Here is a 112,872-nt window from a genome sequence, read left to right on the forward strand (position 1 = left end):
TCGGAGGAGTTCGACGAGGATCTGGCCGCGCAGGCCGGCACCCTCGTCGCGCGGCTGCACGGCCTCGACGCGGCCGGCTTCGACACCACCGAGCACCCGCTGCCGCCGCTCGGTCTGCTGTCCGCGCTGCCGCTGCGGCGCTACGCCGACGCTTCGTTCGCGGAGCTGGAGATGTGGCGTCTGCTGCACGCCGACACGCCTCTGATCGAGGCGCTGCACGCCCTGCGCGCGGCCGACCGGGAGGGGACGGACGCTGCCCGCTGTCCGGTCCACGGCGACCTGCGCACCGATCAGTTCCTGCGGTCGGGGAGCCGTCTTTTCCTCACCGACTTCGAGGAGACCCGCCTGGGGGACCCGGCCCGTGACCTGGGCGCCTTCGCCGGTGAGTGGCTGTACCAGGCGGCCAACCGGATCCCGGGGAGCCTCGCGGAGGCCTCTCCGGTGGGGCACACGGTCACCCACGAGGAGATCGTGGCCACCGGAGCGGTGGAGGTCGAGCGCTGTGCGCCGCTGGTGCGTGCGTTCTACCGCTCGTACACGGCCGCGGCGCCGGAGCACGTGCGTGCCGACGAGGGCCTGGCGAGCCGGGCGGCCGCGTACGCCGGCTGGCACATGCTCGACCGGATGCTGGCCGCGGCGGAGTCCTCCGCCCGGCTCTCGCCCATCAACAAGGCCGCGGCCGGCATCGGCCGTACGGTCCTGCTGTCCCCGGGTGAGTTCACCACCGCTCTCGGCCTGGAGGCATGATGCCCGCGACCCTGAATCTGTCCTCCCGCGTCGCCGGTCTCCTGGACCGGGTGCGGGTGAGCGACGGAGGGCACCGCGCCGAGACCGGCGGGGAGAGCTACGAGACCGGCAGCCCGCAGGCCCTCGTCCAGAAGCTCGCTTCCGTGATGTACCAGACGCTGCACACCGGGCGCGCTTCCGCGATGGAGTCCACGCCTCGCACATGGCGTGACGCGGCGTTCGACGAGCGCCTGCGCCTGACCCTGGAGGACCGCACGGTCACCCGGGGGGCGACGGTCCTCCGGGCCGGTGAGGACCATTCCGTGGTGGTGCTGGACGGGGTACGGGTGGCCGTTCCCCCGGGGTCCCTGCGGGAGACCCCTGCCGGGAGCGCGGAGGTCGTCCTGCCCGCGGCGCGGCCGGGTCTGTCGCCCGGCTTCTTCTTCGCCGGTTCGCAGGCCACCTCGGGATCCGGCGCGACGCTGAGGCTGTACGCGCACCTGGCGGATGCCGACGCAGCCCCCGAGGTCTGGCGTGCGGCGGTCGGCTTCCTCGACGGCGCCCGGACCCCGTGGCGGGCGAAGATCTCCTCGTCGCCGCTGCTGTACCCGCGCACCGACGCGCTGGTCGTCTATCTCCCGCGTCCCGGCTGGAAGCAGGCGCGGGCCTGTGCGGAGCACCTCCAGGCCACGGGGCTTCTCGCGCCGGGGACCTCGCCCTTCGTCCGCCCGCTGACCGAGTCGGTGGGCTGTGCGTTCGAGCCGGACGACCAGCGTCCCTCACGCCGGGGCATGAGCTTCGGCCAGCACCGGACGCACGTGATGGCCGAGGCGCTCGTGCGCCACGCCACCCTCCCGACCGGGGCGACGGAGTCACGCGAGGAGTGCCTGACCGCGGCGTTCATCGACGCGGGCATCGACCCGGCGGAGCCGGCCCGCAACCTCTCGTCGCCACTCGTCGACATCCTGCACACCTTCTGAACCGTCATCGACGAAAGGAAATCGCTCATGTCCGAGGCAACCCGCTACGACGTCGTCGTCATCGGCGGCGGCCCCGCCGGCTCCACCCTGGCAGGCCTGCTGGCCAAGCGCGGCCGCAGCGTGCTGGTACTCGAGCGGGAGTCCTTCCCGCGCTACCACATCGGGGAATCCCTGGTCACCGGAATGATCCCGGTGATGGAGGAACTCGGTGTCGTGGACGAGCTGGAGGCACGCTTCCAGCGCAAGACCGGCATCAACCTGGTGTGGGGCAAGGACCCGCAGCCCTGGCGCACCGACTTCAGTGCCACCGGTGGTGTGTACGACCACTCCTGGCACGTCAGGCGCGACGAGTTCGACCAGATCCTGCTGGAGAACGCCCGCAAGCTCGGTGCGACGGTGCTGGAGCAGGCCAGGGTCGACGACGTCGTCCAGGACGCGGACGGCACGGTCACCGGCGTCGTGTACACCCACGGCGGGAAGAAGCAACAGGTCTCCGCCGCGTACACGGTCGACGCGTCCGGGCAGAACCGGGTCGTGACGCGCAAGCTCACCGACGTGACGTTCCAGGAGGACCTGCGCAACGTGGCGGTGTGGACCTACTTCGAGAGGTTCACGCCGCTGGAGGCCCCGGAGGACATCCTCGTGGAGGCCATCGACGGCGGCGGGTGGATGTGGGGCATCCCGCTGTCGGACACCGAGCTGAGCCTGGGCTATGTGCTGCCGGCCACGCAGCTCGCCGAGGCCACCGCGCAGGGCCGCTCCCGCACCGACGTCTTCCTCGAGGGCCTGGCGGGCAGCCGCATAGCCAGGACGATGGTCGATCCGGCCGACGCCGGCGAGATGCGTACCGCCCGGGACTGGTCGCACATCAGCGAGCGGTTCCACGGGCCCGGCTGGGTCGCGGTCGGTGACGCGGCGTGCTTCATCGACCCGCTGTTCTCCTCGGGTGTGTGGCTCGGGACCTCGGGTGCCTGGATGGCGTCCCGTGCCCTGGACGCGGTTCTCGACGAGCCGGGGTCCGAGGAGCAGGCCCTGGGGCGTTTCGAGGCCACCTACCAGCAGCTCTACAACGACATCCTGGCCTATGTGCGGTTCTTCATGGATCCCAACCGGCTGCGTGAGGAGTACATGGAGCGGGCCCAGGGGGTCGGGCGCATGTACATCGAGAACTCGCGGGTGGGCTTCATCAGCCTCATCTCGGGCATCAAGGCGCTGCCCGAGCTGGTGAGTTTCGACCCGATGGGGGTCGAGGGGATCCAGGAGGTCATGCAGGACCGGGCGGCCAGGGCCGAGGCCGCGAAGGCCGCGAAGGACGGGGACGGGGAGCCGGCGGAGTCCGGCACCGAGGCCGACGCGGCCGCGGTGGCCGCTCCGGTCGGCTGATCCGGCATCAATTAACGGGCGAAAGTTTCTCCTGGACGGCGAACTCCGAAGGTGGAGCGGGTTTCCGGTCAAGCGCCGTGAAAACTCCCGTCGACTGCCGATCCCCATGGTGATGGAATCTCATTTGTCAGCAACCGCAGCCCGAAAGGAAAGCGGCCGCTGATACCAAGGAGATAAAACAAACTGGGAGTTCGACATGAACGAGAAGCTCATCGCCGGCTACGCCGCCTACACCACCGCTGACGAGTACGGCACCGCCGCCACCGGCGAGGCCCCCGCGTCCGCGGAGACGGTCGGCATCTCCATCGCCTCGGTGGCCCTCTCCATCATGTCGGTCGTCGACAAGTGCTGATCGCCTGACCCGGCCCGAAATCGACTACCGACATACAACGGAGAAGGAAACCGAAAATGAACGAGAAGCTGATCGCCGGCTACGCCGCCTACACCACCGCTGACGAGTACGGCACCGCCGCCACCGGCGAGGCCCCCGCGTCCGTGGAGACCGTGGGTATCTCCATCGCCTCGGTGGCCCTCTCCATCATGTCGGTCGTCGACAAGTGCTGATCATGTGACTCAGCCGGTTCGGCCTCCCAACCGACACCGGGAGATACCGAAATGAACGAGCAGCTGATCGCTGGTTACGCCGCCTACACCACCGCGGACGAGTACGGGACCGCCGCCACCGGCGAGGCCCCTGCCTCGATCGAGTCCGTCAGCTGGGCCGTGTCCGGCGCGGCCGTAGGGGCGAGCATCTCGCTGACCGTGCAGAACGGCTGCTGATTTCCTTTCAGCGGCCTCGCTTCAAGGATGTGTCGAATCGTGACAGAGAAGTCCTTCTCCGGGTGTGCGCACTGCCTCCGGGCCGACGGGTTCACCGAACTCGACGTTCCGGGTGAGGGAGCGGCACACGCCCGCGTGACGACGCGACCCGCAGGCCGTGACAGCGGCCTCGCGGCGAGCATCCTGCCTCTATCGGTCATCTCCTGATGGCCACACGTGGTGCGGCCTCCCGGTGTTCTCACCGGGCGGCCGCACCGCAGCCGTGTTTCTCCACCCGTCCGGGCGATGCCTCAGGCGCGGTGGCTATTGCCATGCCGTGCCGCGGTGTCGGCGATGAGCTGCAGCTCGGCCAGGTGTCCGGCGAGGGCGGTCCGGCCCCGCTCCGTGAGGGCGAGCCAGGTGCGGGGGGTCTTGCCGACATGCCCCTTGCGGACCTCCACGTAACCGGCTCCCTCGAGCGCCGCCGCGTGTTTGGAGAGGGTCGGGGCGGTGAGCGCGCAGTACTCCTGTACGGCCCGGAACTCCGCCTCGTCGCACCCGGAGAGGAACGCCGCGATCCTCAGCCGGGTGGACGAGCGGAAGGCCTCGTCGAGGCCGTCGGTCACCGGCGCACCTTCTTCGCGAGTGACACCCAGACGATCGCGCCGACCAGGACCCCCATGCCGAGGAAGACCCAGCGTGTCTGCGGTGTGGCGTTCATGGCGCCGATCACGTACGCCGCTCCCGCGACGACCAGCGTGGACTGGGTGCGCGCGGCCGGGCCCCGCACTCCGGTCACGCCCCGGCGCGCACGGATGCGGTTGAGGAGCGCCCGGGCACCGAGGGCCAGCCCGACGCCGACGACGACGCCGGCGACGCGCACCCACGCGCTCTCGGCGCCGATGCCGGCCAGGGCGACTCCCCCGCCCACCATCAGCCCGCACAGCGGCGGTGCCCAGGCGGGCAGAGCGGGGGTGACCGAGGCCTCGTAGGAGGTTCGGGCGGCTGCCAGGTTCTTCTGTGCTTCCTCAGCGTCCATGTTTCCATCTTGGCAGGCAGTTTCCATTTAGGCAAGTAGTTCCGCCAGGGAAAGACGAGTGTTCCCCGGCGCCCCACACCACCACCAGCAGGAGTGAACTCCCGTGACAGCACTCGAAGTCGACAACCTCACCAAGCGCTACGGCCCCCACCTCGCGCTCGACTCCCTTTCCCTCCGCGTCGAGAGCGGCGACCTCTTCGGCTTCGTGGGCAGCAACGGCGCGGGCAAGACCACCACCATGCGCATCGTCGTCGGCCTGCTGGCGGCCGACAGCGGGCACGTGCGCTGGGGTGAGGAGACGCTTCCGGCCGCGGGAGTGCGCTTCGGCTACATGCCGGAGGAGCGCGGTCTCTACCCGAAGATGACGGTCGCCGCCCAGCTGACCTACCTCGCCCGTCTGCACGGTCTCACCTCGGTCGAGGCCCGCCGGGCGATGCTGAGCTGGACCGACCGGCTGCGCATCACCCAGCACCGCGACAGCCCCGTCGACTCCCTGAGCCTCGGCAACCAGCAACGGGTGCAGCTCGCCGCCGCCCTGGTCCACGATCCCGGCGTCCTGGTCCTGGACGAGCCCTTCTCCGGACTGGACCCGCTGGCCGTCGACGCCATGAGCGAGGTCCTCCAGGAGAAGGCCGCCGAAGGGATCCCGGTGCTCTTCTCCAGCCACCAGCTCGAGCTCGTCGAGCGGCTCTGCGACCGGGTGGCGATCGTGCGCTCGGGGCGCCTCGCCGCCTGCGGCACCCTCGACGACCTCCGCGGCCGCCCTCAGGACGCGCCGCTGGTCCTCCAGGTCGAGGGGGCCGAACCCGACTGGGCCCTGCACCACCCCGACACGATCAGCGCCTTCAAGACGCACGAGGACGGGACCTCACTCGTCGTCGAGGCGGCCCCCGGCCATGACGAGAACAGCGTGCTGCGCGCCGCGATCCAGCACGGCACCGTGCGCCGGCTCACCCGCGAACGCCCCACCCTCACCCAGCTTTTCCGCGACCTCGTGGAGCCGCACGGCTCCACCACCCCCCGGAACGAGAGCGAGAACTCCCAGTGAGCACCCCCCGCAACAGCACCCTGAGCGACGTGTGGCTGGTCTACCGCCGTGAGATCGACGCGCGCCTGAGGTCCAAGGGCTACTTCGTCGGCATGCTCTTCATGGTCATCGCCGTGTTCGGCCTGGTCGCCGGCCTCTACTACGCGAACGCCCCCAAGACGCACACCGTCGCCGTCTGCGGCGCCCCCGCGGAGTCCTTCGGGCCCGCGCCGCCGGGCATCAGCCTCAGTGCGTGCACGGACGAGGCGGCGGGACGCGACCGCGTGGCCGACAAGGACGCGGACGCCGCGGTCACCGTCTCCGGCTCACGCGTCAGCGTGCTGAGCCGCTCCGACTCACCGCCCCAGGCGCAGGCCTCGGCGGTCGCTCTGGCCAAGGCATGGGCCACGCAGCGCGCCTACGACCGGCAGCGCATCGACACCGCGGCACTGCAGCGTGACGTCGCCGCGGCGGGCCCGGCACTCGTCACCGTCGGCGGTGGCGGCCCCAACGGCACCGAGATCGGTGCGGCCATCAGCATGGTCGTCGTCCTGTTCATGCAGATCATCGGCCAGGGCTCCCTGGTCGCACAGGGTGTCGTGGAGGAGAAGTCCACCCGCGTCGTCGAGGTGCTCCTGGCCACCCTCACCCCGCTGCGGCTCATGATGGGGAAGGTCGCGGGCATCGGCACGGCCGCCGTCCTGCAGATAGTCGTGCTGGTCGCGGCCGTGGTCGGCGCACGGTCGATGTTCGGGGACAGGACCGAGGGGCTGCCCTCGACGGCGGCCCTGATCAGCGCCGCCCTGTGGTTCCTGCTCACCTTCACCCTGTTCGCCTATCTGTTCGCCGCCGCCGGCTCCCTGGTCTCACGCCCCGAGGACCTCCAGTCGGTCCTCATGCCCGTCATGGTCCTGGCCCTGGCGCCCGTGGGCGTCGCCGCGGCGGCGGCCGGTGACCTGAACGCCGGCTGGGTCGGCATCGTGCAGTACGTCCCGCCCTTCTCCGGGCTCCTGATGCCGCTGCAGGCCAGCGTGGGCAACGTCTCGCTGCTCCAACAGCTCGCAGCGGCGGCGGTCATGGCGGGGGCGACCGGTGGATGCGTCTGGCTGGCCGCACGCATCTACTCCAACAGCATCCTGAAGATCGGCTCCGCGGTGCGCTGGCGTCACGCCCTCGCGGCCTGACCACACGGAAAGGACCGGACATGATGCCGCATCCGCTCACCCTGCTGCACGGCGCCGCAGCTCTGCTGGTCGCCCTCGCCCTGGCCGCCGCCGGCCGCCGCGCGGCGGTGCGCCTGCGCCAGCCCGACGTCATCGGCGAGATAGCCGCCGGGCTCCTGGCGGGACCACTCCTGCTCGCGGTGCTGGGCCGCTCAGCCTTCGACGCGGTCCTGCCCGCCGACGTCGTCCGGGGGCTGACGGTGATCGGCCAGGGCGCGCTTGCCCTCTACCTGGTCGGTCTCGCCCACCACCTGCGCGGACGGACCGAGCGCCCCGGCAAGGCCACCGTCGGCTGGGTGGCGGCCGGTTCGCTGATCCCGGCCATGCTGGCGGGAGCCCTGCTCGCCTGGGGTGTCATCGCCTTCGGTGACCAGGCCGTACGAGGCGCCGCCCCGGCGCCCGCGTTCGTCCTGATGACCGCCGTCTCCATGTCGATCAGCGCTGTGCCCGTCATGGCCCGTATCCTCACCTTCCGCCGGATGCAGGACAGCCCCAGCGGCACCCTGACCATGGCGGCCGCCGTCGTGATCGACAGCGTGGGATGGCTGCTGCTCACCCTCGCCATCTGCCTGAACGCACGCACGGTGAGCAATCTCGTCGGCTGCCTCACCGCACTGGCCGTCGGCGGGGTCCTGATGCTCGTCCTCCGGGCAGCCCTGCGCTCCCGGACGGCCCGGCTGCTGGTCGTCGGCCGGAAGCGGTCGATGACCGTGTTCCTCGCCGTCGCCGCCTGCTCCATGGGCTACGCGATGGAGCACCTGGGCATGACAGCCGTCCTCGGCGCCGCGATGGTGGGCTTCGCCGTGCCGGGCGGAGACGGCACACCGTGGAACGCGGCCGTCGCCGGCGTCTCACGCGCCGGCCGCTTCGTGGTCCCCGTGTTCTTCGTGGTCACCGGTGTGGACGTCCTCAGCAGTGCCTACGGATCGGTGTCCTGGTATCTGCTCCTGGCGACGGTCGTCCTGGGGGTCGCGGGCAAGACCCTGGGGGGTTACGCGGGGGCCCGGCTGGCGGGCCGGCCGCCCACGGTGGCCCGGGAGGTGGGTGTGCTGATGAACACCCGCGGGCTCACCGAGCTCATCGTGCTCCAGGCCGGGGTCAGCGCGGGCATCCTCACCGGCCCCATGACCCTGGCCCTGGTCGTCATGGCCCTGGCCACGACGGCGATGACCGGCCCCATGCTGTCGCTGCTGGAGCGCAAGGCCCCGCCGCCCGTCCCGGAGCCGGCCCGGACACCGGTGGCGGCCGTGTGAGGACGAACCGGCCTTCCGGAGCCGCCCTGTCTAGAGCCAGCCCCGTTCGCGGGCGAGCAGGGCGGCCTGGAAGCGGTTGGTCGCGTCCAGGCGGCGCATCAGGGCGGCCACGTGCTTGCGGTAGGTCCGCAGCGCGATGCCCACCTCACGCGCCCCGACCTCGTCCTTGTCCGCCGTACACAAGGAGTGCAGGATCTTGCGCTCCAGCTCCGTCAGTGGGCCTCCGGCCTCGTCGGCGCGCTCGTCCTCCGGTACGCACAGTGGATCCGCACTGCTCCACATGCGTTCGAACAGGGAGACCAGCGCGGCGACGAGCCCGGGCTCGCGCGTCAGGATGGCGCCCTTCGCGGTGTGCGCCGGGTCCAGAGGCGTCAGAGCGGCGGCCCGGTCGCAGATGATCAGACGCTCGATCGGGTCGCGCGCGATGCGGATGGCGGCTCCTTTGCCCGCCAGTTCACGCAGATAGGCCATGGTCGGCGGGTCCTCGCGGGCTGCGTGACCGACCACCGTGCGCATACGCACACCACGGCGCAGCACCCGCTCGTCGATGGGACGGGCGTGCGAGATGCTCTCCTTGCTGAGCACCCCGGTGGGATTCGTGGTCAGACTCTCGTCCCAGGTGAAGAACGTCAGCTCGTCGATGGCCGCCCTCACCGCCGCCATGCCGGTCAGCTGCACGGACTGTCCGTCTCCCAGGTGCCCGACCGGGGAAGGCGCACGGCGCTCCGCGATCAGGGCGTCGACGATGCCGCCGGCGTGGACTTCGCTCTGCAGGCGCAGTTCGAGACGCCTGACCGCCGCGGCCACCAGCCCCTCGACCGCCTTCGCCGGCGACAGCGGGGTGAGGATCCCGGAGGCCGATGTGTTCGCCAGGTCGAGTTCGACCAGCTGACGGCAGATCTCTTCGGCCTGCTCCGTGCTGTAGCCGCACTGTCCGGCCAGTTCGTCGGGCGACGCCTGCCCGGTCCTCAGCAGCGCCCGGTAAGCCTGTTCGACGTCGGTGTCAACACCGAGAAATCCCAAATCCTGCCGCACGGCCACCCCCGGCTTCGCTCGCGTGCACGTGCACACACCGGTGCGGAACGCAGGTGTCCGCATCGGGTGTGCACCGACAGGTTACGTACTCACGTGCTCACTACAACCTTCACGACGTGCCCAGCTGATGAAGTGCCGGGCCGGGACCTGAGCGAGCACTTCCCGGAGACGGGCCGGCATGCAGCATGCGGCACCCGGAGATGCATCAAGGTGCACGTTCCGCAGCGTCACAAGCACCGTGCGAAACGGCAGAGTTCTGGCTACCGGCCCACAGCACGGGTGCCGGATGAGAGTCTTACCCAGGGGGAAACATGAAGCAGTCACACCGCACCGTCATGGTCCGTACGAACGTCCGCACGCGCAGAGCCGTCACCTCGGTCACCGCTGCGCTCGCCCTGTGCCTCCTGGGCGCGGGGACGGCCGCCGCCGACGGGGGAGCCGCACCGGGGCCGGCTGACACCGCTCTCTGTTGCGACGTCCCGTTCGGGTCCGCCATCGGCCTGATCGAGGACCTCCTGGGCGAGATCGTGATCGACACCGGGGACGTGCACGACTGGGGGTGAGCCGCCCCCGGAGCCGCCGGAGCCGCCGGGTCCGCGACGACGCGGGCCGGCTGCCCGACACGGCCTACCCCGAGAGGCCATACCGAGAGGGCAAGAGCAACGTGACCGTTGCCCACCACTTCCGCATCACGGTCTCGGCAGCGGCGCCCGCCGGCGCCGCCCCCGAGACCGCCGCTGTCCGGTTGATCACCCTGCTGCCCGCGTCATGGACGGGGGCCATCGTGGAGTGCGCCGACGGCGCGGCCGTCATCGCGGTCACGCCGCCGGGCACGGTGTCCGCGCCCGAGGTCGAGCGCACGGTCGAGGAGATCGTGCGCGGCCGGGCACTGACCGGATGGACGAGTTCCCCCGTAGAACACGACACCTAGAAAAGGGAGACGTGGCATGCCGAGGCCGCCCGCGTTGCCTCCGGAGGAGAAAGTCTCGATCCTGCTCGCCATACTGGCCGGTGAGATCACAGCAGCCGACGCGGCCCGCCGGGCCGGCGTGTCCGCCCAGGCCATCAGCGTCTGGAAGAAGCGCTTCATCGAAGCGGGCAGGACCGGCCTGGAGGCGGCCCCCGCCCCCACCGCCGTACGGGAGCAGGAGCTGGCGGCAGAGGTCGACCAGCTCCGCAAGGCCCTGAGCGACTCCTACCTGCAGTACCAGGCGATGCGCCGGGCACTCGCACGGCCGGCCGCCCGGCAGGGCCCGGCCGTCCACCTCCAGCAGCGGCAGGCCCCGGGCTCCGGACGCCCGCTCCTCGCGGGCTGAGGGCCGCCCCCGCCGGCCCGGTGGGACGACTACCGGCCATCGTGACCGGACCCCGTTCCGCCTGTACGACGGCGGGCGGGGCCGCGCCGTACTCTTACCGAGGAGTAGCGCAGTGGGGGCGGGAGGGACGTCTGACGTGAGTGCAGTGAAGAGCAAACGAATGCCGCGCGCGGTGCGTGAGCAGCAGATGATGGACGCGGCTGTGCGGACCTTCGCCCAGCGCGGTTACCGGGCCGCGTCGATGGACGAGATCGCGGAACTGGCCGGTGTGTCCAAGCCCTTGGTCTATCTGTACCTGAATTCCAAGGAGGAGCTCTTCACCGCGTGCATCCGACGCGAGTCGAAAGCGCTGGTGGAGGCCGTGCAGGCGGCGGTGGAGCCGGGGATTGCGGCTGACCGGCAACTGTGGTCGGGGCTGCGGGGTTTCTTCACGCACACCGCGGAGAACCCGGACGGATGGGCGGTGCTCCACCAGCAGGCGAGCTCGCACGGGGAGCCGTTCGTCAGCGAGGTGGGGGCGCTGCGCGAGGAGATCGTTGCGTTCGTGACGGGTCTGATCGGTGCGGCGGCCCGTGAGGCGCACAGCGACCCGGCGCTGCCCGACCGGGATGTGGCGGGGCTCGCGCAGGCGCTGGTGGGGGCGGCGGAGGCGCTCGCCGGATGGGCGAACGCCACGCCCGGCGTCTCGGCCAAGGAGGCCGCTTCCACCTTGATGAACTTCTCGTGGGCGGGCCTGGAGAACCTCATGCACGGGCGCGGCTGGCAGTCCCGGGGGGACTGAGCGCGCCAGGTGCTACGCGGCGGCCGTCCCGGTGAGGTGGACCCGGCTGCCTCCGCGTACCTGGAAGGCGGTGCCGTCGGTGGCGTACGTGACGGTGGAGGGCAGCAGGACCGGTGCCCTGAAGTCCGCCCGCACGGACCTGATCCGGCCCCCTCCGCCCGCGTCGCTCCCGCGCTCGGCCTCCGCCAGGCAGCGGGCGACGGTCCACATGCCGTGCGCGATGTGCCGGGGGAAGCCGAAGAGCCGTGCTGTCAGGGGGTGGAGGTGGATGGGGTTCCGATCACCCGACGCGGCCCCGTACCGCCGCCCGAGGTCGGACGGCAGCCGCCATTCGGCCACGGAGGGCAGCTCCGGTGGAGTCTGCGGTGCCGCCTCGGAAGGGGACGCCGGCGCTCCGGTCGCGTGCCGGGAGAGGTAGCCGCTGCGTGATTCCCAGACGAGTTCGCCCGCGAGCCGCGCCTCGGTGACCATCGTGACCTCCGTGCCGCGCCGGTGGGGCGTCAGCCCGTCGGCGTACACCGTGAGTCCGAGCTCGTCCGTCGGGTGCAGCACCCGGTGTCCGGTGATCTCGATCCAGGTGTGGACCAGTCCGAGCACCGGCAGGGGGAAGCCGCGGCCCGTCATCAGCCGCATGGCCAGGGGGAAGCCCAGGACGTGCGGGTAGGTGAGCGGCAGCGGGCCTGATTCGGCGAAGCCGCAGATCCTGTTGTACGCGGCGAGGGGCCCGGGGGCCATGCGTCCGGGCGGGATCACCTCGCGGGCGGGGGGCAGGGTGGCGCCGGGGCGCCCGGCTCGCTTGAAGGGGGAGGTGACGGCTCCGCGGACGAGCGAGAGGCTCAGGCCGGTCATGGCGTCAGGCCCCCAGCAGGCTCTGGCCGCAGACCCGTACGACCTGGCCGTTGACCGCTCCGGAGGCGGGCTGGGCGAACCAGGCGGTGGTCTCCGCGACGTCGACCGGGAGCCCGCCCTGGGACAGGGAGTTCATCCGGCGCCCGGCCTCCCGGATGAAGAGGGGCACGGCGGCCGTCATCTTCGTCTCGATGAAGCCCGGCGCGACGGCGTTGACGGTGATGCCGTGCTCGGCGGCGGCGCGCGGGGCCAGGGAGCGGACCAGGCCGATGATTCCGGCCTTGCTGGCCGCGTAGTTGGTCTGGCCGTTGTTGCCCGCGATCCCGGCGATGGACGCGGTGGCGACGATACGGCCGCCGCTGCGCAGGGTGCCCGACCCGATGAGGGCGTCCGTGGTGCGCAGGACGCTGTCGAGGTTGACGTCGATGACGGAGGCCCAGCGGTCGGCCGGCATGTTGGCGAGCCTGCGGTCGCGGGTGATGCCGGCGTTGTGGACGAGGATGTCGAGGCCGCCGGGGACGGCGGCGGCGATCAGGCCGGCGGCATCCGGTGCGGTGATGTCCAGCGGCAGGGCGGTGGCGCCGAGACGGTCCGCGGTGCGGACGAGCTCCTCCCGGGCCTGCGGGACGTCCAGGCAGATCACCTGGGCGCCGTCCCGGGCCAGGACGGAGGCGACGGACGCGCCGATGCCGCGCGCCGAGCCGGTGACCAGGGCGGTGCGCCCGGACAGCGGCGCCGCCCAGTCGGTGACCTCGCCGGGCGCGTCGGCGGTGAGTTCGACGACCTGGCCGCTGACGTAGGCGGAGCGGGGGGAGAGCAGGAAGCGGAGGGTGGATTCGGCGGAGGCGGCGTCGGCCCCGGGCGCGAGCCGCACCAGCTGCGCCGTGGCGCCCCGGCCGATCTCCTTGCCGAGCGAGCGTACGAACCCTTCGAGGGCCTGCTGCGCCGCCGCCTGGTGGTGGTCGTCGGGAGACGGCGTGGTCCCGAGGACGACGACGCGGCCGCCGCCGGCGAGTGACCGTACGACGGGGTGGAGGGCGGCGTGTACGTCGGCGAGTCCCGCCGCAGTGGTGACGCCGGTGGCGTCCAGGACGACGGCGGCCGGGCGTCCGGCCTGGTCGGCGACCTCCAGGCCGGTCGCGGCGAGTACCGTGCCGAGCGTGTCGGAGTGGGCGGAGCTGCCTGCGGTGAGGTGGAGCAACGGCCCGTCGAGGGACGGGGTTTCCAGTGTCCAGCGGCGCAGCGGGGCGGGCTGCGGCAGGCCGAGCCTGCGGGTCAGGAAGCGGCCGGGTGCCGTGCCGGTGAAGTGCAGATAGCGGTCGGCCATTGTCTGGACTCCTGCTCGGTCGTAGATTTACTCCAGAGTAAGGTTACTCAAGGGTCAGGAGTTGTCGAGATGAGCTGGTCGAGTTGATTCCCCTCGCACTTCCGCAGCCGCGCCGGGTCGCGGTCATCGGTGGCAGTCGTATCCCGTTCGCGCGCTCCGACGGCCCGTACGCGCAGGCGTCGAACCAGGACATGCTGACCGCCGCGCTGGACGGGCTCGTCGAGCGCTTCGGCCTGCGGGGACAGCGGGTCGGCGAGTTCGTCGCCGGCGCGGTCCTCAAGCACAGCCGGGACTTCAACCTGGCCCGCGAGACCGTCCTGGGCTCCGCCCTGGACCCGCGCACGCCCGCGTACGACATCCAGCAGGCGTGCGGCACCGGGCTCCAGGCCGTCGTCGCCGCGGCCGACAAGATCGCGCTCGGCGCGGTCGACTCGGCGATCGCGGGCGGCGCGGACACCACGAGCGACGCGCCCCTCGGGGTCAACGACCGGCTGCGCAGGATCCTGCTGGAGGCGCGCCGCGCCAGGTCGGCGGGGGCCCGGCTCAAGGCGCTCGCCGCCGTCCGTCCCGGACACCTCGTCCCGGACATCCCGCGCAACGCCGAGCCCCGCACCGGCCTTTCGATGGGCGAGCACGCGGCCCTCACGGCCCGGAAGTGGGGCGTGGCCCGTCAGGACCAGGACCTGCTGGCCGCCACCAGCCACCAGCGGCTCGCCGCCGCGTACGAACGCGGCTTCCTGGACGACCTCGTCGTCCCGTATCTCGGCCTGGAACGCGACCAGAACCTGCGTCCCGGGTCCACGGTGGAGAAACTCGCCACGCTGAAGCCGGTGTTCGGCGCGGACCACCCCGACGCGACGATGACCGCGGGCAATTCGACCCCGCTCACCGACGGCGCGGCCACCGTGCTGCTGGCGAGCGAGGAGTGGGCCGAGGCGCACGGCCTGGAACCGCTGGCGTATCTGTCGCTGTACGAGACGGCCGCCGTGGACTACGTGAACGGTGAGGACGGGCTGCTGATGGCGCCCGCGTACGCCGTCCCGCGCATGCTGGAGCGCGCCGGGCTCACCATGGAGGACTTCGACCTCTTCGAAATCCACGAGGCCTTCGCCTCCCAGGTGCTCGCCACCCTGGCGTCCTGGGAGGAGCAGGGGCTCGCGCCCGTCGACAGGGACAAGCTGAACGTGGTCGGATCGTCCCTCGCCACCGGCCACCCCTTCGCCGCGACCGGCGCCCGGATCGTGGCGACCCTGGCCAAGCTCCTCGGGGAGCGGGAGGCACCCGGCCGGGGCCTGATCTCGATCTGCGCGGCGGGCGGCCAGGGAGTCACCGCGATCCTGGAACGCCCCTGAACCCCGCCTGCCGTCATCCGTACGTGAACGACCCCGCGCACCCAGCAGCCGCCTCGGCGCCGGGCCCCAGGAACGGGGCCGGCGCCGGACCCCATGTCGAGGAGCCGCTCATGACCACGCCCACTCCCGCCGCCGTACCCGCCGCGCCCACCGTTCCGGTCCTGGTCGAGCCGACCAAGGTCAGGGCGGCCGACGGCTCCGTACGGGAAGTCTCCGTGCCGCCGCTCGCGCCGGCCGTGCGACGTGGCTCGCTCGCCGAGATCCCCTTCGACAACGCCCGGGAGGCCCCGTCCGAGGCGGTCCTCAGCCGTAAGCAGACCGACGAGAGCTGGCAGGACGTGAGCGCCGCCGAGTTCGCCGCCGAGGTCCTGGCCGTCGCCAAGGGCCTGGTGGCGGAGGGCCTCCAGAGCGGTGACCGGGTCGCGATCATGGCCCGTACGACCTACGAGTGGACGCTGCTCGACTTCGCGTCCTGGGCGGCCGGGCTGGTCACCGTCCCCGTCTACCCCACCTCGTCGGCCTTCCAGACGCGCTGGATCCTCCAGGACTCCGGCGCCGTCGCCTGCGCGGTGGAGACGAAGGAGCAGGGCCGGCTGGTCAGCCAGGAGCGGCAGCAGCTCGGGGACCTCGCCCATCTCTGGCAGTTCGACACGGGCGCGATCGGCCGGCTGAAGACGCTCGGCAAGGACATACCCGACGCGGCCGTCACCGCCCGGCGGAGTGCCCTGGGACCGGACAGCCCCGCCACCCTCATCTACACCTCCGGCACCACGGGCCGGCCCAAGGGCTGCGTCCTGACCCACGGGAACTTCTTCGCCGAGGTCGACAACGCCATCGAGCTGCTCCACCCGGTCTTCAAGTCGGTCTCCAAGTACCCCGCCTCCACCCTCCTGTTCCTCCCCCTCTCCCATGTCTTCGGCCGGATGGTCGCGATCGGCTGCCTGCGCGCGCGGGTGCGGCTCGGGCACGCGCCGTCCATCCGGACGGAGGACCTGCTCGCGGACCTGGCCGGCTTCAAGCCGTCGTTCCTGCTGGCCATCCCGTACGTCCTGGAGAAGGTCTTCAACACCGGCCGGGCCACCGCCGAGAAGATGGGCCGCGCCTCGTCCTTCGACCGTGCGGCCCGGATCGCGCGGCGTTACGGCGAGGCGGTCGAGGCCGCCGAACACGGCACGGGCCCCGGCCCGGGCCTGGGACTCCGCGCCGCCCGCGCCCTCTACGACCCGCTGGTCTACCGGCGCATCCGGGCCGCGCTGGGCGGACACGTCCGGTACGCGATCTGCGGCGGCTCCCCGCTGGGCCACAGGCTCGCCGCGTTCTACGCGGGCGCGGGCATGCAGATCTTCGAGGGCTACGGCCTGACCGAGACCACCGCCGCCGCCACGGTCACCCCGCCGCTCAAGCCCCGCCTGGGCACGGTGGGCTGGCCGCTGCCGGGCACCGCCGTGCGGATCGCGGACGACGGGGAGGTGCTGCTCGGCGGGGGCCAGGTCTTCCAGGGTTACTGGGACGCCGAGCGCGGCGAGGCCACGCCGCATCTGGAGGACGGCTGGTTCGCGACGGGCGACCTGGGGGCCCTGGACGAGGACGGCTACCTTACGATCACCGGCCGCAAGAAGGACATCATCATCACGTCCGGCGGCAAGAACGTCACCCCCGCCCCGCTGGAGGACTGGCTGCGCGCCCACCCGCTGGTCAGCCAGTGCATGGTCGTGGGGGACAACCGGTCGTTCATCAGCGCCCTGATCACCCTGGAGCCCGACGGCCTCGCGCACTGGCGTCGGATGCGGAAGAAGGAGGGCATCCCCCTGCGCGAGCTCGTCGAGGACGAGGAGCTGCGCGCGGCGCTCCAGCGGGCGGTGGACGAGGCCAACCGGCTGGTCTCGCGCGCGGAGTCCATCCGCAAGTTCACGGTCCTGCCCGAGGACTTCACCGAGGAGAGCGGTCACCTCACGCCGTCACTGAAGCTGAAGCGCGACGCGATCATCCGGGACTTCGACGCGGAGATCGAGGAGCTGTACCGCAGGCAGTAGCGAGGGCACGGGGGGCGTCCCCCGGCCGGACAGGGCGCAGCCACGCTACGGACAAATTTTGAATCACCGCAAAAGGGGCGGTGGTGCGATTCCCGTACGCCCACTCGTCCTCTTGTAGGTCATTGAATGAAAGGTCATGTTCATCTGAAGCTTTCAATTCAACAGCTCAACTTCCGCCCCGGCATGGCTAATCAAGGGTGAGACGTCGGAGTCTCATCCTCCGGATGTGGAAATCGCAGCGCATAGCGTCCTCTCCATGACTGAGCTGGACGCGCGGCCACAGGCCGGAGACACGGTACGGGGAAGCGCCCCGGCCGACGGCGGTGTACGCGAGAAGGGGCTCGGCGGGAACTCCGTCGGCCTGATGGGCAGCGCCGTCCTCGGCATCTCCACCGTCGCCCCGGTGTACTGCCTGACCTCCACCCTCGGCTCCACCGCCGGTGAGGTCGGCGTGCAGATGCCCGCCGTGTTCCTGGCCGGGTTCCTCCCGATGCTGCTGGTCGCCTTCGCGTACCGGGAGCTCAACAAGGCCGTGCCGGACTGCGGCACCTCGTTCACCTGGACGGTGAAGGCCTTCGGGCCGCGCCTGGGCTGGATGTGCGGCTGGGGGCTGGTGATCGCCACGATCATCGTCCTGTCGAACCTCGCGGGCGTCGCCACCTCCTACTTCTGGCTGCTGGCCGGAGAGATCACCGGCAGCGACTCGGTGGCCGCCCTGGACGACAGCAAGCCGGTCCACATCCTCACGTGCCTCCTCCTGATCGCCGTGGCGACGGCCATCAGCTACCGGGGGATGACGGCCACCAAGGGCATCCAGTACACCCTCGTGGCCCTCCAGCTCGTGGTCCTCGCGGTGTTCGTCGCGATGGCCGTGCAGAAGGCGGGCAGCGGCGACTTCGCCGCGACCTCGACGGACTTCTCCTGGTCCTGGCTGAACCCGTTCGCCGTCCAGTCGTTCGCCGCCTTCACGGCGGGGCTGTCCCTCTCCATCTTCATGTTCTGGGGCTGGGACACCTGTCTCACCGCCAACGAGGAGACCACGGGCAGCGACAGGACCCCCGGCCGCGCCGCACTCATCGCGATGGTCGTCCTGGTCGGCTCCTACCTCGCCACCGGCATCGCCGCCCAGATGGCCGTCGGCACCGGCGGATCGGGTCTCGGCCTCGCCAACCCGGACACCTCCGACAACGTCTTCGCCGCCCTGGCCGGCCCGGTCATGGGCCCCGGCCTCGGCATCCTGCTCTTCGTCGCGGTGCTCGCCTCGGCCGCCGCGAGCCTGCAGACCACCTTCATCCCGGTGGCCCGCACGGTCCTGGCGATGGCGGCGTACGAGGCCCTGCCCGCCTCGTACGCCGAGGTCCACCCCCGCTTCCGTACGCCCGGCAGGGCCACGGTCGTCGCGGGTGTCGCGACCGGGGTGTTCTACACGGTGATGACCCTGGTCAGCGAGCACGTCCTGGTCGACACGATCTACGCGCTCGGCCTGATGATCTGCTTCTACTACGCGCTCACGGCCTTCGCCTGCGCCTGGTACTTCCGCGCCGACCTCACCCGCTCCGCCCGCGACCTCGTCTTCAAGGGCCTGTTCCCGGTCGTCGGCGGCATCCTGCTCACGGCGGTCTTCGGCAAGACCCTGTACGACATGTGGGACCCGGCGTACGGCTCCGGTTCGTCCGTGTTCGGCGTCGGCTCCGTCTTCGTCATCGGCGTCGGGCTGCTGCTGCTCGGCGTGGTGCTGATGGAGGCCATGAGGCGCCGAGGCCCGGCGTTCTTCCGGGGCGAGGTGCTGACGAAGGAGACCCCCGCGCTGGTCGTGCGGGACTGAATCGCCGGCGAAGGCCCCGGCCCACCCGCCGCACGGCATACGTTGGGACAGCCACGGACGACGACGGAGGTGCCTCGCATGCGGATCGCCACAACCATCTTCCTCACCGACGAGACGATCACACCGGTCCGGCTCGCTCGCGAGCTGGAACAGCGGGGGTTCGCCGGGCTGTATCTGCCCGAGCACACCCACATCCCGGTGAGCCGGGAGACCCCCTATCCGGCGGGCGGCGAGCTGCCGCCCGAATACGGCCGCACCCTCGAACCCTTCGTCGCCCTGGGGCAGGCCGCCGCCGTCACCGAACGGCTGGCCCTCGGCACCGGCATCACGCTGATCGCCCAGCACGACCCCATCGACCTGGCGAAGCAGGCCGCCACGCTCGACCACCTCTCCGGCGGCCGGTTCACACTCGGCATCGGCTTCGGCTGGAATGTGGAGGAGGCCGCCGACCACGGCGTGGAGTGGTCGACCCGGCGCGCCCTCGGCAGTGACCGGCTTGCCCTGATGCGGGCTCTCTGGGCGGCGGAACCGACGGCGTACGAGGGCGAGTTCGGATCCGTACGGGCGAGCCACGCCCACCCGAAGCCGGTGCAGGCGCCGCGCGGCCGGGTGAACGGCCCGCGCACCCTCATCGGCGGCGGTGCGGGACCGAAGCTGTTCGCCCAGATCGCCCGGGACGCGGACGGCTGGCTGCCGATCGGCGGGCGCGGCCTCTCGGAGTCCGTGCCGAAGCTGCGCGCCGCCTGGGAGGAGGCCGGCCGCGACCCGGAGCAGCTCCAGGTGGTGCCCTACGCCGTCCGGCCCTCGCCCGGGAAGCTGGCGTACTACGCGGACCTCGGTGTCGACGAGGTCGTCCTCCAGCTGCCCCCGGCCGGGGAGGCGGAGGTGCTGCGCGCCCTGGACGCGTACGCCGCCCACTTGTGAGGTGACCGTGGCCCGGTGGCCATGGGCCGTGACCTTCCCGTGCAACCATCGACGCTAAAATCGCATCTATCACCTCCGGACATCGATGGTGCGGCCCGTGTGCGTGTGTGCTCGGCTGCCTGGGAGCGGGAGCACGATGAACAGGCCGTTGCGGCACATAGCCATTTTCTGCGGGCTGCTGATGCTTGCCCTGCTGGTACGGACCAACTGGCTTCAGTACGCGCAGAGCGAGGAGCTGGCCACCCACGAGCACAACCGGCGGGTCAAGATCACGCAGTTCGCCACCCCGCGTGGGGACATCATCGTGGGCGGCAAGGCGATCACGGGGTCGAAGGCGGTCGAGGGGACCGACTTCAAGTACCAGCGGACGTTCAAGCAGGGGCCGGTGTACGCCCCCGTCACCGGCTACGCCTCCCAGGCACAGGGCATGTCCCTCCTGGAGAACACGTACGACAGCGTCCTCAGCGGCCAGGACGAGCGCTTCGCCTTCCAGCAGGCGAAGGACATCCTCACGGGTGAGGAGCGGCGCGGCGGCAACGTGGTCACCACCATCGACCCGAAGGCCCAGGAGGCGGGCTACAAGGGCCTGACCGACCTCGACGCCCGGGGTGCGGTCGTCGCCATCGAGCCGTCGACCGGCAAGGTCCTCGCCCTGGTCTCGACTCCCTCGTACGACCCCTCGGTCTTCGCCGGCAACTCCTTCAAGGAGGGCGACAAGTTCCAGGCCCTGGTCGACGACAAGGCCAAGCCGCTGGCCAACCGGCCGCTGCGCGAGACCTTCCCGCCCGGCTCCACCTTCAAGATCCTCACGGCCGCCGCCGCCTTGGAGCACGGCGTCGTCACGGACGTCGACGCCCCGACCGACGCGGTCTCCCCGTACCCGCTGCCGCTTTCCAGCCGCAAGATCAGCAGCGAGGCCGGCGACGCGGTCTGCAACAAGGCGTCGATGAAGACGGCCATGCAGTACTCCTGCAACAACGTCTTCCTGGACGCCGCCCTCAAGGTGGGCGACCAGAAGATGCGCGAGACCGCCGAGAAGTTCGGCTTCAACGCGGACGTCTACTCCGAGGCCTTCGGCGACATGCTCGCCACCAAGAGCCTCTACCCCGAGAAGCTCGACAAGCCCGGCACCGCCCTCACCGGCATGGGCCAGGGCAGCCTCACGAGCACCCCGATGCAGATGGCCATGGTCACGGCGGCCCTCGCCAACGACGGCAAGCTGATGCAGCCCTACATCGTGGACAAGCTGGACGGCCCGGACCTGTCCACGCTGGAGGAGCACGAGCCGCAGCTCAAGAGCGAGGCGGTCTCCGAGGAGACCGCCAAGAAGGTCCAGGAGATGATGGAGTTCACCGCCAAGGAGGGCAGCGCGAAGCGCGCCCTGATCGACGGTGTGACGGTGGGCGGCAAGACGGGTACGGCCCAGCGCGGCGACGACGTCAGCAAGGAAGTCCCGTACGGCTGGTTCGTCTCGTACGGCAAGAACTCCGACGGCCGGTCGGTGGCGGTCGCGGTGTTCATCGACCCGACGGCGATGGACATCTCCCGCTCGGACATCTCCGGCGGCGGCCTGGGCGGCCCGATCGCCAAGGACGTGATGAAGGCGGTGCTGGGGAAGTAACCGGGCACCCCTGTGGACCGCAGCCCCCGTCCGGTGACACACCGGACGGGGGCTGCGGTCATCCGGCGGGCCGTTCCGGCAGCTCCGCGGGCGCCGGCGCGACCGGTGGGACGGAGAGCATCGACTCGGCGTTCTCCGCGCCGCCTCCTGCCGGTCGCAGGATCACGGCAGCGGTGAGACCAGCCAGAAGACCCCAGGTCAGTGCGGCCGGGACATGGCCGCCGAGGGCGCCGGTCAGGTACTGCCCGCCCCACCGCAGGCCCGAGTCCGCTCCGATCACCGCGAACTGGAACAGCTGGCTCGCCAGCAGCCCGACGACCGTCGCGCAGACCCCGCCGACCGCCGTCGCCGGCACGGTGGCACGGGTCAGCAGGACGGGCAGCAGCCGCAGCGCCCACCACACCACGGCGAGCAGCAGCACGTCGGCGAGGCGGTACAGGAACCAGAGACCGGGGGAGCCGGCCGTCGGGGCGTTCCAGCCGCCGAGCAGCAGCCACGTGCGCAGCAGGTCGCCCGGCTCGGAGAGCAGCCGGCCGGAGAGGGAGGCCGTCTGGATGGACGCCGCCACGGACTCGTACGAGAGGACCACCAGGGACACCGAGACCACGGCGGTCCCGGCGGTCGCAGCCAGGCGGGCTGACCGTACGGGAACGGACCCCAGCGGGAGTGGGCCCGCACCCTTGGCGGTGATCCGGGCGGCGAGCACGGTGCCCACCGCCGCGACGAGCGCGGTCACCGCGACGATCTGCTGCCCGGAGGACGCCATGCCCGCCAGCTGGGGAAGGAACCGGTAACTGCCCTGCCCGGTCGAGGCGATGATCCACGGCGCGGAGACGGTCGACGCCAGCATTCCGGCCACCATGCCCCAGGCCCACACCGCCAGGAGCGTGGCCGGCATCCGCCGGTTCACCGGAGGCAGCCTGCGCAGCAGGAGCAGCGCGCCCGGTACGAAGAAGGTGAAGACCGCGGCGAACCGGATCTGCATGCCCGTCTCATGCAGCGAGAGATAGCGGGCGGGTTCGGCCGAGGCCGGGTCCCCGATGTCTCCCAGCACCCCGGTGCCGAAGCGGACGGAGTCCGGGGGGTCGTACGACCATGGCGAGAGCCAGTTCTGGAGATCGGCGACCACCCGTCCCCCGAGCGTGTCGGTCGCGCCCTGGAGGTGCAGCGCGTCCACGCTCGCCCCCGCCCACCACAGCAGCGCCGTGAGCAGCAGTCCCCCGGCCAGCGCCGGTATCGCCGCGCGTCTGTAAGTCATGTGCCGCCCGCCCCCACGTGATCGCATCCCGCGATTCCCTTGCCCGGTGGGAGATTACGGGCTGTCGATCACATGGGGATCACGGGCACTGGGAAGTTACGGACCATAACCCGGGCGTTATGTCTGGTTTTCGCGTCCTCAACTTCCCACCGGCCGTGGGACGCCGATCAGCTGTCCGTCCGGCGGTGAGCGGCGGACACGGCCGCGTGTGCGTCCGCCCGCAGGGCTTCGGTGTCCGGCTGGTCACTCGCCCAGGCGACGTGGCCGTCCGGGCGGATCAGGGCCGCGCGGACCCCGGACCAGACGGGGTGTGAGGGCGGCGCGGGGGCGGTGTGGGCGACCGCGCCAGGGGGCGGGGTCGTTGTGGGGATGCCGGTGAAGTCGAGAAGGACGTGGCGGGCCGGCCGGAGGAGGGTGAACAGGTCGGTGCCGTGCGCGAGTGGGAGGTTGGGGGCGCGGCGGCCGGTCAGGGGGTGGCCGGGGCGGCCCGGCGGCGGGGGGTAGGCGACACCCACCGCTGACAGGCGTTCTGCCAGGCTCCGGGAGAACTCGGGGACGGTGGTGATGAGTTCACTGAGCAGGGTGCGCAGGGCCTGGCCCTCGGCCGAGTGGGCGTTCATCAGGGCCGTCTGCGCCCGGGTGCTGGTCAGCAGGTCGGCGCCTACCGGGTGGCGTTCGGTGTGGTAGCTGTCCAGAAGGCCGTCGGGAGCCGTGCCCGCCAGGGTCGCGGCCAGCTTCCAGCCCAGGTTCGTGGCGTCCTGGAGGCCGACGTTGAGGCCGACGCCTCCGGCCGGGTAGTGCATGTGCGCGGCGTCGCCGGCGAGCAGGACGCGGCCCTTGCGGTACGCGGCGGCCTGGCGGGTGGCGTTGCCGAACCGGGAGAGCCAGTGCGGGTCACGCATCCCGAAGTCGGTGCCCGCGATCCGGGTCACCTTGGCGCGGAGGGTGTCCAGGGTCGGTTCGCCGGGGTGGTCCGGGCCGTTGCTGTCCGGGTCGCCGCCCACGATCCGGTGGGTGCCGTCCGGCATCGGGACGACCATGAGGCCGCCCTCCGAGCCCGAGGCGGCGTACACCGCATCCTCGGGTGGGGCGTCGAGAACGACGTCGCCGAGCCAGCCCCACGTGGTGGCGTCGGTGCCGGGGAAGTCGATCCCGGCGGCCTCGCGCACGGTGCTCCGGGTGCCGTCGCAGCCGGCGACGTACGCGGCACGCAGGGTGTACGGGCCCTCGGGGCCGGCCGCCTCCACGCTCACCCCGTCCTCGTCCTGGGTGAGGCCGGTCACCCGGTGCCCGCGCCGGATGTCGGCGCCCGCCGCCAGGGCGCGTTCCTCCAGCAGCTCCTCGGTGCGGGCCTGCGGCAGGGCGAGCGTGAAGGGGTACGGGGTGTCCAGGGCGCTGAAGTCCATCCGGGCGTCCAGCCGCCGAAGTGCCCGCTGGGGATGCGCCGCCCCTCGGCGAGGAAAGGCTCCACGGCGCCCCGGAAGGCCAGGATCTAGAGCGTGCGGGGGTGGAGGGTGAGGGCCTTCGAGTGGGGGTCGCGTTCGGGGCGGACCTCCAGGAGGGTGACGGAGGTCCCGGCCAGGCGCAGTTCGGCGGCCAGCCACAGGCCGGTGGGCCCGCCTCCCGCGATGACGACGTGCTCCATGCGATGACTCCTCGCGTCTTGGTCAGTGACCAACGAATGAGGCGTCCAGTAGACTAGGTCGGTGACCAAGAAGCAAGTGGAGAGTCCCGCGTCCACCCGGCTCGGGCCTGACGCGGTGGTGCGGGCGGGGTTGGAGCTGCTGGACGAGAAGGGCGCGGACGGGCTCTCGATCCGGGGCATCGCGGACCGGCTCGGTGTACGCATGAACACCGTGCTCTGGCATGCCAAGACCAAGGCGCGGCTGCTGGAGCTGATGGCGGACGCGATCCTGGCCGAGGTGCCGGTGGAGGGGCTGCCCGAGCCCTGGGAACCGCGCGTCCGCGAGCTGTTCCACCGCTACCGCCGTGCACTGCTCGCCCACCGGGACGGCGCCAGGATCGTGGCCGGCACGTACGCCGCCGAGCCCGCGACGCTCCGCTTCGCCGAGCTGATGGTCGAGGCGCTGCTGAACGGCGGGCTGCGGGAGCGGGAGGCGGTCTGGACGGCCTGGACCCTGGTCTACTTCACCCTCGGGCTGGCGCAGGAGGAACAGGCGCTGCCGGACGCGAGGGGCCCGGCGTTCGCCCGTCGGCTCGGTGCGGGTGAGTACCCGTCACTCTCCCGGGCCGCCGAGCACTTCGAGGACACCTCCTTCGACGAACGCTTCGACTACGGGATCTCCCGCATCCTGGGCGCGTGAAGCGGAACGGCATGCGAATGGGCCGGACCCCCCACCCCTGATGGAGAGCCCGGCCCGGTTTCGCGGCAGACCTGAGCGGTGGTGCCGGTGTCAGGCCCTGGTCAGCGCTTGATCTCCTTGATCTTGAGCATCCGCGTGATGACCTTGTCGAGCTCGTCGTCCTTGAAGACGTTCTTCCAGTCGTCGCGGACGATCGACTCGCGGCCGTAGTCCATCGCGATCAGGCACGCGTCGGAGAACGGGTTCGAGCCCTTGAGCGTGTTGGCGAGCGCGACCTGGGTGTGGCCGAGCAGCATCGCGCGGGCCGCCTTCTCCGGGACGCCCACCGTGTGGACCGTCTCGTGCAGGGCCTCGGTCAGCAGGGCGCCGACCATGCAGGCGATCGTCTCGACGAGCGTCGGCTCCAGGACCGCGAGCTGCTTGACCGTCACCCAGTGAACCTCGACGACCGGGGCGTACATGGTGGAGATGACGGCCTCGGCCAGCTCCCGCGCCGCCGGGTCGGCGGACTCGGCGGCGGGCTCGAAGGAGGCCACGACCTCCTGCGGGGCGGCGATGCCACCGAAGGTGTCCGCCCACTCCTCCTTGGTCGTCCGCTCCAGGAACACCGACGGGTGGCAGGGGTGCGCCACGGCGTTGTGCACGTCCGCGCGGCGGGTCAGCAGGCCGGCGTACGCGGCGGCCGGGTCCAGGGTCAGCAGGATCGCGCCCGGCTTCATGACCGGGACGAGCTGCTCGGAGACCGTGCCGAGGACGACGTCCGGGACGGCGAGGATCACGACGTCGGCCTGCGCGGCGGCGTCGGCGCTGTCGGTCAGCTCTCGGCCGAGCTCGCGGATCAGCTCCTGGCCCTTGGGGGAGTTCTCGGCGAAGAGGGTGGTGAAGTCGCTCTTGACCAGGTTGTTCGAGACGCGCTGGCCCATCTTGCCTGCGGCCCCGATGACGGCGACGGTCCTGGATCCGGTGGCCATTACTTGCTCCTCAGAAGGGTGTTGATGCTGTGCCGGGTCCACTGGTCCTCCAGGCGGGCGGTCTCCTCGAAATCGCCCTGCCAGGGGAGCCAGTGCTCCACGATCTGGTTGATGCCTCGCTCGTCGGGACCGACCTCGCGGATCATGTGGTCGTAGTCGAGGAGGCCCTCGCCGAGAAGGCAGCCGGCGTAGGTGAAGCCGACCCAGCCGTCGCGGCGGGAGAACGAGAAGTCCTTGACGTGGATGTTCACCACGTACGGGGCGGTGGCGTCGACGACGTCCACCGGGCGCTCCAGGCGGGCGACGCTGTTGCCCGGGTCGAGGACGACGCCGAGGTTCGGGCTGTCCACGCCGCGCACGACGGACAACAGGTCGTCGGTGGAGACCTGTTCGTAGGTTTCCAGGCCGAGCGTGACGCCTGCCGCCGCGTAGGCGGGGACGGCTTCGCGCAGGAGCGCCGTGGCCTCCGCGACGGTCGGGCGGTGCTCCGCCGTGTTCAGCATGGAGCGGACCAGGGTGACGCCCAGGCGCCGCGCGATGCGGAGGTAGCCGGTGAGGTGCTCCGTGCGTACGCCCCTGGTGCCCAGCTCCAGCGTGATGCCGTGGCCGGCGGCGGTGGCGCGCAGGGCGTCGAGCTGGTCGTCGTCGTACGACTCGATCAGCGGGTAGTCGCAGATCTGGAAGACCTCGCCGCCCAGTTGGTGGGTCTCGGCGAGCATCTCGTCGAGGGTCAGGGGGCGGGGAGCCCTGTCCGAGATGCGCCAGAAGAAGGCGTAGGTGCTCAGGCCGTACACGCGGCGGCCCCTTCCCGCGCCTCGTCGAGGATGCGTTCCACCGCTGCCGGGTCGTGGGCGAAGCGGCCGAGGAACAGGCCGTCGACGCACGGGCCCAGCTCGGTCAGCAGGCCCGGGCCCGCGCTGCCGCCGTAGATCACGCGGCTGTCGGCCAGGGAGGGCTGGGTGGCGAGCCAGGCCGTGAGGGCCTCGCAGACCGTGCGGATGTGCTCGGGTGAGGCGGGCCGGGGGGCACCGATGGCCCACTGCGGTTCGTAGGCGAGGACGACCGGGGCGAGGGGGCCGTCGTGGGCCGCCGTGGCCAGGACGCGCTCGGCCTCGGCGACCGTGCGGGCGGCCGCCTCGCCGGGGGAGACCTGGTCGAGTTCGCCGACGCAGAGCACCGGGGTCAGCCCGTTGCGCAGGGCGGCGGCCGTCTTGGCGGCGACGACGGTGTCGCCCTCGCCGAAGAGCCGGCGGCGCTCGGCGTGCCCGACCTCGGCGTAGCGGGCGCCGATCTCGTGCAGGTGCGCGCCGCTGACCTCGCCGGTGTACGGACCGGAGTCCTCGGTCGCCAGGTCCTGCGCCCCGGTACGCACCCGGGTGCCGGCCAGGATGCCGGTGACCGGGACGAGGGCGGGGAAGGCGGGCAGCACGAACAGCTCGGCCGAACCGCCGGTGACGGCGGGGTGCCGGGCGGCCAGATCCGCGATGCTGCGGGCCCAGTTGAGGGTCTCGTGGTGGCCGAAGTACATCTTCAGGCTCACCCCGATCGTGACCCGGGGGCCCTGGGGGGTCTGCGCGGGGGACATCAGGCTGCGGCTTCCTGCTTGTTCTCGTAGTCGTCCATCAGCGCGACCTTGGCGGCGGACGCCGACGCCTCGTCGAAGCGGTACGTCAGCCACTCGGAGGCCAGCCGGCGGGCCAGCTCCAGGCCGACGACGCGCTGGCCGAAGGTGAGGACCTGGGCGTTGTTGGAGAGGACCGCGCGCTCGACGGAGAAGGAGTCGTGGGCGGTGACGGCCCGGACGCCCTTGACCTTGTTCGCGGCGATGGCCACGCCGAGGCCCGTGCCGCAGACCAGCAGGGCCCGGTCGGCCTCGCCGCGCGCGACCATCTCGGCCGCGGCGATGGCGACCTTCGGGTAGGCGGTGTGCCCGTCCGCGTCGACGCCGACATCGGTGACGGCTTCGACGAGACCGCTGGCCTCCAGGTCCTTCTTGAGGGCTTCCTTGTACGCGTAACCGGCGTCGTCGCAGCCGACGACGACACGGAGCTTCTCGGACGGCTTCTCGGACCGCTTCTCGGACATCAGTGGTTCTCCAGTGTGGGTACGAACACGCCGTGCACGGCACGGACGATCAGGGCGAGCGAGTGGGCGCCGGCGTCCGGGGTGCCGAGGCTCTTCTCGGCGTGGGGGCGGGCGCGGCCCATCCGGGGGAGCAGCTGCGCCGTGGCCTCGGCGGCGGCGGACGCGGAGTGCGCGGCGGTGTCCCAGGCGGCGGCAAGGGGCTGCCCCGCGTCGGTGGCGGCCGTGAGCGCGTAGGAGAAGGGGACGAGGACGTCGACCATGGTCTTGTCACCGACCTCCGCCTTCCCCAGCTCCATCACACCCGCCGCGGCCCGGGCGACCCCGGTGGCGACGACGGGGGCCGTGGGCCGCTCGGTGTCGCCGAGCGCGGTGCCGAGCGCCCGGAGCATGACGCCCCACAGCGCGCCGGAGGTGCCGCCGGCCCGGTCCGCCCAGGCGTCGGCGGCCCGGTGAAGAAGCGTTTCTGCGCCGGCGCCGAGCGCTTCGGCGCGGGCAGCGGCCTCGTACGCCCCGGTGGAGCCGCGCTGCATGCCGATGCCGTGGTCGCCGTCGCCCGCGACCGCGTCGATCCGGCCGAGCTCCTCGGCGTGGACGTCGACGGTCTCCTTGAGGACGCGCAGGGCGGCGAGCGCCGTGCGGGCGGCCTCGCGGGAGGCGTCGGTGGCGGGCGCGACGGGCTCCTCGGCGGTCTCCGCCGCCGGGTCGGGGACGAACAGGTCCGCAGCCTCGACGGTGCCCTTGCGATAGGCGGGGGCGTCGGCCGGGGCCGTCCACAGGGGCTCCAGCTCGTCGGTGAGCCAGCACAGGGTGAGCGAGACTCCGGCCATGTCGAAGCTGGTGACGAGCTCGCCGACCTCGGGGTCGACGGCCTCCACACCGGCCTCGGCGAGGAGCTGGGCGACCCGGCGGTAGACGACGAACAGTTCCTCGTACTTCACCGAGCCGAGGCCGTTGAGGACCACCGCCGCGCGCTGCCCGTGGGGCGAGTCGACCCCCTCGGGGAGCTCGCCGAGGACGGTGGAGACCAGGAGCTCGGCCGCCTCGTCGGCGGTCGGTACGGGCTGCTCGCCCATGCCGGGCTCGCCGTGGATGCCCAGGCCGACGGCCATCCGGCCCTCGGGGACGCTGAACAGCGGGTGGTCGGCGCCCGGCAGGGTGCAGCCGGAGAACGCGACACCGAAGGACCGGGTGCGGGCGTTCGCCAGCTCGGCGATCCTGGTCACCTCGTCCAGCGGGAGCCCGGCCTCGGCCGCGGCCGAGGCCGCCTTGAAGACGACCAGGTCACCGGCGACACCGCGGCGCTTGTGGGCCTCGGCGGGGGAGGCGCTGGACATGTCGTCCGTGACGCCGAGCGTGCGGGTGGGGACGCCCTCCGCGGTGAGCCGGGAGGCGGCCTGGCCGAAGTGCAGGACGTCGCCGGCGTAGTTCCCGTACGCGAGGAGGACACCGCCGCCGGTCTCGGCGGCCCGCGCGACCTGGCGCACCTGGTGGGCGGAGGGGGAGGCGAAGACGTTGCCGACGGCCGCGCCGTGGGCGAGGCCCTGGCCGACGAGACCGGAGAACGCCGGGTAGTGGCCGGAGCCGCCGCCGACCACCACGGCGACCTGGCCGGGAGCGGTGCGGGTGGCCCGGACCACACCGCCGGGGACCTGGCGGACCCTGCGGGGATGGGCGGCGACGAAGCCTTCGAGTGCCTCGTCGGCGAAGGCGGCGGGGTCGTTGGACAGGCGGGTCATCAGCGGACCTCTGCGAGGGGCCGGCCCTGGTTCGCTCCCCGGCCCTTCGACCGGTTGGCGAGCCACAGCATCAGCGCGGCGGACATGAGCATGAAAGCCCCGACGAGGAACAGCGGCAGGTAGTAGGCACCGCTGAAGTCCTTCAGCCAGCCGGTGACGTAACCGGCGGCGAAGCCGGCCACGTTGCCCGCGGTGTTGATCAGGGCGATACCGGCCGCGGCTGTCGCGCCGGTCAGGAACTGCGAGGGGACGGACCAGAAGACCGGCAGCGCGGCGAAGATCGCACAGGCGGTGACGGTGATCACGGCGACCGTGGCGGCCGGTGAGCCCATGTAGAGGGCGACCGGGATGGAGATCCCGCCGACGACGGCCGGGCCCGCGATGTGCCAGGTGTGGACGCCGTGCCTGGTGGCGTGGCGGGACCAGAAGTAGAGGACGATCGCGGCCGGGAGGTACGGGATGGCCGTGATCAGGGCCTTGTCCATCACGCTGAACGTCGTGCCGAACTGCTCCTGGAAGCCGTTGATGATCGTCGGCAGGAAGAAGGCGAGGGCGTACAGGCCGTAGATGAAGCCGAAGTAGATGAGCGCGAGGATCCAGACGCGGCTGTTGGTGAAGGCGGCCTTCAGGGCGTCCTTGCCGTGGGCGGCCTTCTCACCGGCGCCGGTCTTGCCGGCGTTCTCGGCGGCGAGCTCCGCGGTCAGCCAGTCCCGCTCCTCGGAGGTCAGCCACTTCGCGTCGGCCGGCTTGTCGATCAGGTAGAACCAGGCGATGACACCCAGCAGGATCGCCGGGATGGACACGCCGAGGAACATCACGCGCCAGCCCTCGAGGCCGAAGAGCCCGTGCTGGTTGATGAACCATCCGGCCAGCGGGGCGCCGATGACGGTGGTCAGGGGCTGCGCCAGATAGAAGAGGCCGAGCACCTTCGTACGGTGCCGGGAGGGCACCCACTGGCTGAGGAAGAGGATCGCGCCGGGGAAGAAGCCCGCCTCCGCGACACCGAGCAGGAAGCGGAGCGTGTACAGCTGCTCGTTGTTCTGCACCCAGGTGAAGAGGAGGGCCACGATGCCCCAGCTCACCATGATCCTGGCCAGCCAGCGCCGGGCACCGAACTTGTGCAGCGCCATGTTGCTGGGCACTTCGAGAATGATGTAGCCGATGAAGAAGACCCCGGAGGCGAAGCCGAACTGCGCGGCGGTGAGGGCGAGGTCCTGCCCCATGCCGTTGGGCTCGGCGAAGGAGACGGCCGTCCGGTCCAGGTAGTTCACGAAGAACATCAGGGCCACGAAGGGGACGAGCCGGACCGAGACCTTCTTGATCGCTGATCTCTCGATCGCTGAATGCGCAGTGGCGCCCATGGAGACTCCTCGCTTGCGGACCGCTTTGTCCGATTCCGTGTCTGCTCCGGCAGGCGAAGGCGAACCGTGGAAGGTTGTGTTTCCGGCCGGTGAACAACTCCAAGCTAGCCCTGGATCCTAAATTGGTCACCAATTTACCAAAGTGACGTAGGTCGCTCCCCTGAGCTCTTCTCCTGGGCCGATGAGCGCGTTATCGTCCGCCCGCTCCGGGGTTCCGCCGCCCCGTCTGATGTACTGGTCAGCGTGTCCACGCAGCCCGAAGCGCCCGATTTCACGTCACTTCTGCGCCCCGTCGTACGGGAGTCCTCGGTCAGTGAGGTGGCCAAGCGGCTTCTTGATCACCTGTCCGAGGGGAACCTGAAGCCCGGCACGCGCCTGCCCGCCGAGCGCCAGCTCGCCGACGCCCTCGGCGTCGCGCGGTCCAGCGTGCGCGGGGCGCTGTCCGCGCTGGACGTCCTGGGCATCATCGAGATCAGGCCCGGCTCGGGCTCGTACGTCCGCGAGGGGACCTCGGAGTTCCTGCCGCGGGCCATCAACTGGGGCCTGATGCTCGGTCAGCGCCGCACCCAGGACCTGGTCGAGGTCCGCACCTTCATGGAGGGCATGTCGGCGCGGCTGGCCGCGGACCGGGCGTCCGAGGCCGACGTCGAGCGGCTGGAGGAGCACCTGGAGCGGATGCGGGAGGCGGGGACGGACGTCAAGGCGTTCATCGACGCCGATATCGCCTTCCACCTGGAGACCGCGAACATCGCCCGCAACACGGTGCTCAGCGACATCCTGCACTCCATCCGGGCGTTGCTCCAGGTGTGGATGGAGCGGGCGGGAGACATCGAGGGCACGGTCAGCGGGACGCTGCACGAGCACGGGGCCGTGCTCGACGCGATCCGGGCGGGGGACCCGGAGGGCGCGGACGCGGCGATGGCCGAGCACATGAGGCTGGCCAGCGACCGGCTGCGGCTCTCGCTGCGGGGAGACGAGGAGTAGGGGAGTGGGGGCGCAGGGCTCAGACCCGTAGCCGCTGGGGCGGGCTGGTCCCGTCGGGTGGGGCGGCGGCCCCGGGCGGGACGGAATCCTCGGGTGAGGCTGTTTCCCCCTGCGGTGCGGTTTCCGCGCCCGGCGCGGTCTCCCCCTGCGGTGCGGTCTCCGCGCCCGGCGCGGTTTTCCCCGGCGGCGCGGGTTCCTCGCCCGGCGCGGTCTCCCCCTGCGGTGCGGTCTCCTCGCGCCGGCCCCGGGACGCCCGGCGTCGCGCGGTTCTGCCCAGCAGTCCCGGGAGTTCGGTCAGGGCGCCGATGTGCCAGTCCGCCGTCTCCAGCACGTCCGGGTGGTCCGCCCACCAATGTCCGTACGGGCCGCGGCGGATGTGGGCCGCCCGCAGTCCGCACGACTTGGCCGGAAAGAGGTCGTCGGCGGGGTGGTCCCCCACGTACAGGGTGGCCTCCGGCGCGGCGCCCGACACCTCCAGGACGCGGGCGAAGAACTCCCGGTCCGGTTTGGTGACGCCCCACTCCTCCGAGGTGACGACCAGGTCGGCCGGCAGGTCCAGGGCTCGCAGCAGCGCTCCCGCCCGCGCCGTCCGGTCGCCCGCCACGACGACCCGCAGGCCGAGCGCGCGCAGTTCGGCCAGCGCCGGGCGGACGTCGGGGTAGAGGTCCCTCTCGTCCAGGTGCTCGCCACGCCCGGCCGCCGCCCGGGCGTGGGACGCCTCCCCGACGTCCATGCCGGGGCGCAGGATGCGCAACGCGTCGGTGCCGTCGCGGCCCTGTGCGACGGCGGCGCCGACCAGGGCGCTGACGGTGTGCGGCGGGACCCCGAGCCAGTCGGCCCACGAGGCCCAGTGGCGGTCGTCGCGGACGAGGGTCTCTCCGATGTCGAAGACGATCGTTTCCATCACCTCCCCGAGCCTACGGGGCAAGCGGGACATAACGGCCAAGGCGCCAGTGGTCGAACGGCGGTTACGCGGGGAAGAGGCCCTGGTCCGGAAGGAGTGACGCGCTCGTATGCTCGGATCATGACCGTTCCTCAGCGCCCCACGACCAACGCCATGCGGCGTGCCCTCCGGCGGGCCCGCGACGGCGTCGCCCTCGACGTGGCCGAGGCCGCCGCCCTGCTCCAGGCGCGGGGGGACGACCTGACCGATCTCGCCACGTCCGCCGCCCGGGTCCGGGACGCGGGTCTCGAAGCCGCGGGCCGGCCGGGAGTGATCACGTACTCCCGCAAGGTCTTCATCCCGCTGACCCGGCTCTGCCGGGACACCTGCCACTACTGCACCTTCGTCACCGTGCCCGGGAAGCTCAAGCGCGCGGGCCACGGGATGTTCCTGTCGCCGGACGAAGTCCTCGACATCGCCCGCAAGGGCGCCGAAATGGGCTGCAAGGAAGCTCTGTTCACGCTCGGCGACCGGCCCGAGGACCGTTGGCCCGAGGCGCGGGAGTGGCTGGAGGCCGAGGGGTACGACGACACCCTGGCGTATGTGCGGGCCATGGCGGTACGGGTGCTGGAGGAGACGGGGCTGCTGCCGCACCTGAACCCCGGTGTGATGACGTGGACGGACCTTCAGCGGCTGAAGCCCGTCGCGCCGTCCATGGGCATGATGCTGGAGACGACTGCGACCCGGCTGTGGTCGGAGAAGGGGGGACCGCACTACGGGTCCCCGGACAAGGAGCCGGCCGTCCGGCTCCGGGTGCTGGAGGACGCCGGCCGGTCCAACGTGCCGTTCACCACGGGAATCCTGATCGGGATCGGTGAGTCGTACGAGGAGCGGGCCGACTCCCTCTTCGAGCTGCGCAAGACGGCCCGCGCCTACCACGGCATCCAGGAAGTCATCGTCCAGAACTTCCGCGCCAAGCCCGACACCGCGATGCGCGGGATGCCGGACGCCGAACTGGAGGAGCTGGCCGCCGCGATCGCTGTCGCCCGCCACATCCTCGGCCCCTCGGCCCGCATCCAGGCCCCGCCGAATCTCGTCGACGCCGAGTACGCCCTGCTGATCGGCGCGGGCATCGACGACTGGGGCGGCGTGTCACCCCTCACCCCGGACCATGTGAACCCCGAGCGCCCCTGGCCGCACATCGACGAGCTGGCCGCCCGCACCGCCGAGTCCGGCTTCCAGTTGCGCGAACGCCTCACCATCTACCCGGAGTTCATCCAACGCGGCGAGCCCTGGCTCGACCCCCGCCTCCTGCCGCACGTGCGCGCGCTCGCCGACCCGGAGACGGGTCTCGCCCGGGAGGGCGTGATCCCGGCCGGGCTGCCCTGGCAGGAGCCCGACGAGGGGTTCGGCTCGTCCGGCCGCACGGACCTGCACCGCACCATCGACACCGAGGGCCGCACCGGCGACCGGCGCGACGACTTCGACGAGGTGTACGGCGACTGGGAGGCACTGCGGGAGGCCGCCGCCCCCGGCATGGTGCCGTCCCGCATCGACACCGACGTACGCCAGGCCCTGAGCCAGGCCGCCGACGACCCCACCAAGCTCACCGACGACCAGGCCCTCGCCCTGCTCCACGCGGAAGGGCCGGCGCTGGACGAGCTGTGCCGGATCGCGGACACCCTGCGCCGTGACGTGGTCGGTGACGACGTCACCTACATCGTCACCAGGAACATCAACTTCACCAACGTCTGCTACACCGGCTGCCGGTTCTGCGCCTTCGCCCAGCGGCGTACGGACGCCGACGCCTACACCCTCTCCCTGGACCAGGTCGCCGACCGCGCGGCGCAGGCCTGGGACGTCGGCGCGGTCGAGGTCTGCATGCAGGGCGGCATCCACCCGGACCTGCCCGGCACCGCGTACTTCGACATCGCGCGGGCGGTGAAGGAACGCGTACCGGGCATGCACGTCCACGCCTTCTCACCGATGGAGGTCGTCAACGGCGCGACCCGCACCGGCATGTCCATCCGCGACTGGCTGACGGCCGCGAAGGAAGCCGGCCTCGGCTCGATCCCCGGCACCGCCGCGGAGATCCTCGACGACGAGGTCCGCTGGATCCTCACCAAGGGCAAGCTGCCGACGGCCGACTGGCTGGAGGTCATCAGGACGGCCCACGAGACGGGCCTGCGCTCCTCGTCCACGATGATGTACGGCCATGTCGACCAGCCCCGCCACTGGCTCGGCCACTTCCGGACGCTGGCCCGGCTCCAGCAGGAGACCGGCGGCTTCACGGAGTTCGTGACGCTGCCGTTCATCCACACCAACGCCCCGGTCTACCTGGCGGGCATCGCCCGCCCGGGTCCCACCGACCGCGACAACCGGGCCGTCACCGCGATGGCCCGCCTCCTGCTCCACCCGCACATCACCAACATCCAGACCAGCTGGGTGAAGCTCGGCGCGGAAGGGGCAGCCGAAATGCTGCGCTCGGGCGCGAACGACCTCGGCGGGACGCTGATGGAGGAGACCATCTCCCGCATGGCGGGCTCCAGTTACGGCTCGTACCGGTCGATCCAGGACCTCGTCGCCATCGCCGACCTGGCGGGCCGGCCGGCGAAGCCGCGCACGACGCTGTACGGCGAGGTCCCGGAGGAGCGCGTCAAGGCCGCGGCGGCGTCGGACGGGCACCTGCCGGAGCTGCTCCCGGTGCTGCCGCAGTAGCGGAGCGCGGGCCGCTTCCGGAGCCGCGCGGTCGGGCTCCGGAAGCGGCTGCTCGTAACTGCCGTTCTGAGTACGTCACTCACATGGGTGATCCGCCTCTTTGGGGCGGGTTTGGATGACACTGCGAACATATGCTCCTGGCAAGGACGAACCCGGTGCTCGGGGGAGCTTCGAGCATCAAGCCACCCGCAGGAGTTCCGCATGGTCAGTTCGCCCCATGAGGCGATGCACCGCATCTTCCAGGAGCACCCGGGCCTGTTTTCCCGTGTCTCGGAAGTACTGGGGATCACGATCGCCCCGCCCGTCTCGGTCACTGTGATGCCTACCGACCTGACCGAGAACCGGCCTCTCGAACGGCGGGTGGACACCCTGCTGCGGCTGGAGACGGAGCAGGATGAGCCGTTTCTCCTGGCCATCGAGGCCCAGGGGAAGAAGGACGCGGACAAGCCGGCGAGCTGGGCCTACTACCTGTCCTACCTCCACACGAAATACCGGCTTCCGCCGCTGCTGCTGGTCGTCTGTCAGGACCGTGCGACGGCGGAATGGGCCTCCGCCCCTGTCTCCATCGGCCCCCGCCAGTGGCCCGCGCTCACCCTGCGTCCTCTCGTCGCGGGCCCGCACAACATGCCGGTGATCACCGATGTCGCCGAGGCCCGGAAGGATCTGGCGCTGACCACGCTGGCGGCAATCACACATGCTGCCGATCCGGACATCGGTGCCATACTGAAAACGCTGTCCACCGCTCTGCGGGACGTACCTGAAATCATCGCCGATCCCCTTGTCGAACTCACCGCGCAAGGCCTGGGCAACCGCCCGGCCGCACAACAGTGGAGGAACCTGGTGGCCGTGGACCTCTCTTTCTACAAGTCCTTCATGGCAGAGGAAATCCGGGACGAGGGCCGGACGGAAGGCCGGACGGAAGGCCGGACGGAAGGCATTGCGCAGGGCATCCTGCTCTTCCTCGCGCACGCGGGCGTCGACGTATCGGACGAGGCGCGTGAACGGATCACCACCTGCGGTGATCTCGACACCCTGAACCGCTGGCTTCTGCGGGCCCCCACCGCCCGGTCGGCCGAGGACGTCTTCGCCGAGGAGTAGGCGGCTCGGCTCCTCAGCCGAAGCGACCCCCCCGGCCCGACCGTCAGCGATACCCCGACGCGTCGGCCGGCTTCCCGGCGTCGGCGACCTCGACGAGATAGCGCCAGGAGTCGGGGCGGGAACCGTCGAGGTCGGTGAAGCCGTACTCCTGGGCGAGTTGCCCGCTGGACAGTGACTGCCCGTTCCGGCGGGCCAGGTCCGTGTCCCCGGCCAGAGCGGCGACCCCGCGGCCCACGTACGCCGGGCTTTCCGAGATGCAGAAGTGCGGCACCTCGGTCAGCGCGTCGCGCCAGTTCTCCTCCGCCACGCCGAAGGTGTCGAGCATCATCTCCGAGCGGAGCCATCCCGGGGTGAGGGCCACGGCGGTCCCGCCGTGCGGCTCCAGCTCGTGGGCGAGGACGAACGCCATCCGGAGCACGCTGTTCTTGACCAGGTCGTAGAAGTAGGAGTTGCGGTAGTTCGCCGCGTTGTACGCGGCTGTTCCGTCGGTCATCTCGACCACGAGCCCGCCCGGCCGCCGCACCAGCAGGGGCAGCAGGAAGTGGCTGGTGATCGCATGCGTCTCCACGCCCAGCCGGAGCAGCCGCAGCCCGTCGTCCAGGTCGTGTTCCCACACCGGCTTGTCGAAGGCGAACAGCCGCTCGCCGCCCCAGACGTCGTTGACCAGCACGTCGAGACGACCCTGCTCGGCATCGATGCGCTCGGCCAGCGCACGGACCTGCTCGGGCACCAGGTGGTCGGTCGGCACCGCGATGCCCGTACCGCCCGCGGCGGTGACGAGCTCCGCGGTCTCCTCGATCGTCTCGGGCCTGTCGTACTCCGAGCGCCGGCCCCGGGTCGTGCGGCCGGTGACGTAGACGGTCGCCCCCGCCGCGCCGAGCTGAACGGCGATACCGCGCCCGGCGCCCCGGGTGGCGCCTGCGACCAGGGCGATCCTTCCGTGGAGCGGCGGTTCCGAAGTGGTCGATGTGTCGGGCATGAATCTCCTCGAGTCCTGGCAGGCTGCACGGCCCGGTCCATGAATGTCATCGCCGACGACCGGTGAAACCATGCTCGACGTCATACCCGACACCCTGTGTCCCCTTTTTCGGCGGACCTGCGGTCCGGACCGTTCGCCGGGGAGATGACGGACGGGTGCCCGGCTCAGCGTTCGCTCGGGGCCCCGCCCGCCGCCGTGGCGATCACGTCGTCCAGCACCTCCCGGGAGCGCCGTAGCTCGTCGATCTTCCGGTCGATGCGTTCCCGCTCCACGGAGAGGTCGCTGACCAGACGCGACGTGGCGATCTCGGAGGGACCGCCGTCCGCGTCCCGTACACAAGGCAGCAGTTCGGCGATCTTCGAGCTGCACAGCCCGGCGGCGTAGAACTCCTGGATGCGGATCACGCGGTCGACCGCGCTCTCGGCGTAGTCGCGGTGGCCGCCGGGGGTGCGGTCGGCCGTCAGGAGGTTCTGGGTCTCGTAGTAGCGCAGGGAGCGTTCGCTCACGCCCGTACGTGTGGCCAGCTCGCCGATCCGCATGGTTCTCTCGCCTCCGGGACTTGAACCTGACACCGGTGTCAATTCTTACCGTTCCGGCATGACGAACGCAGCCACTTCCTCCGCGAAGCTCTTCGAGACCGTCGAACTCGGTCCCCTCACCCTTCCCCACCGCCTCGTGATGGCTCCGCTGACCCGGAACCGCGCCACCGCCGACGGCGTTCCGACCCCGCTCATGGCGACGTACTACGCGCAGCGCGCCTCGGCGGGGCTGATCATCGCGGAGGCGTCCACGCCGAACGCCGTGGGGCAGACGTACCCGAACATCACCGCGATCCACAGCCCGGCTCATGTCGCCGGGTGGCGGCGGGTCACCGACGCGGTCCGTGCGGAGGGCGGGCGGATGTTCCTCCAGATCCAGCACGGCGGGCGCGCCGGCCATCCCGACACCAGCGGACTGACGCCGGTCGCCCCCTCGCCGATCGCGCTGCCGGAGACGATCCACACCCCGGCCGGGCGTGTGCCCTCGGTCGTCCCCCGCGAGATGACCACCGGGGACATCGCCTCCACCGTCGCCGACTTCGCCTCGGCGGCCCGCAACGCCATCGATGCGGGCTTCGAAGGAGTGGAGGTCCACAGCGCCAACGGCCACCTCCTCCACCAGTTCCTGGGCCAGGGCACCAACCGTCGGACCGATGCCTACGGCGGGTCCGTGGATCACCGCATCCGCTTCGTCGTGGAGGTGGTGGAGGCCGTGGCGGCGGCGATCGGCCCCGAGCGGGTCGGCCTGCGCGTGTCGCCGTGGAGCACGGTCAACGGGATGGCGGAAGGCGACACCGAGGAGATCTACCCGGCGCTCCTCGCGGCCCTGGCCGGGACGGGCCTCGCCTATCTGCACGTGGGGTACGCCGATCCGGAGGACCTCGTCTTCCAGCGGATCCGTAAGGACTGGCAGGGCACGCTGATCGCCAACCCCGTCCTGCCGAAGGACCGCATCCCGGAGGACGGCGGCATCGCCCACGCCGAGCGGCTGCTGGCCGCCGGAGCGGACGTGATCGCGCTGGGCCGCCCCTTCCTCGCCAACCCGGACCTGATCCGCCGGATGCGTACGGGGGCGCCGGTGAACCAGGTCCGGGACGCGTATCTGATGTACGTGGGCGGGGAGACGGGCTACACCGACTATCCGGCGCTGGACGCCGTGGGATCAGCCGCGTAGAGCTCATGATCTGTGCTCCAGGACGCCCCTGATGAATCCGATGGACTCCGGCGGGGCAGCGCCGGTGGTGACACCCTCGCGAGACGCAGGTCACATGGAGCCGTGTCACATCCCACCGGGGGCGGTCCGTCGAGGGGGTGTAAGCAACGGCAACAGCTCAGGAGCTGATCATGAACGCTCGTCTCGACCTCTTCGGCGACAAGGCCGCCGCCACCTTCCTGCGGCACATCAACTCGGCCGGGAAGGTGGTCACCGACTCGGGGCTGCCCGCCGCGACCCAGGAGCTGGTCAAGATCCGGGCCAGCCAGATCAACGGGTGCGGTTTCTGCACCGACATGCACACCAAGGACGCCACCGAGGCGGGTGAGACGGCGCTCCGGCTCAACCTGATCGCGGTGTGGCGCGAGGCCACCGTCTTCACCGACGCCGAGCGCGCCGCCCTGGAGCTGGCGGAGCAGGGGACCCGCATCGCCGACGCGGCCGGCGGCGTGCCGGACGACGTGTGGGCGAACGCCGCCGAGCACTACGACGAGGACCAGCTCCTCGCCCTGGTGGCCCTGATCGCCCTCATCAACGCGTACAACAGGCTGAACGTCCTCGTCCAGCAGCCGGCGGGCGACTACCGGCCCGGCATGTTCGGCTGACCTCGCCACCCGCGGCCGGGCAGCTGTCCCGGCCGCGGGCAACAGGTCTCCCGGGCCCGGGAGCCGGGGCCGGAAACCATGAGGAATGCCGCGCCGAAGTGCTCTCGCGTACCAGTCCGTACATTCCGTTCCACCCCTGAACCGCTGCTTCCCGTTCGATTACAGTGCTTGCGCAGTCGCAGGCGGCAGGGCGGACGGAAGGGGCACGGTGAGCACAGGGACCACAGCTGTCTGGGGCCGTGCCCAGCAGCAGGACTTCCGCGGCCGGGTGCGGGGATCCCTGCTCGGCGGGGCCATCGGGGACGCGCTCGGGGCGGGTGTCTCGGGGCTCACCCTGGAGGCGATACGCGCCGCCCACGGTGCGGACGGGGTGGCCGACTTCGTCCCCGCGCACGGCAGACGCGGCGCCGTCACCGCGGTCACCCAGCTCACTCTCTTCACCGTCGACGGGCTCATACGCGCCCAGGTCCGCCGCGACACCGGCGCCTGGCATCCGCCGACCGACGTGCACCGCGCCCATCTGCGCTGGGCGTCCACCCAGAGCGCCTGGGGGCCCGACGAACGCCGCAAGGACAACGGCTGGCTGGCCATGGAGGAGTGGCTGTACACCCGCCGCGCCCCGACCCGGGAGTGCCTCGTCGGCTTCGGTGACGCCACGATGGGCACCCTCGCCGTGCCCAAGAACCCCGCGGCACGGGACTCGGCCGCGCTCACCCGCTCGGCGCCCTTCGGGCTGCTCGTCGGGTGGGAGCCCCAGCTCGTCCTCCAGCTGGCCGTCGAGTGCGCCGCCCACACCCACGGCCACGCCACCGCGCAGCTCGCCGCCGGAGCGCTCGCCGTCATGGTGCACGGACTGGCCCGCGGCGAGACGCTGGACGGCTCGGTCCAGCACGCGCTCGCCCTGCTCGCCGAGCGCCCGGGCAACGAGCAGGTGACCGAGGCGCTCCGGCAGGCCCTCGGCTCCGTACGCCAGGGGATACCCGGGCCGGCCCTCATCGAGGCGCTGGGAGACACCGACTCCGCGGAGGAGGTCCTCGCCGTGGCGCTGTACTGCGCGCTGGTGGGCGAGGACGTACGCCATGGCATGCGCCTCGCCGTGAACCACTCCGGGCCGTCCGCGGCCACGGGGGCGGTCTGCGGGGCCCTCCTCGGGGCGCTGCACGGGGAGACGGCGCTGCCGCCGGCCTGGCTGGCGGAGCTGGAGGGGCGCTCGACGCTCCTCCAGCTCGCCGACGACTTCGCGATGGAGATGACCCAGGGGCCCGCCCTGCACACCCCGGCCGCGGTCGCCCCGGGCTGGCTGGCCCGCTACCCGCGGGACTGAGCTGAGGCTTCCCGTCCTCCGGGAGGACATGAGTGGGCGGGCGCCGCCGCGCCCGCCCACCGTTCAGGTGCCCCTCGCGTGAGGGGCGGTCAGTCCTTCACGCCCTCCGGGACCCCCGTGCTCTCCGGGCCGGGCTTCTGCGCCGGTACGGCCGCCGCGGCGGCGGTGCCGTGGGGGCCACCACCCTCCGTGTTGATCGTCTCGATGAGGGCGTCGCGCTCCGGGGTGTCCTCGGGTTTCACCAATCCGATGACGATGTAGAGCACGAGGGATATCGCCAGCGGCAGGGCCACCTGGTACTGCAGGGCGACGTCCGTCTTCACCGAACCGTCGAGGTTGTAGTTGGTGAAGAAGAAGGCGAGCAGCCCGGCCGCCCAGCTGGTGAGCGCCGCCGTGGGGCCGGACCGGCGGAACCTGCGCAGCATGCCCAGCATGAACGGGATGGCGATCGGGCCCATCAGCCCTGCCACCCACTTGATGACGACCGAGATGATGTCCTTGAACGTCGGCGAGTTGATCTGCGTCGCCAGCGCCATGGACAGGCCGAGGAAGGCGAGTGTGGACAGCCGCGCGGCCAGGAGGCCACTGCGGTTGCTCCAGGTGCGGGCCGCCTTGGAGAAGACCGGCGCGATGTCACGGGTGAAGACCGCCGAGATGGCGTTGGCGTCGGAGGAGCACATGGCCATCGTGTGCGAGAAGAACCCGACGACGACCAGCCCCAGCAGCCCGTGCGGCAGCAGCTGCTCGGTCATCAGGGCGTAACTGTCCGAGGCGTCCGGCTTCTTGGCCTCGACGAGCAGCGGTGCCACCCACATCGGGAAGAAGAGCACGACCGGCCAGACCAGCCACAGTGCGGCGGAGAGGTAGGCCGAACGGGTCGCGGAGCGTGCGGAGTCCGTGGCCATGTAGCGCTGGGCCTGGTTCCACATGCCGCCGTTGTACTCGAAGGTCTTGATGAAGAGATACGCCAGCAGGAAGGTCACCGTGTACGGGCCGGCCGTCGGCTCCGTGTGGCCCTCGGGCAGCTTGTCCCAGACCGTCCACAGCGAACTGAAGCCGCCCAGCTTGCTCATGACGATCACCAGCATGGCCACACCGGCGAAGAGCTGGATGATGAACTGCCCCAGCTCGGTGAGCGCGTCGGCCCACAGCCCGCCGACCGTGCAGTAGACGGCCGTGATGACGCCGGTGATGAAGATGCCCTGGGTGAGGGTGATACCGGTGAAGACGGAGAGCAGGGTGGCGATGGCGGCCCACTTGGCGCCGACGTCCACGATCTTCAGCAGCAGCCCGGACCAGGCCAGGGCCTGCTGGGTCGGGACGTTGTAGCGGTCCTTGAGGTATTCGAGCGGCGAGGCCACGTGCAGCCGCGAACGCAGTCTGTTGAGCCGGGGTGCGAAGAGCTTGGCGCCGATGCCGATACCGATCGCGATCGGCAGCGACCAGGTCACGAAGGACGTGACGCCGTACTGGTACGCGATACCCGCGTAGCCGGTGAACATCACCGCGCTGTAACCGGACATGTGGTGCGAGATGCCCGACAGCCACCACGGCATCTTGCCGCCGGCCGTGAAGAAGTCGCTGACATTGTCCACGCGCTTGTGCGACCAGAGTCCGATCGCGACCATCACACCGAAGTAGCCGATGAGCACGGCCCAGTCGAGACTGTTCATGTGCCCCCTCCAGGGGTCCGCCTTGTGAACGGGAACGCACTTCGTCAGTACGGCCGTTCAGCGGGGCCCCGTGCGGGATCGGGGACTTCGGGGATTGAACCGCCTGTTCGGGTCCTCGGTCAAGGTTTTCTCGATCAGGGATGTGAACGCGGATCAGCAAGCCGAACGATTTTACTTGTTCTTGACCTATCAGAGCGTTGTCGTGAACGTGACCGCGGCCACACGATAAGCGGGCACTTCGTCAGGCTGTGCAGAGATCGACGCAAGGCAGGAACGCCCGAGAACGCAGAACGACCGCACGGGATGCGGGTCCCGTGCGGCCGGAGAAGGGGGAAAGCTGTACGTGACGCTTGCGCACCGATGGCACGCGGTGTGCTGTCGGTGCCGAATGCTGAGGTAACGATGTGTGCGGTACGTCCATCGACGTGCGGTACGTCCATCGACGGCGCCGGTTCCGATGGCGGTCGAGCCCCCTCGGCCAGGACGGCGGGCCAGTCGAGAGGGCTCCTGGCGGTCGTGTTCGGTGACCGGCCATGGTGCGGCGCGTGCGGACCGGCGTACCGGTCAGGCGTTGATCGAACCCGACGCGACGTCGCGCACGAAGGTGTTCCACGCTCCGGACACGAAGGAGAGCGAGGGGCCTTCGGGCGCCTTCGAGTCGCGCACGGCGATGGCCTGCGTGACGGGCGACTTCACTTCGACGCACGCGCCGTTGCCGCCCGAGTACGTCGACTTCGTCCAGTTATCCGTAGCACCCTGAAGAATGGCCATGTTCACTCCGGTTCAGAGAGTTGATGTGAGTGGCACCAACTTCGTTCCTGTTGGCGTGATCGACGCTACTCGCCAACATCGCGTGGTGGTGGGGCCGTTCACTCGACCGGATGGCATATTCCATGCGGGTCTTCCGCTGCGAGGTGGTGGCGGTGTATCGTCCCGCCCCCACCTCGCTTACATCGCAGCATTTCCGGCGTGAACGGGCCTCTCGGGCAGGCCCCTTCGGCACGCTCGGCAGGCGCTCAGCGGGTGTAGCTCTTGGCGATGTCGCCGATGAACTGGCGGGTCTGGTCCACGTTCAGCGCCTGTGCCCTCAGGTGCTCGTACATGACGCTGTAGCGCTGTACGTCGTTCGCCTTCTCCAGGTAGAGGTCACTGGTGACCCCCTCGATGTACACGACGCTGGAGTCCGCCGCGTCGGGAAATTCCAGGATGGCGTACTGCCCGTTGATGCCGGGGTGCGCACCCATGTCGAAGGGCAGCACCTGCACGGTCACATGGGGCAGCCGGGACTGCTCGATGAGGTGCTCCAGCTGCTGGATCATGACCTGCTTGCCGCCGACGAGCCGGCGCAGGGCGGACTCGTCGATGACGGCCCACAGGCGCAGGGGGTGCTCGGGGGCGTTGACGCGGTCCTGGCGGCGGGCCCGGACGTTCACCCGCTTCTCGATGTCGGACGGCGGGGTCTCGGGCAGGGCGCCGTTGATGAGGGCCTCCGCGTAACCCCGGGTCTGCAACAGCCCCGGGACCACCTGGGGTTCGTACACCCGGAGGGACTCGGCGTCGGTCTCCAGTCCGATGTACACGCTGTACGGGATGTCACCGAAGGCGTGCCACCAGCCCTGCTGGCGGGAGTCCTTGGCCATCTGCATCAGCGAGTCGACGATGCGGTGGTCCTCGACCTCGTAGACCCCGCAGAGATCACGTACGTCGCGCTGGCTGATCGAGCGGCGGCCGTTCTCCAGCCGGCTGATCTTCGACTGCGAGACCAGCAGCCGCTCCGCCACCTCCTCGGCCGTCATGCCCTTGATCTCGCGGAGGCGGCGCAGTTCCTGGCCCAGCCGGCGTCGCCTGACAGTGGGATTGACGTTGGTCGGCACGGGAACGGCACCTCCGGCTATGCAGCTGTTGTAGCTGTGCGTATCTGCTTGCTCAGCAGATTGCCACCCGGGGGACCGGCCGCGCTGGGAAATGGCCACACGCAGTCAGCGCGCGCAAGAGCGCGGGGCAGCCGGTGGATCCGGCTGCCCCGCGCCTGGTGCGGCTCCCGAACCGGGTCATGGGGACGTCGGTGCGGCGGTATTCAATGCTCCACGCCAAGTGTCCGCGCGGTCGTGCTGTCAGTGGACGGAGGTGTGCGCCATGCTGCCGCGACGCGCTTGTGCTTGCGGCTGCAACGGCACGCCTGCCGTCTGCTGGTTACGGCGTGGCTGGACGGCCACGCCGTTCTGGACGTCCATCACGGCATGCGCCACGAGACCGCCCATCGGGTCGTGTCTGATCAGGTCCCGGAGCCGGGAGCGCGACGAGCGCCCCTCGTTCCCGGGGTACAGATGCTTGCCGAGTCCGACCGCGTGGGCCAGTGCGGCGAGCGCCGCGGTCCGCGGGTCCGGCGGTACGCCGGTGCGGATCGCGTTGTCCAGCCGGGCTCTGATGTCCCGGCTGATTGCCGTGTCCGTCGCCTGGTAGCGAGTCGTCGGCAGCACTCCGCACATCTGGCCCGCCACGGCGTGAACCATGCCGCACCGCTCCAGATGAGCGAGGTAGATCTGGCGAAGTCCCAGCCGGGGTCCGCCGATCCAGTGGACTGCCCGGACCGGACTGCCACGACGGCGCAGCAGTTCCAGTGCGGAGTCCAGAGTCGGATCTCCTGTCGGCCGTGGCATCACCACGGCGATACGATCCCCGTCAGGGGCTATCCGTCCTGCCAGAGCCAGCTCCACTAGCTGTGCCCCGGCCAGGCCGAGGTCGAGCGACTGCGGCTGCGCTGTGGTACCCGTGGTCGGGTCCAGAGCGAGCAGCAGAAGCTCCTCCGGAATTGTTCTGCGGCTCCTGCCCATCCATGCCTCCCCGCGTGGATGAATGACAGGGTGACCCCTCTCACATTGGTCTGTCGAGGGTGCCTGGGTGCTTTGTGAGGGAACCGTTAGGTATGTCGTTCTCGTCTAGCGGCTCGGTCAAAGGTTCACACAGGACACTGGTAGATGGTTCGGACAGTGCGGGCATGTCCCCGCGGCTCATCAAGGAGGTATCGGTGGCGGGCGAGTCCCCCGACATGTCGGAGCAGCGGAAGTCGTCGGGGACGACTTCGGGGACGGCTGAGGAACGCGATCCGCGTCTCGCCGTGTTCCGTGAACCGGCCGCCGCGGCGGCCGGGAGCACGACGGACGGGGCGACAGGCACCGCCAAGGACAGCGAGACGGCTGTCTTCCGTCTGCCGCACTCCGCGGAGGCCGACGCCTCAGTAGGCGCCTCCGGCGTCCCTGGGGGCGCCTCCGGCGCCTCGGAGGGCACAGAGGGCCCTGAGACGGCCTCCACGACCCGTGAGGCGGCCGGGGAGGCGGAGAAGGCGGAGGGCACGGCCGGAGAGGCCGCAGCGGCGCCTGAGGCGCCCTCGTCGGCGTCGTCGGCTTCCTCCGAGGAGGCGCGGCCCGAAGGCGGAGCTGAGGCCGAGTCCGATTCCAGCCGTTCCGACGGCGCGGCGGACTTCGGCTCCGAGCGAGAGGGCGAGGAGGCCGCCGAGCCTGCTTCGGAGGCTCGGTCCGCGCCGGAAGCGGCGTCGAAGGCCGACGCCGATGCCGAGGGCTCCGCTTCGGACGCCGAGCCCGAGACGGGTTCCGGGGCCGGTCCCGGGGCCGGTCCCGAGGCCGGAGCGCCGCCCACCGACGCCCGGCTGCGCGCCGCCGTCGCGGCATGGGTGGCGACCGGGCCCGACGAGGAAGCCGCAGGTCCGAGCGGTGCGACCGAGGATGCGGACGAGCCGTCCGAGGGCGACGACAAGCCGTCGTCCGGCAGCAGCGGCGACGGTCCGGCCGTCACCGACGACAAGGCGGAGACCGCCGGCGAGGGGACCCCGGCGGACGCCGACGTGATCCCGGCCGACGACACCTCCCCGGCCGACGACGACACCGTGGCGTCCGACGACACCGAGAAGCCCGCAGAGGCAGAGGCCGAGCCGGCAGAGGCGGAGGCATCCGACGGCACCGCGGAGTCAGCCGAGACCGCTGAGCCCGCCGAGTCCGCCGACGCCAAGGACGACGTACCGGCCTCCCGCGCCTCCGGCGACGGCGACACCCCGCGGGTTCCCAGGACCCGCGAGGAGGCGTCCCCGGCGGAGGAGGCGGACGCCGCGGGCGACGGGCGAGGGATCGATCATCCGACGGCCGTCTTCAAGGCGCCGCGGGCCGACCGGATCGACCACCCGACGACCGCGCTCAAGCTCCCGCCGAAGGAGAAGGCCGCCGCACGGAAGCCCGCCTCCTGGGCCGCCAAGCCGGCCGGAGACCCCGGGTCCCCGGAGGCTCCCGCCGAGCGGACCAGCAAGTTCGTGCCGCTGCGCTCGGACGACGTACGCCCCGCGCCCGTGGTCGGTCCCACGGTCACCCCGGACGTCGCGGCCGCACCCGGCACCCCCGCGAGCCCCGGGGCGGGTCTCCCCGAGGCCGAGCGGACCAGGCAGCAGCCCATGCCGCCCAGGCCGCCGCTCGACCTGCTCGCCGAGCTGACGAACACCCCGCCGCCCCCGGAGACCCCGGTCCGCACCGCGGTCAGGCGGGTGAAGATCTGGACGCCGCTCCTCCTGCTCGTCCTGGTCATCTTTGCGATCGCGCAGGCCGTGCGCCCGCTGCCCGACCCCACGCTGACCCTGTCCGCGAACCCCACGTACACCTTCGGCGGCGAGAAGCTGGACATGCCGTGGCCGGAGGACGGGCAGGGCGCCGTCGAGGTCGAGGGCGTCGGCACCATCGGCACGTACGGCAAGGAGAAGTCCGCGCCGATCGCGAGCGTCGCGAAGATCATGACGGCGTACGTGATCCTCCAGGGCCACCCGATCACCGGAAAGCAGGCGGGCGACCAGATCGTGGTCGACGCCAAGGCCGGCGAGGAGGCCGACCGGCCGGACGAGTCGACGGCGCCCATCCAGGAGGGCCAGAAGTACACGGAGCGTCAGATGCTCCAGCTCCTGATGATCCCCTCCGGCAACAACGTGGCACGGCTGCTGGCCCGCTGGGACGCCGACACCGAGAAGGCGTTCGTCGCGAAGATGAACGCGGCGGCTGAGGACCTCGGGATGACGAACTCGGTGTACACGGACCCCAGCGGTCTCGAGGCCACCACCCGGTCCACCCCCGCCGACCAGCTCAAGCTGGCCAAGGCGGTCATGCAGAACGACGTCTTCCGCGAAATCGTGAACATGCCGCAGGCCGAGATTCCGGGCATCGACAAGATGATCTACAACAACAACAACATCCTGCTGGAGCCCGGCGTCAGCGGCATCAAGACCGGCTCGTCGACCCCCGCCGGCGGCAACCTCATCTGGACGGCCGACACGGTCATCGACGGCAAGACCCGCCGGATCATCGGCGCGGTGATGGGTGCCGATGTCGACGGGACCCTGGACGCCAAGCTGCAGCGTGCCCTGCAGAGCAGTCTGGCGCTGATCCGGACCGCCCAGGAGGGTGTCGACTCCGCCACCGTCGTCAAGAAGGGTCAGGTCGTCGGTTACGTCGACAACGGCTTCGGCGGGCAGACACCCGTGGTCGCGACCAAGGACCTCAAGGCCGTCGGCTGGGGCGGGCTCGAGGTGGACCTCAAGCTGACCGACGGCGGCAAGGTGCCCGCACACACGGCGGACGCGGGCACCGTCGTCGGCGAGGTGACGGTCGGGACGGGGACGGGCAAGGTCTCCGCGCCGGTCGCCCTGCAGAGCGAGATGACGGAACCGGGCTTCGGCGACAAGCTCACCCGCATCAGCTGACGGCCACCCCCTGTCCCCGCCCACGCGGGGACAGGGGGACGCCCCCGTGTCCCCGATAGGGCAGCGCGGCGAAAATGCCGCGTGCTAGCGTCCCGAAGGCAACAGTCGGGCGCCGGGACGCGTCCTTCCGAGTACGGATGAGGCCCGTGCAGTACATGGACGGTTCGGCAGGCCCGGGCGAGGACGGGGAGAGTCGCAGTGACCACCGCTGAGCCGACACGTGCCGACGCCGGCTCATCCGCCGGGAGCGCCCCGGTCAGGATTCCGGCCCAGGCCGGCGGTGGCGGCGACGGTACGGGCAGCTCGATACGGAGCCGGCTCCTGCGCCACCCCGTACTGCTGACCACCGCGGTCGCCGCGGCCGCGCACCTCCTCTGGTTCTTCTTCTTCGCCAACAGCGGCGGCGACATCGCGGCCCAGGACGCCTGGGCCGAGTTCGTCGGCCGCCACCCCGGTACGGCGTACAACCTCGCCTGGTACGGGGGCATGCACCCGGTCTCGTACAGCGTGGTCTCGCCCTACCTGATGTCGGTGCTCGGCGTCCGCTCGACGATGATGATCGCCGGCACGGTGTCCTCGGCGCTCACCGCCCTGATCCTGGTGCGGGTCCCCGCGGTCCGTAACCCCGTCGCGTGCGCGCTCGCCGGGGTCTTCGCGTACCTGTGCAACGCCCTCTCCGGCCGGGTGACGTTCGGGCTCGGCATGATGTTCGCGCTCGGTGCCGTCGCCGCCGTCTTCTGCTGGCCCCACCGCTGGCGCTACAAGCGGTGGGCGAAAGCCGGCGTGGCCGCGCCACTGGCCGGGCTCGCCACGGCGGGCAGCCCGGTCGCCGGGCTCTTCCTCGGGGTGGTCGCCGCGGCGCTCTTCCTGAACAAGCGGCGCCCCGGGGCGTACGCGCTGGGCCTGGCCCCCGTCGCGGTGGTGGTCCTGTCCGCGTGGCTGTTCCCGTTCTCGGGCACCCAGCCGATGGCACTGGGCACCCTGTCGCTGCCCTTCCTGTACTCGGTGTTCGTCTTCTTCCTGGTGCCCCGGGACTGGCACACGGTGCGGACGGCCGCCGCGGTCTACGGCGCCGGGACGCTGCTGACCTATGTGGTCGACTCGCAGATCGGCTCGAACGTGTCGCGCATGGCGATGCTGTTCGCCGGTGTCGTCCTGCTCGCCGCACTCCCGTACACGGCGCCGCGCACCCGGCGCTGGTACGCCCTGGTCATCGTGTTCGCCGGGCTGAACTTCTGGATCGGCTTCAAGGGCGTCGACGACATCGTGCGCACCGCCCCCACCGCGTCCTGGAACCGCGAGCTGGCGCCGCTGGTCAACCAGCTCCAGAAGGCAGGGGCGGAGCGGGGCCGCGTCGAGGTCGTACCCGCCAGCAGCCACCGCGAGGCATCGGCGCTCGCGCCGTACGTGAACCTGGCGCGCGGCTGGAACCGGCAGGCCGACATGAAGCGCAACCCGCTCTTCTACGACGACACCCTCAACTCGATGAACTACCGCGAGTGGCTGGACCGCTGGGCGGTGCACTACGTGGTGCTGCCGAACGGGAAGCCGGACTCCGGGGGCGAGCAGGAGGCGGGACTCGTCGAGAAGGGGCAGCCGTATCTGAAGGCTGTCTGGAGCGACAGCAACTGGAAGCTGTTCCGGGTCCTGGACCCGGTGCCGCTCGCCGACCCGCCCGCGACGGTGGAGCGGGCCGGCGACGACAAGCTGACGATCCGCGTGCGGTCGGCGGGCCGTGTCCTGATCCGGATCCCGTACTCCCGGTGGCTCGCCGTCGTGGACGACGAGGGCAAGAGCGTGGAGCGGCCGCAGGAGACGGAGGCGTCCAAGAAGCGTTCTGCGGAGGACGGGGACGCTCCGAAGGACTTCACCAACGACCACGGCTGCCTGACGAAGGTGGAGGAGGACGGGGACGGCGACGAGTGGACCGAGCTCCTCGCGCCGCGCCCCGGCGTCTACCGCCTGGCGGCGCCGTACCAGCTCCAGCCGGGCACACCCTGCCCCGAGGAACTGAGCCGATAACTGCCGGAACTCTCCCTCCGGGCGTGTCCCACTGGCATGGTGTGCTGCCATGGGGTGCCAACAGTGCGGCGGCGAACCCGTCGGTCCGCTGCCGGGCATGGTCTGTCCCCGGTGCGGTTCGGCGGAGCGCTCGCCCCGCGGCAGCGGTTCATGGATCGCCCAGGAGACGCTGACGGGCCGGTTCTCCACACTGCCCCGGCGGTGGAGGGTGCTGCTCGTGGCGGGCGTCGTCGTGGCCGCGGGTGCCGTGTCGCTGCTCGCCACCGGTGCGGGAGGCGCGCGCCTGGACACCGCGGGCCGGGCCGACGCCGTACCGGCACCGGCCGGCGGCGGGGCCCCGACCCGGATCGGGCCGACCGGGTCCGAGGACGGCGCACCGGAGCCCTCTGCCGACACGGCGCGCTACCGCTACACGGCATGGGCCGGGCCCGGCTGCACGACCGGTGGATACACGGAGCGCGGGCGCTTCGAGAACGGTGACGCGGGCTGGTACACCGTCGAGGCGGGCGGCTTCGCGGACGGTCCGTGCGACGGCCGGTTCAGCGCCGTCCCGATGTCGGGGAGCCCTGGCCAGGACCGGGGGAGCAGCGCCGTCTGGTCCTGGCACCTCGGTGACGGCTTCCACGAGTGCGCCCTGACCGTCTTCGTGCCGAGCAGCGCCCGCGACCGGGACGTGGCCGGCGATCCGACCGTCTACCGGATCCTGTCCGACCCGCACGACACGGACTCGGCCTACACGGGCTTCACCGTGCACCAGCCGGAGCACCGGGGGACCGCCGTCGACGTACGGAGCTACCCGGTCAAGGGGGACACCTTCGCGGTGCGGATGGTCGACCGGGGCCGGGACTGGGGCGACGCGGAACTGGTGGGCGCGCACCACGCGGCGGCGCAGCTGAAGGTCTCCTGCCGCTGACGCGGTTCACCGGACGAACGGGGTGTCGCGTTCCGCCAGGTGTGCGGCGGGACCGGCGGCCCTGAGTACGACGTCCAGTGCGCGGTCCGGATCGGAGTCGTAGCAGCCGCTGGCCCAGGCGGCGTTGGCCTCGACGACCGCCCAGTGACCTCCGTCGGTGACTCCGACGTCGACGACGATCGCGGACGGCAGGGTGTGCCCTGCCGCGGCGAGCAGCTCCGAGCCGAACGCACGGGCCGCGGCGGACAGCGGCGCCAGGCGCAGCCGCCCGGAGACGGCGTACCGGCTGCCGGTGTGGACCTGCCCGTCGAGCAGATACAACCGGTACTCCGCGTCGAACGCGACGACATCGCTCACCAGCACCACCGTCTCCGGATCGACCGCGTCCGGCCCCGGCAGCCGGGAGCCGTCCGTGTAGACCAGCGCCGGGATGCCCTTGTCGTTCGGCGACTTGACGAAGACGGGGCGGCGCAGTCCGTACGCCTCACGGATGGGCACGGCACGGATATCACGCCGGACGAACGCGGCGGGGAGCCGCGCCAGCCAGTCGGAGGGGGCCTCGAGCGGTGCGACACCCAGCGCGGGGGCCACGGCGTCGGCGAAGGAAGGCCCGGCGTGCAGATAGGCACTCCCGCGGCTCAGCCCCTCGGGCACCTCGTGATCCGGCAGCTGCACGGTGTGCAGTCCCCGCCGCCGGGCGCTGTCGCGGAGGGCCCGGGCGGACGCGGTGAGACGGGGCGGGAGTACGAGGGTCATGGGCAAGGATCCTCCCCCAACGGGGAGGTGCCGCCCACCGGATTTCGTTCGACAGCCCCCTCCCGGTTCGGCTTGCATGGCCGGATGCACGCAGATGAGACCAGGACCGACGCAGTGCTCGTACGGCGCCTGCTCGCCGCGCAGTTCCCCGCGTGGGCCGACCTCCCCGTCGAGCAGGTCAGCTCCCACGGGACGGTCAACGCCATCTACCGGCTGGGCACGGACCTGGCCGTGCGGCTGCCCCGTATCGAGGGCGGATCGAAGGACGTGGCCAAGGAGAGCCGCTGGCTGCCCCGCCTCGCCCCGCACCTCCCCTTTGCCGTCCCCACACCCTTGGCCGAGGGTGTGCCGGCCGAGGGCTATCCCTGGTCCTGGTCGGTCTGCCGCTGGCTCGACGGAACCAACCCGGCCCCTGGTACGGGCAGTGTCGGCTTCGCCGCCGACATCGCGGAGTTCGTCCTCGCCCTGCGCCGTGTGGACACCCCCGGCGGCCCGCGGGCCTACCGCAGCGAACCACTGGCCTCACGTGACACGGCCACACGGGGCGCCCTGGAAGCCCTGCACGGCGTCATCGACACCGGGGCGGCGGCCACCGCATGGTCGGAGGCTCTGCGGATTCCCGCACCGCAGTCCCCGGGCGTATGGGTCCACGGGGACCTCCAGCCGGGCAACGTCCTGGTTTCGGCCGGCCGGCTGAGCGCGGTCATCGACTTCGGCTGCATGGGCCTGGCCGACCCCGCGGTCGACCTGATCCCCGGCTGGTACCTGCTCCGGGCCGGGGCGAGGCAGACCTTCCGTACACGGCTGGGGGCGGACGCGGTGACGTGGGCACGGGGGCGGGGCTGGGCCCTGTCGATCGCGCTCATGGAGCTCTCGTACTACCGGACGTCGAACCCGGTGATGGCGGACACGGCACGGCGGGTGATCGGCGAGATCCTGGAGGAGACGAGGCGGAGCGACAGGGCGGGGTGACTCGGCCCCCGTTCCGTCAGCGGGCGGATTCCGAGCCGGAGGACTCCCGTGGAGGAAGTCGAGAAGCAGAGGTGTACAGCCGACCACTGACAAGCAGTCAGGTGAGCGGCCGCAATCGGCAGACTCTCGCCGGGGCGCGGCCGGTCCGCCTGCGATGACGCAGGCGGACCGGCCGGATCATGGCGCGGTGGCGTCGGTCTGTGGCTGAGCCCGTACCGAGGGCCGCGTCACGCCGCCTGAAGCACCGCGCAGGGGCAGTGGCGGAATTCCAGGCCGAGTTCGTGGTCCACGGCCGCGCTCGAACGCGTGGCGGCATCGGTGACCTTCTCCCAGGAGCCGTACTTCAGGTAGAGCTGATCCGCTGTCGGGCCGAGCGGGTTGCCGTACTTCTTCTGGTTGCGTGCCTCCAGCTCCGCGACCTGTTCCGGGGTCATGCCGGCGCGGACGACGTCCTTGGCGTCGTTGCGCATCTGGACCAGGGTGCGGGCGACGTCCTCCTCCGAGCGCCCTTCGGCGCGCATGGCGCACTCCTTGCGTTCCATGTCCTCGAGGAGATCGTGGTAGCGCATCCGCTGATCGCGGGCGACCTCGCGCTCCTCCGGAGTCTCGCTCCGGATCAGGCACACGACCGGCTCCGGACTGGTGCAGTCGCCGTGGTCCGGGGCGGCCTGGGAGACAGGGGCGACGATGACCGAACCGCAGCTGGCGGATGACGCACACGGGCGTGACGCGGGCTCGGCGGCGGAGGCGGTCTGGAGCGGGAGAAGGGCGGCTTGGGCGACCAGCAGCGCGGGAATCACGCGGCGGGCCAGCGAACGCAGACTGTTCAGTGACATGCGCTCATCGTTCGGCAGACCACCACGACACCGGTGCATGGCGAGGCCGAAACTCCCCCACGGGCGGCCGACTCCACTCCGCCGAGTGAAGCGAGGCCTCCGGCGACGCCTCGGCCCTGCGTGGGCACGAAGTGCGGCCGGACGGTGCTGTGGTGGGCGTCCTTTCGATTACCGCTGTGCGCGCTGCTGCCTGACCGAACGGAAGGGAGACATGTCGGGTCCGGCGCCGACAGGCCGGTCCTGGGCAGGGCTCAGGACCGGGTGACGTGGTAGGCGACGCCCCAACTGGTGGGCTGTGCGGCGCCGAGGCATAGGCGCGGGCGGGGCCGCGACCGGACCCCCGTTCCGGTCGCGGCCCCGCGGGCTTCGAGGTGGGTCACGGGCAGCAGCCACCGGCCTCGGCCGGCGCGGGCGGGCCGGACTCGCTGCCCGCCTGGCCCGCGCAGCAGGTGCTGCTCTGCTGCCTGGCCATTGCGTCGGCGTCCGCCTTGACGACGTAGACCTCCCACGGTTCCTGGCCGGGGCCGTGGACCCAGACCTTGTCCTGGAGGGCGTAACAGCAGGTGGTGTCACTCTCGACGTCGGTCGCCAGCCCCTGGTCCTGGAGGCGGGAGGTGGCGGAGTGGACTTCGTCGGTCGTGCCGACTTCGACGCCGAGGTGGTCCAGCCGCGTGTCCGTGTCCGCTGTGCCCTGTATGAGGACCAGCTTGAGCGGCGGGTCGGCGATGGCGAAGTTGGCGTACCCGTCGCGCAGTTTGGCCGGCCCGGTCGCGAAGAGCTTGGTGTAGAAGGCGATCGAGGCTTGGAGGTCGGGGACGCGCAGAGCGAGCTGTATGCGTGACATGACGTTCCTCCTGGCAGGGAGTGGAAGCGCCCCGGCCAGGGGTGGCCGGGGCGCTGTGGTTCAGGACCCGCAGCACCCGCCGGACGTCGAGTCATCGGCGGCTGCGACCGGTACGGAGATGCCGGCGCCGATCTGTACGAGGGCCGGAGCCGGAGCGCAGCAGCCCCCGTCGTCGGCCTGGCCGGCTGCCGGGTCGTCGAAGAGTCCGGCGCCGCCGCACACTCCGGTCTCCGGGAGGGTGAGTTCTACGCGGTCGGCGGACTCGGTGTCGCCGGCGAGGGCGGCGGTGACGGAGCGGACCTGCTCGTAACCGGTCATCGCGAGGAAGGTGGGGGCGCGGCCGTAGGACTTCATGCCGACCAGGTAGACGCCCTGTTCGGGGTGGGACAGCTCGCGGTGGCCGTGCGGATAGACCGTGCCGCAGGAGTGCTGGTTGGGGTCGATGAGCGGGGCGAGCTCCACCGGTGCCTGGAGGCGTTCGTCCAGGGCGAGGCGGAGTTCGGACAGGAAGGACAGGTCGGGGCGCAGGCCGGTCAGGACGACGATCTCGTCCACGGGGTCGAGGCGTCGGCCGTCCTCGCCGACGAGGGTCAGGCGGTCGCCGTCGGCGGGCTCGATGACTTCGGTGCGGAAGCCGGTGACGGCGTCGGCGTGCCCGTCGTCGACGGCGGCCTTGGCGGCCAGGCCCAGGGCGCCGCGGGCGGGGAGCTGGTCGGCGCTTCCGCCGCCGAAGGTGGAACCGCTGATGCCGCGGCGCAGGATCCACACGGAGTGCGTGCCGGGTTCGTCCTTCGCGAGGTCGGCGAGGGTGGCCAGGGCGGTGAACGCGGAGGCCCCGGAGCCGATGACGGCGGTGCGCTTTCCTGCATACCGGGCGCGGACGGCCGGGTCCTTGAGGTCGGGGATGCGGTAGGAGATGCGGGCGGAGGCGGCGCGTTCGCCCAGAGCGGGCAGTCCGTCGGCGCCGATCGGGCCGGGGGTGGACCATGTACCGGACGCGTCGATCACGGCCCGGCCCAGGATCCGCTCCTCGGTGCCGTCGGCGCGGGTGAGGCGGATGGTGAAGGGCTGCTGGTCCCGGTCGGCGTCGACGATCCGGTCGCGGCCGAGGCGGGACACCCCGGTGACGGTGGCACCGTACCGGACCTTGTCGTCAAGGACGTCCGCGAGCGGCTGGAGGTACTGCTCGGCCCAGTCTCCGCCTGTGGGGTAGGTGTCCGCGGCGGGCTTGGCCCAGCCGGTCGGCGCGAGGAGCTTCTCGGCGGCCGGGTCGGTGAGCTCGCTCCAGGTGGAGAAGAGCCGTACGTGCGACCAGTCGCGCACCGCGGTGGCCGCGCTCGGCCCGGCTTCCAGGACCAGCGGTTCGATGCCGCGCTCGATGAGGTGGGCAGCGGCTGCCAGCCCGGCGGGACCGGCGCCGATGACGACGACCGGAAGGTCTGCAGTGGTGGTCATGGCGGTGATGTCCTCCGGGGCGGGGCGACCGTACCCGGTCGCTGTTTCGATTACCGTCTATATACGCAGCTTGCCACTCGCATCGATGAGCGTCAACATAGACGTATGTCGAAGTCTGAGGTTGTGCAGTTGCCGGTTCTGGACCCCGGATCGGTAGTGCCGTGCTGCCCACCGATGACTGCCGGGGAGCTGTCGCAGGACGACGCGGAGAGGATGGCCGTGATGTTCAAGGCCCTGTCCGACCCGGTGCGGTTGCGGCTGTTCTCCCGGGTTGCCTCACATCCCGGTGGCGAGGCCTGTGTGTGCGACATCCAGGACGTCGGTGTCTCCCAGCCGACCGTGTCCCACCACCTGAAGAAGCTGCGCGAGGCCGGCCTGCTGACCTCGGAGCGGCGCGGTACCTGGGTCTACTACCGGGTCGCCCCGTCCGTCGTGGCGGCCATGTCCGCCATGCTCGACCTGCGCAGCTGACCTTCGGCCCGCGCGTCCTCGGCGTCGTTCCCGCCGCCCGGCCGCGACCTTGCTCCTCGCCCTGGTCGAGCTTGCCGAGAGCCGGCACGTCCCGGAATGAACTCGACGCCTTCCTCGTCACCGCACCGGCCCTCATATCCCGGCCAGGCCAACGGGAAAGCAGCCCAGCAGGACGTCAGTCAGTGCCCGGGTCACGACCACCGGAACCTGAGCATCAGCACCAATGTCAGTGCCACTTGCTAGATTCTCCGGTGGCTGGAGACCGGTCGGAGAACCTTCGAGGTCCGCGGTCAAGGGGGGTGGGCATAAAGGTCCCCGGGAGCCACCTCGGGACTATGTTGCAGGCCGTAGATCCCCACCCCCCTCATCCACCATGAGGCCAGCGATCGGCACCTGCACTGAAACGCCGGTGCCGGCGAGGCTCCCTCATTCCTCCCCCGGCGAGGTGAGGAGGCCAACACGCCCACCGTCTTCCCTGTGTCCGCAGGCGTCCGATGGCGATCGGGGCGGCGCGTCCTCTGGCCGGCACATGCGCGCTCGTGCTGCTGTCAGCGGTAGATGCCAAAGGCCCCCAGCCATGATCGGCTGGAGGCCTTCTGCTTGTGCCCCCGGCAGGATTCGAACCTGCGACACCCGCTTTAGGAGAGCGGTGCTCTATCCCCTGAGCTACGAAGGCGCGGCCCAGGAGCGGGTATCGGGTCCCGGTGGGACCAGGCACTCGGTTCCTTGAGCCGTGCGGTGCGAAGGCGTGGCCCCGCACCGGGATCAGTGTAGCGGGTGGGCGCGTCCCGTGATGGGGGCGTCCCGGGGCTGTCGGGGCGCCTTCGGGGCCGTCCGTCGTTCAGCGGCCGCGGCCCGGAGCCGCCTCCTCCGTCGTGTCGAACTCCTGCCGCGCCTGCTCGACGCGCGGCAGGTTGTCCGCCGACCACTCCGCGAGGTGGGCGAAGAGTGGTGCCAGGCTGCTTCCGAGCTCGGTGATCTCGTACTCCACCCTGGGCGGCACCTCCGGGTGGTACGTCCGCAGCACCAGGCCGTCTCGCTCCATCTGCCGCAGGCGCTGGGTGAGCACCTTCGGGGTGATGGTGCCGATGTTGCGCTGCAGCACGACGAAGCGCTGGCGCCCGTATGTGTGGAGCGTCCAGAGGATCGGCGTCGTCCACCGGCTGAAGACGATGTCGAGCACCGGGGCGATCGGGCATGCCTGCTCCGAGGGCACCCCCTGTGCGGTGCTGGTGGTCGTACGAGCCCTCATGTGAACCCTCCGGGTAGTCGCTTTCCTCTAGGTACCTACTTTCTTCACGATGCTAGCTTCCCGGAAGAAGCCGCAAAGAGGGCCGCGGAACGCCGATGTCACGGCGCCGGCTGCCGGCGGTTCTCCCGTCCCCTGTCGAGGAGCAGTCTCATGATCGTTGTCACCGGAGCCACCGGAAACGTAGGCAGCACGCTGGTCGCCGCCCTCACCGCCCAGGGCGAGGAGGTGGCCGCCGTCTCGCGTCGGCCGCTCCCCGCCGAGCTGCCCGAAGGCGCCCGCCACGTCCGGGCCGATCTGGGGGTGGCGGGAAGTCTGCGCGGTGTACTGAAGGGCGCGGACGCGCTGTTCATCCTGCTGGCCGGGGAGATGCTGATCGGTGGTGAGAGCGCCGCGACCCTGCTGGGTGTCGCCAAGGAGGAGGGGGTACGCAAAGTCGTGCTGCTCTCCTCGCAGGTCACCGCGACCCGCCCGGAGGCGGTTTCGCACAGCCGGCTGCGGGAGTTCGAGCACGCCGTCCGCGACTCGGGCCTGGAGTGGACGATTCTGCGGCCCGGCGGATTCGCCTCCAACGCGTTCGCGTGGGCCGGTTCGGTGCGCACCGGGCGCACCGTGCTCGCGCCGTTCGGTGATGTCGCGCTGCCGGTCGTCGACCCCGCTGACATCGCCGAGGTCGCCGCGGTCGTCCTGCGGGAGGACGGCCACGCCGGGCAGGTCTACGAGCTGACCGGACCGACCGCTGTCACTCCGCGTGAGCAGGCCGCGGCCCTCGCGGAACTCCTGGGGGAGGAGGTGGCGTTCGTCGAGCTGACCCGCGAGGCGGCCTTCGCCCACATGGCGCAGTTCATGCCGGAGGCCGTCGTCGACGGGACCCTGGACGTCCTGGGGCTGCCGCTTCCAGCCGAGCGTCCGGTCAGCCCGGACGTCGAGAAGGTCCTCGGCCGCCCCGCCGCCCCCTTCACCGCGTGGGCGGAGCGCACCCTGGCCGCCTTCCGGTAGGGCCGGTTGACGGGTGCGGGGTGCGGGCATAGCGTCGCCGGGTCGCTGAGCCAGTCCGCAGTGCATCGAGAGGCCGTCCGTGCCGCACGCCGAACCCAGCAGTCCGTCCGAGCCCACAGCCCCCGCCCGTATCGAGGCGTCGTTGACCGGTCCCGGGGCGCCGTTCGCCGTGGTGCGCGCCGAGCACGGGCCCCTCATCTACGCCAACGGCCCGCGCACGCTGCGGGAGTTCGTGGAGACCACCTGGGCCTTCGGTGACCAGCCGTTCCTGATCTCGGGCGAACGGACGTGCTCGTACGGTGAGTTCTTCGCGGCCGCCTCCTCGCTCGCCCGGCGGCTCACCGAGACGTACGGACTCCGCCCGGGGGACCGGGCCGTGGTGGCGATGCGGAACCGCCCCGAGTGGCAGATCGCGTTCTGGGCGGCGCAGCTCGCCGGTCTCGTCGCCGTACCGCTCAACTGCTGGTGGACGGAGGCGGAGTTCGCCTACGCCCTCGACGACTGTGAGCCGGCGGTGCTGCTGGTCGACGGGGAGCAGCTGCCGAAGGTGGCGGACCGGTGCCGGAAGACCGGGGCGCGCCTCGTCGTCTTCCACGGCGAGGGCGAGGGGGAGCTGCCGGCCGGGGCCGAGCGGTACGCAGACCTGCCGGAGCCGGATCCGTACGCCGCGCCGCCCGAGGTGGAGATCAGGCCCGAGGACGACTCCACGATCATCTACACCTCCGGTACCACGGGGCGGCCCAAGGGAGCCGTGGCCACGCATCTCGCGCAGGCGGGCGCGGCCCTCAACCCGCGCTACCAGGCGGCAGTCTCGGCGCTGCGGCGTGGCGTGGTTCCGGGGCAGGGGCCGGCGCCGGTCACACTGATGACGTTCCCGTTCTTCCACGTCGCCGCGTTCACCGGCCTGTACGCGGCGATGGCGGCGGGCGGCACCCTCGTCCTGATGGAGAAGTGGGACGTCGATGAGGCCCTGCGGCTGATCCGGCGGCACGGGGTCACCCACTACGCGGGTGTCCCGGCCACCGCGCTCCAGCTGCTCGCGGCGGCGGACCGTGCGGGCGACGGCCTGGAGAGCCTGAAGGGGCTGAACACCGGAGGCGCCGCGGCCCCGCCCGACCTGGTCGCCCGGCTCACGGCCCGGCACGGCGAGCGGGTCGAGCCGCGCAACGGCTACGGCCTGACCGAGACCAGCGGCGGGGTGCTTGCCGTCTTCGGCGCCGCCTACCGGGCGCACCCGGGCTCCGTCGGCACCCCGACGCCGGTCACCGAGGTGCGGATCGCCGGACCCGAGGGCGAGGCGCTCCCCGACGGCGCGACCGGCGAGCTGTGGCTGCGCGGCCAGTCCCTGGTCCGCGGCTACTGGCGTGACGAGGAGGCGACGGCCGAGGCGTTCACCGGCGGCTGGTTCCGTACGGGGGACCTCGCCGTCGTCCGGGACGGGCAGGTGTCCGTCGTGGACCGGATCAAGGACATGGTGGTCCGGGGCGGCGAGAACGTGTACTGCGTGGAGGTCGAGGCCGCGCTGCACGGCCACCCCGACGTCGAGGACGCGGCGGTGCTCGGCGTCCCGCACCCGGTGCTGGGCGAGGAGGTCGCGGCGGTCGTCCGGGTGGGCCCGGGCTCCACCGTCACTGAGGAGGCGCTGCGGGAGCACGTGGGCCGGGGCCTGGCGGCGTTCAAAATTCCCGCACATGTGCTGGTGACGAGTGAGCCGCTGCCGCGGAACGCCACGGGGAAGATCCTCAAGCGGGAGCTGCGGGGTGTGGTCCAGGCGTACGCGCGGCGGGGTGCCCGGGGCTCTACGGCCGGGTGATCCGTACCCGGTAGTTCCCGTCGGAGTCCTTCTCCCGTACGGATATGCGTATGCCGTCGGCCCGGTCGGTGAAGGTCTCGCCCGGTTCGAACGGCGCGTCGGAGAGCTCGGCGTGGACATTGGGCCGTCGGGTGCAGCCGCCGCTGTCCTCGGTGCTGTCCTCGACGGAGACCGGGCCCTGGCCGGTGTCGACGTCGGAGCTGACCTTGTAGATGAGGACGCCGGGCCGGCAGACCGCTTCGTCGTTGCCCTCCGCGGTCCGTACCTCCACCGCGTAGCCGGACTCCGCGCTCACCGGTACGAAGGCCAGCTTGGGACCGCCCCTCGTCGCCAGCGGTGCGAGGACGTGCTCGCTGGTGCCGGGCATGGCGGCGCAGCTGACCTGGTCGTCGGTCAGCCAGCCGAGCTTCCACTTGTGCCAGCCCAGGAGGTCGTTGTTGGCCCCCCAGTCCTCGGACATGATGTCCCAGTGCCCCACGGAGCCACCGCCCTCCATCGTGTAGAGGTCGGGCAGCCCGAAGACGTGGCCGTTCTCGTGGGGCAGCACCCGGTAGCCGGTCTCCGCGTACGAGCCCGAGCCGTCGTCCTGGCGGCTGTAGACGAAGGACGTGTTGGCGAGGGGGGTGCCGTCGGCGAACGGGGCGTCGTCGTTGCCGGAGAAGGTCACCGAGAGGACCGTGTCCAGAGCCGAGGGGCCGGCGTTGGGGGTGACCAGCACGTTGACCAGGTCGTACGCCGAGAAGTCGACCTTCGGATCGGCGACGGTCACCAGGTCCTTGACCATCTCGCGGTAGCCCGGTTCATACGGTGAGCCGCGCTCGATCCCGTACTCGGAGAACGGCAGCGGCATCCGCAGCCAGTCCTTCACGGGGGTTTCGGGCAGGTAGGTGAGCCGGTCGTAGGAGCTGGTGCGGAACCAGTCGGAGGTCTGCGGGAAGAATTCCGCGAGCCGGTCGCCGGCCGGTTCCGTGGCCTGCGCGTCGGGGAAGTCGATCATCAGGTTGAGTGCTTTGATCCGGCCGGTGGAGCGTGCGTAGCCGGGGGGCGTGGGCATGCCCTCCGACATCTGTACGCCCATGGCCGTGGGTATTCGACACGGTGCGAGGCCGGTGCCCCGGGGTGGGGCCGCCGGTCCGGCGGAGGCGCGGCCGGCGAGGGGGAGGGTGGAGCTGGCCGATGCCATCGTGGCGATGACCAGGGCTGTCGCTCCGGCGAGCGCGAGGGGACGGCGGTGTCCGCGTATCCGGTGGCGGGGCTGCGTCATAGGGCGTCGCCTTCGGTCCGCGGCAGTCGGCCGGCCCTGACTGCGCTCTGGCGATCAGCCTCCGCCGGGCCGTGGACGACCGCTCGCTGGGTGCGCCGATGGAGGGTTTCTGTTCCGGCGGCGTGTGGCCCAGACGTGTGACGCAGGACACATGGGGCCGGGAAATAACCGGGGAGCCCCTCCCCGTTTGCACCTGTGTCCCCGCGAAACGGGGACACGGTCCCCGCTTGAAGCCAGGGCCGGTCACCGAACGGGAAGGGAAGCCGTGAAGTCCGTCGCCTCCGTCGCCACCTGCGCCGCACAGCGCCGTACGTCCCGTCCGCGGGCCGACGCGTTGCGCAACCGTGAGCGGATCGTGGCGGCCGCGCGCGAGATGTTCGTCGAGTTCGGCCCGGATGTGCCGCTCGACGAGGTCGCGCGGCGGGCGGGAGTCGGCAACGCCACGCTCTACCGCAACTTCCCCGACCGGGCGGCCCTGATCCACGAGGTCGTCCTGGCCGTCACCTCCCGTACCACCGACCGGCTGGAGGAGGCCGTCGCGGCCGAGTCCGACCCCTTCGCCGCCCTCAGCCGCTTCGTGCACGCGGCGGCCGACGAACGGATCGGCGCCCTGTGCCCGATGCTGTCCGGCGGCTTCGACAACGACCATCCCGAACTGCTCGCCGAGCGCCGACGCCTCGAAGAGGCCGTCGACGGGCTCGTGGAGCGTGCCATGTCCGCAGGGAGGCTGCGCACCGACATCGCCGTCGGTGACGTACTCGTCGCCCTCTCCCAGCTCACCCGGCCGCTGCCCGGCATCGCCTGCCTGGACATAGACCGGTTCACCCACCGCCATCTGCAGCTGTTCCTGGACGGTCTGGAAGCCCCGGCCCGCTCCGAGCTGCCCGGCTCGGCGGCGACCTTGGAGGACCTGCGCAGCGGGCGCTGACACCCGCGCACCGGAAACCTACCCACAGCCCTCAGTAGACCCACAGCCCTCATCACGCAGCCCTCGGCGGCCGCACCAGCCCTGAAAGCCGGCCCGGACCTGATGTGTCCGGCCGTCGGCACCGTTCGCCCTTTTCCGGTTCCGCACACGGGTCCGTCCCGCGGCCCGTGCGCCGGACCCGCGACTCTTCGTGTCCTTAGGTGGCTACTCCCATGTCGAAAACAGCCGGCACCCTTCCGGATCCCAGCCGCTGGAAAGCGCTGGCGTTCATCGCCCTCGCCCAGCTGATGGTCGTGCTCGACGCGACCATCGTGAACATCGCCCTGCCCTCCGCCCAGACCGACCTGGGCATCTCCGAGGGAAACAAGCAGTGGGTCATCACCGCCTACGCCCTCGCGTTCGGCGGTCTCCTCCTCTTCGGCGGACGCATCGCCGACCTGTGGGGCCGTAAGCGCACCTTCGTCGTGGGCCTGCTCGGCTTCGCCGCGGCCTCCGCACTCGGTGGCGCGGCGACGGGTGAGGCGATGATGTTCGGCTCCCGCGCCCTCCAGGGTGTCTTCGGCGCACTGCTCGCCCCGGCGGCCCTCTCCCTGCTCGCCGTGATGTTCACGGACGCCAAGGAGCGCGCCAAGGCCTTCGGTATCTACGGGGCCATCGCCGGTGGCGGTGGCGCGGTCGGCCTGATCCTGGGCGGCTTCCTGACCGAGTACCTGAACTGGCGCTGGACCTTCTTCGTCAACATCCCGTTCGCGATCATCGCCGCCGCCGGTGCCTACTTCGTCATCCGTGAGCCGGCCGGCAGCCGCAACCGCTCGCCGCTCGACATCCCCGGTGTCGTCCTCTCCACCCTTGGTCTGGTCGCGCTGGTGTACGGCTTCACCCGCGCCGAGTCGGCCGGCTGGTCTGACTCGCTGACCATCGGCATGTTCGTCGCGGCCGGGGTGCTGCTGGCGGCCTTCGTGGCCACCGAGGCGCGCGTGAAGTCGCCGCTGCTGCCGCTGCGCGTGCTGATGGAGCGCAACCGTGGAGGGGTCTACCTCTCGCTCGGCCTCGCCATCATCGCGATGTTCGGGCTCTTCCTCTTCCTGACGTACTACCTGCAGGTGGTCCAGGGCTACTCGCCGGTCAAGACCGGCTTCGCGTTCATGCCGATGATCGTCGGCATGATCACCGGTTCCACGCAGATCGGCGCCCGGCTGATGACCCGGGTCCCGCCGAGGCTGCTGATGGGCCCCGGGTTCCTGGTGGCGGCCGTCGGCATGCTGCTGCTGACCCAGCTGGACATCAACACCTCGTACACGGCGGTCATCCTGCCGGGCCAGCTGCTGCTCGGCCTGGGCATGGGTACGGCGTTCATGCCGGCCATGTCACTGGCCACGCACGGCATCGAGCCGCGTGACGCGGGGGTGGCCTCCGCGATGGTGAACACCTCGCAGCAGGTCGGCGGGGCCATCGGCACGGCGCTGCTCAACACCATCGCCGCCGGTGCCACCACCGCGTACGTCGCCGACCACGCGGCCGGTGCGAGCGACCCGAAGCTGCTGGAGCTGCAGGCCATGGTCGCCGGCTTCTCCAGTGCCATCTGGTGGGCGGTCGGCATCCTGGTCGCCGCCTCGGCCGTCGCGGTGGCCCTGATCAACACCGGACGTCCGGGCACCGGCGCCGCGAGCGGCTCGGGGGACCTGGCGGACGGGATCGAGGACGAGTTCAGGATCCCGGTCGTCGCGCACTGAGCGCACGGCTCCGTAGGTCGGTCTGCCCTGGTTCCGCTCAGCGGAGCCAGGGCAGATCCGCGTCCGTGCCCTCCGGCTGCAGGCCGGTGGCGATGACCTGCATGATCTCGCCGAGGCTCTGTACCTGCGCAGGACTGAGCCGGGCGAACATCGCCTGGCGTACGGCCTCGACGTGCCCCGGTGCGGAGCGCGCCAGCATGGCGTAGCCCTCGTCCGTGAGGATCGCGTTCTGGCCGCGCTTGTCGGAGGGGCAGTCCTCGCGGCGGACCCAGCCGTTCTTCTCCAGCCGGGCGACGGCGTGCGAGAGGCGGGACCGGGTGATCTTGGCGTCCTTGGCCAGCTCGGTCATGCGCTTCCGCCGCCGGGGGGCCTGGGAGAGGTTGACGAGCAGTCCGTAGTAGACGTGCGGCATGCCCGCGTCGCGCTGCAGCTGGCGGTCGAGATGGTCCTCCATGAGCGTGGTGGCGTGGAGGTAGGCGCGCCACACGCTCTGCTCTTCGTCGGTGAGCCACCGGGGCTCGCCGGGTGATGCCGTGGTCATGTACTCCACTGTACGACCTTTTCTTGAAAGTTGAACTAGATAGAGCTAAGGTCTCTGGTAGTTGGAACTTGAAGATTCAAAGACCTGGTTCCGAGGGGCCGGTCGCGAATCCGCAGTGCTCGCGCAGATGCCGGTTCCCGGTACCTGTATTGAACACACATACCTTGATCGGCAGAGGAACGGGAGCGTCATGACAATCGCCGCGGAACGTATGCCCGCCCTCTACCTCTCCCACGGCGCGCCGCCGCTCGCCGACGACCCGGTCTGGCCCGGCGAGCTCGCCGCCTGGTCGGCGGGGCTGCCCCGGCCCAAGGCGATCCTGATGGTCTCCGCGCACTGGGAGGAGGCCCCGCTCGCTCTCGGCGCCACCGGGACAGTGCCGCTCGTCCACGACTTCTGGGGCTTTCCCGAGCACTACTACCAGGTCGGCTACGCCGCCCCGGGTGCCCCGGAGCTCGCGGACGACGTCCGCAAGCTGCTGCGCGGCGCCGGGACCCCGGTCCAGGACATCCCCGACCGTGGCCTCGACCACGGGGCGTACGTGCCGCTCGTCGAGATGTTCCCGGGTGCCGACATCCCCGTTCTCCAGATCTCGATGCCGACGCTCGACCCGCAGAAGTTGATGGCCGTCGGGCGCAAGCTCGCCCCGCTGCGCGACGAGGGCGTGCTGATCATCGGGAGCGGCTTCTTCACGCACAACCTGGCGGCGCTGCGGCACTCCGGGGGTTCCACGCCCGGCTGGTCGGCGGAGTTCGACGACTGGGGGCACCGGGCGCTCCAGGCGCAGGACGTCGACTCCCTGCTGGACTTCGAGCACGCGTCACCGGCCGGCCGGCTGGCCCACCCCCGCACGGAGCACTTCGCGCCGCTGTTCGTCACCCTCGGAGCGGCCGAGGGCGAACTCGATCAGGGGCGCAGTGTCATCGACGGCTTCTGGATGGGTCTGGCGAAGCGCTCGGTGCAGTTCGGCTGAGCATCGGCTTCTCGTACCAGGCCACGTCCCAGTACCGGCCGAACTTCCGGCCCACCTCCGTGTAGGTGCCGATGTGCCGGAAACCGAAGGTGTGGTGCAGCCGGGCCGACGCCTCGTTCGGCTGTGCGATGCCGGCGTACGCGCGGTGGACGTCCTCACCGGCCAGCGCCTCGAACAGCGCCTTGTACAGGAGGGTGCCGACGCCGCGGCCCGTGGCCCCGGGAGCGCAGTACACGCTCACCTCGACCGAGGTGCTGTAGGCGGCCTTGGGGCGGAAGGGGCTGCTGGTGGCATAGCCGAGGACATGCGGAGCGTTGTGCCGGGTACTCGGTTCCAGAGCAACCAGGAGCCGGTGGGGGCCGTCTTCCGGATGGGAACGCAACCACGGCAGGCGCTCCTGCGGAGTGAAGGCAGCCGTGTCGAAAGTGAGCGCCGTCTCACGGACGTAATGGTTGTAGATGTCCGTCAGGGCGTCCAGGTCGGCTTCCGTACCGGGCCTGACCTGCACTTCTGTGGGTATCTGCACCTTGTGTCCTCGCGTTCGGGGGCGACAGGGTACTGCATGATCTCGAAAGTGAATGGCCCCCGTGGGAATTCTGTCCGGATTCCAGTCGTTGTTTCCATCGGATGCAGGGCACCCGGGAGGGTGTCGCGACCTACTCAGCAAGGGAGCACGCATGGCAACCCGTGCCGTCGCCCGTCGTTCGTCCGCCAGCACCGGCGGGACCGACCGGGCAAGCAGTGTTCGCGCCGTGGGCGGGGAGATCGCCGATCGCGACCTGGTCGGCATGTACCTGGACGAGATCGCTCGCACACCGCTGCTCGACGCCGCCAAGGAGGTCGAGCTCTCGCAGACGATCGAGGCGGGCGTCTTCGCCCAGCAGATCCTCGACGGAGTGGTGGAGAGCGAGGCCGGCGGAGCGAAGCGTGAGGAGCTGGAGGCGCTCGTCGCCGAGAGTGAGCGCGCCAAGGACATATTCATCCGCTCCAACCTGCGGCTCGTCGTTGCCGTGGCCAGGCGCTACCCCAGGGCGGGTCTGCCCCTGCTCGACCTGATCCAGGAGGGGAACGCCGGCCTGGTGCGCGCGGTCGAGAAGTTCGACTACGCCAAGGGCTTCAAGTTCTCGACCTACGCCACCTGGTGGATCCGGCAGGCCATCACGCGCTCCATCGCCGACCAGTCCCGCACGATCCGGCTCCCCGTCCACCTCGTGGAGGAGCTCGGCAGGATCCGGCGTGTGCAGCGTGAGTTCAACCGTGAGAACGGGCGCGACCCCGAGCACGCGGAGATCGCCGCCGAGCTGGATTCCAACGCCGAGCGCGTCGGTAACGTCCTGGACTGGGCCCGTGACCCGGTCAGCCTGAACATGTCCGTGGACGACGACGGCGACACGCAGTTCGGAGACCTGCTGGAGGACACCTCCGCCGTGTCGCCCGAGCAGTCCGTGATGACTCTGCTGCGCAGCGAGGAGCTCGAGGAGCTGATCTCCAAGCTCGACAACCGCACCGCCTCCATCATCAAGATGCGGTACGGCATCGAGGACGGCCGCGAGCGGACCCTCACCGAGGTGGGCAAGCAGCACGGTCTGACGCGGGAGCGGATCCGCCAGATCGAGAAGCACGCGTTGCTCGAATTGAAGCGAATGGCTCACGACACGGGCTTTGACGCTGCGGCGTGAGCCGATAACCCGTAATCTCACCGTCAAGCCGGTTCGCACCGGCCCGACGACCGGTCTCTTTTCCGGTCCCCTGAGCTGAGTCCCGGCGCCCACCCCCCCCGGCGCCGGGGCTCATTCATGTCCGCCCCCCGTTCACGTCGGCTGCCGGGGTGACGCGGCCCGGGTCAGCCGGGCGCCCAGGACGTTCAGGTGCTCCACCAGCTCCGGCGGCCCCTGCACCTCGAACTCGCAGTCCACGAGCGCCAGCCGCAGGGCCACCCACTCCAGCGAGTCGGAGGACACCGTGCGCAGCCGGCAGCTCTGCTCTCCCGTCGGCTCCACCGGCCCGAGCGTCGAGGGCAGGCGTGCCGTCACGAAGCCCGCCGGGGCCCGGAAGGCCACATCGAGGCGCAGCTCGGGCTGGGTACGCGACATCGACCGCGCGAAGAACTCTGCGGCGTCCCCGCTCTCGGTGGGCAGCTCGCGCGGGGTGAACCGGGAGCCGGTGGCGAACGGATCGCTCACCCGGTCCACCCGGAAGGTGCGCCAGTCCTCACGGCCCAGGTCGTACGCCACGAGATACCAGCGGCTGCCCGTGCTCACCAGCCGGTACGGCTCGGCCTGCCTCTTGGAGGCGGTGCCGTCCCCGGAGCGGTAGGAGAAGCGCAGCCGTTCGCGCCCGGTGACCGCCGAGGCGATCGCCGTGAGGGTGCGGGGGTCGATGGTCGAACCGTCGCCGCGGGTGAGCGGCACGGTGGCGTTCTGCAGGGAGGAGACACGGTGCCGCAGCCGTGAGGGGAGCACCTGTTCCAGCTTGGCCAGCGCCCGTACGGACGCCTCGTCGACGCCTTCGATGGCGTGACCGGCCCCGGCCCGCAGGCCCACCGCGATGGCCACCGCCTCCTCGTCGTCCAGAAGGAGCGGCGGCATGGCGGTGCCCGCGACCAGGCGGTACCCGCCGACGGAGCCCCGCGACGCCTCGACCGGATAACCGAGGTCGCGGAGCCGGTCGATGTCGCGGCGGATGGTGCGCGCGGTGACGTCGAGCCGCTCGGCCAGTTCGCTGCCCGGCCACTCGCGAGGTGTCTGGAGGAGCGACAGCAGATTCAGCAGTCGTGCCGGGGTGTCGGTCATGGGTTCAGCATGCCCACCAATTAGGTCACTGTCTGACCTGTTGGGCTCATAGCTTCCTCCCATGACTTCATCCGAATCCCCGCCGGCCACGGCAGCCGCCCGCACGGCGTCGACAGGGCCGGCCTCGCCGCAGGACCCGGCGGACCGGCGCCGCTGGTTCGCGCTCGCGATCGTGATGACCGCGGCCTTCATGGACCTGGTCGACGTCACGATCGTCAACATCGCCATCCCGAGCATCACGCGGGACACCGGCGCCTCGTTCACGTCGATCCAGTGGATCACCGCCGGATACGCCCTGGCCTTCGCGGCCGGTCTGATCACCGGCGGCCGGCTCGGTGACATCTACGGCCGAAAGCGGCTCTTCCTCGTCGGCATAGGGGGCTTCACGATCGCCTCGGCCCTCTGCGGCTTCGCCGTGAACCCGGAGATGCTGGTCGCCTCCCGCATCCTGCAGGGAGGTATGGCCGCGCTGATGGTGCCGCAGGTGCTGTCGATCGTGCACGCCACCTTCCCGGCGCACGAGCGCGGCAAGGTCTTCGGACTGTTCGGCGCGATCGTCGGGCTGGGCGCGGTGTCCGGGCCTCTGCTGGGCGCCCTGCTCACCGAGTGGAACTTCTTCGGCCTCGAGTGGCGGCCGATCTTCCTGATCAACCTGCCCGTCGGCATCGCCGGACTGGTGCTCGGGCGGAAGTTCATCAGCGAGTCCAAGGCGCCGAAGGCACTCCGGCTGGACCTGGCCGGCGTCGCCCTGGTGACGCTCGGCCTCCTCATGCTGCTCTACCCGCTGACCCGGGGACGCGAGCTGGGCTGGCCGCTGTGGGGCCATGTGTCGATGGCCGCCAGCCTCCTGGTGTTCGCGGCGCTCATCGTGTTCGAGCGCCGGAAGGCGGGCCGGGACGGTTCGCCGCTCATCGAACTCTCGTTGTTCCGGGTGAGGAGCTTCGCCGCGGGCACCGCCGTGCAGCTGACCTTCGGGATCGCCCTGGGCATCTTCTTCCTGGTCTGGACGCTCTACCTGCAGATGGGGCTCGGCTGGAGCGCCCTGCGGGCCGGTTCGACCGGGATCCCGTTCTCGGTCGCCGTCTCGGCCGCGGCGGGGATCTCCGTGCAGAAGCTGGTGCCCCGCTTCGGCCGCAAGGTGCTGCAGGCGGGCGCCCTGCTGATGATCGCCGGGCTGCTGCTCTACATCTGGGAGGCCGGACGCTACGGACTGGCCATCAGCCCCTGGCAGATGGTGCTCCCGCTGGTGGTCATGGGCGTGGGCATGGGGCTGATCGTGGCCCCGCTGACGGACGCGGTGCTCTCCGGAGTGCCGAAGGAGCACTCCGGCTCGGCGTCCGGGCTGATCAACACCCTGCAGCAGATGGGCACGGCGCTGGGGCTCGGCCTCGTCTCCGTCGTCTTCTTCGGCTCGATCAGCGACCGGCTGCCGCCGGAAGCGATGGGCGCGGCGTTCGTGGACGCCTTCCAGCAGTCGCTGTGGTGGGTGGCCGGGGTGCTCGCGGTGATCTTCCTCGTAATGTTCGCCCTGCCTGCCAGGCCCCAGGTGCATCTGGAGGGCGGCACCGACGAGGACGCGGGCCCCGGGGAGCCGCAGGACGCAGAGGTCCGTCGGGAGCCCGTGCTGACGAGCTGAACCGGACGGCCGGGTCAGCAGATCCGGGTGCGGTTCTCCATGGCCATGCGGGCGCTCTGCTCGTCGTCGTACACCTCGCACATGTGCCGGCCGTCGGGTGTGGCCGTGTGCTCGACCTCCCACAGGCTCGTCTCGCTGCCGTCCAGGAGGAGGAAGGCGTGCTCGTAGAGCGTGAAACCGGCATCGCGTCCGCCGACGTGGCACTGGCGGCCGAAGACCTGGGTGATGTGGTGGGCGAAGGCGGCGCGGAGGAGTCCGGCCGTCGCGGCGCCCGGCCGGTCGCCGTTCTCCGCGCGGCGCAGGACGCGGCGGGCGTGGTCCGCCGAATTGTCCGGGGCGTACATACGGGGCAGCGGGGCCGGGGGGACGCTCATGAGCAGGGTGAGCGCCTCCAGGTCCTCCCGCAGGCTGTCGTCGCCGAGGGCCGGGGTGTCCCAGAAGCTGCCGGCGAGGCGCGCGGCGGCGACCTGGGCGTCACCCTCGTCGTCGTACAGCTCGTGACTGAGAGGGGCCGGGACGTCCCTGCCGCCGCCGTGGACCAGCTCCCACAGGGTGAGCGTGGTGCCGTCGGAGAGCAGATACGTGTGCCGGTAGGTCTCGCGGTGCAGTACGGAACTGTGGTGGGACGAGTGCAGGGCGCTGCTGTGCGCCAGTGCCGTCCCGAGCCGGTCGACCGTCGTGTCGGACAGGTCGAAGGAGTTGAGGGCGCATCGCAGGAGTCGCTCGAGGTGCTGCTCGGTTGTCTCGTACGGATCGCTCAAGGTGCTGTCTCCAGGCCGTCGCCGCGTGTTACCCGATGCGTGCATAACGTAGTCCCTGGGTCTGACATCGTGACCGGGGTTCGCAAAAAACGTACCGCGCACGCAGAAAGTTCCCACCTGTTCGGGAGGTGTGCGACAGAGTCCGGCCGTTTCAGGAGGTGCCGTAGAGCTCGCCGTACGAGGGGAACGTGCCTCCGGGGCCGTCGGCGCCCCGGGCCGCCCTGACGGCCTTCACGATGGCGCGGGCCAGGGTCTCCGCCCCCGCCGCCAGGATGTCGTTCAGCTCGGCGACGGGTTCCTCGGGCAACGGCATGCGGCCGGTGGCGAGGGCGAAGACGGTGTCCCCGTCGGTGAGCAGGTGGACCGGCCGGACGGCGCGCGCCAGCCCGTCGTGCGCCGTTCCCGCGAGCTTCTGCGCCTGGGCCCGGGTGAGGTCGGCATCGGTCGCGACGACGGCGATCGTGGTGTTGAAGGTGCCCCCCGCCTGATGTGTCCGCTCCCCCCGGATCTCCGCCAGCCGCCGGAGCGCGGCTTCGTGCACCGCGGGCGCGGGGTGCGCGGGCGGCTCTCCCGCGCCGTACTCCCCGTACAGCACCCCCGTCCGTGGATCCACGACGGAGCCCGCGGCGTTGACGACGGCGAGCGCGGCGACCGTGGCCCCGGAGGGCAGGCGCACGCTCGCCGTGCCGACACCGCCCTTGAGCTGCCCGGCCACCGCTCCCGTGCCCGCGCCCACCGAGCCCTCGGGCACCGGCGCGCCCGGCCCGGAGGCGGCGGCGGCCTCCACGGCGGCGCGGCCGGTCGACGCGTCGGGGCGGGCCCGCCACTCACCGCCCCGCCCCAGGTCGAAGAGGCAGGCCGCCGGCACCACCGGGACCACCTGGGACGGGTCCGGGCCGACCCGGACGCCGCGCCCACGCTCCTCCAGCCAGGCCATCACGCCGGACGCGGCGTCGAGCCCGTACGCGCTTCCGCCGGTCAGGACGACCGCGTCGATCCGCTGCACCAGGTTGCGCGGATCCAGGGCGTCCGTCTCCCTGGTGCCGGGGCCGCCGCCGCGTACGTCGACGGCCGCCACGGCTCCCCCTTCGGGGGCCAGGACGACGGTGGTCCCGCTCAGGGCGGCCTCGCCGGGCACCCCGGCGTGCCCGACGCGGATCCCGGCCACGTCGGTCAGCGCGTCCAGCGGACCCCGGCCGGTCGGTTCCTCGGTCATGGAGAGCTCCTCGTGAGTGCGGGTCACCGTGCAGGGGCGAACGTACAGGCGGCGGGCGGGGGAGCGGAGGAGGGCCGGATAGAGTCGTACTCATGTTCCAACCGTCCCCTGGCGACGCGCGTCCCGGGATGTGGCGGCGCGAGGCGGGCACCGTCGTGCGCCGGGTCGCGCCGCTCCACGAGCAGGCGCCGGCCCCGTTCGCCATCATCGCCGGGCTGCGGATACCTCCCGTTCCCACCGAGTGGGCGCCCCACTCGCACTCACTCCACGAGCTGGTCTGGGTACGCGGGGGAACGCTGACGTCCCGGGTGGCCGACCGCGTCTTCACCGTGTCCGAGGGGCAGGGGCTGTGGATGCCCGCCGGGCTGGTCCACGGCGGCAGGGCGACGGCCGGCGCCAGGTTCTACGAGGCCTTCTTCGCCCCCGACCGCGCGCCGTTCGCGTTCGAGGGGCCGCAGGCGATCGCGATGACGCCGCTGCTGGAGTCACTGCTGACCCATCTGTCCCGTACGGACCTCGACACGGGGGCCAGGGCGCGTGCGGAGTCCGTCGTGTTCGACGTGCTCCAGCCGTCGGAACGACAGCTGGTGCTGCAGTTGCCCGGTGACCCGCGGATCGACGCGATCGCCGAAGCGCTGCTGGAGGATCCCGCCGACCCCCGCTCGCTGGAGGAGTGGGCTCGGCGGCTGGGGATCAGCGACCGTACGGTCACCCGCGCGTTCCGCCACGCGACGGGCCTGTCCTTCGCGCAGTGGCGGCAGGTGCTGCGGGTGCACCGGGCGCTGACGCTTCTCTCCGAGGGGCTCGACGTGGCGACCGTCTCCGAGTCGCTCGGCTATGCGCAGCCCAGCACCTTCATCGCCTCCTTCCGGCGGGTCATGGGCACCACGCCGGGCGCCTACTTCGACGTGGACGGCAGCTCGTCCGTGGATGTCCGGAATCCCGTATTGCCTGTCCAAAACTCCTGATTGCCGACGCGGCAAGCGGAACATACCCTTCAGGAGTTAGGCGACCCTAAGTTCTTGTTCGCCGCGCGCGGTGCTTCCGTGCGTGGGAGCGTCCGCTGCCCGGCCGGCGAAAGCCGGACGGAGGGGTCCGTCCCCGTCCCTCCGAGCGTCCGGACCCACCCATGTTCACGAGCCCCTCCCGTCGCCCCGCGGCCGACGCCGCCACACCGGCGGCCGCCCTCAACGGGCACGGCCTGGTGCTGCGGTACAGCGGCACACAGGTCGTCCACGGCGTCTCGCTGGCCCTGGAACCCGGCCGTGCGACGGCCCTGGTGGGGCCGAACGGCAGCGGGAAGTCCACGGTGCTGCGCGCCCTGTCACGCCTGCACCGGGTGGACGACGGCCGGGTGACGCTCGGCGCCCCCGGCGGACCGTCCGAGCGCGACGCGGCCCTGCTCAGCGCCCGTCAGTTCGCACGGGAGGTCACGCTGTTCTCCCAGTCGAGGCCGGCGCCCCAGGGACTGACGGTCGCGGAGGTCGTGGCGTTCGGCCGCCACCCCTACCGGCGTGGCTTCGCCGGACCGACCGCCGAGGACCGGAGCGCCGTCGACCGCGCCATGGGCGTGACCGGCGTACGTGACATGGCGGGCCGGCCGGTCGGGGAGCTCTCCGGCGGGGAGATGCAGAGGGTCTGGCTCGCCGCCTGCCTGGCCCAGGACACCGGCGTCGTACTGCTGGACGAACCGACCAACCATCTGGACCTGCGCTACCAGATCGAGACGCTCGACCTGGTGCGCGATCTCGTCGAGGACCACGGCATCGCGGTCGGGATCGTGCTGCACGACCTCGACCAGGCGTCCCGCGTCGCGGACACGCTGGTCCTGATGCGCTCCGGCCGTGTGCACGCGGCGGGCGCACCCGCCGACGTCCTCACGGCGCAGAACATCGGCGAGGTCTACGACATCCGTGTCGAGGTCGGCTTCGACCCCCGCACGGGCCGCCTCCGCATCGACCCGATCGGGCGCCGTCCCGGCTGAAGCGGCCGGACCCCACCCGCCCGGAGCGGCACATCCGCCGCCGCACACTCATCGTAAGAAAGAGGATCGTTCATGAACCGTGCCCGTCGCCTGGCGGCGTCAGCCTCCGCGGGGCTCATAGTCCTCGCCGCAACGGCCTGCGGCACGACCGCCGTCGACAAGACCGGCGCCAGGAGCAGCGCCGACGCGGCGCCCGCCTCGGAGAGCTGCGCACAGGACACCACGACCACCTCGACGAAGCCCGTCTCCTTCACGGACGGTGTGGGCCGTCAGGTGAAGCTCGACAAGCCCGCCGAACGGATCGCGGTCCTGGAGTGGCAGCAGGTCGAGGACGCCCTGACGCTGTGCGTCACCCCCACCGCCGTCTCCGACGCCAAGGGGTACAGCACCTGGGTCAGCGCGGAGAAACTGCCCGGCGGGGTGACGGACATCGGTACCCGTGAGGAGCCCGACCTCGACACCCTCTACGCGGCGAAGCCCGACCTCATCGTGGTGGAGGCGTTCGACGCCGACGACGAGACCATCGCGAAGCTGGAGAAGCGAGGTGTCCCCGTGATGGCCACGCGGGGCGCGGACCCGAAGGACCCGATCGGGAACATGCGGGAGGTCTTCAGCATGATCGGCGAGGCCACGGGGCGCACCGAGCGGGCCGACCAGGTCCTCAAGGAGTTCGACGCGCACCTCGCGTCGGCGAAGAAGCAGGTCACCGACGCCGACCTGCCGACGAAGGACTTCCTGTTCTTCGACGGATGGCTGGAGGGCGGCAACCTCACCGTCCGCCCCTACAGTGACGGCGCCCTGTTCACCGAGATCGGCAAAGAGCTCGGCATGAAGCCCGCGTGGACCAACGCCGTCAACAAGGCACACGGCGACGGGGGCGTCGACGCCTCGTACGGTCTCGCGCAGACCGACGTCGAGGGACTGACCTCGGTGGGGAACGCCAACCTCTTCTACGCCAACGACGAAGGAGCCGGCGGGTACGTCACCGCCCTGGAGAAGAACCCGCTCTGGAAGTCCATGCCGGCCGTGAAGGAAGGCCGCTCGCACGCGTTCCCGGCCCGGGTGTGGGGCGCCGGCGGTCCGCGCTCCTGCGCGCAGGCGATCGACGCCTACGTCGACGTACTCGACAAGAAGTGACCGCGACACAGACATCGGCACCCCGGAGGGAAGCGCTGCCGCGCGCCGAGCGCGGCAGCGGTCCCACCGGGGTGGCCGTCCTCGTGCTCCTCCTCGTCCTGACCGTCCTGGTGGGCATGTGGCACCTGACGCAGGGGACCTCGGGCGTCGGCGTCACCGACCTGGTGCGGTACATCGGCGGGGAACGGGACGACACCGGCGGGGCACCCGTCGGGGACATCCTCACCGGCTCGCGCCTGCCGCGTCTGTTCGCGGGCGTGGCGGTGGGCATCGCCCTCGGGGCGGCCGGCGCGCTGCTCCAGTCCGTCACGCACAACGCGCTCGCCTCCCCCGACACCCTCGCGGTCACGGCCGGGGCCTACTTCACGCTCTCGCTCGTCGCGGCGTTCGGTCTCGCCGTCCCGCTCTGGGCCTCGGGCGCCGTCGCGTTCGCCGGCGGCCTGGCCGCGGCGGCGCTCGTGCTGCTCCTCGCGGGCCGGGCCGCGGGCACCACCGGCACCCGTCTCATCCTCGCCGGATCGGCGACGGCGCTGGCCCTGGACGCGGCGACCGCCATGGTCCTCATCCTGTTCAAACAGAACACGACCGGTCTCTTCGCCTGGGGGAGCGGTTCGCTCGCCCAGATCAACATCGACGCCTCGGTACGCGCCTTTCCCCTCGTGGCCGTGGTGCTCTGCGCCGCCCTGGCCCTGTCCCGCAGGCTCGATGTGATGAACCTCGGCGACGACGCCGCGGCCACCCTCGGCGTGCCGGTCCGGAGCACCCGTGTGATCGCCGTGATCTGCGCGGTGGTCATGACCAGCACGGCGGTGACACTCGCGGGGCCGATCGCCTTCGTCGGCCTCGGCGCCCCCGTGTTCGCCCGGCTGATCGCGGGGCGTGTACGGGCGCTGCGGCGGCACCTCTTCCTGGTGCCCGCGGCCGGGCTGCTCGGCGCGCTGCTCATCCTGCTCGCGGACGCCTCACTGCGCGCGCTGCAGGGCGCGGACGGGGCCGCCTCCATACCCACCGGTGTGCCGACCGCGCTGCTCGGGTCCGTCGTCATCGTGATCCTCGCGCTCCGCCTCCGCGACACGGGCCGGCTCCGCCAGCCGCCGCACGCACGCGTCGCCGCACGGTCGCGCCGCGCCTTCCTTCTCGTCGTGCTCGGGGCGGTGGCACTCCTGGCCGCGGCGGCCCTCGTCGCGGTCCTCGCGGGCAGCCTGTGGCTCCGGACGGGGGACATCGCGCTCTGGGTCCAGGGCACCGCCCCCGGCCTCGTCGGGCAGGCGCTCGACGACCGGGTCCCGCGTGTGCTCGCCGCGATCCTCGCCGGAGCGGCTCTCGGACTGGCCGGATGCGTCGTCCAGGGTGCGGTACGCAATCCGCTGGCGGAGCCGGGCGTGCTCGGCATCACGGCGGGCGCCGGTCTGGGAGCGGTCGCCGTCGTCACCTCAGGCCTGCCCGGGGGACGGCCGGTGCTCATCGCGGCCGCGGTCGTGACGGGACTCGCCACGTTCGGCCTGATCGCCGTGCTGTCCTGGCGCGGGGGCTTCCTGCCCGACCGGTTCGTACTGATCGGCATCGGCTGCGGGTACGGCATCAGCTCCGTCACCACCTTCCTCCTGCTGCGCGCCGACCCGTGGAACACCCCGCGGATCTTCACCTGGCTCTCCGGCACGACCTACGGGCGTACGTTCCCCGACGTCGTACCGGTCGCGGTGGCCCTGGCGCTCGCGCTTCCCGTGCTGCTCGCCATGCGCGGCCATCTCGACCTGCTCGCCGTCGACGAGGACACGCCGCGCGTCGTCGGCGTCAGGCCGGAACGCACGCGCTTCGTGGCGCTGGGCATCGCCGCGGTGCTGGCGGCGCTCAGCGTGGTCGCGGTCGGTGTCGTCGGCTTCGTGGGGCTCGTCGCCCCGCACCTCGCCCGGTCGCTGGTGGGCGCCCGGCACGGACGGTCGATCCCGGTCGCGATGCTGCTCGGAGCCCTGCTGGTCTGTGTGGCCGACGCGCTCGGCCGCACGGTCGTCGTACCGGCCCAGGTACCGGCCGGCCTCATGATCGCCCTGGTCGGCGCCCCGTACTTCGTCTGGGTGCTCCGGAGGTCCCGTGCGTGACGCCGGGTGGTACCCCCGTGTCCGAGAATCCGCCCTTCACCTCCCCGACCCGCCAAGGAGTGCCGCAATGCCGTCCCCGCAGGGAGCGCCCGCGAAGAGCGTCGTGGTCCCCTTCGAGCCCGACGCGTCCCCGAACCCCCTGGGGCGCCTCGAGATCCCGGAGCGCTGGCGCACGGTCGACCGCTCCGCCCACGCACCCCACATCGTGGCCGTGGCGGGGGAGGACGGTACGGACAAGGTCGCCGCCGCGCTGGTGACGGCACGCCCGCACACGGCCTACCTCAAGATCGTCGACGCGGTCGGTGACGTGCCGGCAGCCGTCGAGGCCGTCGTCGCGCACGCGCGGGACCGCGGGCTCGTACAGGTCAAGTGGGAAGGATGGACGGCGAGTCCGGAGACCGCCGCTGCCGCCGGCTTCGTCCCGCTGCGTCCGCCCCTCTCGCCGGTGGAGGACGGGGCGGGGCCCGACACGGGTTACGTGCGCTGGCTATGCGACGGACCGGGGGACGAGCCCTCGTACTACGGGCAGACCACGCACTTCACGTGCGGGGCGGTCACCGCTCTGGTCGCGCAGGCGCACGGGGGGACGCTGCCCCGGGAGGCACTCGACCGCGAGGCGGAGCTGACCCTGTGGCGCGACGCCACCAACTTCCCCGCGTGCGAGCCGATCGGACTGGGTGTCGCCGTGCACCGGGCGTGGCCGTCGTCCCCCGTCACGGTCCACCTCGACACGGACCGGCCCGTCCTGCTGGACCACTACACGGAGAAGGAACAGGAGTGGCGTGCCCTGCTCCAGCGCACGTCGCGCACGGAGGCCGGGCGGACCGGCGTCCCGGTCGACCCGGGCCGTCTCTCCCTGGCCGCGATCCGGAGCGCGATCGGCGGACGTGAGCACGTGCTGCTCCTGGTCTCGCTCGCCGGGATGCAGGGGTTCGACGTGCCGCACTGGGTGCTCTGCCACGGCACCGTGCCCGGCGCCGTCGTGATCGAGGACCCGTGGGCCCAGGCGGCCGCGGGGGACACCTGGGTCGACGCCCACCTGCTGCCGGTCCCCGACTCGTCGCTCGACACCATGTCCGTCCTCTCGGCGGACCGGTTCCGCGGTGCCGTGGTCGTCGGACGCCCGCGGCGGCACGCGGTGTCTGCGGACGAACCGGCCGGCGAGTAGCCCCTCGGCTGCCGCCTTGCCTCCGCTGCCGGGCTCGCGCAGGGACAGGGGACGAGGCCGAGTTCGGGCCACCTGGGCGACGCGCTCACACCATCGAGGCATATAACGGGACCAAACGCCCATCGCGGCCCTACGGTGGCCGGGTGACCGAGCCACCAGAACCCGCCGCAGGTGAGCAGCCCGAACCCGGTGTCCGCACCGCCACGTCCGGGGGGACGGACGGCCGCGGCGGCACGGACGGCCGGCCACCCGGCAGGGGTCCCGCCCTCGCCGCGAGGGCGGCCCGGAACCTTCCGCGATCCGTCTCCGGCCGCGCGGCCCTGGCCGGAACCGTGGTCTCCTGCCTGCTGGTCCTCGCGATCGTGTTCGGCAGCCGCCTGCTGCGCGACTTCGACTCGGCGCTGCTCCCGTACGCAGTCGCCACCGTCTTCCTCGCTTTCGGGGTCACCTACCGCTACACGGTCTGGGTGTCCGCCCCCGGCGCCCGACGGCTCTTCAAGAACGGCTGGCGCAGCCTGTTCTCCACCGAGAACTTCCGCAAGGCACCCACCGCCCTGCCGAAGATGACCGCGACCTACCTGGGCTTCCAGAAATTCCTCGGCGCCCGCTCCCACGCCCGCTGGGCAGCCCACCAGCTGATCTTCTGGGGCTGCGTCCTCGCCGCGCTGATCACCTTCCCGCTGACCTGGGGCTGGTTCACCTTCACCTCGGACACCGGCTCGGGGCCCGGCTACGAGATGCGCGTCTGGGGCGTCAAGATCCTCGGCTTCGACTCGCTGAACATCATCGGCTGGCTGATGTTCCACGGCCTGGACATCGCCGCGGTGCTCGTCATCCCCGGCGCGGGGTACTTCCTCTGGCGCCGTATGAAGGACCGGGGGGCCATCACCGGACAGCGGTTCGCCTACGACATGGTGCCGCTGCTCGCCCTGATCATCATCTCCGTGACCGGCCTGCTGCTCACCTTCTCCTCGATCTTCCTGCACGGCGGAGGCTACGAGTTCCTGGCGATCCTCCACATGGTGTCAGTGGTCTTCACCCTCATCTACATCCCGTTCGGGAAGTTCTTCCACATCGTGCAGCGCCCGGCAGCCGTTGGCATGCAGCTCTTCAAGTACACGTCACGGCAGGGGGACGAGGTCTTCGCCTGCCGGCGCTGTGAGGAGCCCATCGACACGGGGGCCTACGTCGAGAACCTGCGGGGGACCATGCGCGACCTCGACCTCGGCTTCGACCGATGGGCCGAGTACTGCCCGCGCTGCAAGCGGGTGCTGCGCGGCAGCGCTTATCTCTCCCAGGTGAAGAAGGGCTACAAGTGACCGCAGAGCCACACGCAGCCGACCGTCGTACGGTCGTCCCCCTCGATCCCGCGATCGCGCCGCCGGGCTCCCAGGGCTTCCGCGACGCGGGCGGCATCCCGGCCGACCAGTGGCACGCCGACCAGAACGGCGAGACGCTCGTCCCCACCCACTGCTGCTTCTGCGGTGTCCAGTGCGGGATGTATCTCCGCGTGGACCGCGGCGGCAAGGTCTTCGGCGTGGAGCCCCGCAACCACGACATCAACCGCATGCGGCTCTGCCCCAAAGGCATCAGCGCCTACCAGCAGGTCAACCACCCGGACCGGCTCACCGCACCCCTCATGCGCCGTTCCCGCGACGAGGAACTGCGCGAGGTCTCCTGGGACGAGGCGCTCGACTTCACCGTCTCCGAGATCAGGCGCATCCAGCAGGAGCACGGACGGGACGCCTTCGGTGTCCTCGGCGGGGCCAGCCTCTTCTCCGAGAAGACGTACCTGGTGGGCAAATTCGCCCGGGTGGCGCTGAAGACCAAGCACGTCGACTACAACGGCCGGCTCTGCATGGTGAGCGCCGCGGGTGCCAACAAGCTCGCCTTCAACATCGACCGGGCCGGCAACCCTTTCTCCGACATCCTGCTCACCGACTGCCTCCTGCTCGCCGGGGCCAACGTCGGTGAGTGCTTCCCCGTGCTGACCCAGTACGTCTGGGGCGCCCGGGACCGCGGCGCCACCCTGATCGTGGTCGACCCGCGCGAGACGGCGGTCGCGCGCACCGCCGACATCCACGTCGCCCTCAAGTCGGGCACCGACTCGGCCTTCTTCAACGCCGTGCTGAACGTGGTCGTCGAGGAGGGTCTCACCGACGAGGCCTACCTCGCGGCCCACGCCACCGGCTGGGAGGACGTCAAGGCCAACGTCGCCCAGTACCCCCCGTCCCGCGCCGCCGAGATCTGCGGGATCCCCGCCGAGCAGGTCGTCCAGGTCGCCCGCGCCTTCGCGCGTGCGCCCAAGGCCATGGCCTTCCACGCCCGGGGCATCGAACACCACACGCAGGGCGTCGAGAACTGCCTCAGCGTGATCAACCTCTGCACCGCCACCGGCCACATCGGCAAGCCCGGCGCCGGTTACGGCACCCTCACCGGACAGGGGAACGGCCAGGGCGGCCGCGAGCACGGCCAGAAGGCCGACCTCCTCCCCGGCGGCCGCTCGATCCTCAACGAGGAGCACCGCCGGCAGATCTGCGAGATCTGGGGCATCGAGGAGTCCGAACTCCCGGCCGCCGGAACCTCGATGATGGAAATGGTCTGGCAGATGCAGCGCCAGGAGATCCGCGGTCTCATCGGCATCTGCAACAACCCCTTCGTGTCGCTCCCCAACTACGCCGTGGTCAAGGAGGGGTACGACACCACCGAATTCCACGCCCAGTTCGACTTCTTCCTCTCCGAGACCGCCGCCAACGCGCACGTCGTCTTCCCCGTCACCATCTGGGCCGAGGACGAAGGGGTGATGGCCAACGCGGAGGCACGCGTCGTCAAGCACAACAAGGCGCAGGAACCGCCGTCCGGTGTGCGGACCGACACCTGGGTGATGTGCGAGATCGCCCGCCGCCTCGGAGAAGGCGACAGATTCGCCTTCGGCAGCTCCCGGGAGGTCTTCGACGAGCTGCGCAGGGCGTCCGCCGGCACGATCATCGACTACTCCGGAATCACCTACGAACGGCTCGAGGAGACCGGCGGAATCTCCTGGCCCTGCCCGTCCACCGACCACCCCGGCACCCCCCGGCTGTTCGAGGACGGCAGGACCTACCACGAAGACGGCAAGATCCACATGCAGGTCGTCGAGTGGCACCCGCCGGCGGACCCGTACGACGCCGAGCACCCGATGACGCTGACCACCGGACGCACCGTCGCCCACTTCCTCTCCGGTAACCAGACCCGCCGGCTGGGCGCCCTCGTGGAGCAGACCCCGCGGCCCTGGGCCGAGGTCCACCCCTCCCACGGCTTCCACAACGGCGAACCCGTCCGCGTCGTCACCCGGCGCGGCAGCGAGGTCTTCCCCGCGCTGGTCACCGAGGCGATCCGGCCCGACACGGTGTTCATCCCGTACCACTGGCCCGTCCCCACGGCCGCCAACGCCCTGACCATCGACGCCCTCGACCCCCGTTCCAAGATCCCCGAGTACAAGGTCTGCGCCTGCCGCATCGAGCACGCCGAGGCGATCGACGAGGTCCCCGCACCTCCTGTCGCCCCCGGCCACGTCGCCTATCCCGAGACCCAGGTCTCCCGCACCGATCCCTTGCCGCCCTCGGCCCCGCAGGGCCGCGGCACCTCGGAAAGGAGCTGATGCCCGGATGATGGGCAGAACGATGTTCATCGACCCGGGGCGCTGCATCGGCTGTCAGGCCTGTGTCTCAGCCTGCCGGGAATGCGACTCGCACCGGGGCAAGTCGATGATCCACCTCGACTACACCGACGAGGGTTCATCCGTCGCCTCCCTCCCCACGGTCTGCATGCACTGCGAGGACCCGGTGGCCCCCTGCGCCGAGGTCTGCCCGGCCGACGCGATCCTGGTCACCGCCGACGGCGTCGTACAGCAGGCCGACACCACCCGGTGCATCGGGTGCGCCAACTGCGTCAACGCCTGTCCCTTCGGTGTCCCGAAGATCGACCTCCAGGCGAAGCTGCAGATGAAGTGCAATCTCTGCTACGACCGCACCGCCTACGGGCTCGCCCCCATGTGCGCCACCGTCTGCCCCACCGGCGCCCTCTACTACGGCACCCTCGAGGAACTCCAGGCGGAGCGCCCCGGGGTGCAGGTCGCCGACACGTTCGTCTTCGGCGAGAGCGAGGTCCGCACCGGTGTGGCCATGGTCGTGCCCGCCGAGCGGGTCCAGTGGCCGGTACCCGGCGGACTTCCCGTCGTCGAGATCAACGGGAAGGACGTCCGCCGATGAGCGTCACCGAACAGCAGCAGCCGGACCCCGACCACGGCCCCGGGAGCGACCCCCGTGAGGCCCTGCACGACCGGATCGCCGCCGGCTCGCTGACCACCCGCCGCGACTACCTCCGGATCGTCGCCACCGTCTCCGGCGGCCTCGCCGTGGGCGGTCTGGCCGTGGCGGGCGGCATCCTCCACCGGCACGGCGAGACGGAGGACGGGAAGGCGCCGGCCCCGAAGCGGATTGCCGCGCAGCTGCCGCCCGGTGAGTCCCTCGCCTTCCGCTACCCCGGCGACGAGGACCGGGCGGTCGCCGTGCGGATGGACGACGGCACCCTCGTCGGCTACTCCGCCGTCTGCACCCATCTGGCCTGCGGCGTGCTCTGGCGCAAGGACCGGGGAACGGACGGCGAGCTCTACTGCCCCTGCCACGAGGGAGTCTTCGACGCCCGCACCGGTGCGGTCACCGCCGGCCCCCCGCCCCGCGGGCTGCCCAAGGTGGTACTGACCGAGCTGGAGGACGGCAGTATCTGGGCCGTCGGAACCACCCGCTCCGGGGAGAGCGCCGAAGCGGGGCTGTGCCGCCAGCTCGCCGAGGACCGCCCTGATCTCGCCGCACGGATCGGCTGCCCCGGCACCGGAGGCGGCGCGGAGGCGCCACCCGCGCCGGCCCCGTCCGAGGCCGCCACCACGGGGGTTCGGTCATGACCGAACCCCTGGACCCGATCGAGCCGCCGCGGCCCCCCAACCCCGCCGGCACCCGATATCCCGACTACCACCCGGGCAGCGAGCGGGCCGAGCTGAACCGCCCCCTCCATGAGCGCTACCCCCAGATCCGGCCCACCAGTGGCTACGCCGACCCCCGGGTCCGCCATACCGGTCCGGGACCGGGGGCGGGCTCCGAACAGGAACCCGAGCGCTCCGCGAAGCTGACGGCCAGGCTGGTGCTGGCGATGAGCGTCGTCGTCGGCCAGCTATGGGCACTGACGGAGGTCGTCAACGTGTGGATGGAGGGCGATACGGGCACGGCCTGGTGGGGCGCCGGGTTTCTGTGTCTGTCGTTCCTCGTCGTGCTGGGGCTGTGGCTGCTCGATCCGAAGGATCGCTGAGCCCGGCCGTACCCTGGAGGCATGAGTACCGCCCCCGCCCCCGGACCGCGAGAGTCGAAGCCGCCGCAGCCCCAGCAGCGGCCCCCGCAGGAGTCCGGGCCCAAGCCGTCGGCTCTGGTCTTCGACGATCCGCTGGACCGGCAGTCCGCGGACGACACGGACCAGGGGTGGGGTGAGCGGGCTCCGGTCGGCGGCGCGGCCGACCTGGCCCGCTTCCTCGACGAGAAGCCGCCCCACCACATCTGACCCCAGCCTGGCCGTCGGGGGGACGGCCACCCACGGGTGAGCTGACGCGATGCCCGTTCTATCCGGCATGGGCCACCGCCACCGCGAGACGCCCCGAGGCACCGGCGCCCGCCAGAGCCGCCGCGGTGTCCCGCTCCACCGACAGGACCACCAGGGCCCCGTGCCCCACGCCGGTCCCGTCGTCGGCCGAGGGGAACGGTGCCTCCGCGCCGCCCGCGCCGCGCGGAACCTCTGCCACCCGCACGTTCTGTGCCACCACTCTTGCCCGGGATTCCCCGTCAGTCGCGGCGATCACGTCGACGCGGTCGCCCGGCCGCAGCAGCCGCACCGTCGCCGCGTCGGCGATCCGCACCGGGGCGGACACCAGACGTACGGCCCGCCGGTCGGGCCCCGGTGGCGCGTCCCCGCCGGCGGCAGCCGCCCCTCTCTCACCGCCCAGCCCCGAGGCGGCGAGCACGGCGGAGGCCAGAGCGAAGCCGGCGGCCAGCGCCCGGCGCTGCCCCCGCAGCACCCGCCGGAGACGGCGCCCGCCGCCGCCCCGCACACGCAGGGGCCCGAAGGACGGGACCCCGCACGGGGCGGGAGGCGCGGGACGTGAATCGGGCACCGACGGGAACATGGCCAACACCACCTGGCGAGAGAGGAGTCCGTGGGAAGCCCCGCCGGACACCCTCACGATCCACCCTCCGCGAAAATCCCGCCCGGCCCTGTGGACAGCCCCCACGTTGTGGATAACCCGGTCACCCACACGAGTCACAAGCGGACGGACCGCGGCCGGTCGCAAGAGGACGGACCTGGACCGACCCCGGCGCCCCGGACGTGCCGCGCTACGGCAGCTCCATCCCCGTATCGATCCCGTCCAGCGCGTGCGCGCAGACGCAGTCCCGGCCCTCGTTCGCCGGCAGAGCGGCCACCGCGTCGAAGAGCACCGACCGCAGCCGGTCCACATTGGCCGCGAACACCTCCAGCACCTCGGCGTGATTGACGCCCTCGCCGGCCTCGGCCCCCGCGTCGAGGTCCGTCACCAGCGTCATCGTCGTGTAACAGAGGTTCAGTTCGCGGGCGAGAACCGCCTCCGGGTGCCCCGTCATCCCGACGACCGACCACCCCATCGCGGCGTGCCAGCGCGACTCGGCACGGGTCGAGAAGCGCGGGCCCTCGACCACGACCAGGGTTCCGCCGTCCACCGGCTCCCAGCCCCGGCCACGCGCCGCCGCCAGGGCCGCCTTGCGGCCCTCCGGGCAGTACGGGTCGGCGAAGCCGAGGTGCACCACGTTCGGCTCGGTGCCGTCGGCCAGGGGCTCACCGTCGTAGAACGTCTGGGTGCGGGCCTTCGTACGGTCGACCATCTGGTCCGGTACGAGCAGGGTGCCGGGGCCGTACTCCGGTCGCAGACCGCCGACCGCGCACGGGCCGAGCACCTGGCGTACGCCGACGGACCGCAGGGCCCAGAGGTTGGCGCGGTAGTTGATCCGGTGCGGCGGGAGGTGGTGGCCGCGGCCGTGCCGCGGGAGGAAAGCCACCCGGCGGCCCGCGAGTTCGCCCAGGAACAGGGAGTCGCTCGGCGCTCCGTACGGGGTGTCCACCTGGATCTCGGTGACGTCCTCCAGGAAGGAGTAGAAGCCCGATCCGCCGATGACACCGATTTCCGCTGTAGCCGTCTCTGCGTTCACCATGCGGTCACACTAGCCGGGCGCGCACGGCCAGGACCCCGCCGAGTCGATCAGCGGGGTCCTGGACCAACGTGTGGTGTGCGGGTGCCTCAGGCGGCCGACGTACCGCTCGACGAGGAAGAAGCCGAAGACGTCGAGGACGCGGCCGAGGTGGCCGGCTTCGACTCCGACTTGGCCGAGGAGGACCCGGAGGCCGACCCGGCGGAAGAATCGGACGCCTTTGCGGACGACGTCGCCGGCGTGCTGCTCGACGAGGAGCCGCGGCTGTCGTTCCGGTAGAAACCGGATCCCTTGAAGACGATGCCGACGGCCGAGAACACCTTCTTGAGGCGTCCCTCGCAGTTCGGGCACACGGTCAGGGCATCATCGGTGAACTTCTGCACCGCTTCGAGGCCCTCGCCGCATTCGGTGCACTGGTACTGATAGGTCGGCACTTGCTCCTCCTGGCACTCTCACTCAATGAGTGCTAACGACGCTCCATACTGACCTATTCCGAGCGATCAGTCCACCGTGACCGGCTCGCGGTGACCGATCCCACGTGCCACCGTCCGTCCTCCGGCCTTCGGCGCAAGCCGTGAACGCAGGGCCAGCAGGGTCGCCAGGGCCAGCGCCGTGCCGGCCAGCGGGACCACGAAACCCGTGCTCGCGCCATGGGCGTCCGCGAGCTGTCCGGCCACCGTGACGGCCGCCGCCTGCCCCAGCGCCACGGCGCCGGTCAGCCAGGTGAAGGCCTCGGTCCTGGCGGACGCGGGCACCAGGGCTTCGACCAGGGTGTACCCGCTGATCAGCGCGGGCGCGATGCACAGTCCGACCAGCAGCCCGAGTCCCGCCAGCAGCGGCACGGAGTGCACCGCCCAGAGACCGGACGCGGTCAGGGTCAGGGCCACGTAACCGACGGTCAGCCGGCGGCGCGAACTGCTCTTCCAGGCGATGGCCCCGCAGGCGACACCCGCCAGCATGTTGCCGGCCGCGAAGACCCCGTACAGCAGCCCGTTCACGCCCGGCCGGCCGATCTCCTCGGAGAACGCCGTCAGGGAGACCTGCATGCCGCCGAACACGGTGCCGATGCCCAGGAAGGTGACCGCGAGGACGCGCACCCCCGGCACGGAGAGCGCCGAGCGGTGCGGTGCGTCCGCCGTGGCGGTGCCGCGGAGTGCGGGCTGGGTCGAGCGCTGGGCGGCGAACAGAAGGCCGCCCAGCAGTGTGAGCGCCGCCTCCGCGATCAGTCCGGCCGCCGGGTGCACGCCGGTGCACAACGCGGTCGCGAGCACGGGCCCGACGACGAAGGTGAACTCGTCCGTCACGGACTCGAAGGCGGCGGCCGTGGACATCAAGGGGGAGGCCGGACGCCCCGGGGCGGCACCCAGCCGGGCCGCCCAGCGTGCCCGGACCATCGGCCCGATCTGCGGGATGGAGGCCCCGGTGGGTACGGCCGCCAGGAACAGGGCCCACAGCGGCGCGTCAGCCAGGGCCAGTGCCGTGAGGCCGCCGACGGAGACGGCGTGCAGGAGGACGCCGGGCAGGAGCACGGCCCGCTGGCCGAACCGGTCGGCGAGCCTGCCGCTCTGCGGTGCGAACAGCGCCATGGAGACGCCGGAGACGGCGGCCACGGCGCCCGCACTGCCGTACGAGCCGGTGGTGTGCTGAACCAGGAGCACGATCCCGATGGTCAGCATCGCGAAGGGCTGCCGGGCCGCGAAGCCCGGAAGGAGGAAGGTCCACGCACCCGGGGTGCGCAGCAACTGCCCGTAACCGGGGCGGTCGGAGACCGTGGACGCCACGGTCCTTGCCTTTCTGCCGCCTGGTGGCCGTGCCCCCGGGGCGCCTCCCCCGAGGTGCGGGGAGCGTGCGGGAGCTGCCGAGAGCTGTCCTCTTCGCGCGGGACTGCGGTAGATGCCGGGCGCTCGCTCAAGGGGCGAAAGGACGCCACGACCGCCATACGGTCGCGCCAGCTCTGCATCAGACAGAGTTGGTCGATCAGGGTTGGTCGATCACGTTCACATCGTGTGGATCAGAAGATCCGGTCCTTCATCTTACAGGCCTTGGCCCCGGCACACCTGCGATTGTGCGCGGACGTCTCTCGCCGACTCTCCGGTCAGTGAGGGTGGCCGCTCCCCGCCTTGTCCGCCGGACGGCTCTCGCCGCGCTTGCCCAGCTTCCGGGCCAGCTTCGCGAGGTGCGGCATGTCCGCGGTGGCCTGGTCCAGCCGGTCCGCCCCGCCCGTCCCCAGCCAGCCGGCCAGCTTGCCGCCCTGTCCGACCGCCCGCAGGCGGGCCTCCGCCGCGTCGCGCACCGGGTCGGTCGCGACGACCAGCAGTTCGTCCCCGCGGCGCAGCACGGTCGAGGGTGCGGGCACGAAGCTCCTGCCGTCCCGCACGACGAGGGTGACCGCCGCCCCGGCGGGCAGCCGCAGCTCCGCGACCTCCACGCCGTGCATCTTGGACTTGCCGGGGACAGCGACGGACAGCAGATGGCCGCGCAGGCGTTCCAGGGGCGCCGACTCGATGCCCAGGTCGGCGGTCTCGGACGGGTCGTCCGAGATCTTCAGGGTCTTCGCCAGCCAGGGCAGGGTCGGTCCCTGAATCAGTGTGTAGACGATGACGAGCACGAAGACGATGTTGAAGACCCGGGTGCTCCCCTCGATCCCGGACACCATGGGGATCGTCGCCAGGATGATGGGGACGGCGCCACGCAGGCCGGCCCAGGACATCAGCGCCTTCTCGCGCCGTGGCAGCCGGAACGGCGCCAGGCTGATGAAGACGGACAGCGGCCGGGCGACGGCGGTGAGGACCAGCCCCACGACCACGGCGGGCCAGAAGTCGGCGATCAGGTCGTGCGGGGTGACCAGCAGACCGAGCAGGACGAACATGCCGATCTGCGCCAGCCAGCCGAGCCCGTCGGCGAAGCCCCGGGTCGCCGGCCAGTGCGGGAGCTTGGAGTTGCCGAGGACCATCGCGGCCAGGTAGACGGCCAGGAAGCCGCTGCCGTGGGCCATGGCGCCCGCCGCGTACGCCGACACCGCGATGGCCATCACGGCGATCGGGTAGAGGCCGGACGCGGGCAGGGCCACATGGCGGATCCCGTAGGCGCCCAGCCATCCCACCGCGAGCCCGATCGCGGCACCGATGGCCAGCTCCAGGGCTATCTCGCCGACGAGCACGTACCAGTGCTCCACGGGGCCGACGGCGGAGAACGCCACCACGAGGATCACCACGGGGGCGTCGTTGAAGCCGGACTCGGCCTCCAGGACACCGGTGATGCGGGAAGGCAGCGGGACCTTGCGCAGGACGGAGAAGACGGCCGCGGCGTCGGTGGAGGAGACGACGGCTCCGACGATCAGGGCCTGCCGCCAGTCGAGGCCGACGAGATAGTGCGCCGCGCTCGCGGTGATGCCCACGCTGATGCCCACGCCGATGGTCGACATCATGGCCGCCGCCGGCAGCGCGGGTTTCACTTCTTTCCACTTCGTGCCCAGGCCGCCCTCGGCCAGGATGACGACCAGGGCGGCGTAGCCGATCACCTGGGTCAGCTCGGCGTTGTCGAACTTGACGTCGAAGATGCCGTCCTGCCCCATGGCGATGCCGATGCCGAGGTACAGGAGCAGGCTGGGAAGCCCGCTGCGGGACGAGATGCGTACGGCCGCGACGGCGACCAGCAGGACGAGTGAGCAGACGAGCAGAAGTTCGTTGAGCGCGTGGACAGTCAGGGTCCGTTCCTTCCCTGGTGCGTACGCCTTCCGGATCGTCCTCCGGCGGCCAGTACTTCGTTACCTTACCTAATCTTTAACGTTTTCTTGACGCCTTCGAGTGTTCGTGCGAACCGGTGCGCAAATGGATGCATCCCCATACCGCGTCCGAGTGGCTTCGGCGGGGCGCCTATGGTTGCTCCTGCACTCCCAGGACCACCCTGCCCCTCGAAGGACAGCGATGCCCGCCAACACAACCGCCCCTTCCGGGTCTTCCGCTGCGAAGAAGACCGGCAGGAAGAAGGGGCGACGCGCCCGCCTGATCGTGATCGTCCTGGTGCTGGCGCTTGTCGCGGGTGTCGGATACGGCGCGTACTGGTCCGTCTCCACGGTCCGGGCCTCGTACCCGCAGACCACCGGTTCGCTCGAACTCAAGGGCCTTTCCGGCGACGTCGACGTCAAGCGCGACGACTACGGGATCCCGCAGATCTACGCGGACACCGACAGCGACCTCTTCCGTGCCCAGGGCTTCGTCCAGGCCCAGGACCGCTTCTGGGAGATGGACGTACGCCGCCACATGACCTCGGGGCGGCTCTCCGAGATGTTCGGCGCCGGCCAGGTCGGGACCGACTCCTTCCTGCGCACGCTGGGCTGGCGCAAGGTCGCGCAGCAGGAGTACGACGAGGTCCTGGACGAGGAGACCAAGAAGAACCTCCAGGCGTACGCGGAGGGGGTGAACGCGTATCTGGACGGCAAGGACGGCAAGGACATCTCCGTCGAGTACGCGGCGCTCGGCCTGACCAACGACTACAAGCCCACCGAGTGGACCCCGGTCGACTCGGTGGCCTGGCTCAAGGCGATGGCCTGGGACCTGCGCGGGAACATGCAGGACGAGATCGACCGCTCGCTGATGACCAGCAGGCTCAGCGCGGAGCAGATCAAGGACCTCTACCCGGACTACCCGTACGAGAAGAACAAGCCGATCGTCGAGCAGGGCGCGGTCTCCTCGGTCACCGGCACGTACGACCCCGAGGCCGAGCCGACGGGCGAGATCGGTTCGCAGACCGTCGAGGGCGCGACCGAGGGCCTGAACACCCAGCTCTCCGCGCTCTCCGAGAGCCTGGACGAGATCCCGGCGCTGCTCGGCCCCAACGGCAACGGCATCGGATCGAACTCCTGGGTCGTCTCCGGCGAGTACACGACCACCGGTAAGCCGCTGCTGGCCAACGACCCGCACCTGGCGCCGCAGCTGCCCTCGCTCTGGTACCAGATGGGGCTGCACTGCCGTCAGCTCTCGGAGTCGTGCCAGTACGACACGGCCGGCTACACGTTCTCCGGGATGCCCGGTGTGATCATCGGCCACAACCAGGACATCGCCTGGGGCTTCACCAACCTCGGCGCGGACGTCACCGACCTCTTCCTGGAGAAGGTCTCGGCCGACGGCTACCAGTACGACGGAAAGACCGAGCCCTTCATCACCCGCGAGGAGACCATCAAGGTCGCGGGCGGGAAGAGCAGGACGATCACCGTCCGCGAGACCAACAACGGCCCGCTGGTCTCCGACCGCAACGGTGAGCTGGAGAAGGTCGGCAAGAAGGCGCCCGTCACCACCTCGGCGCCGGACCGGGGCGACGGGTACGGGGTCTCCCTGAGGTGGACGGCGCTGGATCCGGGGAAGTCCATGGACGCGGTCTTCGAGCTCAACCGGGCCAAGGACTTCACGAGCTTCCGCAAGGCGGCCGCGCACTTCGAGGTGCCGTCGCAGAACCTCATCTACGCGGACACCGAGGGGCACATCGGCTACCAGGCGCCCGGCAAGATCCCGGTCCGCCTCAAGGGTGACGGCACGACGCCGAGCCCCGGCTGGTCCGCCGCATACGGCTGGGAGAAGGAACCCGTCCCGTTCGACGAGCTGCCGTACGAGTACGACCCGGACCGGGGCTACATCGTCACCGCCAACCAGGCCGTCATCGGTGACGACTACGAGCACATGCTCACCAAGGACTGGGGTTACGGCACCCGCAGCCAGCGGATCAACGACCTGATCCAGAAGAAGATCGACGGTGGGGAGAAGATCTCCACCGACGACATGCAGACGATGCAGATGGACAACCAGAGCGCGATCGCCGCGAAGCTGGTGCCCGAGCTGAAGAAGATCGGCATCAAGGACAAGAGCGTCCGCGAGGCGCAGAAGCTGCTGGAGGGCTGGGACTACACCCAGGAGCCCGACTCCGCCGCCGCCGCGTACTTCAACGGCGTCTGGCGCAACATCCTCAAGCTGGCGTTCGGCGACAAGCTCCCCAAGGAGATGCGGGCCGAGGGCGACTGCGTCTACGTGAAGCCGGTCCCCGGCACCGGGCCCGTGGACGAGCAGGACAAGCTCGTACGCGAATGCGGCCGGCGCGCCCCGGACGCGGCGCAGCCGGACGGCGGCGACCGCTGGTACGAGGTGGTCGAGAGCATCCTGGACGACCAGGACAACGAGTGGTGGAAGGTCCCGGCCAAGGGGCGCGAAGAGGCCATCGACAGCCGTGACGAGCTCTTCGCCCGCGCCATGGAGGACGCGCGCTGGGAGCTGACGGCGGAGCTCGGCAAGGACATGTCCACCTGGAGCTGGGGCAGGCTGCACCAGCTGACCCTGCGCAACCAGACGCTGGGCACCGACGGGCCCGACCTTCTGCAGCGGGCCCTCAACCGGGGCCCCTGGGACCTCGGAGGCGGCGAGGCGGCGGTCAACGCGACCGGCTGGAACGCGGCGGGCGGCTACGAGGTCATCTGGGTCCCGTCGATGCGGATGGTCGTCAACGTCGGCGACTGGGACAAGTCCCGGTGGATCAACCTCACCGGCTCCTCGGGGCACGCCTTCAGCGCGCACTACACCGACCAGACCGACAAGTGGGTCGAGGGCGAACTGCTCGACTGGTCCTTCGGGGCGGACGCCGTGAAGCAGTCCACCGTCGACAGCCTGACGCTCAAGAAACCCTAGGCCCGGCTCCCGGGCGGGAAGCGCCGCGCTCCGGCAGGCGTGACCACGGCATCCACGGGGTGGTCGTGCGGTTCGTCAGGAACCCGCGCGACCACCTCGTCGTCGTACAGCAGGACGATCAGGGCGGGGTGCGCCCCGGCCGACGCGAGCCGGGCCAGTACCCGGTCGTAGCTGCCCCCGCCCCGCCCCAGCCGCATCCCGCGCCCGTCCACGGCCAGGCCGGGCAGCAGGACCGCGTCCGCGTCCAGGACCGCCTGCGGGCCGAGAGGCGCGCCGTCCGGCTCCAGCAGGCCGCGGCCGGCGGGCACGAGATGCTCCGCGCCCTCGAACACGGCCCAGTCCAGGTCGTTGTCCGCCATGAGAACCGGGAGCAGTACGCGTACGCCCCGCGCCCGCAGGGCGTCCAGGAGCGCGTGCGTTCCCGGTTCGCGCCCCACGGACACATAGGCCGCGACGGTCCGGGCGTCGGTCAGCTCGGGGAGCTCCGCGGCGGCCGAGGCGAGAACCGCGGCGGTCCTTCTGACGTCTTGCGAGGTGAGGAGCCGCCGCGCGGCGAGCAGTTCACGGCGCAACGTTGCCTTTCTGGACATGTCATGGTTCAACGGGTGCTCACATAGCTCTCTTATGTGGATGTATGAGAACGAAGTTAACCGGACGCTCATCTTCCGCCCATACGCACCGGTTAGAGTTCAGCGCATGACTCAGTCGCACCCCAGGATCAGCAAAGCTGTCATTCCAGCTGCGGGTCTCGGCACCCGGTTCCTGCCGGCCACCAAGGCCACTCCCAAAGAGATGCTGCCTGTCGTCGACAAGCCCGCCATCCAGTATGTCGTCGAGGAGGCCGTCGCCGCGGGCCTCTCCGACGTACTGATGATCACCGGTCGCAACAAGCGTCCCCTGGAGGACCACTTCGACCGGAACTACGAGCTGGAGTCAGCGCTGACCCGCAAGGGAGACGCCGAACGCCTCTCCAAGGTCCAGGAGTCAAGCGACCTGGCCACCATGCACTACGTGCGCCAGGGAGACCCGCGCGGCCTCGGCCACGCCGTCCTCTGCGCCGCCCCGCACGTCGGCGACCAGCCGTTCGCCGTGCTCCTCGGTGACGACCTCATCGACCCGCGCGACCCCCTTCTCGCCAGGATGGTCGAGATCCAGGAGCGCGAGGGCGGCAGTGTCGTCGCCCTGATGGAGGTCGACCCGTCGCAGATCCACATGTACGGCTGCGCGGCCACCGAGGTCACCAACGACAGCGACGTCGTCCGGGTCACCGGTCTCGTGGAGAAGCCCGACCAGGCCGAGGCGCCCAGCAACCTCGCCGTCATCGGCCGCTACGTCCTGGACCCCGCGGTCTTCGGCATACTGCGCCGGACCGAGCCCGGCCGAGGCGGCGAGATCCAGCTCACCGACGCCCTCCAGCTGCTGGCCGAGGACGAGGAGATCGGCGGCCCGGTGCACGGTGTCGTCTTCAAGGGCCGCCGCTACGACACCGGTGACCGCGGTGACTATCTGCGTGCCATTGTCAGACTCGCGTGCGAACGTGAAGACCTGGGCCCGGACTTCCGGACCTGGCTGCGCAGTTACGTCGACGAGGAGTTGTAACAGCTTGAGCAGCACGATCTGGTCGGTGGACGAGCACCTGGACGACATCCTCGCCGCGGTGAAGCCGCTCGAAGCCATCGAGCTGCAACTGCCGGACGCCCAGGGCTGCGTCCTGGTCGAGGACATCGTGGTGGAGGTCGCGCTGCCGCCCTTCGACAACAGCTCGATGGACGGATACGCCGTCCGGATCTCCGATGTCGAGGGCGCCACCGAGGAGTTCCCCGCCGTCCTCACCGTCATCGGTGACGTGGCCGCCGGCGACGGCGGCCTGGCCGACGGCCGGTCCGTGGGGCCGGGAGAGGCCGCCCGCATCATGACCGGCGCCCCGCTGCCCGCGGGCGCCGAGGCGGTCGTCCCGGTCGAGTGGACCGACGGCGGTACGGGCGGTGGCCCCGCCTCCGCCATGCGCGCCCACAGCGACGCCCCGGAGGGGGCCGGCGGTGAGGTCCGCGTCCACCGCCCCGTCACGGCGCGCGCCCACGTCCGGGCCAAGGGCAGCGACGTACGGCCGGGTGACCTGGCTCTGCGCGCGGGTTCGGTCGTCGGGCCGCCGCAGATCGGGCTGCTCGCCGCGATCGGCCGCTCGACCGTGCGGGTGCGGCCCCGTCCGCGCGTCGTCGTGCTGTCCACCGGCAGCGAGCTGGCGCAGCCGGGCGAGGAGCTGACCGGGGGCCGGATCTACGACTCCAACAGCTTCGCGCTGACCGCCGCGGCCCGGGACGCGGGCGCCATCGCCTACCGCGTGCCGGCGGTCGCCGACGACGCCGAGACGCTGCGGGCCACGATCGAGGACCAGCTGATCCGCGCCGACATCGTCGTCACCACGGGCGGTGTGAGCGTCGGTGCGTACGACGTGGTCAAGGAGGCCCTGTCCTCCGTGGGCGACGAGGACGAGGCCGGCGGGGGCGTCGACTTCCGCAAGCTCGCCATGCAGCCGGGCAAGCCGCAGGGCTTCGGCTCGATCGGCCCCGACCACACGCCGCTGCTGGCGCTGCCCGGCAATCCGGTCTCCTCGTACGTCTCGTTCGAGCTGTTCGTCCGGCCGGCGATCCTGACGCTCATGGGCCTCGTGGACGTCCACCGCCCGAAGGTGCGGGCCACGCTCAGCACCGACAAGGCGCTCGCATCGCCGTCCGGCAAACGCCAGTTCCTGCGCGGGACCTACGACGCCGAGGCGGGCACCGTCACCCCGGTCGGGGGGCCCGGATCGCATCTGATCGCCGCCCTCGCCCAGGCGGACGCGCTGATCGTGCTGCCCGAGGACGTCACCTCCGCCGAGCCCGGCACGGAGGCCGAGGTGATCCTCCTCCGCTGACTTCGGCGCGGTGGCGGTACGGTATCTGGCGCTGTGCCTTACCGGGGGAAGCCCCCCGGTCCCCTCGGCCCGTGCCACGGTGCGGGACGGCGGGTAACCGGCGCCCTACCGCTAGGCGGAGTGAGTTGAGTACGCAGAACAGGCTGACGCACATCGACGAGGCGGGCGCCGCCCGCATGGTCGACGTGTCGGAGAAGGACGTCACGGCACGTGTCGCCCGGGCGAGCGGCCGGGTCCTCGTGTCACCGCGCGTCGTGGAGCTCCTCAGGGGCGAAGGCGTCCCCAAGGGCGACGCGCTCGCCACCGCGCGCATCGCCGGGATCATGGGGGCCAAGCGCACCCCGGACCTGATCCCGCTCTGTCACCCGCTCGCCGTCTCCGGTGTGAAGGTCGACCTGAGCGTCGCCGACGACGCGGTGGAGATCCTGGCCACCGTGAAGACCACGGACCGCACGGGCGTCGAGATGGAGGCACTGACCGCCGTGTCGGTCGCCGCGCTCACGGTGATCGACATGATCAAGGCGGTCGACAAGAGCGCGGTGATCACGGACGTACGGGTCGAGGCGAAATCGGGCGGCAAGTCCGGCGACTACCGGCGTCCCGCACCGGAGGGGGCGGAGGCATGACCGCGCCCGGCAGTGGCCCTGCCACCGGCGGATACCGCGCTCTCGTCGTGACCGCCTCCAACCGCGCCTCCGCCGGCGTCTACGCCGACAAGGGCGGCCCCGTCATCGCCGAGGCCCTCACCGCTCTCGGGTTCGCCGTCGACGGCCCCCAGGTCGTGCCCGACGGAGATCCGGTGGAAGCGGCCCTCCGCGCCGGGACGGCCGCGGGCTACGACGTGATCGTCACCACCGGCGGTACGGGCATCTCGCCCACCGACCGCACGCCCGAGGCCACCCGCCGCGTCCTGGACCGGGAGATTCCGGGGATCGCCGAGGCGATCCGTGCGGAGGGCCGCGACAAGGTCCCCACCGCCGCACTCTCCCGCGGCCTCGCGGGCGTCGCGGACCGCACACTCGTCGTGAACCTGCCCGGTTCGACCGGTGGGGTACGCGACGGGCTTGCGGTGCTGAGCAGACTCCTGGTGCACGCCGTCGACCAGCTGCGCGGCGGCGATCACCCCCGACCGGGGAGCCCGAGCTGAACGTCCGGACCTGGCCGGTGATCCTGACCGACGGCGCCGTCACCCTGCGCCCGATAAAGCTGCGTGACCAGAGCATGTGGCGTGAGGTCAACCGCCGTAACCGTGACTGGCTGCGCCCCTGGGAGGCGACCGTCCCGCCGCCCGCCCCCGGCGGTCCGGTGGCCCGGCGCCCCACCTACCGTCAGATGATCCGCCACCTGCGTGCCGAGGCGAACGCCGGGCGCATGCTGCCCTTCGCCATCGAGTACGAGGGGCGACTCGTCGGGCAGTTGACGGTGGCGGGCATCACCTGGGGATCGATGTGCTCGGGCCATGTGGGCTACTGGGTGGACCAGGAGGTGGCGGGCCGCGGTGTGATGCCCACCGCGGTGGCGCTCGCCGTCGACCACTGTTTCCGCACGGTCGGGCTGCACCGGGTCGAGGTGTGTATTCGGCCCGAGAACGCCCCCAGCCGACGGGTCGTGGAGAAACTCGGATTCCGTGCGGAAGGGCTACGTCCACGATATCTGCACATCGACGGTGCGTGGCGGGATCATCTGATCTTCGCGCTCACCGCCGAGGAAGTGCCCGACGGGCTGCTGCGGCGTTGGCGCAGGATGCGGCCGGGTACCCAGGGAACGCCGCGCACGCCCGGGGAAATAAAATAGGTGTTCGAATTTGATCGCTCTCTGACGGTAATGAACCTCACTTTCGGCGGCTGTTGACCCGAACAGTCGCAAAAAAAGTCCGTCATATCAGCCGGATCGTGCGACACACCGGGCCAATTGGCGGATGCTGCCGTGCAAACCCCTCTACGGTGTGAGCGTGAGCAGCAGCGGCCTCATCTACGCAGTCATCGTCGGTGCATGGGCCGCCTACTTGGTGCCGATGTGGCTCCGCAGGCAGGACGAGCTCAATGAAGCCCGTCCGACGGAACGCTTCAGCACCGCCATCCGGCTGCTGTCCGGACGGGCGGCCATGGAGCGCCGTTACGCCAAGGAGCTGCGGGAGCGGGATGCCGAGGAGGCGCCTGGCGACGTGGACCCGGATGCCGTCACGGACCGATTGGAGTCCGTCGACGTCCGGGCCTTTTCCGCGCCCCCGGACCGTACGGAAGCGCGGTTGCGCCTCCCGGCCCCCGGCCGTCCGGAACAGGAGCGCCAGCAGGAGCGGGCCGCCCGTCCGGAGCCCGCCCGGCGGGAGGGGTGGCGGCTTTCCGGTGCCGAGACCGAACGCGAGCGCCGACGGCGCTCCCAGGTCCTGGCGCGCCGCCGGCGTACCACCACGGTCCTGTTCATGGCGTTCACGCTCGGCGCCGTCGTCGCGGCGGTGGGCGGGCTCCGCTTCCTGTGGGCACCGGCCGTGCCTGCCGTGCTGCTGAGCTCGTACATCGTGCATCTGCGGGCCCAGGAGCGCCGCCGGTTCGTCTTCACCATGGACCGGCGCCGGGCCGAGGTGGCCGCGCAGCGCCTGCGTGAGAACCGGACCCGCAGGCACCAGCCCGCTTCCTCGGCTCCGGCCGAGGCCGACGAGGAGCCCGAAGCGGCCGTCCCCGTGCCCACGGTCTCCCCCCAGGAGGCGGGCCGACGCGCCCTCGTCGAGCAGACGGACCACGCCGAGTGGGTCGACCAGCAGCGCGAACGCGGGCCGGCCCAGGGCGACAGCTGGGAGCCGGTGCCGGTCCCGCTGCCGACCTACGTCACCGCCCCGGTCGCCCCGCGCGCCACGGGCGGCGTCGAGGTCGGCGACCCGGAGACCTGGAGCGCGGCCCGCTCCAGCCCGGCGGAGCCGACCCGGACGGGCGCGCAGGAGTCCGCCACGCCCGATGCCGAACCGGCCCCGCGCCGCCGCTCCAACCAGGCCAGGCGCACCCGCGACCGCGGCCGTACGCCCCTCTTCGACCAGTACGACGACGAGGACCGGCCGCGCGCGGCCAACGAGTGAGCCCGGCGGGGAACCCGACTCGGTGACCTGCCGGGATACGGATTTCCGAGCACCCCGATGAGGGTGCTAGAGTTTCACTCGTTGCAAGGGCCTGTGGCGCAGTCTGGTAGCGCACCTCGTTCGCATCGAGGGGGTCTGGGGTTCAAATCCCCACAGGTCCACCGCACGGGCTGTTCACGGGTTCATCCCGGAACGGTTCACGAGATCCCGGTCAGACGGTCACCGTCTGACCGGGATCTCGTCGTTTGAGCTCCTGCTTGTGTGAAAGTCAGCCTGCCGGGCCGCCGGGAAGCGCGGCGGCCCGCGTCGGAACGGACCGGGGGTCGGGATGCGGACATGCCGCGGGGACCGCAGGCGTGGAGGCAGGCTCCTGCGGTCTCGCGACGTGTCGATCTTCAATTACCCGGAACGTGCCCGCTCAGGGGCTACGGCTCAGCACTTGAGGGCGGGGCGGGACCGTCAAGCTGATCGTCGGGTAGGGCAGAAGGACGTCGTTCGGCTCGAGGTCGAGGCCGGTGATCGCGCTCTGCTTGCTCGCGGCCAGGTACTGCTCGAGTTCCTTGATGTTGTGGACCATGACGGTGATGGCGGACAGGAGGGTCTGGGCGACGCGACCACGGGGCTGACGTCTTTCCCGGGCGTGCAGGGCGGAGTCGACGGACTTCAGCCGCCCGTTGCCACCTTCGATGTGAGCCCGCAGCGTCTGGTAGGCCAGGGCCCAGGAGGGCGTTTGCCAAGGCAGTTCCTGGCGCGTGCGGGGCATGACGTGTGCCTGCACGGTGACGGAGGACTGGCGGCAACATTTGGGGCGTTCGGCGAGCGGCAGGGTCGGGGGCTCTACGGTGGGCCGGCTTGCGGGGTGCGCGGTGCGCTCCCTGTGGGCATCGAGGTTGATGACGACCGGTACTGGCCCCTTCTTCGGTGGTGCGCCGCGGCCCTCACGCTCCTGTGCCCAAGGGCAGTTGAGCTTGGTGATGGGGCAGGCGAACCGCTCGGTTCCGCGATCGTCGAGTGTGTCCTTACGGGTGAGCGCGTACGCCTCGATCTCCTGCAGCCGCTCTCGAAGCGGGATGCGTTCACGCTCGTTCTTGGCGCTGCGGATCTGCGAGTACAGGTCGAGCAAGCGGCGTGGCGTGAGGGGGCAGAAGAGCCGACCGACCTTCGTGATCGCGCCCTGGTGATGGCCTTCCGCCCTGGCGGAGGTGACCTGGGGCCCAGTGAAGTCGAGCACGGGCATGTAGCCGAGGGCACGCATCGGCCGGTGGAAGTTCTCGGGGAGGAGTTTGGTGTAGGCGCGGTCGGCCGCGGTGAAGCCACGGAGCTCTGTGAGCTGTGCCAGCACGGCGCTGACGTAGTGGGCGTGGCGGCCCATGTCCTTCTCCGGCGTGTGCAGCACCATGCCGAGGATCAGCTGTGGGTAACGGCCGGCTCGGTCCGGGTCGGCGTGGGCCGCGATGGCGAGCGTGGCGCTGTAGCCGAACTCCCGGTCGCCGCCCCCCTTGTAGTGCCAGTTCGCGCTCGCCTCCAGAGCGGAGCGCTTGCGTGTGTGGGGACGGGCCCAAGTTGGCACGCAGGTGGTGTCGATCGCAGTGTCGCCGCGCCAGTGGCGCATCAGACCTTTCACGCAGGCGATGCGGACCGGGACGGTGACCAGCCGGTTGGCCAGTTCTTCCAGGCGGCGGAGAGCGGGCTGTCCGTGTTCACCGTTCCACTGAGCGGCCACTTTGCGGCCTGCTGCTCTGGGAAGCCGACTGCGGCGCTGGTGCGGCGCAGCGTCCAGCAGCCGGTTCATGCGGGTCCAGGCGCGGTGGAAGCGGTTGTAGAGCGCGTTGACCGCGTCCTGGTCCTCGATGTCGCAGGTCGGAATCGAGAGGTGGGCGCGCAGCCTCTCGCTGGTACCGAACGTCATGATCTCGAAGGCGTCGTCGAGGTTGCCACTGGTTCTCTCGTAGCTCGCGCAGACCAGACCGAGCAGAACCAGACGGACGGGGTATCCGGGCGGGCCCGGCAGACCTGCAAACTGGGCCTCGATCATCTCAACGACGCCGCTCTGATGGAGCGTGCGCCGAAGCTTCATGACCTTGCTGTCAGCCATCTCGGACGGCTCGTGTGAGCGCGGATACGGGCGGCGGGGGCGGCCGTTGCCAGGTTGATAGCGGGGATCATCGGCGGGCGTTCTCATGCCGAGCCGCGCAGCATGCGGGCGGTGGCCGCGGTGGTGAGCGGGGGGACCGATGCTCGGTAGGGGGCCAGGGCGGCGGTCGACTTCATGCCCGCCGCCCTGGCGATGACATCTTCTGGGACACGTTGGCGAAGGAGCTCAACGATCCAGGTGCTGCGCAGCCGGGCCAGCTTCAGTCCGGGAAGCCCCGATGCACCCCCAAGAGTTCGCTCGACCCAGTTGGACACGCCGTTCTTGGGGTCGGCGACCTGGCGTTGGGGCAGGAACAGGTATCCGTCGCCGGCTTCCCACGCCCTTGCGGCGAGTACCTCCTCCCACATCGCTCGGCAGACCACCAGTCGGTCGCTGCCTGGCACTGCGACGACCACCGCTTCCGACGGCAGCACGGTGACGTCGGTGCCGCGGGTGGCCAGTACCTCGCGGCGTGCCAGTCCGCAGCCGGAGCCGAGGGCCAGCAGGGCCAGGGCGCTGCCGCCGAGGGTGGAGGTAGGGGGCAGTGCGCGGGCCCACATCAGGTAGCGGGCGAGTTCCGGCGGGGTGTACGGGGCAGCGCGTTGGCGCTTGGCGCTCATTCGGGGCGTGGGCTGCTGTCCGTACTCCAACCACAGCAAAGCCTCGCGGATGCGCAGGAGGATGCTCCGGTACGTCTGGACGGAGCTGCCTTCGAGTTTCGTCCGTGCGAGCAGGTAGCGCGTCATCACCTCTGGCGCCAGCCATGCCAGAGGGTCGCGGGCAATGCCGACGCGCTCGGCGTACATGGCCAGACCGGAGAGCGCCAGCATCACTTTCGGGACTGGATATGGGACGGAATCGCAGGTCGCTGCGGCCACCATGCGGACGCCATCGGCGACCAAGGGCCACTCCGATGGCTTTTCCAACGGCTGGTAGCCGAGGATCGCGCCGCTCATAGCCGTCTCCAAAGGAACGCACCACGAAAAGTGGCTACACAAGTGGCCGCCTGTTTCGTGAGTGTGCACTTCGACTGTCAGGAGCGCATGCGCATGACCGGAGGACGAGGCCGCAGCAGGCCGCCGCGGGAGCTGGCTCGGGACCCGGAGAACTGGCCCGAGGCGACGTTCGTTGACCAGCCCCAGGCCAGGGTTGTGCAGGCGGTTGCACAAGCCCTGACCAGGCAAATGACCCTTCAGGGGCTGGGTCTGCGACGCGTCGCCGCCCTCAGTGGCGTCAACCGTCAGGCGGTCGCGAATCTCCTCGCCGGCAGTAGCTGGCCGGACGTGGCGACGTTGAGCCGTCTGGAGGACGGACTCGGCGTGGGTCTCTACCCGGGTACCAATGATCCGGGATCGATGCATTGCTGAACCTCCGGAACCTGCACGTCAGCCGTGCAGGCAGGACGGATTGGGCTCAGCACGCCACAGGTGGCCCGACGGTGGGCTACCCTCAAAAATGGCATGCAGAAGCCCCTAGTCGGACTCACATGCTCGGTGCCGCCGAGACTGATCCCTTGGCGGCACCACCAATTCACCGTCCAGCGCCGTGCTGATCCTTCACGGCAATGAACGTGCTGCTAGGCGCTGCTACTTATCGATCCACCTCCGCCCCGGTGTACAGGCCCGGTCCGACCTGCTTCAGGAATCCCTTGTTCACCAGGCGGTTGAGCCGGTGACGCATCCGCTCGATCTCTGCTCGCGGCGCACTCTTGTCAACGAGGGGGATGACTACGTCCTTGGGGCTCATCGGCCGATCAGCCGAGCCCACCAGAGTGACAACCTTCCGGTTCAGCTCGGTAAGCCGACCAGAGTGTTGCGTACCCTGCTGCTTGTCTTCCCTGCGCCGCTGTTGTGTACCCGGCTGCCTGCCGGGGGTCGACCCTGCATCCGACTCGGTGGATTCTGAAGCACCATCCGTGGAGGACTGTGTATGACCCCCGTCGCGGCCTTCGGCGGATCCTCCACTCGCAGTCGGTTCGCCAGGAGGTGCCTCTTCGAGAAGCTGCGCTGCAGTACGCCGCGTGATTGCAAGTTCTGCCAGCCGCTCCTCGGCAACGGCGATCTCGGCGCGCAGCCGGGCAACCAACTCCCGAGCAGCGTGTTCCTCCGCGTCGAGACGATGGAAGAGCATCTTGCTCATTGCCGACCTCCCATCAAACTCCGCACGTCCAACCCAAGTTGCGCGCAGGTCCGTGCGCAACCTTGCATGCAAGCGTCACTCTAGAGCCACCGTGTGCCCTCGTGGGGCACCTTGCTGAATCTCGCCTACGCAAGGGAGGGGGCGCGCAAACCATCGCGTCGAAGGGGAGCTTGCGTAGCCACGGCGGTGATCCTCTTCGGGGCGTTCGTTGGTCTCCGCGTCCCCCGTACGGCGGGGCCGCACGGGTCTCTTTGTTCCGGGGTTGCGCTTGGTGGACTGGCCCTGCGACGTCGATGAGGGCTCGTGCAGGCGAGCGCCAACATGCCATTCAATTCAGGGTGATTGGACCGTCGGGTAGCCAGCCGTTGAGGTAGCCGTCGATCAGGGTCGCCGTGCTGTCGAGGTGGGGTTCCTGCAGGAGCGACGAGAGCCTCGCTCGTGCTGCCCACATGACAGCCAGCCCAGACCGTCCTCCTCCATGGATCGAGGTGGAGGCCAAGGGGGCCCTTGCGCGAGTGAGGAACACATGCTCCTCCATTCGTACCCGTGGCAAGCTGCTCGAGGGAACGGTGGCCCATCTTCGTCCGACAACTGGCCCCAATCGGATGACCGAGCCGCTGAAGCAACGTGTTCCTAGCCTCAGGGCGGCCGCGGCGTCGGACTCGACCGGCCGGACGGGGGTGTGTGGCAAGGTCCAGCGCTTGTGGACGGAATTAAAGAGCGGAAAGAGGGCTACGCGCTCTTGTGCATCGATCACGACGAGGGTCACTGTGCGATGAAAGCGGGGTCCGGGGAGATGCATGGAATTACCATCGGTGATGGCTACATAAATAGCCAGTGGAGCTGGCCTGGATGGCGGATAGCGCCGACGAAGGAGTAGGTCGGTCACCAGTCTCTGTTTCGGGCGGTTGCGAACGTGCCTTCACTCTCTGCCGACCTCCCCACCGCTCCGCCTCGTGGTCCAGCAGGCGTAGGCGCGATCGATCGCTCTCAGCGCTGCAGCGATGATTGCATCGTGCGTGGTAGCACCCATGAGCATCCCCCCGTGCGGTGCCCGTGGACGCTGCGGCGGTGATGCGCTCGGCTCCGGCGAAAGACCATCAAGGCCTGTTGGTGGCCAACGCCCCGACCAACTCGCCGACCTCCGCCTGCCAGATGCGGACCTGGTCCTGTGCGGGGCCGATCTCGTATTGGTGGTAGTGGCACCCCAGGCATAGGTGTGACCAGACGGCGGTGGTGCGGCGAGCGGTCTCAGTCGAGGTGTAACAGCGGAGGCACAACATCTTGGCCCGCATCGTGGTGCCGGCGAGTCCTGGCACCGCGGCCTCGAGAGCGAGGTCGACGGAAATCTCCAGAGCGGTTCGAAGAGCGAGCGAGGCTCCGCGATGGCAGCCGGCGGCCGTGGCACCAAAGCCGTCGACAAGCAACCGATCAGCGGTCAGAAGGAGCTCCTCAACAGAGGCAGTGGGAGTGCTCATCACGCAGTCACCTCCGGCCTGCGTACCTTCTGCGCCATGGTCTCGATGTCGTCGACGAATCGGTGGGGGTCGATGATCTGAGCCCCGGCGGCGTGGGCACCGTTCTGGCACTGCTTGAGGAGTTCCACCGCACGCGGCCCGCAAAGGGTGCGCAGTTCCTGGTAGACATCACCGGTCCGCCCGGCGTCGCCGAACAGGGCCAGCGCCGCGACCTTCAGCAGCTTGTCGGCTTCGCCGACGGCCGCCTGCAGTGAGTGCTCGGGCGCGCCGGAGCGGTGGTGCCGGATCCAGGCGGCCTCGAGGAAGGCGTTCTCCAGGGCGATACGGCACAGGCTGGGCAGCACGTGGGTCCGTGCCGCCGTCGGCAGGTCACTGGTACTGGCGAGGGCTCGCGCGTCGTCAAGCGCCTGCCGCACCGGGTCGGTCACCGGCTTGACCTTCACCTTGGACGACTTGGCCCGCTCGACCTCGAACACCGTCACGGGCAGATCCTGGCTGGTGAACGCCCGCTGGAGTCGGGTGTCGTGGGTGAACACAACGACCTGTCGGTGCTCGCCGAGCTGGTGCAAGACTTGGGCGAGTCCGTTGACCTTGGCGGGGTCCATGGACTGCACGGGGTCGTCGATGACGATGAAGCCGAATGGGCTGTCGGCGGTGGCGGCGCGGGGCAAGAACAGGGACAGTGCAAGGGAGTGCTGCTCGCCCTGGCTCATCACGCTGAGAGCCGAGGCCTCCTGGCCGTCGACGGAGACATCCATGACGAGCTTGCGGACAGTGGCCTTCTCGCTGCCCTTCAGGCTCACGACCTTGAGATCGATGTTGCTCTCCTGGCGGAGCTGCTCCCAGATCCGCTGCGACTGTTCGGCGAAACCTTCCATGCGCTGTTCCCGCAATTCGGTGGCCAGCGCCTTGATCCAGGTGCTCGCCTTCTTGATGTCCCTCAACTGAGACTTGCTCGCCTCCACGGTCTGGGCCTTCTCCGCCCAGCCCGCCAGGCGGAGCACGAGCCTGCGCCAGCGTTCGTCACGCTTCTCCAACTCCCTGATGGCACGCTCCTTGACCGCGGCACAGGCATCGGCCAGGGGCACGGCGGCATCGAGGGCGCGCCGAGCGAGCTCGCCCGGATCGCTGATCGACCGGCACGCGGTCCAGGCGTGCCAAGGGTCAGTGAGGGAGGTGGGGATCCGCGTAGGCGTGTGAACGAGATCCTGTACGGCTCTCGCGGCTGACCGGAGTTCGCTGCGCGCGCCTGCAGCTGTCTCCGCCTCCTGCCGCAGTGCGGCGATCTGGGCGATGGCGTCCGCAGCCCATGCCGCGTCCAGCACCCCGGCGGTCCCGCACACGGAGCAGGAGCCCTCGTCGGGATGGCGGTCGTGGTGCGCCACGGCCCGTTCGAGGAGTTCCGCACGCTGCAGGGCTTCTTCGGTACCGGTGCCGTGCAGGTCTTCGATGTCGGCGAGAGCCTTGCGCAGGCGATCCACTGCGGTGCGGACCTGCGCCACATCGGGTTCCTGTACATCGGCTTCGGCACGCAGCCCGGCGATCAGGTTGGCGTCCGTGCCGCCGGGCAGACCGGTGACCAAGGCATCCAGGGCTTGGAAGTCGGGGGCTCCGGCTGTGTCGATGGCCACGAGCGCCTGGACCGCACGATCGTCGTCCTCCAACTCGTACAGGGCCTCCTTGAGGCCTGGCAGCTCCGCCTTCGCCGCTTTCTCCGCCTCTTCGAGCGCCTTGGCTTCCCTGCGGAGCCGGCTGTCGGCGGCGCTGAGCTGCCCCAGCCCGAGGATGGTGGCGATGGCGTCGTACATCTCGGAGGGCTTGCCGCTGATCATGCGGTCGAGATCGACGTACGACAGGAAGGGCCGGAAGTCCTGCAGGTCCTGCTTCCAGTCCACCTGATCGAGGAGCGCGCGGCCGTGTTCCGGCCGCTTGAGCTCTGCCTGGGAGTCTCCGAATCCTTCGCCTTCCCAGGTGCGAGTGAGGGTGCTGCGGCCAGCGTCTCCCTCGATGGCCAACTTGACCTCGATCTCCGGCCTGCCGCCAGTGTCGTGAAGGTTGCGCCAGTTGCTGCTACGCATCGCGTGCTGCCCCTGCCAGCGCAGATTCACGCCAGTGAAAGCAGTCTCGATGCCCTCGGCGATGCTGGACTTGCCGGATCCGTTGCGACCCACGACCAGGTTCACTCCGGGCCGGGGGGTCAGCTTGAGCCAGGCGCGCGGTCCGATGCCGCGGAACCGGGTGACGGCGACTGATTCGAGGTAGATCCGGCCGACTGTAGATGCTCCCCGGGCCTCGCCGGCGCCCAGCGCCTCCTTCAGGAGCAGCTTCACGGGCTCGCCGAGAGGCGACTCCTCGATGCGCCTGCGCATGAGGGTCGCCATTGTTTCGGGCCGGTCGTCCTGGTCCGACGGCTCGGTGTCTTCGGGGTCGTGCGCGCTCTGATCGGGCCGTTCCGTCATGAGGTGCCTCCGGGCGTCGAGTGCGTGGGTGACGGGAGCGGGCGCTGCCCTGGGACTTCTGCCGCCCTGCTCACAGACGGAACATTAGAAAGACGAAGGCATGGAAGGTTGCTAGAAACTGATAACTGGGGTTATCAGGACGTCTCTCAAGAGTTCATGCCCATTCTTGTGAGAGCAGCACTGGAGGGTTGACAGCCAGTCGGCGTGTAGCAGCACAGGCCAACTACGTTGCCCCTGGCCCGAGTAGGCCGGGGTCGGTAGTCGGGACGTGCCTCCTTGTCCGCGGCACCCGAAGTACGCTGCACGACGAGGGCTGTTCAGACCCGGTTGGAGGCTGACGAAAGTGTCCGCACCATGCACAGGCTGGATACGCGAACTACGGGGGCACGCAGTCATGTTCACCGGAAAAACCCTGGTGGACGGTGAATGGGTTATCCGTAAGGACTGCTTCTCTCGTTCGCAGACGCTAGGAGCTACATGCCAGAACAGTTTTTCCAGGAAGGTGACCCTCGTGGTCCATGGAGAGCTGGCAGGCAACGTCAAGGACATGGACCGGGGACTGAGTAGGAAACTTCTGGCGGTGCTGGACTCACGCAAAGCAGGCCAACACGTACACGTGGTCGACGCCGCCGGCTATGCAGATCTTCTGTTCGGAGCTCCGGCTCGCTGCCGGGACCTCAAAGTGCAGGGCGATCACGTGGCGGTCATGCCTGAGGTCGGAGATGGTTTCCTCGGTGGACCGTTCGACAGGCTTCATCTGCGCACCCGAGGGCTCGGCCGGTTCGAGGCCGGTGTTCTGGGACGCGGCACGCCGCGACACGAGAAGCTGTTGTCGCGCCTGATCGAGCAGGTCACTGGACGGACGGCACTCGAAGTCCGCGCCCCGACGCGCCGCGGTCCGCACTTCGACCTCGGCTGGATCAGTAAACGGACCGCGTACGGCGCGTGGGTCGCGGTTCCCCAGGTACCGGCTGACGAAAGGACGAATTGCCTGACGGAGGTTGTCGAGCACGCCAGCAGGTCAGTCCGTGCTGTTCCGCGACACGGCCAGGCCCAGCCCGTAGTGGTGCTCGAGGAGTCCGTAGAACTGAACTCCGGGCTGGAGGAGAAGGCGAAGTCGCTCGGTGTTCTCCTCGGGAAGGTCCGGGATGTCCCTCGTTGAAATGTTGAACAACCGGCGTATAACGGCCTGATGTGGAGAAGGCAACCGCTCGGGGCGTGGCATTCCGCGAAGCCCACGGGCGGAGAGACTCTGAGGCCTGGACAACCAAGGCTACGGAGGTGCCCACGCGGCCGCTATCGCAGTACCGGGGTGGCCCCTGAGTGGAGTCGCCGCAGGTATCGACAACCCCTTCTCGAGCAGTTTCGAGCTTTGGTACCCACCCAGATGGGCTCGGCACCACTCTGGCTGTCACCCACCCGTAGCAGCCGTCCGCTCAAGTGCAGGCGTGGAGTCCGCCGTCGTCGGCCCCGAAACCGGCTTGCTGGCACCCCGAGTGCCTGACACCTTGTGATCGCGCATGCGATCAGCCAGACACTGGCTGGGTTCTGCCCGTGGCAGGACACGTCGCCGCGGGCACCGTCGTCGAATAGGCCGTCCCTGCCGCCGACGTACTTGGGTGCGAAGGCACCCTTGCCGGTGATCACTTTGGTGGTCTTCTCGCCGGGGCGAAAACCATGACGTGCATCTGGTTCTCGGCCAATCGGGCTCGGCTGTCCGTTCCCATCGGTGTTGGTGATGGGAAGTGCGGCGGCTTTTTGCTACCCGTTGGGGTTGGTGACCCGGGGCGAAGGGAACACCGCGATTCGTTAGCCCAAAACCGAGTCGCCAGGATCTGCAGGAGGTTCGGAGTCTCCCGGCCCATCCCGCCAGGGTGGTGAAGTGCAGCCCGGACAGGGCGCGGGTGCTCGCTCGCCAGCGGGGGCCCGCCGAGGTTGCATCGTGGACCCAGCGGCCATCTCTTACGTGGCGTCGGTCTGGGGGTCGTCCTCGTCTCGGTCGCTCGCCAGTGCGGTCGGCAGCGGCAGCCCGTACTTCTCGCACAGGAATCGGGTCTGGCAGTACCGCCGGGCGTCTGCCGCCACGTTGCCGAGGACCGCGGAATTCATGCCGGCGCCGATAAGAACGCCCACGAAGGGCACGACCTTGGCGACATTCTTTACGGGCACCCTGGCGCCAGCCGGACCCAGCTGTTGCATCAGCTTCTCGAGCGCGGCAAGGAGACGGTGATCCTTGCGGAGGTTGTCCGACCAACGTATGCGTCCCTTGACCGCGCTCGCCGCCCGGGCGGTGTCACTCAACGGCTTGACTTTGGCCGCTTGTGCCATGAAGGACCGCTGTACCAGGCGTTGGATGAAGACCTGCTCACCAGGGTCTTTGGCGTCGTAACCGTAGGAGTACGCGATGCGCGATGCGATCGACGTGCTCAAGACCTGAATGACGAGGATGTCCGCTGTCAGAGCGACGGGAATACCGGCGACGGGGACCATGGCCAGCAGGCCCATGGCGCCGCCTTCGAACGCGCCGGCGGTTCGCCACTTGAGGGTGTTGGAGGTCAGCAGCTGGTCGCAGACCTTGAGGTCCTGTCCTCGCAATTCGGAGAAACTGTCGATGTCGAAGCCTCGCCTGCGGGCGAGCTTCTCGACGTTCTTCGGGTCGTTGAGCTCCATGGCCCAGTCATTGACCAGCTCGAGCATCGCTGCCGCGGCTGTGAGTGCCGGCCGCATGGCCTTATCGGCAACCGCGTCGCCCGCGCGACGGATCGGTTCCGTCACCACCTCTGGCACAGCGTCCGTAACCCGTCGCACGGCGTTTCCCGCGACCTCACCAGTGCGACCGATCGCGGCGCTCGCCCAGTTCGGCAGACCACGGCGGTTGTTTCGGCGCTGCCAGTGCTCGTTGAGCTTGTCCCACACCTGCCCCTCGTAAGCGCTCATCGGGGTCGCACCGTCGACGATTGGGTCGGCGTGAGTGCTCATTGAGGTTCTCCATTTCGACTGTGAACGCTGGGACCTGGGAGGCGGGTGGCGGACTGATCCTGGGCGGCCAGGTCACTCCTTCCGCCGCCGCTTCAGGTGCCGACCGGAGGCCGGCTTCGAGCGGGCACTGATCATGTGTTCTCCAGCTTTTGGTGCGCTGAGGCCTTGGCTGGCCGTGCGGCACCACACTGAGCGCTTACAGCTTGTTGCAACTCAAGAAGAGTGATAACCCCGGTTATCAGCGCAACTGGGAGACAACCCAAGTCCTCGCTGTAAAGTTCTGACACCTGCCGCCGAACCGGGGTCCAGATGATCCGACCGGCCCGCGCAGGAGAAGAGAACAAGGTCTGCATGCAGAGGGGGTGGGGCTCATGACCAGTGCGTTTGGAGCAACATCGCTCATCGTGCCCGAGGAGCCGACCTGGCGGATCACATACGCCGAAATTGCCTCCCTCGCACAGGTAAAGCGGCCGGTTCCCACCACGTGGAGCCGTCGCCACCCGGACTTCCCGGCACCGATCGCCCACGAGGACGGCCGTCCCGTGTTCGACGCCCGCGCCGTTGTCGACTGGCTGACGGACACGGGCCGCGGCAACGCGGCCCCTCGCCGCCTGCGCGCCGAGCTCGCCCTGCACACCCTCGCCGCCTGGCGGACTCCCGCACTTCCGGCATCCGTCCTGGTGGGCGCGCTTACGGCGCTGCTCTGCCTGCGTCAGCAGTACGACGCTCCGGTCGCCGACCAACACTGGGATGCGCTGGTGGCCAGGGCCGCCGAACTGGACGCCGACGACCAGTTCCTCCTGGCCGAGCTGCGTGCCGTACCCGCCCCGGATCCCACCGGCCCGGCCCTCGCCGCGCTTGCGGACGAACTGACCGAGGCCGCCTACACCGCGGCCGAGGCCTTCGACTGGGTCCTGGAGGCGCGGCAGCGTCTCGGCTCCCACGAACTGGCCGTCGACGTACCCGCCCCGGCGGTCCTCCGGGCCCTCGCCGCTGTGTCCGGCATCGACACCCTCCGCGAGGAGTCCGTCGTCGCCACCCCACACGCCCGTGCCGGCGACCTCCTCGCCGCCCTGCACGACCAGGCCGCCGAAGACTCCGGCCACACCTATCTAGCCGCCGACCCCGACTCGGCCCGCGTCCGCCTCGTACGCCGTCGCATGCTCGTCCGGGGGGTGTATGAGTTCAACCTCGACGTCATGGAGGGCGCGGACCTGTCGGCCTCGGTCGACGAGTGGGGATACCCAAACCTGCTGGTGTGCGCCATCCCGTACGAGGCTGCGGAGACCCGCCGCCCGGAGGCCGTCCTCGAGCAGGTGCAGGCGCTCACCGACTACCTCGAAGCCGGCTCCACCGCCGTCATTCTCGGACCGGCTGACGTCCTCGTACGTCCGCTGCCCCGACACGGCGAAGCCGACCGGCTGCGTCGCTCCTTCCTCGGCGAGGGCCTGCTGAAGGCCGCGATCAGCCTGCCCGACGGCGCCATGCCGTACCGCCCCGGCTACCGCACTGCGGTGTGGGTCCTCTCCCGCACCCCGCAGGAGGAGCGGGCCGGCCGGGTCCTGCTCACCGATCTGTCAGCGAAGCCGCTCACCGGACCGGTGCTCGACGCGCTTGCCGAGGACATCGCCATCTGGCGCGCGTCCGGCTGGCGCGACGACCGGCGGCACGAGCCCCGCCACGGCTTAATCGTCCCCGCGAAGGAACTCGATGACCGCCCGGGCACCGCCTTCACCGCGAGCCGGCGCCCCGCCGAGGCCCGCTACGCCCGTGCCGTCGTCGAGCGTCCGGCACGCATCAGCGACCTCGAGCAGCGTCTGGCGGACCTCCAGCAGCAGTCCCGTCTCCACGCCGACCTGCGCGCGGCGATGCGTGTCCAGGCCGTGCTGCGCTCCGAGGACCAGCCGGTGCGGCGCACCACGGTCCGTCGCCTCCTCGACGATCGCCGCTTGCGCCGCCGTCCCGGCCACCGCATCGCGCCCGAGCACCTCACGGCCGACGGGCACTACGCGGTGCTCGGCCCGGACGAGATCCTCGGCACCGCGCGGCTCGGCAGCCGCCGGATCGACCGCGGTTTACTCCTCACGGCGTATGAGCACGCCCAGTTCACCGAGCCCGGCGACGTCATGGTCACCACCAGCCCACGCTTCGGCGTCCACGTCGACACCAGCGGCCTGTCGGTGGTCACGGCTCCGGCCCGCATACTGCGCGTCCACCCCGACGCCGACCCGCCTGTCCGGCCGCGGGT

99 protein-coding genes, 2 tRNA genes and 2 pseudogenes (2 of these 103 cut by a window edge) are annotated in these 112,872 nt (G+C 70.8%); 59 read left to right on the plus strand and 44 right to left on the minus strand.

Translation table 11 applies throughout. The features are described 5' to 3' along the window. The 6 genes from lxmK to ACZ32T_RS26820 all read left to right on the plus strand — a co-directional run. Positions 1-747, plus strand: the 3' portion of a protein-coding gene (gene lxmK, locus ACZ32T_RS26795; RefSeq protein ID WP_467268755.1) for a class V lanthionine synthetase subunit LxmK. The gene continues 372 nt to the left of window position 1, outside the view; only the last 747 of its 1,119 coding nucleotides appear in the window; its start codon lies off the left edge, out of view; the stop codon is at positions 745-747. After that, positions 747-1,706: a T3SS effector HopA1 family protein gene (locus ACZ32T_RS26800; protein ID WP_467268753.1), complete on the plus strand. Its 960-nt coding sequence runs from the start codon at positions 747-749 to the stop codon at positions 1,704-1,706. The genes lxmK and ACZ32T_RS26800 overlap by 1 nt, the downstream gene beginning before the upstream one ends. 27 nt (positions 1,707-1,733) lie before the next feature. Continuing rightward, on the plus strand, positions 1,734-3,089 hold the full coding sequence (locus ACZ32T_RS26805) for an NAD(P)/FAD-dependent oxidoreductase (protein ID WP_467369416.1): 1,356 nt from the start codon (positions 1,734-1,736) through the stop codon (positions 3,087-3,089). A gap of 196 nt (positions 3,090-3,285) precedes the next feature. Next, a complete protein-coding gene (locus ACZ32T_RS26810; RefSeq protein WP_401522233.1) occupies positions 3,286-3,441 on the plus strand; it encodes an LxmA leader domain family RiPP in 156 nt (51 codons plus the stop codon). 56 nt (positions 3,442-3,497) lie between these two features. Next, the gene (locus ACZ32T_RS26815; RefSeq protein WP_203729111.1) at positions 3,498-3,653 is read left to right on the plus strand and encodes an LxmA leader domain family RiPP; all 156 of its coding nucleotides are present in this window, start codon (positions 3,498-3,500) and stop codon (positions 3,651-3,653) included. 51 nt (positions 3,654-3,704) lie between these two features. Further along, positions 3,705-3,869, plus strand: coding sequence for an LxmA leader domain family RiPP (locus ACZ32T_RS26820; protein ID WP_401522230.1), 165 nt, complete (start codon positions 3,705-3,707; stop codon positions 3,867-3,869). A 290-nt stretch (positions 3,870-4,159) separates the two neighbouring features. Here the strand turns inward: ACZ32T_RS26820 and ACZ32T_RS26825 are convergent, their stop codons facing one another. Then, positions 4,160-4,474: a transcriptional regulator gene (locus ACZ32T_RS26825; protein ID WP_467369418.1), complete on the minus strand. Its 315-nt coding sequence runs from the start codon at positions 4,472-4,474 to the stop codon at positions 4,160-4,162. Then, complete coding sequence (locus tag ACZ32T_RS26830) at positions 4,471-4,887, minus strand: hypothetical protein (RefSeq protein WP_467268745.1); 417 nt, start codon at positions 4,885-4,887, stop codon at positions 4,471-4,473. The genes ACZ32T_RS26825 and ACZ32T_RS26830 overlap by 4 nt, the downstream gene beginning before the upstream one ends. A 103-nt stretch (positions 4,888-4,990) precedes the next feature. Between ACZ32T_RS26830 and ACZ32T_RS26835 the strand changes: the two genes are divergently transcribed. The 3 genes from ACZ32T_RS26835 to ACZ32T_RS26845 are packed head-to-tail and all read left to right on the plus strand — an operon-like array spanning position 4,991 to position 8,390. Next, a complete protein-coding gene (locus ACZ32T_RS26835; RefSeq protein WP_467268743.1) occupies positions 4,991-5,935 on the plus strand; it encodes an ABC transporter ATP-binding protein in 945 nt (314 codons plus the stop codon). Continuing rightward, complete coding sequence (locus tag ACZ32T_RS26840) at positions 5,932-7,098, plus strand: ABC transporter permease (protein ID WP_467268741.1); 1,167 nt, start codon at positions 5,932-5,934, stop codon at positions 7,096-7,098. The genes ACZ32T_RS26835 and ACZ32T_RS26840 overlap by 4 nt, the downstream gene beginning before the upstream one ends. A 20-nt stretch (positions 7,099-7,118) precedes the next feature. Further along, a complete protein-coding gene (locus ACZ32T_RS26845; RefSeq protein ID WP_467369420.1) occupies positions 7,119-8,390 on the plus strand; it encodes a cation:proton antiporter in 1,272 nt (423 codons plus the stop codon). Between the two features lie 30 nt (positions 8,391-8,420). Here ACZ32T_RS26845 and ACZ32T_RS26850 read toward each other — a convergent pair whose 3' ends face one another. Continuing rightward, a complete protein-coding gene (locus ACZ32T_RS26850; RefSeq protein WP_467369422.1) occupies positions 8,421-9,425 on the minus strand; it encodes a helix-turn-helix transcriptional regulator in 1,005 nt (334 codons plus the stop codon). A 311-nt stretch (positions 9,426-9,736) separates the two neighbouring features. On the opposite strand from ACZ32T_RS26850, the gene ACZ32T_RS26855 reads away from it, so the two are divergent. The 4 genes from ACZ32T_RS26855 to ACZ32T_RS26870 all read left to right on the plus strand — a co-directional run bounded on the left by ACZ32T_RS26855 (position 9,737) and on the right by ACZ32T_RS26870 (position 11,522). Then, entirely contained in the window at positions 9,737-9,988 is a 252-nt protein-coding gene (locus tag ACZ32T_RS26855; protein ID WP_467268734.1) for a hypothetical protein, read from the plus strand. Positions 9,989-10,089: 101 nt separating this feature from the next. Beyond that, entirely contained in the window at positions 10,090-10,356 is a 267-nt protein-coding gene (locus ACZ32T_RS26860; RefSeq protein ID WP_467369425.1) for a hypothetical protein, read from the plus strand. A gap of 16 nt (positions 10,357-10,372) precedes the next feature. Continuing rightward, a complete protein-coding gene (locus ACZ32T_RS26865) occupies positions 10,373-10,741 on the plus strand; it encodes a transposase (protein WP_467369427.1) in 369 nt (122 codons plus the stop codon). A gap of 160 nt (positions 10,742-10,901) precedes the next feature. Beyond that, the gene (locus ACZ32T_RS26870) at positions 10,902-11,522 is read left to right on the plus strand and encodes a TetR/AcrR family transcriptional regulator (protein WP_356710099.1); all 621 of its coding nucleotides are present in this window, start codon (positions 10,902-10,904) and stop codon (positions 11,520-11,522) included. Positions 11,523-11,534: 12 nt separating this feature from the next. Here ACZ32T_RS26870 and ACZ32T_RS26875 read toward each other — a convergent pair whose 3' ends face one another. Both ACZ32T_RS26875 and ACZ32T_RS26880 read right to left on the minus strand, forming a co-directional pair. After that, positions 11,535-12,371 (minus strand): MaoC family dehydratase, encoded by an 837-nt coding sequence (locus ACZ32T_RS26875; RefSeq protein WP_467369429.1) that lies wholly within the window; start codon positions 12,369-12,371, stop codon positions 11,535-11,537. A gap of 4 nt (positions 12,372-12,375) precedes the next feature. Then, positions 12,376-13,698 carry a 3-oxoacyl-ACP reductase gene (locus tag ACZ32T_RS26880; protein ID WP_467268725.1) on the minus strand — a complete coding sequence of 441 codons (1,323 nt, stop codon included), beginning with the start codon at positions 13,696-13,698 and terminating at the stop codon, positions 12,376-12,378. 74 nt (positions 13,699-13,772) lie between these two features. On the opposite strand from ACZ32T_RS26880, the gene ACZ32T_RS26885 reads away from it, so the two are divergent. From ACZ32T_RS26885 to ACZ32T_RS26905, 5 genes are all read left to right on the plus strand, one after another. After that, positions 13,773-15,050 carry an acetyl-CoA C-acetyltransferase gene (locus tag ACZ32T_RS26885; protein ID WP_467268866.1) on the plus strand — a complete coding sequence of 426 codons (1,278 nt, stop codon included), beginning with the start codon at positions 13,773-13,775 and terminating at the stop codon, positions 15,048-15,050. Between the two features lie 110 nt (positions 15,051-15,160). Beyond that, a complete protein-coding gene (locus tag ACZ32T_RS26890; protein ID WP_467268723.1) occupies positions 15,161-17,083 on the plus strand; it encodes an AMP-dependent synthetase/ligase in 1,923 nt (640 codons plus the stop codon). A 256-nt stretch (positions 17,084-17,339) separates the two neighbouring features. Beyond that, positions 17,340-18,908: an APC family permease gene (locus ACZ32T_RS26895; RefSeq protein ID WP_467369431.1), complete on the plus strand. Its 1,569-nt coding sequence runs from the start codon at positions 17,340-17,342 to the stop codon at positions 18,906-18,908. A gap of 78 nt (positions 18,909-18,986) precedes the next feature. Further along, positions 18,987-19,832 (plus strand): LLM class F420-dependent oxidoreductase, encoded by an 846-nt coding sequence (locus tag ACZ32T_RS26900; protein ID WP_467268717.1) that lies wholly within the window; start codon positions 18,987-18,989, stop codon positions 19,830-19,832. Between the two features lie 136 nt (positions 19,833-19,968). Next, entirely contained in the window at positions 19,969-21,453 is a 1,485-nt protein-coding gene (locus ACZ32T_RS26905; protein ID WP_467268716.1) for a peptidoglycan D,D-transpeptidase FtsI family protein, read from the plus strand. A 58-nt stretch (positions 21,454-21,511) separates the two neighbouring features. Here ACZ32T_RS26905 and ACZ32T_RS26910 read toward each other — a convergent pair whose 3' ends face one another. Both ACZ32T_RS26910 and ACZ32T_RS26915 read right to left on the minus strand, forming a co-directional pair. Continuing rightward, on the minus strand, positions 21,512-22,711 hold the full coding sequence (locus ACZ32T_RS26910) for a hypothetical protein (RefSeq protein ID WP_467369433.1): 1,200 nt from the start codon (positions 22,709-22,711) through the stop codon (positions 21,512-21,514). Positions 22,712-22,878: 167 nt separating this feature from the next. Continuing rightward, positions 22,879-24,356, minus strand: a pseudogene (locus ACZ32T_RS26915) (FAD-dependent monooxygenase). 61 nt (positions 24,357-24,417) lie between these two features. Here ACZ32T_RS26915 and ACZ32T_RS26920 point away from each other — a divergent pair. Next, complete coding sequence (locus tag ACZ32T_RS26920) at positions 24,418-25,035, plus strand: TetR/AcrR family transcriptional regulator C-terminal domain-containing protein (RefSeq protein WP_467268711.1); 618 nt, start codon at positions 24,418-24,420, stop codon at positions 25,033-25,035. Between the two features lie 101 nt (positions 25,036-25,136). Here ACZ32T_RS26920 and ACZ32T_RS26925 read toward each other — a convergent pair whose 3' ends face one another. Genes ACZ32T_RS26925 through ACZ32T_RS26950 form a run of 6 tightly spaced genes read right to left on the minus strand, consistent with a single transcriptional unit; the run spans position 25,137 to position 31,188 of the window. Continuing rightward, positions 25,137-26,006, minus strand: coding sequence for a phosphogluconate dehydrogenase C-terminal domain-containing protein (locus ACZ32T_RS26925; protein WP_467268709.1), 870 nt, complete (start codon positions 26,004-26,006; stop codon positions 25,137-25,139). After that, a complete protein-coding gene (locus tag ACZ32T_RS26930) occupies positions 26,006-26,800 on the minus strand; it encodes a sugar phosphate isomerase/epimerase family protein (RefSeq protein ID WP_467369435.1) in 795 nt (264 codons plus the stop codon). The genes ACZ32T_RS26925 and ACZ32T_RS26930 overlap by 1 nt, the downstream gene beginning before the upstream one ends. Further along, a complete protein-coding gene (locus tag ACZ32T_RS26935) occupies positions 26,788-27,591 on the minus strand; it encodes a triose-phosphate isomerase family protein (RefSeq protein ID WP_467369437.1) in 804 nt (267 codons plus the stop codon). The genes ACZ32T_RS26930 and ACZ32T_RS26935 overlap by 13 nt, the downstream gene beginning before the upstream one ends. Next, positions 27,591-28,091 (minus strand): ribose-5-phosphate isomerase, encoded by a 501-nt coding sequence (locus ACZ32T_RS26940; protein WP_467268702.1) that lies wholly within the window; start codon positions 28,089-28,091, stop codon positions 27,591-27,593. The genes ACZ32T_RS26935 and ACZ32T_RS26940 overlap by 1 nt, the downstream gene beginning before the upstream one ends. Further along, positions 28,091-29,827 carry a dihydroxyacetone kinase family protein gene (locus tag ACZ32T_RS26945; protein WP_467369439.1) on the minus strand — a complete coding sequence of 579 codons (1,737 nt, stop codon included), beginning with the start codon at positions 29,825-29,827 and terminating at the stop codon, positions 28,091-28,093. Before ACZ32T_RS26945 ends, ACZ32T_RS26940 begins: the two co-directional genes overlap by 1 nt. Further along, on the minus strand, positions 29,827-31,188 hold the full coding sequence (locus ACZ32T_RS26950) for an MFS transporter (RefSeq protein WP_467268699.1): 1,362 nt from the start codon (positions 31,186-31,188) through the stop codon (positions 29,827-29,829). The genes ACZ32T_RS26945 and ACZ32T_RS26950 overlap by 1 nt, the downstream gene beginning before the upstream one ends. Before the next feature lie 243 nt (positions 31,189-31,431). On the opposite strand from ACZ32T_RS26950, the gene ACZ32T_RS26955 reads away from it, so the two are divergent. Then, positions 31,432-32,172 carry a FadR/GntR family transcriptional regulator gene (locus ACZ32T_RS26955; protein ID WP_401522164.1) on the plus strand — a complete coding sequence of 247 codons (741 nt, stop codon included), beginning with the start codon at positions 31,432-31,434 and terminating at the stop codon, positions 32,170-32,172. Between the two features lie 276 nt (positions 32,173-32,448). Here ACZ32T_RS26955 and ACZ32T_RS26960 read toward each other — a convergent pair. Next, positions 32,449-33,076: pseudogene (locus tag ACZ32T_RS26960) on the minus strand (HAD family hydrolase); the annotation flags it as partial. A 120-nt stretch (positions 33,077-33,196) separates the two neighbouring features. Between ACZ32T_RS26960 and ACZ32T_RS26965 the strand changes: the two are divergent. Then, complete coding sequence (locus tag ACZ32T_RS26965; RefSeq protein WP_467369441.1) at positions 33,197-35,773, plus strand: bifunctional FO biosynthesis protein CofGH; 2,577 nt, start codon at positions 33,197-33,199, stop codon at positions 35,771-35,773. 201 nt (positions 35,774-35,974) lie between these two features. Next, positions 35,975-36,871, plus strand: a complete 897-nt coding sequence (locus tag ACZ32T_RS26970) for an RpnC/YadD family protein (RefSeq protein ID WP_467369682.1) — start codon at positions 35,975-35,977, stop codon at positions 36,869-36,871. Positions 36,872-36,914: 43 nt separating this feature from the next. On the opposite strand, the gene ACZ32T_RS26975 is transcribed toward ACZ32T_RS26970, so the two are convergent. Both ACZ32T_RS26975 and ACZ32T_RS26980 read right to left on the minus strand, forming a co-directional pair. Continuing rightward, a complete protein-coding gene (locus tag ACZ32T_RS26975) occupies positions 36,915-37,850 on the minus strand; it encodes an SDR family oxidoreductase (protein WP_467369443.1) in 936 nt (311 codons plus the stop codon). A 164-nt stretch (positions 37,851-38,014) separates the two neighbouring features. Continuing rightward, on the minus strand, positions 38,015-38,389 hold the full coding sequence (locus ACZ32T_RS26980; RefSeq protein WP_467369444.1) for a MerR family transcriptional regulator: 375 nt from the start codon (positions 38,387-38,389) through the stop codon (positions 38,015-38,017). A gap of 58 nt (positions 38,390-38,447) precedes the next feature. Between ACZ32T_RS26980 and ACZ32T_RS26985 the strand changes: the two genes are divergently transcribed. The 3 genes from ACZ32T_RS26985 to ACZ32T_RS26995 all read left to right on the plus strand — a co-directional run bounded on the left by ACZ32T_RS26985 (position 38,448) and on the right by ACZ32T_RS26995 (position 41,531). Continuing rightward, positions 38,448-39,563: an alkene reductase gene (locus ACZ32T_RS26985; RefSeq protein WP_467369446.1), complete on the plus strand. Its 1,116-nt coding sequence runs from the start codon at positions 38,448-38,450 to the stop codon at positions 39,561-39,563. Positions 39,564-39,733: 170 nt separating this feature from the next. Continuing rightward, positions 39,734-40,207 (plus strand): carboxymuconolactone decarboxylase family protein, encoded by a 474-nt coding sequence (locus ACZ32T_RS26990; RefSeq protein WP_467268683.1) that lies wholly within the window; start codon positions 39,734-39,736, stop codon positions 40,205-40,207. Positions 40,208-40,415: 208 nt separating this feature from the next. Continuing rightward, positions 40,416-41,531 (plus strand): ADP-ribosylglycohydrolase family protein, encoded by a 1,116-nt coding sequence (locus ACZ32T_RS26995; RefSeq protein WP_467369448.1) that lies wholly within the window; start codon positions 40,416-40,418, stop codon positions 41,529-41,531. Positions 41,532-41,620: 89 nt separating this feature from the next. Here the strand turns inward: ACZ32T_RS26995 and ACZ32T_RS27000 are convergent, their stop codons facing one another. The 4 genes from ACZ32T_RS27000 to ACZ32T_RS27015 all read right to left on the minus strand — a co-directional run bounded on the left by ACZ32T_RS27000 (position 41,621) and on the right by ACZ32T_RS27015 (position 46,038). Further along, positions 41,621-43,204, minus strand: a complete 1,584-nt coding sequence (locus ACZ32T_RS27000; protein ID WP_467268680.1) for a sodium:solute symporter family protein — start codon at positions 43,202-43,204, stop codon at positions 41,621-41,623. 564 nt (positions 43,205-43,768) lie between these two features. Continuing rightward, a complete protein-coding gene (locus ACZ32T_RS27005) occupies positions 43,769-43,975 on the minus strand; it encodes a DUF397 domain-containing protein (RefSeq protein WP_356709852.1) in 207 nt (68 codons plus the stop codon). A 245-nt stretch (positions 43,976-44,220) separates the two neighbouring features. Next, the gene (locus tag ACZ32T_RS27010; protein ID WP_467369450.1) at positions 44,221-45,078 is read right to left on the minus strand and encodes a helix-turn-helix domain-containing protein; all 858 of its coding nucleotides are present in this window, start codon (positions 45,076-45,078) and stop codon (positions 44,221-44,223) included. Between the two features lie 240 nt (positions 45,079-45,318). Further along, positions 45,319-46,038 carry a GOLPH3/VPS74 family protein gene (locus tag ACZ32T_RS27015; protein WP_356709848.1) on the minus strand — a complete coding sequence of 240 codons (720 nt, stop codon included), beginning with the start codon at positions 46,036-46,038 and terminating at the stop codon, positions 45,319-45,321. A gap of 164 nt (positions 46,039-46,202) precedes the next feature. On the opposite strand from ACZ32T_RS27015, the gene ACZ32T_RS27020 reads away from it, so the two are divergent. The 3 genes from ACZ32T_RS27020 (at position 46,203) to ACZ32T_RS27030 (ending at position 51,891) form a co-directional block, all read left to right on the plus strand. Then, positions 46,203-48,956: a serine hydrolase gene (locus ACZ32T_RS27020; protein WP_467369452.1), complete on the plus strand. Its 2,754-nt coding sequence runs from the start codon at positions 46,203-46,205 to the stop codon at positions 48,954-48,956. 198 nt (positions 48,957-49,154) lie between these two features. Then, complete coding sequence (locus tag ACZ32T_RS27025) at positions 49,155-50,978, plus strand: MFS transporter (RefSeq protein ID WP_467369454.1); 1,824 nt, start codon at positions 49,155-49,157, stop codon at positions 50,976-50,978. Positions 50,979-51,075: 97 nt separating this feature from the next. Then, positions 51,076-51,891, plus strand: a complete 816-nt coding sequence (locus tag ACZ32T_RS27030) for an adhesin (RefSeq protein WP_467369456.1) — start codon at positions 51,076-51,078, stop codon at positions 51,889-51,891. Between the two features lie 6 nt (positions 51,892-51,897). On the opposite strand, the gene ACZ32T_RS27035 is transcribed toward ACZ32T_RS27030, so the two are convergent. Further along, entirely contained in the window at positions 51,898-52,647 is a 750-nt protein-coding gene (locus ACZ32T_RS27035) for an ATP-grasp domain-containing protein (protein ID WP_467369458.1), read from the minus strand. Between the two features lie 84 nt (positions 52,648-52,731). On the opposite strand from ACZ32T_RS27035, the gene ACZ32T_RS27040 reads away from it, so the two are divergent. After that, positions 52,732-53,619, plus strand: coding sequence for an aminoglycoside phosphotransferase family protein (locus ACZ32T_RS27040; RefSeq protein WP_467369460.1), 888 nt, complete (start codon positions 52,732-52,734; stop codon positions 53,617-53,619). 227 nt (positions 53,620-53,846) lie between these two features. Here ACZ32T_RS27040 and ACZ32T_RS27045 read toward each other — a convergent pair whose 3' ends face one another. From ACZ32T_RS27045 to ACZ32T_RS27055, 3 genes are all read right to left on the minus strand, one after another. Further along, positions 53,847-54,455 (minus strand): hypothetical protein, encoded by a 609-nt coding sequence (locus ACZ32T_RS27045; protein WP_467369462.1) that lies wholly within the window; start codon positions 54,453-54,455, stop codon positions 53,847-53,849. Between the two features lie 376 nt (positions 54,456-54,831). Next, positions 54,832-55,299, minus strand: a complete 468-nt coding sequence (locus ACZ32T_RS27050) for an ArsI/CadI family heavy metal resistance metalloenzyme (protein ID WP_467369464.1) — start codon at positions 55,297-55,299, stop codon at positions 54,832-54,834. A gap of 60 nt (positions 55,300-55,359) precedes the next feature. Beyond that, complete coding sequence (locus ACZ32T_RS27055; RefSeq protein WP_467369465.1) at positions 55,360-56,754, minus strand: NAD(P)-binding domain-containing protein; 1,395 nt, start codon at positions 56,752-56,754, stop codon at positions 55,360-55,362. Between the two features lie 105 nt (positions 56,755-56,859). Between ACZ32T_RS27055 and ACZ32T_RS27060 the strand changes: the two genes are divergently transcribed. Next, positions 56,860-57,225, plus strand: coding sequence for an ArsR/SmtB family transcription factor (locus ACZ32T_RS27060; protein WP_467369467.1), 366 nt, complete (start codon positions 56,860-56,862; stop codon positions 57,223-57,225). 603 nt (positions 57,226-57,828) lie between these two features. On the opposite strand, the gene ACZ32T_RS27065 is transcribed toward ACZ32T_RS27060, so the two are convergent. Together ACZ32T_RS27065 and ACZ32T_RS27070 are read right to left on the minus strand one after the other, a co-directional pair. Beyond that, positions 57,829-57,901 (minus strand) — tRNA-Arg (locus ACZ32T_RS27065). A 165-nt stretch (positions 57,902-58,066) separates the two neighbouring features. After that, positions 58,067-58,477: a winged helix-turn-helix transcriptional regulator gene (locus ACZ32T_RS27070; protein ID WP_467369469.1), complete on the minus strand. Its 411-nt coding sequence runs from the start codon at positions 58,475-58,477 to the stop codon at positions 58,067-58,069. A gap of 150 nt (positions 58,478-58,627) precedes the next feature. On the opposite strand from ACZ32T_RS27070, the gene ACZ32T_RS27075 reads away from it, so the two are divergent. Both ACZ32T_RS27075 and ACZ32T_RS27080 read left to right on the plus strand, forming a co-directional pair. Beyond that, complete coding sequence (locus ACZ32T_RS27075) at positions 58,628-59,473, plus strand: NAD(P)H-binding protein (protein ID WP_467369471.1); 846 nt, start codon at positions 58,628-58,630, stop codon at positions 59,471-59,473. Between the two features lie 79 nt (positions 59,474-59,552). Further along, positions 59,553-61,286, plus strand: a complete 1,734-nt coding sequence (locus tag ACZ32T_RS27080; RefSeq protein ID WP_467369473.1) for a class I adenylate-forming enzyme family protein — start codon at positions 59,553-59,555, stop codon at positions 61,284-61,286. Here the strand turns inward: ACZ32T_RS27080 and ACZ32T_RS27085 are convergent. Then, positions 61,273-62,550, minus strand: a complete 1,278-nt coding sequence (locus ACZ32T_RS27085; protein WP_467369475.1) for a M6 family metalloprotease domain-containing protein — start codon at positions 62,548-62,550, stop codon at positions 61,273-61,275. The two genes, ACZ32T_RS27080 and ACZ32T_RS27085, sit on opposite strands and share 14 nt — an antisense overlap. 265 nt (positions 62,551-62,815) lie before the next feature. On the opposite strand from ACZ32T_RS27085, the gene ACZ32T_RS27090 reads away from it, so the two are divergent. Beyond that, entirely contained in the window at positions 62,816-63,478 is a 663-nt protein-coding gene (locus ACZ32T_RS27090) for a TetR/AcrR family transcriptional regulator (RefSeq protein ID WP_467268645.1), read from the plus strand. Between the two features lie 212 nt (positions 63,479-63,690). Next, positions 63,691-65,211, plus strand: a complete 1,521-nt coding sequence (locus ACZ32T_RS27095; RefSeq protein WP_467369477.1) for an MFS transporter — start codon at positions 63,691-63,693, stop codon at positions 65,209-65,211. Positions 65,212-65,248: 37 nt separating this feature from the next. Here ACZ32T_RS27095 and ACZ32T_RS27100 read toward each other — a convergent pair whose 3' ends face one another. Beyond that, positions 65,249-65,761: a MarR family winged helix-turn-helix transcriptional regulator gene (locus tag ACZ32T_RS27100; protein WP_467268640.1), complete on the minus strand. Its 513-nt coding sequence runs from the start codon at positions 65,759-65,761 to the stop codon at positions 65,249-65,251. Between the two features lie 181 nt (positions 65,762-65,942). On the opposite strand from ACZ32T_RS27100, the gene ACZ32T_RS27105 reads away from it, so the two are divergent. After that, positions 65,943-66,725, plus strand: a complete 783-nt coding sequence (locus tag ACZ32T_RS27105; protein ID WP_467369479.1) for a dioxygenase family protein — start codon at positions 65,943-65,945, stop codon at positions 66,723-66,725. Here ACZ32T_RS27105 and ACZ32T_RS27110 read toward each other — a convergent pair. Further along, positions 66,673-67,251, minus strand: coding sequence for a GNAT family N-acetyltransferase (locus tag ACZ32T_RS27110; RefSeq protein ID WP_467369481.1), 579 nt, complete (start codon positions 67,249-67,251; stop codon positions 66,673-66,675). The genes ACZ32T_RS27105 and ACZ32T_RS27110 overlap by 53 nt on opposite strands. 151 nt (positions 67,252-67,402) lie before the next feature. Between ACZ32T_RS27110 and ACZ32T_RS27115 the strand changes: the two genes are divergently transcribed. Continuing rightward, positions 67,403-68,404 (plus strand): sigma-70 family RNA polymerase sigma factor, encoded by a 1,002-nt coding sequence (locus tag ACZ32T_RS27115; RefSeq protein ID WP_467268634.1) that lies wholly within the window; start codon positions 67,403-67,405, stop codon positions 68,402-68,404. A gap of 132 nt (positions 68,405-68,536) precedes the next feature. Here ACZ32T_RS27115 and ACZ32T_RS27120 read toward each other — a convergent pair whose 3' ends face one another. Beyond that, a complete protein-coding gene (locus ACZ32T_RS27120; protein ID WP_467369482.1) occupies positions 68,537-69,517 on the minus strand; it encodes a helix-turn-helix transcriptional regulator in 981 nt (326 codons plus the stop codon). Between the two features lie 61 nt (positions 69,518-69,578). Here ACZ32T_RS27120 and ACZ32T_RS27125 point away from each other — a divergent pair, with 61 nt between their 5' ends. Next, positions 69,579-71,153 carry an MFS transporter gene (locus tag ACZ32T_RS27125; RefSeq protein WP_467369484.1) on the plus strand — a complete coding sequence of 525 codons (1,575 nt, stop codon included), beginning with the start codon at positions 69,579-69,581 and terminating at the stop codon, positions 71,151-71,153. A gap of 14 nt (positions 71,154-71,167) precedes the next feature. On the opposite strand, the gene ACZ32T_RS27130 is transcribed toward ACZ32T_RS27125, so the two are convergent. Continuing rightward, positions 71,168-71,914, minus strand: a complete 747-nt coding sequence (locus ACZ32T_RS27130) for a DUF6227 family protein (protein ID WP_467268626.1) — start codon at positions 71,912-71,914, stop codon at positions 71,168-71,170. A 151-nt stretch (positions 71,915-72,065) separates the two neighbouring features. After that, on the minus strand, positions 72,066-73,130 hold the full coding sequence (locus ACZ32T_RS27135) for a P1 family peptidase (RefSeq protein ID WP_467369486.1): 1,065 nt from the start codon (positions 73,128-73,130) through the stop codon (positions 72,066-72,068). A gap of 92 nt (positions 73,131-73,222) precedes the next feature. On the opposite strand from ACZ32T_RS27135, the gene ACZ32T_RS27140 reads away from it, so the two are divergent. From ACZ32T_RS27140 to ACZ32T_RS27190, 11 genes are all read left to right on the plus strand, one after another. Next, on the plus strand, positions 73,223-74,098 hold the full coding sequence (locus tag ACZ32T_RS27140; RefSeq protein ID WP_467268622.1) for a helix-turn-helix domain-containing protein: 876 nt from the start codon (positions 73,223-73,225) through the stop codon (positions 74,096-74,098). Between the two features lie 161 nt (positions 74,099-74,259). Beyond that, positions 74,260-75,114 carry an ABC transporter ATP-binding protein gene (locus ACZ32T_RS27145; protein WP_467268620.1) on the plus strand — a complete coding sequence of 285 codons (855 nt, stop codon included), beginning with the start codon at positions 74,260-74,262 and terminating at the stop codon, positions 75,112-75,114. 72 nt (positions 75,115-75,186) lie between these two features. Further along, positions 75,187-76,251, plus strand: coding sequence for an iron-siderophore ABC transporter substrate-binding protein (locus tag ACZ32T_RS27150; protein ID WP_467369488.1), 1,065 nt, complete (start codon positions 75,187-75,189; stop codon positions 76,249-76,251). Further along, positions 76,248-78,350: an iron ABC transporter permease gene (locus ACZ32T_RS27155; protein WP_467369490.1), complete on the plus strand. Its 2,103-nt coding sequence runs from the start codon at positions 76,248-76,250 to the stop codon at positions 78,348-78,350. The genes ACZ32T_RS27150 and ACZ32T_RS27155 overlap by 4 nt, the downstream gene beginning before the upstream one ends. Positions 78,351-78,417: 67 nt before the next feature. Next, positions 78,418-79,518, plus strand: a complete 1,101-nt coding sequence (locus ACZ32T_RS27160; RefSeq protein ID WP_467369492.1) for a peptidase C39 family protein — start codon at positions 78,418-78,420, stop codon at positions 79,516-79,518. Positions 79,519-79,661: 143 nt separating this feature from the next. Further along, positions 79,662-80,837 (plus strand): MFS transporter, encoded by a 1,176-nt coding sequence (locus ACZ32T_RS27165; protein WP_467369494.1) that lies wholly within the window; start codon positions 79,662-79,664, stop codon positions 80,835-80,837. Beyond that, on the plus strand, positions 80,834-83,158 hold the full coding sequence (locus ACZ32T_RS27170; RefSeq protein WP_467369496.1) for a molybdopterin oxidoreductase family protein: 2,325 nt from the start codon (positions 80,834-80,836) through the stop codon (positions 83,156-83,158). Before ACZ32T_RS27165 ends, ACZ32T_RS27170 begins: the two co-directional genes overlap by 4 nt. A gap of 7 nt (positions 83,159-83,165) precedes the next feature. Continuing rightward, positions 83,166-83,768 carry a 4Fe-4S dicluster domain-containing protein gene (locus ACZ32T_RS27175; RefSeq protein WP_356709788.1) on the plus strand — a complete coding sequence of 201 codons (603 nt, stop codon included), beginning with the start codon at positions 83,166-83,168 and terminating at the stop codon, positions 83,766-83,768. Next, positions 83,765-84,460 carry a QcrA and Rieske domain-containing protein gene (locus ACZ32T_RS27180; protein WP_467369498.1) on the plus strand — a complete coding sequence of 232 codons (696 nt, stop codon included), beginning with the start codon at positions 83,765-83,767 and terminating at the stop codon, positions 84,458-84,460. Before ACZ32T_RS27175 ends, ACZ32T_RS27180 begins: the two co-directional genes overlap by 4 nt. Beyond that, positions 84,457-84,861 carry a hypothetical protein gene (locus ACZ32T_RS27185; RefSeq protein ID WP_467369500.1) on the plus strand — a complete coding sequence of 135 codons (405 nt, stop codon included), beginning with the start codon at positions 84,457-84,459 and terminating at the stop codon, positions 84,859-84,861. The genes ACZ32T_RS27180 and ACZ32T_RS27185 overlap by 4 nt, the downstream gene beginning before the upstream one ends. A gap of 21 nt (positions 84,862-84,882) precedes the next feature. Next, positions 84,883-85,107: a hypothetical protein gene (locus tag ACZ32T_RS27190; RefSeq protein ID WP_467369502.1), complete on the plus strand. Its 225-nt coding sequence runs from the start codon at positions 84,883-84,885 to the stop codon at positions 85,105-85,107. 58 nt (positions 85,108-85,165) lie between these two features. On the opposite strand, the gene ACZ32T_RS27195 is transcribed toward ACZ32T_RS27190, so the two are convergent. From ACZ32T_RS27195 to ACZ32T_RS27215, 5 genes are all read right to left on the minus strand, one after another. Further along, a complete protein-coding gene (locus tag ACZ32T_RS27195; RefSeq protein WP_467369504.1) occupies positions 85,166-85,726 on the minus strand; it encodes an RcpC/CpaB family pilus assembly protein in 561 nt (186 codons plus the stop codon). Between the two features lie 208 nt (positions 85,727-85,934). Further along, on the minus strand, positions 85,935-86,783 hold the full coding sequence (locus ACZ32T_RS27200; RefSeq protein ID WP_467369506.1) for an S-methyl-5'-thioadenosine phosphorylase: 849 nt from the start codon (positions 86,781-86,783) through the stop codon (positions 85,935-85,937). An 86-nt stretch (positions 86,784-86,869) separates the two neighbouring features. After that, positions 86,870-87,214, minus strand: a complete 345-nt coding sequence (locus ACZ32T_RS27205) for an FmdB family zinc ribbon protein (RefSeq protein ID WP_467268596.1) — start codon at positions 87,212-87,214, stop codon at positions 86,870-86,872. Positions 87,215-87,280: 66 nt separating this feature from the next. Then, positions 87,281-88,561, minus strand: a complete 1,281-nt coding sequence (locus tag ACZ32T_RS27210) for an MFS transporter (RefSeq protein WP_467369508.1) — start codon at positions 88,559-88,561, stop codon at positions 87,281-87,283. 314 nt (positions 88,562-88,875) lie between these two features. Beyond that, the gene (locus ACZ32T_RS27215) at positions 88,876-90,459 is read right to left on the minus strand and encodes a potassium/proton antiporter (protein WP_467268865.1); all 1,584 of its coding nucleotides are present in this window, start codon (positions 90,457-90,459) and stop codon (positions 88,876-88,878) included. A gap of 247 nt (positions 90,460-90,706) precedes the next feature. Here ACZ32T_RS27215 and ACZ32T_RS27220 point away from each other — a divergent pair, with 247 nt between their 5' ends. After that, positions 90,707-93,451, plus strand: coding sequence for a penicillin acylase family protein (locus ACZ32T_RS27220; protein ID WP_467369510.1), 2,745 nt, complete (start codon positions 90,707-90,709; stop codon positions 93,449-93,451). On the opposite strand, the gene ACZ32T_RS27225 is transcribed toward ACZ32T_RS27220, so the two are convergent. Then, positions 93,448-94,041, minus strand: a complete 594-nt coding sequence (locus ACZ32T_RS27225; RefSeq protein ID WP_467268589.1) for a 5-formyltetrahydrofolate cyclo-ligase — start codon at positions 94,039-94,041, stop codon at positions 93,448-93,450. The genes ACZ32T_RS27220 and ACZ32T_RS27225 overlap by 4 nt on opposite strands. Before the next feature lie 106 nt (positions 94,042-94,147). Between ACZ32T_RS27225 and galU the strand changes: the two genes are divergently transcribed. The 7 genes from galU (at position 94,148) to ACZ32T_RS27260 (ending at position 99,596) form a co-directional block, all read left to right on the plus strand. Then, positions 94,148-95,050 carry a UTP--glucose-1-phosphate uridylyltransferase GalU gene (gene galU, locus ACZ32T_RS27230; RefSeq protein WP_467268586.1) on the plus strand — a complete coding sequence of 301 codons (903 nt, stop codon included), beginning with the start codon at positions 94,148-94,150 and terminating at the stop codon, positions 95,048-95,050. A gap of 4 nt (positions 95,051-95,054) precedes the next feature. Then, the gene (gene glp, locus ACZ32T_RS27235; protein WP_467268584.1) at positions 95,055-96,365 is read left to right on the plus strand and encodes a molybdotransferase-like divisome protein Glp; all 1,311 of its coding nucleotides are present in this window, start codon (positions 95,055-95,057) and stop codon (positions 96,363-96,365) included. Positions 96,366-96,490: 125 nt separating this feature from the next. Continuing rightward, positions 96,491-96,991, plus strand: a complete 501-nt coding sequence (gene moaC, locus ACZ32T_RS27240) for a cyclic pyranopterin monophosphate synthase MoaC (RefSeq protein WP_467268581.1) — start codon at positions 96,491-96,493, stop codon at positions 96,989-96,991. Further along, entirely contained in the window at positions 96,988-97,512 is a 525-nt protein-coding gene (locus ACZ32T_RS27245) for a MogA/MoaB family molybdenum cofactor biosynthesis protein (protein ID WP_467268579.1), read from the plus strand. Before moaC ends, ACZ32T_RS27245 begins: the two co-directional genes overlap by 4 nt. A 17-nt stretch (positions 97,513-97,529) precedes the next feature. Further along, positions 97,530-98,159, plus strand: a complete 630-nt coding sequence (locus tag ACZ32T_RS27250; protein ID WP_467369512.1) for a GNAT family N-acetyltransferase — start codon at positions 97,530-97,532, stop codon at positions 98,157-98,159. A 157-nt stretch (positions 98,160-98,316) separates the two neighbouring features. Continuing rightward, positions 98,317-99,435, plus strand: a complete 1,119-nt coding sequence (gene sepX / locus ACZ32T_RS27255) for a divisome protein SepX/GlpR (protein ID WP_467268575.1) — start codon at positions 98,317-98,319, stop codon at positions 99,433-99,435. A gap of 87 nt (positions 99,436-99,522) precedes the next feature. Next, a tRNA-Ala gene (locus ACZ32T_RS27260) sits at positions 99,523-99,596 on the plus strand. A gap of 257 nt (positions 99,597-99,853) precedes the next feature. Here ACZ32T_RS27260 and ACZ32T_RS27265 read toward each other — a convergent pair. Beyond that, the gene (locus ACZ32T_RS27265; RefSeq protein ID WP_467369514.1) at positions 99,854-101,530 is read right to left on the minus strand and encodes a hypothetical protein; all 1,677 of its coding nucleotides are present in this window, start codon (positions 101,528-101,530) and stop codon (positions 99,854-99,856) included. Positions 101,531-101,613: 83 nt separating this feature from the next. Further along, complete coding sequence (locus ACZ32T_RS27270; protein WP_467369516.1) at positions 101,614-102,525, minus strand: hypothetical protein; 912 nt, start codon at positions 102,523-102,525, stop codon at positions 101,614-101,616. A gap of 93 nt (positions 102,526-102,618) precedes the next feature. Here ACZ32T_RS27270 and ACZ32T_RS27275 point away from each other — a divergent pair, with 93 nt between their 5' ends. Beyond that, positions 102,619-102,936, plus strand: coding sequence for a helix-turn-helix domain-containing protein (locus tag ACZ32T_RS27275; RefSeq protein ID WP_382672492.1), 318 nt, complete (start codon positions 102,619-102,621; stop codon positions 102,934-102,936). A gap of 223 nt (positions 102,937-103,159) precedes the next feature. Here ACZ32T_RS27275 and ACZ32T_RS27280 read toward each other — a convergent pair whose 3' ends face one another. The 3 genes from ACZ32T_RS27280 to ACZ32T_RS27290 form a co-directional block, all read right to left on the minus strand. Then, on the minus strand, positions 103,160-103,708 hold the full coding sequence (locus tag ACZ32T_RS27280) for a hypothetical protein (RefSeq protein WP_467369520.1): 549 nt from the start codon (positions 103,706-103,708) through the stop codon (positions 103,160-103,162). Positions 103,709-104,808: 1,100 nt separating this feature from the next. Further along, positions 104,809-105,186 carry a hypothetical protein gene (locus tag ACZ32T_RS27285; protein WP_167846875.1) on the minus strand — a complete coding sequence of 126 codons (378 nt, stop codon included), beginning with the start codon at positions 105,184-105,186 and terminating at the stop codon, positions 104,809-104,811. After that, positions 105,186-107,645, minus strand: coding sequence for an AAA family ATPase (locus ACZ32T_RS27290; RefSeq protein ID WP_467369523.1), 2,460 nt, complete (start codon positions 107,643-107,645; stop codon positions 105,186-105,188). The genes ACZ32T_RS27285 and ACZ32T_RS27290 overlap by 1 nt, the downstream gene beginning before the upstream one ends. 511 nt (positions 107,646-108,156) lie before the next feature. Here ACZ32T_RS27290 and ACZ32T_RS27295 point away from each other — a divergent pair. After that, positions 108,157-108,807, plus strand: coding sequence for a hypothetical protein (locus ACZ32T_RS27295; RefSeq protein WP_467369525.1), 651 nt, complete (start codon positions 108,157-108,159; stop codon positions 108,805-108,807). A gap of 800 nt (positions 108,808-109,607) precedes the next feature. Here the strand turns inward: ACZ32T_RS27295 and ACZ32T_RS27300 are convergent. Further along, the gene (locus ACZ32T_RS27300) at positions 109,608-110,624 is read right to left on the minus strand and encodes an EcsC family protein (protein ID WP_167846871.1); all 1,017 of its coding nucleotides are present in this window, start codon (positions 110,622-110,624) and stop codon (positions 109,608-109,610) included. A gap of 371 nt (positions 110,625-110,995) precedes the next feature. Between ACZ32T_RS27300 and ACZ32T_RS27305 the strand changes: the two genes are divergently transcribed. Further along, positions 110,996-112,872 carry the 5' portion of a hypothetical protein gene (locus ACZ32T_RS27305; RefSeq protein ID WP_467369527.1) on the plus strand. It continues 277 nt past the right edge of the window, so the window shows 1,877 of its 2,154 coding nt (coding positions 1-1,877); it begins with the start codon at positions 110,996-110,998; its stop codon lies beyond the right edge, outside the window.

Source organism: Streptomyces sp. NPDC023573 (genome assembly GCF_055559735.1).

What these genes read in the sequence shown, in the direction of transcription:
- ACZ32T_RS26985 (WP_467369446.1), top strand. Translation starts at nt 38,448, where the DNA reads ATGACGAACGCAGCCACTTCCTCCGCGAAGCTCTTCGAGACCGTCGAA.
- ACZ32T_RS26845 (WP_467369420.1), top strand. Translation starts at nt 7,119, where the DNA reads ATGATGCCGCATCCGCTCACCCTGCTGCACGGCGCCGCAGCTCTGCTG.
- ACZ32T_RS27265 (WP_467369514.1), bottom strand. Translation starts at nt 101,530, where the DNA reads ATGGCTGACAGCAAGGTCATGAAGCTTCGGCGCACGCTCCATCAGAGC.
- ACZ32T_RS26805 (WP_467369416.1), top strand. Translation starts at nt 1,734, where the DNA reads ATGTCCGAGGCAACCCGCTACGACGTCGTCGTCATCGGCGGCGGCCCC.
- ACZ32T_RS27220 (WP_467369510.1), top strand. Translation starts at nt 90,707, where the DNA reads ATGCCCGCCAACACAACCGCCCCTTCCGGGTCTTCCGCTGCGAAGAAG.
- ACZ32T_RS27175 (WP_356709788.1), top strand. Translation starts at nt 83,166, where the DNA reads ATGATGGGCAGAACGATGTTCATCGACCCGGGGCGCTGCATCGGCTGT.
- ACZ32T_RS26815 (WP_203729111.1), top strand. Translation starts at nt 3,498, where the DNA reads ATGAACGAGAAGCTGATCGCCGGCTACGCCGCCTACACCACCGCTGAC.
- ACZ32T_RS27180 (WP_467369498.1), top strand. Translation starts at nt 83,765, where the DNA reads ATGAGCGTCACCGAACAGCAGCAGCCGGACCCCGACCACGGCCCCGGG.
- galU (WP_467268586.1), top strand. Translation starts at nt 94,148, where the DNA reads ATGACTCAGTCGCACCCCAGGATCAGCAAAGCTGTCATTCCAGCTGCG.
- ACZ32T_RS27050 (WP_467369464.1), bottom strand. Translation starts at nt 55,299, where the DNA reads ATGTCACGCATACAGCTCGCTCTGCGCGTCCCCGACCTCCAAGCCTCG.
- ACZ32T_RS27075 (WP_467369471.1), top strand. Translation starts at nt 58,628, where the DNA reads ATGATCGTTGTCACCGGAGCCACCGGAAACGTAGGCAGCACGCTGGTC.
- ACZ32T_RS26810 (WP_401522233.1), top strand. Translation starts at nt 3,286, where the DNA reads ATGAACGAGAAGCTCATCGCCGGCTACGCCGCCTACACCACCGCTGAC.
- ACZ32T_RS27015 (WP_356709848.1), bottom strand. Translation starts at nt 46,038, where the DNA reads ATGGGCAGGAGCCGCAGAACAATTCCGGAGGAGCTTCTGCTGCTCGCT.
- ACZ32T_RS27055 (WP_467369465.1), bottom strand. Translation starts at nt 56,754, where the DNA reads ATGACCACCACTGCAGACCTTCCGGTCGTCGTCATCGGCGCCGGTCCC.
- ACZ32T_RS27200 (WP_467369506.1), bottom strand. Translation starts at nt 86,783, where the DNA reads ATGGTGAACGCAGAGACGGCTACAGCGGAAATCGGTGTCATCGGCGGA.
- ACZ32T_RS26990 (WP_467268683.1), top strand. Translation starts at nt 39,734, where the DNA reads ATGAACGCTCGTCTCGACCTCTTCGGCGACAAGGCCGCCGCCACCTTC.
- ACZ32T_RS27145 (WP_467268620.1), top strand. Translation starts at nt 74,260, where the DNA reads ATGTTCACGAGCCCCTCCCGTCGCCCCGCGGCCGACGCCGCCACACCG.
- ACZ32T_RS27070 (WP_467369469.1), bottom strand. Translation starts at nt 58,477, where the DNA reads ATGAGGGCTCGTACGACCACCAGCACCGCACAGGGGGTGCCCTCGGAG.
- ACZ32T_RS26935 (WP_467369437.1), bottom strand. Translation starts at nt 27,591, where the DNA reads ATGTCCCCCGCGCAGACCCCCCAGGGCCCCCGGGTCACGATCGGGGTG.
- ACZ32T_RS27000 (WP_467268680.1), bottom strand. Translation starts at nt 43,204, where the DNA reads ATGAACAGTCTCGACTGGGCCGTGCTCATCGGCTACTTCGGTGTGATG.
- ACZ32T_RS27190 (WP_467369502.1), top strand. Translation starts at nt 84,883, where the DNA reads ATGAGTACCGCCCCCGCCCCCGGACCGCGAGAGTCGAAGCCGCCGCAG.
- ACZ32T_RS27290 (WP_467369523.1), bottom strand. Translation starts at nt 107,645, where the DNA reads ATGACGGAACGGCCCGATCAGAGCGCGCACGACCCCGAAGACACCGAG.
- ACZ32T_RS27030 (WP_467369456.1), top strand. Translation starts at nt 51,076, where the DNA reads ATGGTCTGTCCCCGGTGCGGTTCGGCGGAGCGCTCGCCCCGCGGCAGC.
- ACZ32T_RS26870 (WP_356710099.1), top strand. Translation starts at nt 10,902, where the DNA reads ATGCCGCGCGCGGTGCGTGAGCAGCAGATGATGGACGCGGCTGTGCGG.
- ACZ32T_RS26830 (WP_467268745.1), bottom strand. Translation starts at nt 4,887, where the DNA reads ATGGACGCTGAGGAAGCACAGAAGAACCTGGCAGCCGCCCGAACCTCC.
- ACZ32T_RS27140 (WP_467268622.1), top strand. Translation starts at nt 73,223, where the DNA reads ATGTTCCAACCGTCCCCTGGCGACGCGCGTCCCGGGATGTGGCGGCGC.
- ACZ32T_RS27045 (WP_467369462.1), bottom strand. Translation starts at nt 54,455, where the DNA reads ATGTCACTGAACAGTCTGCGTTCGCTGGCCCGCCGCGTGATTCCCGCG.
- ACZ32T_RS27160 (WP_467369492.1), top strand. Translation starts at nt 78,418, where the DNA reads ATGCCGTCCCCGCAGGGAGCGCCCGCGAAGAGCGTCGTGGTCCCCTTC.
- ACZ32T_RS27270 (WP_467369516.1), bottom strand. Translation starts at nt 102,525, where the DNA reads ATGAGCGGCGCGATCCTCGGCTACCAGCCGTTGGAAAAGCCATCGGAG.
- ACZ32T_RS26905 (WP_467268716.1), top strand. Translation starts at nt 19,969, where the DNA reads ATGAACAGGCCGTTGCGGCACATAGCCATTTTCTGCGGGCTGCTGATG.
- ACZ32T_RS27040 (WP_467369460.1), top strand. Translation starts at nt 52,732, where the DNA reads ATGCACGCAGATGAGACCAGGACCGACGCAGTGCTCGTACGGCGCCTG.
- ACZ32T_RS27095 (WP_467369477.1), top strand. Translation starts at nt 63,691, where the DNA reads ATGTCGAAAACAGCCGGCACCCTTCCGGATCCCAGCCGCTGGAAAGCG.
- ACZ32T_RS26880 (WP_467268725.1), bottom strand. Translation starts at nt 13,698, where the DNA reads ATGGCCGACCGCTATCTGCACTTCACCGGCACGGCACCCGGCCGCTTC.
- ACZ32T_RS27300 (WP_167846871.1), bottom strand. Translation starts at nt 110,624, where the DNA reads ATGAGCACTCACGCCGACCCAATCGTCGACGGTGCGACCCCGATGAGC.
- ACZ32T_RS26820 (WP_401522230.1), top strand. Translation starts at nt 3,705, where the DNA reads ATGAACGAGCAGCTGATCGCTGGTTACGCCGCCTACACCACCGCGGAC.
- ACZ32T_RS26925 (WP_467268709.1), bottom strand. Translation starts at nt 26,006, where the DNA reads ATGGCCACCGGATCCAGGACCGTCGCCGTCATCGGGGCCGCAGGCAAG.
- ACZ32T_RS26800 (WP_467268753.1), top strand. Translation starts at nt 747, where the DNA reads ATGCCCGCGACCCTGAATCTGTCCTCCCGCGTCGCCGGTCTCCTGGAC.
- ACZ32T_RS27125 (WP_467369484.1), top strand. Translation starts at nt 69,579, where the DNA reads ATGACTTCATCCGAATCCCCGCCGGCCACGGCAGCCGCCCGCACGGCG.
- ACZ32T_RS26950 (WP_467268699.1), bottom strand. Translation starts at nt 31,188, where the DNA reads ATGGGCGCCACTGCGCATTCAGCGATCGAGAGATCAGCGATCAAGAAG.
- ACZ32T_RS26965 (WP_467369441.1), top strand. Translation starts at nt 33,197, where the DNA reads ATGACCGTTCCTCAGCGCCCCACGACCAACGCCATGCGGCGTGCCCTC.
- ACZ32T_RS27020 (WP_467369452.1), top strand. Translation starts at nt 46,203, where the DNA reads ATGTCCCCGCGGCTCATCAAGGAGGTATCGGTGGCGGGCGAGTCCCCC.
- ACZ32T_RS26865 (WP_467369427.1), top strand. Translation starts at nt 10,373, where the DNA reads ATGCCGAGGCCGCCCGCGTTGCCTCCGGAGGAGAAAGTCTCGATCCTG.
- ACZ32T_RS27150 (WP_467369488.1), top strand. Translation starts at nt 75,187, where the DNA reads ATGAACCGTGCCCGTCGCCTGGCGGCGTCAGCCTCCGCGGGGCTCATA.
- ACZ32T_RS26890 (WP_467268723.1), top strand. Translation starts at nt 15,161, where the DNA reads ATGACCACGCCCACTCCCGCCGCCGTACCCGCCGCGCCCACCGTTCCG.
- ACZ32T_RS27105 (WP_467369479.1), top strand. Translation starts at nt 65,943, where the DNA reads ATGACAATCGCCGCGGAACGTATGCCCGCCCTCTACCTCTCCCACGGC.
- ACZ32T_RS26970 (WP_467369682.1), top strand. Translation starts at nt 35,975, where the DNA reads ATGGTCAGTTCGCCCCATGAGGCGATGCACCGCATCTTCCAGGAGCAC.
- ACZ32T_RS27035 (WP_467369458.1), bottom strand. Translation starts at nt 52,647, where the DNA reads ATGACCCTCGTACTCCCGCCCCGTCTCACCGCGTCCGCCCGGGCCCTC.
- ACZ32T_RS27275 (WP_382672492.1), top strand. Translation starts at nt 102,619, where the DNA reads ATGACCGGAGGACGAGGCCGCAGCAGGCCGCCGCGGGAGCTGGCTCGG.
- ACZ32T_RS26900 (WP_467268717.1), top strand. Translation starts at nt 18,987, where the DNA reads ATGCGGATCGCCACAACCATCTTCCTCACCGACGAGACGATCACACCG.
- ACZ32T_RS26910 (WP_467369433.1), bottom strand. Translation starts at nt 22,711, where the DNA reads ATGACTTACAGACGCGCGGCGATACCGGCGCTGGCCGGGGGACTGCTG.
- ACZ32T_RS27120 (WP_467369482.1), bottom strand. Translation starts at nt 69,517, where the DNA reads ATGACCGACACCCCGGCACGACTGCTGAATCTGCTGTCGCTCCTCCAG.
- ACZ32T_RS27005 (WP_356709852.1), bottom strand. Translation starts at nt 43,975, where the DNA reads ATGGCCATTCTTCAGGGTGCTACGGATAACTGGACGAAGTCGACGTAC.
- ACZ32T_RS27225 (WP_467268589.1), bottom strand. Translation starts at nt 94,041, where the DNA reads ATGTCCAGAAAGGCAACGTTGCGCCGTGAACTGCTCGCCGCGCGGCGG.
- ACZ32T_RS26980 (WP_467369444.1), bottom strand. Translation starts at nt 38,389, where the DNA reads ATGCGGATCGGCGAGCTGGCCACACGTACGGGCGTGAGCGAACGCTCC.
- ACZ32T_RS26975 (WP_467369443.1), bottom strand. Translation starts at nt 37,850, where the DNA reads ATGCCCGACACATCGACCACTTCGGAACCGCCGCTCCACGGAAGGATC.
- ACZ32T_RS27245 (WP_467268579.1), top strand. Translation starts at nt 96,988, where the DNA reads ATGACCGCGCCCGGCAGTGGCCCTGCCACCGGCGGATACCGCGCTCTC.
- ACZ32T_RS27185 (WP_467369500.1), top strand. Translation starts at nt 84,457, where the DNA reads ATGACCGAACCCCTGGACCCGATCGAGCCGCCGCGGCCCCCCAACCCC.
- ACZ32T_RS27085 (WP_467369475.1), bottom strand. Translation starts at nt 62,550, where the DNA reads ATGACGCAGCCCCGCCACCGGATACGCGGACACCGCCGTCCCCTCGCG.
- ACZ32T_RS26940 (WP_467268702.1), bottom strand. Translation starts at nt 28,091, where the DNA reads ATGTCCGAGAAGCGGTCCGAGAAGCCGTCCGAGAAGCTCCGTGTCGTC.
- ACZ32T_RS26875 (WP_467369429.1), bottom strand. Translation starts at nt 12,371, where the DNA reads ATGACCGGCCTGAGCCTCTCGCTCGTCCGCGGAGCCGTCACCTCCCCC.
- ACZ32T_RS27195 (WP_467369504.1), bottom strand. Translation starts at nt 85,726, where the DNA reads ATGTTCCCGTCGGTGCCCGATTCACGTCCCGCGCCTCCCGCCCCGTGC.
- ACZ32T_RS27060 (WP_467369467.1), top strand. Translation starts at nt 56,860, where the DNA reads ATGTCGAAGTCTGAGGTTGTGCAGTTGCCGGTTCTGGACCCCGGATCG.
- ACZ32T_RS27115 (WP_467268634.1), top strand. Translation starts at nt 67,403, where the DNA reads ATGGCAACCCGTGCCGTCGCCCGTCGTTCGTCCGCCAGCACCGGCGGG.
- ACZ32T_RS26855 (WP_467268734.1), top strand. Translation starts at nt 9,737, where the DNA reads ATGAAGCAGTCACACCGCACCGTCATGGTCCGTACGAACGTCCGCACG.
- ACZ32T_RS27135 (WP_467369486.1), bottom strand. Translation starts at nt 73,130, where the DNA reads ATGACCGAGGAACCGACCGGCCGGGGTCCGCTGGACGCGCTGACCGAC.
- ACZ32T_RS26895 (WP_467369431.1), top strand. Translation starts at nt 17,340, where the DNA reads ATGACTGAGCTGGACGCGCGGCCACAGGCCGGAGACACGGTACGGGGA.
- ACZ32T_RS27285 (WP_167846875.1), bottom strand. Translation starts at nt 105,186, where the DNA reads ATGAGCACTCCCACTGCCTCTGTTGAGGAGCTCCTTCTGACCGCTGAT.
- ACZ32T_RS27280 (WP_467369520.1), bottom strand. Translation starts at nt 103,708, where the DNA reads ATGAGCAAGATGCTCTTCCATCGTCTCGACGCGGAGGAACACGCTGCT.
- ACZ32T_RS26945 (WP_467369439.1), bottom strand. Translation starts at nt 29,827, where the DNA reads ATGACCCGCCTGTCCAACGACCCCGCCGCCTTCGCCGACGAGGCACTC.